105 protein-coding genes, 1 pseudogene and 2 riboswitches (2 of these 108 only partly in view) are annotated in these 115,343 nt (G+C 35.9%); of the genes and pseudogenes, 14 read left to right on the top strand and 92 right to left on the bottom strand.

Features of this window, described 5'->3' with window-relative positions; genetic code table 11:
- The 9 genes from H3U49_RS04685 to pth form a co-directional block, all read right to left on the bottom strand.
- On the bottom strand, window positions 1-1,031 hold the 5' portion of the coding sequence (locus H3U49_RS04685) for an ABC transporter ATP-binding protein (RefSeq protein WP_198215879.1). 484 nt of this gene lie to the left of the window's left edge; the window shows 1,031 of its 1,515 coding nt (coding positions 1-1,031); it begins with the start codon at window positions 1,029-1,031; its stop codon lies beyond the left edge, outside the window.
- A 136-nt stretch (window positions 1,032-1,167) separates the two neighbouring features.
- The gene (gene hslO, locus H3U49_RS04680; RefSeq protein ID WP_198180060.1) at window positions 1,168-2,043 is read right to left on the bottom strand and encodes an Hsp33 family molecular chaperone HslO; all 876 of its coding nucleotides are present in this window, start codon (window positions 2,041-2,043) and stop codon (window positions 1,168-1,170) included.
- Between the two features lie 47 nt (window positions 2,044-2,090).
- The gene (ftsH, locus tag H3U49_RS04675; RefSeq protein WP_198180058.1) at window positions 2,091-4,349 is read right to left on the bottom strand and encodes an ATP-dependent zinc metalloprotease FtsH; all 2,259 of its coding nucleotides are present in this window, start codon (window positions 4,347-4,349) and stop codon (window positions 2,091-2,093) included.
- Window positions 4,350-4,435: 86 nt separating this feature from the next.
- Entirely contained in the window at window positions 4,436-5,692 is a 1,257-nt protein-coding gene (tilS, locus tag H3U49_RS04670; RefSeq protein WP_198180056.1) for a tRNA lysidine(34) synthetase TilS, read from the bottom strand.
- Window positions 5,682-6,047, bottom strand: coding sequence for a S1 RNA-binding domain-containing protein (locus tag H3U49_RS04665; RefSeq protein ID WP_187160516.1), 366 nt, complete (start codon window positions 6,045-6,047; stop codon window positions 5,682-5,684). The genes tilS and H3U49_RS04665 overlap by 11 nt, the downstream gene beginning before the upstream one ends.
- Window positions 6,047-6,424, bottom strand: coding sequence for a septum formation initiator family protein (locus tag H3U49_RS04660; protein WP_198180085.1), 378 nt, complete (start codon window positions 6,422-6,424; stop codon window positions 6,047-6,049). The genes H3U49_RS04665 and H3U49_RS04660 overlap by 1 nt, the downstream gene beginning before the upstream one ends.
- A 75-nt stretch (window positions 6,425-6,499) precedes the next feature.
- Complete coding sequence (locus H3U49_RS04655; protein WP_198180054.1) at window positions 6,500-6,742, bottom strand: RNA-binding S4 domain-containing protein; 243 nt, start codon at window positions 6,740-6,742, stop codon at window positions 6,500-6,502.
- A 10-nt stretch (window positions 6,743-6,752) separates the two neighbouring features.
- Window positions 6,753-10,247: a transcription-repair coupling factor gene (gene mfd, locus H3U49_RS04650; RefSeq protein WP_198180052.1), complete on the bottom strand. Its 3,495-nt coding sequence runs from the start codon at window positions 10,245-10,247 to the stop codon at window positions 6,753-6,755.
- Between the two features lie 2 nt (window positions 10,248-10,249).
- Window positions 10,250-10,816: an aminoacyl-tRNA hydrolase gene (gene pth / locus H3U49_RS04645; protein WP_198180050.1), complete on the bottom strand. Its 567-nt coding sequence runs from the start codon at window positions 10,814-10,816 to the stop codon at window positions 10,250-10,252.
- A gap of 222 nt (window positions 10,817-11,038) precedes the next feature.
- Between pth and cbpA the strand changes: the two genes are divergently transcribed.
- Window positions 11,039-11,746 carry a cyclic di-AMP binding protein CbpA gene (cbpA, locus tag H3U49_RS04640; protein ID WP_109586610.1) on the top strand — a complete coding sequence of 236 codons (708 nt, stop codon included), beginning with the start codon at window positions 11,039-11,041 and terminating at the stop codon, window positions 11,744-11,746.
- A gap of 165 nt (window positions 11,747-11,911) precedes the next feature.
- On the opposite strand, the gene alr is transcribed toward cbpA, so the two are convergent.
- From alr to H3U49_RS09940, 15 genes are all read right to left on the bottom strand, one after another.
- Entirely contained in the window at window positions 11,912-13,039 is a 1,128-nt protein-coding gene (alr, locus tag H3U49_RS04635; RefSeq protein ID WP_198180047.1) for an alanine racemase, read from the bottom strand.
- A gap of 2 nt (window positions 13,040-13,041) precedes the next feature.
- Window positions 13,042-13,395, bottom strand: a complete 354-nt coding sequence (acpS, locus tag H3U49_RS04630) for a holo-ACP synthase (RefSeq protein ID WP_198180045.1) — start codon at window positions 13,393-13,395, stop codon at window positions 13,042-13,044.
- A 78-nt stretch (window positions 13,396-13,473) separates the two neighbouring features.
- Window positions 13,474-14,952: a DEAD/DEAH box helicase gene (locus H3U49_RS04625; RefSeq protein WP_198180043.1), complete on the bottom strand. Its 1,479-nt coding sequence runs from the start codon at window positions 14,950-14,952 to the stop codon at window positions 13,474-13,476.
- Window positions 14,953-14,962: 10 nt separating this feature from the next.
- Complete coding sequence (murF, locus tag H3U49_RS04620) at window positions 14,963-16,330, bottom strand: UDP-N-acetylmuramoyl-tripeptide--D-alanyl-D-alanine ligase (RefSeq protein ID WP_198180042.1); 1,368 nt, start codon at window positions 16,328-16,330, stop codon at window positions 14,963-14,965.
- A 131-nt stretch (window positions 16,331-16,461) separates the two neighbouring features.
- Window positions 16,462-16,710, bottom strand: coding sequence for a type B 50S ribosomal protein L31 (locus tag H3U49_RS04615; RefSeq protein WP_198180041.1), 249 nt, complete (start codon window positions 16,708-16,710; stop codon window positions 16,462-16,464).
- A gap of 115 nt (window positions 16,711-16,825) precedes the next feature.
- Complete coding sequence (locus tag H3U49_RS04610) at window positions 16,826-17,671, bottom strand: transporter substrate-binding domain-containing protein (RefSeq protein ID WP_198180040.1); 846 nt, start codon at window positions 17,669-17,671, stop codon at window positions 16,826-16,828.
- 10 nt (window positions 17,672-17,681) lie between these two features.
- The gene (locus H3U49_RS04605) at window positions 17,682-18,422 is read right to left on the bottom strand and encodes an amino acid ABC transporter ATP-binding protein (protein WP_198180039.1); all 741 of its coding nucleotides are present in this window, start codon (window positions 18,420-18,422) and stop codon (window positions 17,682-17,684) included.
- A 5-nt stretch (window positions 18,423-18,427) separates the two neighbouring features.
- The gene (locus H3U49_RS04600; RefSeq protein WP_198180038.1) at window positions 18,428-19,105 is read right to left on the bottom strand and encodes an amino acid ABC transporter permease; all 678 of its coding nucleotides are present in this window, start codon (window positions 19,103-19,105) and stop codon (window positions 18,428-18,430) included.
- A complete protein-coding gene (locus H3U49_RS04595; protein WP_045928479.1) occupies window positions 19,086-19,745 on the bottom strand; it encodes an amino acid ABC transporter permease in 660 nt (219 codons plus the stop codon). Before H3U49_RS04595 ends, H3U49_RS04600 begins: the two co-directional genes overlap by 20 nt.
- 368 nt (window positions 19,746-20,113) lie before the next feature.
- A complete protein-coding gene (locus H3U49_RS04590) occupies window positions 20,114-21,022 on the bottom strand; it encodes an L-lactate dehydrogenase (RefSeq protein ID WP_198180037.1) in 909 nt (302 codons plus the stop codon).
- Between the two features lie 152 nt (window positions 21,023-21,174).
- On the bottom strand, window positions 21,175-22,089 hold the full coding sequence (gene rbsK / locus H3U49_RS04585; RefSeq protein WP_198180036.1) for a ribokinase: 915 nt from the start codon (window positions 22,087-22,089) through the stop codon (window positions 21,175-21,177).
- A gap of 125 nt (window positions 22,090-22,214) precedes the next feature.
- Entirely contained in the window at window positions 22,215-22,685 is a 471-nt protein-coding gene (locus tag H3U49_RS04580) for a PTS glucose transporter subunit IIA (RefSeq protein ID WP_198180034.1), read from the bottom strand.
- 11 nt (window positions 22,686-22,696) lie between these two features.
- Window positions 22,697-24,409 (bottom strand): glycoside hydrolase family 3 protein, encoded by a 1,713-nt coding sequence (locus tag H3U49_RS04575; protein WP_198180032.1) that lies wholly within the window; start codon window positions 24,407-24,409, stop codon window positions 22,697-22,699.
- A 17-nt stretch (window positions 24,410-24,426) separates the two neighbouring features.
- Entirely contained in the window at window positions 24,427-25,872 is a 1,446-nt protein-coding gene (locus tag H3U49_RS04570) for a PTS transporter subunit EIIC (RefSeq protein WP_198180030.1), read from the bottom strand.
- A 2-nt stretch (window positions 25,873-25,874) separates the two neighbouring features.
- On the bottom strand, window positions 25,875-26,738 hold the full coding sequence (locus tag H3U49_RS09940; protein ID WP_198180029.1) for a PRD domain-containing protein: 864 nt from the start codon (window positions 26,736-26,738) through the stop codon (window positions 25,875-25,877).
- A gap of 289 nt (window positions 26,739-27,027) precedes the next feature.
- Here H3U49_RS09940 and H3U49_RS04560 point away from each other — a divergent pair, with 289 nt between their 5' ends.
- A complete protein-coding gene (locus H3U49_RS04560; RefSeq protein WP_198180028.1) occupies window positions 27,028-28,335 on the top strand; it encodes an APC family permease in 1,308 nt (435 codons plus the stop codon).
- 97 nt (window positions 28,336-28,432) lie between these two features.
- Here H3U49_RS04560 and H3U49_RS04555 read toward each other — a convergent pair whose 3' ends face one another.
- The 10 genes from H3U49_RS04555 to guaA form a co-directional block, all read right to left on the bottom strand.
- Window positions 28,433-28,822, bottom strand: a complete 390-nt coding sequence (locus H3U49_RS04555) for a DUF3021 family protein (RefSeq protein WP_187160498.1) — start codon at window positions 28,820-28,822, stop codon at window positions 28,433-28,435.
- Window position 28,823: 1 nt separating this feature from the next.
- Complete coding sequence (locus H3U49_RS04550) at window positions 28,824-29,276, bottom strand: LytTR family DNA-binding domain-containing protein (protein WP_198180027.1); 453 nt, start codon at window positions 29,274-29,276, stop codon at window positions 28,824-28,826.
- A 1-nt stretch (window position 29,277) separates the two neighbouring features.
- Window positions 29,278-30,123: an ABC transporter permease gene (locus H3U49_RS04545; protein ID WP_198180026.1), complete on the bottom strand. Its 846-nt coding sequence runs from the start codon at window positions 30,121-30,123 to the stop codon at window positions 29,278-29,280.
- The gene (locus H3U49_RS04540) at window positions 30,124-30,978 is read right to left on the bottom strand and encodes an ABC transporter ATP-binding protein (protein WP_198180025.1); all 855 of its coding nucleotides are present in this window, start codon (window positions 30,976-30,978) and stop codon (window positions 30,124-30,126) included.
- 169 nt (window positions 30,979-31,147) lie between these two features.
- Window positions 31,148-32,725 carry an ABC transporter ATP-binding protein gene (locus H3U49_RS04535; protein WP_198180024.1) on the bottom strand — a complete coding sequence of 526 codons (1,578 nt, stop codon included), beginning with the start codon at window positions 32,723-32,725 and terminating at the stop codon, window positions 31,148-31,150.
- Window positions 32,715-34,316: an ABC transporter ATP-binding protein gene (locus H3U49_RS04530; RefSeq protein ID WP_198180022.1), complete on the bottom strand. Its 1,602-nt coding sequence runs from the start codon at window positions 34,314-34,316 to the stop codon at window positions 32,715-32,717. Before H3U49_RS04530 ends, H3U49_RS04535 begins: the two co-directional genes overlap by 11 nt.
- A gap of 345 nt (window positions 34,317-34,661) precedes the next feature.
- The gene (gene budA / locus H3U49_RS04525) at window positions 34,662-35,372 is read right to left on the bottom strand and encodes an acetolactate decarboxylase (protein WP_198180020.1); all 711 of its coding nucleotides are present in this window, start codon (window positions 35,370-35,372) and stop codon (window positions 34,662-34,664) included.
- Window positions 35,373-35,535: 163 nt separating this feature from the next.
- Window positions 35,536-36,042: a DUF4411 family protein gene (locus H3U49_RS04520; protein ID WP_198180018.1), complete on the bottom strand. Its 507-nt coding sequence runs from the start codon at window positions 36,040-36,042 to the stop codon at window positions 35,536-35,538.
- On the bottom strand, window positions 36,042-37,154 hold the full coding sequence (locus H3U49_RS04515) for an ImmA/IrrE family metallo-endopeptidase (protein ID WP_198180016.1): 1,113 nt from the start codon (window positions 37,152-37,154) through the stop codon (window positions 36,042-36,044). Before H3U49_RS04515 ends, H3U49_RS04520 begins: the two co-directional genes overlap by 1 nt.
- A gap of 230 nt (window positions 37,155-37,384) precedes the next feature.
- Window positions 37,385-38,941 carry a glutamine-hydrolyzing GMP synthase gene (gene guaA, locus H3U49_RS04510; RefSeq protein WP_198180014.1) on the bottom strand — a complete coding sequence of 519 codons (1,557 nt, stop codon included), beginning with the start codon at window positions 38,939-38,941 and terminating at the stop codon, window positions 37,385-37,387.
- Between the two features lie 184 nt (window positions 38,942-39,125).
- Window positions 39,126-39,223, top strand: a riboswitch (purine riboswitch).
- Between the two features lie 81 nt (window positions 39,224-39,304).
- Between guaA and H3U49_RS04505 the strand changes: the two genes are divergently transcribed.
- Both H3U49_RS04505 and H3U49_RS04500 read left to right on the top strand, forming a co-directional pair.
- Window positions 39,305-39,883, top strand: a complete 579-nt coding sequence (locus tag H3U49_RS04505; protein ID WP_198180012.1) for a xanthine phosphoribosyltransferase — start codon at window positions 39,305-39,307, stop codon at window positions 39,881-39,883.
- Window positions 39,883-41,196 (top strand): nucleobase:cation symporter-2 family protein, encoded by a 1,314-nt coding sequence (locus H3U49_RS04500; RefSeq protein ID WP_198180010.1) that lies wholly within the window; start codon window positions 39,883-39,885, stop codon window positions 41,194-41,196. Before H3U49_RS04505 ends, H3U49_RS04500 begins: the two co-directional genes overlap by 1 nt.
- Window positions 41,197-41,274: 78 nt before the next feature.
- On the opposite strand, the gene H3U49_RS04495 is transcribed toward H3U49_RS04500, so the two are convergent.
- Both H3U49_RS04495 and H3U49_RS04490 read right to left on the bottom strand, forming a co-directional pair.
- Window positions 41,275-42,459, bottom strand: a complete 1,185-nt coding sequence (locus H3U49_RS04495) for a phosphotransferase (RefSeq protein ID WP_232347610.1) — start codon at window positions 42,457-42,459, stop codon at window positions 41,275-41,277.
- Window positions 42,460-42,596: 137 nt separating this feature from the next.
- Entirely contained in the window at window positions 42,597-42,881 is a 285-nt protein-coding gene (locus tag H3U49_RS04490; RefSeq protein ID WP_370567286.1) for a helix-turn-helix transcriptional regulator, read from the bottom strand.
- A gap of 203 nt (window positions 42,882-43,084) precedes the next feature.
- On the opposite strand from H3U49_RS04490, the gene H3U49_RS04485 reads away from it, so the two are divergent.
- Window positions 43,085-44,500, top strand: a complete 1,416-nt coding sequence (locus H3U49_RS04485) for a C69 family dipeptidase (RefSeq protein WP_198180008.1) — start codon at window positions 43,085-43,087, stop codon at window positions 44,498-44,500.
- Between the two features lie 116 nt (window positions 44,501-44,616).
- On the opposite strand, the gene H3U49_RS04480 is transcribed toward H3U49_RS04485, so the two are convergent.
- The 13 genes from H3U49_RS04480 to H3U49_RS04420 form a co-directional block, all read right to left on the bottom strand.
- Window positions 44,617-45,330, bottom strand: a complete 714-nt coding sequence (locus H3U49_RS04480) for a GntR family transcriptional regulator (protein WP_198180007.1) — start codon at window positions 45,328-45,330, stop codon at window positions 44,617-44,619.
- A 32-nt stretch (window positions 45,331-45,362) separates the two neighbouring features.
- Complete coding sequence (locus H3U49_RS04475) at window positions 45,363-46,454, bottom strand: SIS domain-containing protein (RefSeq protein ID WP_198180006.1); 1,092 nt, start codon at window positions 46,452-46,454, stop codon at window positions 45,363-45,365.
- Between the two features lie 35 nt (window positions 46,455-46,489).
- Window positions 46,490-47,323, bottom strand: a complete 834-nt coding sequence (locus tag H3U49_RS04470; RefSeq protein WP_081945388.1) for a PTS system mannose/fructose/sorbose family transporter subunit IID — start codon at window positions 47,321-47,323, stop codon at window positions 46,490-46,492.
- Window positions 47,313-48,074 carry a PTS sugar transporter subunit IIC gene (locus H3U49_RS04465; protein ID WP_034981518.1) on the bottom strand — a complete coding sequence of 254 codons (762 nt, stop codon included), beginning with the start codon at window positions 48,072-48,074 and terminating at the stop codon, window positions 47,313-47,315. The genes H3U49_RS04470 and H3U49_RS04465 overlap by 11 nt, the downstream gene beginning before the upstream one ends.
- A gap of 28 nt (window positions 48,075-48,102) precedes the next feature.
- Window positions 48,103-48,588 (bottom strand): PTS sugar transporter subunit IIB, encoded by a 486-nt coding sequence (locus H3U49_RS04460; protein ID WP_046332497.1) that lies wholly within the window; start codon window positions 48,586-48,588, stop codon window positions 48,103-48,105.
- A gap of 152 nt (window positions 48,589-48,740) precedes the next feature.
- Window positions 48,741-50,146 (bottom strand): IS3 family transposase gene (locus H3U49_RS04455; protein WP_369792500.1). Its coding sequence is split into 2 segments (ribosomal slippage): window positions 48,741-49,663 and window positions 49,663-50,146, totalling 1,407 coding nucleotides; the frame shifts between segments, so codons are not numbered across the junction.
- A gap of 154 nt (window positions 50,147-50,300) precedes the next feature.
- Window positions 50,301-51,167, bottom strand: coding sequence for a PfkB family carbohydrate kinase (locus H3U49_RS04450; RefSeq protein ID WP_198180005.1), 867 nt, complete (start codon window positions 51,165-51,167; stop codon window positions 50,301-50,303).
- Window positions 51,168-51,184: 17 nt separating this feature from the next.
- Window positions 51,185-52,183 carry an SIS domain-containing protein gene (locus H3U49_RS04445; RefSeq protein ID WP_198180004.1) on the bottom strand — a complete coding sequence of 333 codons (999 nt, stop codon included), beginning with the start codon at window positions 52,181-52,183 and terminating at the stop codon, window positions 51,185-51,187.
- A 17-nt stretch (window positions 52,184-52,200) separates the two neighbouring features.
- On the bottom strand, window positions 52,201-53,028 hold the full coding sequence (locus H3U49_RS04440) for a PTS system mannose/fructose/sorbose family transporter subunit IID (protein WP_255528830.1): 828 nt from the start codon (window positions 53,026-53,028) through the stop codon (window positions 52,201-52,203).
- Window positions 53,018-53,806 (bottom strand): PTS sugar transporter subunit IIC, encoded by a 789-nt coding sequence (locus H3U49_RS04435; RefSeq protein ID WP_046332501.1) that lies wholly within the window; start codon window positions 53,804-53,806, stop codon window positions 53,018-53,020. Before H3U49_RS04435 ends, H3U49_RS04440 begins: the two co-directional genes overlap by 11 nt.
- Before the next feature lie 23 nt (window positions 53,807-53,829).
- On the bottom strand, window positions 53,830-54,300 hold the full coding sequence (locus H3U49_RS04430) for a PTS sugar transporter subunit IIB (protein ID WP_198180003.1): 471 nt from the start codon (window positions 54,298-54,300) through the stop codon (window positions 53,830-53,832).
- An 18-nt stretch (window positions 54,301-54,318) separates the two neighbouring features.
- The gene (locus H3U49_RS04425) at window positions 54,319-54,747 is read right to left on the bottom strand and encodes a PTS sugar transporter subunit IIA (RefSeq protein WP_045928505.1); all 429 of its coding nucleotides are present in this window, start codon (window positions 54,745-54,747) and stop codon (window positions 54,319-54,321) included.
- A gap of 57 nt (window positions 54,748-54,804) precedes the next feature.
- A complete protein-coding gene (locus H3U49_RS04420; protein WP_198180002.1) occupies window positions 54,805-55,818 on the bottom strand; it encodes an SIS domain-containing protein in 1,014 nt (337 codons plus the stop codon).
- A gap of 147 nt (window positions 55,819-55,965) precedes the next feature.
- Here H3U49_RS04420 and H3U49_RS04415 point away from each other — a divergent pair, with 147 nt between their 5' ends.
- From H3U49_RS04415 to H3U49_RS04400, 4 genes are all read left to right on the top strand, one after another.
- Entirely contained in the window at window positions 55,966-56,424 is a 459-nt protein-coding gene (locus tag H3U49_RS04415) for a PTS sugar transporter subunit IIB (RefSeq protein ID WP_198180001.1), read from the top strand.
- A 35-nt stretch (window positions 56,425-56,459) separates the two neighbouring features.
- On the top strand, window positions 56,460-57,200 hold the full coding sequence (locus tag H3U49_RS04410) for a PTS sugar transporter subunit IIC (RefSeq protein ID WP_198179999.1): 741 nt from the start codon (window positions 56,460-56,462) through the stop codon (window positions 57,198-57,200).
- A 16-nt stretch (window positions 57,201-57,216) separates the two neighbouring features.
- Entirely contained in the window at window positions 57,217-58,029 is an 813-nt protein-coding gene (locus tag H3U49_RS04405; protein WP_045928508.1) for a PTS system mannose/fructose/sorbose family transporter subunit IID, read from the top strand.
- A gap of 354 nt (window positions 58,030-58,383) precedes the next feature.
- A complete protein-coding gene (locus H3U49_RS04400) occupies window positions 58,384-59,094 on the top strand; it encodes a GntR family transcriptional regulator (RefSeq protein ID WP_045928509.1) in 711 nt (236 codons plus the stop codon).
- A 62-nt stretch (window positions 59,095-59,156) separates the two neighbouring features.
- On the opposite strand, the gene scrK is transcribed toward H3U49_RS04400, so the two are convergent.
- From scrK to H3U49_RS04275, 25 genes are all read right to left on the bottom strand, one after another.
- Entirely contained in the window at window positions 59,157-60,029 is an 873-nt protein-coding gene (gene scrK / locus H3U49_RS04395) for a fructokinase ScrK (RefSeq protein ID WP_198179997.1), read from the bottom strand.
- Between the two features lie 130 nt (window positions 60,030-60,159).
- On the bottom strand, window positions 60,160-60,537 hold the full coding sequence (locus tag H3U49_RS04390) for a VOC family protein (protein ID WP_046332506.1): 378 nt from the start codon (window positions 60,535-60,537) through the stop codon (window positions 60,160-60,162).
- Between the two features lie 15 nt (window positions 60,538-60,552).
- Window positions 60,553-61,962: a GH32 C-terminal domain-containing protein gene (locus tag H3U49_RS04385; RefSeq protein WP_198179995.1), complete on the bottom strand. Its 1,410-nt coding sequence runs from the start codon at window positions 61,960-61,962 to the stop codon at window positions 60,553-60,555.
- A gap of 16 nt (window positions 61,963-61,978) precedes the next feature.
- Complete coding sequence (locus H3U49_RS04380) at window positions 61,979-62,389, bottom strand: PTS sugar transporter subunit IIA (protein WP_198179993.1); 411 nt, start codon at window positions 62,387-62,389, stop codon at window positions 61,979-61,981.
- A 16-nt stretch (window positions 62,390-62,405) separates the two neighbouring features.
- Window positions 62,406-62,894: a PTS sugar transporter subunit IIB gene (locus H3U49_RS04375; protein ID WP_109586663.1), complete on the bottom strand. Its 489-nt coding sequence runs from the start codon at window positions 62,892-62,894 to the stop codon at window positions 62,406-62,408.
- Between the two features lie 11 nt (window positions 62,895-62,905).
- Window positions 62,906-63,694, bottom strand: a complete 789-nt coding sequence (locus tag H3U49_RS04370) for a PTS system mannose/fructose/sorbose family transporter subunit IID (RefSeq protein WP_232347611.1) — start codon at window positions 63,692-63,694, stop codon at window positions 62,906-62,908.
- On the bottom strand, window positions 63,687-64,460 hold the full coding sequence (locus tag H3U49_RS04365) for a PTS sugar transporter subunit IIC (RefSeq protein WP_198179990.1): 774 nt from the start codon (window positions 64,458-64,460) through the stop codon (window positions 63,687-63,689). Before H3U49_RS04365 ends, H3U49_RS04370 begins: the two co-directional genes overlap by 8 nt.
- 127 nt (window positions 64,461-64,587) lie before the next feature.
- Entirely contained in the window at window positions 64,588-67,326 is a 2,739-nt protein-coding gene (locus H3U49_RS09975) for a sigma 54-interacting transcriptional regulator (RefSeq protein WP_305067087.1), read from the bottom strand.
- Between the two features lie 464 nt (window positions 67,327-67,790).
- Complete coding sequence (locus tag H3U49_RS04355; protein ID WP_046332512.1) at window positions 67,791-69,065, bottom strand: UDP-N-acetylglucosamine 1-carboxyvinyltransferase; 1,275 nt, start codon at window positions 69,063-69,065, stop codon at window positions 67,791-67,793.
- A 129-nt stretch (window positions 69,066-69,194) separates the two neighbouring features.
- Window positions 69,195-70,814, bottom strand: a complete 1,620-nt coding sequence (locus H3U49_RS04350; RefSeq protein ID WP_198179988.1) for a CTP synthase — start codon at window positions 70,812-70,814, stop codon at window positions 69,195-69,197.
- Window positions 70,815-70,938: 124 nt separating this feature from the next.
- Window positions 70,939-71,493, bottom strand: coding sequence for a DNA-directed RNA polymerase subunit delta (gene rpoE / locus H3U49_RS04345; RefSeq protein ID WP_198179987.1), 555 nt, complete (start codon window positions 71,491-71,493; stop codon window positions 70,939-70,941).
- 46 nt (window positions 71,494-71,539) lie between these two features.
- On the bottom strand, window positions 71,540-71,944 hold the full coding sequence (locus tag H3U49_RS04340) for a DUF1934 domain-containing protein (protein ID WP_198179986.1): 405 nt from the start codon (window positions 71,942-71,944) through the stop codon (window positions 71,540-71,542).
- 121 nt (window positions 71,945-72,065) lie between these two features.
- Window positions 72,066-73,256: an MFS transporter gene (locus tag H3U49_RS04335; RefSeq protein ID WP_198179985.1), complete on the bottom strand. Its 1,191-nt coding sequence runs from the start codon at window positions 73,254-73,256 to the stop codon at window positions 72,066-72,068.
- 102 nt (window positions 73,257-73,358) lie between these two features.
- The gene (gene accA, locus H3U49_RS04330; RefSeq protein ID WP_198179983.1) at window positions 73,359-74,129 is read right to left on the bottom strand and encodes a carboxyltransferase subunit alpha; all 771 of its coding nucleotides are present in this window, start codon (window positions 74,127-74,129) and stop codon (window positions 73,359-73,361) included.
- Window positions 74,119-74,973, bottom strand: a complete 855-nt coding sequence (locus H3U49_RS04325) for an acetyl-CoA carboxylase carboxyltransferase subunit beta (protein WP_232347612.1) — start codon at window positions 74,971-74,973, stop codon at window positions 74,119-74,121. Before H3U49_RS04325 ends, accA begins: the two co-directional genes overlap by 11 nt.
- Window positions 74,963-76,360 carry an acetyl/propionyl/methylcrotonyl-CoA carboxylase subunit alpha gene (locus tag H3U49_RS04320; RefSeq protein WP_198179981.1) on the bottom strand — a complete coding sequence of 466 codons (1,398 nt, stop codon included), beginning with the start codon at window positions 76,358-76,360 and terminating at the stop codon, window positions 74,963-74,965. Before H3U49_RS04320 ends, H3U49_RS04325 begins: the two co-directional genes overlap by 11 nt.
- An 11-nt stretch (window positions 76,361-76,371) precedes the next feature.
- Complete coding sequence (fabZ, locus tag H3U49_RS04315) at window positions 76,372-76,818, bottom strand: 3-hydroxyacyl-ACP dehydratase FabZ (RefSeq protein ID WP_198179979.1); 447 nt, start codon at window positions 76,816-76,818, stop codon at window positions 76,372-76,374.
- A gap of 11 nt (window positions 76,819-76,829) precedes the next feature.
- Window positions 76,830-77,288: an acetyl-CoA carboxylase biotin carboxyl carrier protein gene (gene accB, locus H3U49_RS04310; RefSeq protein ID WP_198179977.1), complete on the bottom strand. Its 459-nt coding sequence runs from the start codon at window positions 77,286-77,288 to the stop codon at window positions 76,830-76,832.
- Window positions 77,289-78,521, bottom strand: coding sequence for a beta-ketoacyl-ACP synthase II (gene fabF / locus H3U49_RS04305; RefSeq protein WP_198179975.1), 1,233 nt, complete (start codon window positions 78,519-78,521; stop codon window positions 77,289-77,291). It abuts the gene before it with no gap.
- A gap of 10 nt (window positions 78,522-78,531) precedes the next feature.
- Window positions 78,532-79,266, bottom strand: coding sequence for a 3-oxoacyl-[acyl-carrier-protein] reductase (fabG, locus tag H3U49_RS04300; protein ID WP_198179973.1), 735 nt, complete (start codon window positions 79,264-79,266; stop codon window positions 78,532-78,534).
- On the bottom strand, window positions 79,263-80,195 hold the full coding sequence (locus H3U49_RS04295; protein WP_198179971.1) for an ACP S-malonyltransferase: 933 nt from the start codon (window positions 80,193-80,195) through the stop codon (window positions 79,263-79,265). Before H3U49_RS04295 ends, fabG begins: the two co-directional genes overlap by 4 nt.
- A 4-nt stretch (window positions 80,196-80,199) precedes the next feature.
- Window positions 80,200-81,153 carry an enoyl-[acyl-carrier-protein] reductase FabK gene (fabK, locus tag H3U49_RS04290; RefSeq protein ID WP_198179969.1) on the bottom strand — a complete coding sequence of 318 codons (954 nt, stop codon included), beginning with the start codon at window positions 81,151-81,153 and terminating at the stop codon, window positions 80,200-80,202.
- A gap of 3 nt (window positions 81,154-81,156) precedes the next feature.
- Window positions 81,157-81,405: an acyl carrier protein gene (locus H3U49_RS04285; RefSeq protein ID WP_034977944.1), complete on the bottom strand. Its 249-nt coding sequence runs from the start codon at window positions 81,403-81,405 to the stop codon at window positions 81,157-81,159.
- Between the two features lie 37 nt (window positions 81,406-81,442).
- Window positions 81,443-82,414 carry a beta-ketoacyl-ACP synthase III gene (locus H3U49_RS04280; RefSeq protein ID WP_370466804.1) on the bottom strand — a complete coding sequence of 324 codons (972 nt, stop codon included), beginning with the start codon at window positions 82,412-82,414 and terminating at the stop codon, window positions 81,443-81,445.
- Entirely contained in the window at window positions 82,414-82,887 is a 474-nt protein-coding gene (locus tag H3U49_RS04275) for a MarR family winged helix-turn-helix transcriptional regulator (protein WP_198179965.1), read from the bottom strand. Before H3U49_RS04275 ends, H3U49_RS04280 begins: the two co-directional genes overlap by 1 nt.
- 320 nt (window positions 82,888-83,207) lie before the next feature.
- Here H3U49_RS04275 and H3U49_RS04270 point away from each other — a divergent pair, with 320 nt between their 5' ends.
- On the top strand, window positions 83,208-83,972 hold the full coding sequence (locus H3U49_RS04270) for a biotin--[acetyl-CoA-carboxylase] ligase (protein ID WP_198179963.1): 765 nt from the start codon (window positions 83,208-83,210) through the stop codon (window positions 83,970-83,972).
- 91 nt (window positions 83,973-84,063) lie between these two features.
- Here H3U49_RS04270 and H3U49_RS04265 read toward each other — a convergent pair whose 3' ends face one another.
- Both H3U49_RS04265 and H3U49_RS04260 read right to left on the bottom strand, forming a co-directional pair.
- Window positions 84,064-85,896, bottom strand: a complete 1,833-nt coding sequence (locus tag H3U49_RS04265; protein ID WP_198179961.1) for an FAD-binding protein — start codon at window positions 85,894-85,896, stop codon at window positions 84,064-84,066.
- A gap of 271 nt (window positions 85,897-86,167) precedes the next feature.
- Window positions 86,168-87,013 (bottom strand): helix-turn-helix domain-containing protein, encoded by an 846-nt coding sequence (locus tag H3U49_RS04260; protein ID WP_198179959.1) that lies wholly within the window; start codon window positions 87,011-87,013, stop codon window positions 86,168-86,170.
- Window positions 87,014-87,203: 190 nt separating this feature from the next.
- Here H3U49_RS04260 and H3U49_RS04255 point away from each other — a divergent pair, with 190 nt between their 5' ends.
- Window positions 87,204-88,565 (top strand): HD domain-containing protein, encoded by a 1,362-nt coding sequence (locus H3U49_RS04255; RefSeq protein ID WP_198179958.1) that lies wholly within the window; start codon window positions 87,204-87,206, stop codon window positions 88,563-88,565.
- 69 nt (window positions 88,566-88,634) lie between these two features.
- Here H3U49_RS04255 and H3U49_RS04250 read toward each other — a convergent pair whose 3' ends face one another.
- From H3U49_RS04250 to H3U49_RS04235, 4 genes are all read right to left on the bottom strand, one after another.
- Window positions 88,635-90,227: an ABC transporter ATP-binding protein gene (locus H3U49_RS04250; protein WP_198179956.1), complete on the bottom strand. Its 1,593-nt coding sequence runs from the start codon at window positions 90,225-90,227 to the stop codon at window positions 88,635-88,637.
- 25 nt (window positions 90,228-90,252) lie between these two features.
- Window positions 90,253-91,836, bottom strand: coding sequence for an ABC transporter ATP-binding protein (locus H3U49_RS04245; RefSeq protein ID WP_198179955.1), 1,584 nt, complete (start codon window positions 91,834-91,836; stop codon window positions 90,253-90,255).
- Complete coding sequence (locus H3U49_RS04240; RefSeq protein WP_198179954.1) at window positions 91,826-93,427, bottom strand: ABC transporter ATP-binding protein; 1,602 nt, start codon at window positions 93,425-93,427, stop codon at window positions 91,826-91,828. The genes H3U49_RS04245 and H3U49_RS04240 overlap by 11 nt, the downstream gene beginning before the upstream one ends.
- 164 nt (window positions 93,428-93,591) lie before the next feature.
- On the bottom strand, window positions 93,592-94,563 hold the full coding sequence (locus tag H3U49_RS04235; protein WP_198179953.1) for a ribose-phosphate diphosphokinase: 972 nt from the start codon (window positions 94,561-94,563) through the stop codon (window positions 93,592-93,594).
- Between the two features lie 329 nt (window positions 94,564-94,892).
- A riboswitch (purine riboswitch) is annotated at window positions 94,893-94,991 on the top strand.
- A 78-nt stretch (window positions 94,992-95,069) separates the two neighbouring features.
- Here H3U49_RS04235 and H3U49_RS04230 point away from each other — a divergent pair.
- Window positions 95,070-96,458, top strand: a pseudogene (locus H3U49_RS04230) (glycoside hydrolase family 1 protein).
- A 15-nt stretch (window positions 96,459-96,473) separates the two neighbouring features.
- Window positions 96,474-97,760: a PTS sugar transporter subunit IIC gene (locus H3U49_RS04225; protein WP_034977971.1), complete on the top strand. Its 1,287-nt coding sequence runs from the start codon at window positions 96,474-96,476 to the stop codon at window positions 97,758-97,760.
- A 216-nt stretch (window positions 97,761-97,976) separates the two neighbouring features.
- On the opposite strand, the gene murQ is transcribed toward H3U49_RS04225, so the two are convergent.
- From murQ to H3U49_RS04165, 12 genes are all read right to left on the bottom strand, one after another.
- Entirely contained in the window at window positions 97,977-98,876 is a 900-nt protein-coding gene (gene murQ / locus H3U49_RS04220) for an N-acetylmuramic acid 6-phosphate etherase (protein WP_198179952.1), read from the bottom strand.
- Window positions 98,877-98,890: 14 nt separating this feature from the next.
- Window positions 98,891-100,855, bottom strand: coding sequence for a glucose PTS transporter subunit IIA (locus H3U49_RS04215; protein ID WP_198179951.1), 1,965 nt, complete (start codon window positions 100,853-100,855; stop codon window positions 98,891-98,893).
- A gap of 146 nt (window positions 100,856-101,001) precedes the next feature.
- Complete coding sequence (locus H3U49_RS04210; RefSeq protein ID WP_198179950.1) at window positions 101,002-102,054, bottom strand: DUF871 domain-containing protein; 1,053 nt, start codon at window positions 102,052-102,054, stop codon at window positions 101,002-101,004.
- 131 nt (window positions 102,055-102,185) lie between these two features.
- Window positions 102,186-103,283: a DUF871 domain-containing protein gene (locus tag H3U49_RS04205; RefSeq protein WP_198179948.1), complete on the bottom strand. Its 1,098-nt coding sequence runs from the start codon at window positions 103,281-103,283 to the stop codon at window positions 102,186-102,188.
- Window positions 103,284-103,297: 14 nt separating this feature from the next.
- Window positions 103,298-104,668 (bottom strand): PTS sugar transporter subunit IIC, encoded by a 1,371-nt coding sequence (locus H3U49_RS04200; protein ID WP_198179946.1) that lies wholly within the window; start codon window positions 104,666-104,668, stop codon window positions 103,298-103,300.
- 268 nt (window positions 104,669-104,936) lie between these two features.
- Window positions 104,937-105,335 carry a nuclear transport factor 2 family protein gene (locus tag H3U49_RS04195; protein ID WP_198179944.1) on the bottom strand — a complete coding sequence of 133 codons (399 nt, stop codon included), beginning with the start codon at window positions 105,333-105,335 and terminating at the stop codon, window positions 104,937-104,939.
- 168 nt (window positions 105,336-105,503) lie between these two features.
- Window positions 105,504-106,835 carry a PTS sugar transporter subunit IIC gene (locus H3U49_RS04190; RefSeq protein WP_198179942.1) on the bottom strand — a complete coding sequence of 444 codons (1,332 nt, stop codon included), beginning with the start codon at window positions 106,833-106,835 and terminating at the stop codon, window positions 105,504-105,506.
- Window positions 106,836-106,971: 136 nt separating this feature from the next.
- The gene (locus tag H3U49_RS04185) at window positions 106,972-108,297 is read right to left on the bottom strand and encodes an alpha-L-fucosidase (RefSeq protein ID WP_198179940.1); all 1,326 of its coding nucleotides are present in this window, start codon (window positions 108,295-108,297) and stop codon (window positions 106,972-106,974) included.
- Window positions 108,290-109,273, bottom strand: a complete 984-nt coding sequence (locus H3U49_RS04180) for a LacI family DNA-binding transcriptional regulator (RefSeq protein WP_198179938.1) — start codon at window positions 109,271-109,273, stop codon at window positions 108,290-108,292. Before H3U49_RS04180 ends, H3U49_RS04185 begins: the two co-directional genes overlap by 8 nt.
- The gene (locus tag H3U49_RS04175; protein ID WP_198179936.1) at window positions 109,260-110,141 is read right to left on the bottom strand and encodes an ROK family protein; all 882 of its coding nucleotides are present in this window, start codon (window positions 110,139-110,141) and stop codon (window positions 109,260-109,262) included. The genes H3U49_RS04180 and H3U49_RS04175 overlap by 14 nt, the downstream gene beginning before the upstream one ends.
- Window positions 110,142-110,157: 16 nt before the next feature.
- Window positions 110,158-111,534: a glycoside hydrolase family 1 protein gene (locus H3U49_RS04170; RefSeq protein ID WP_198179934.1), complete on the bottom strand. Its 1,377-nt coding sequence runs from the start codon at window positions 111,532-111,534 to the stop codon at window positions 110,158-110,160.
- Window positions 111,535-111,683: 149 nt separating this feature from the next.
- The gene (locus tag H3U49_RS04165) at window positions 111,684-113,243 is read right to left on the bottom strand and encodes an SLAP domain-containing protein (protein ID WP_198179932.1); all 1,560 of its coding nucleotides are present in this window, start codon (window positions 113,241-113,243) and stop codon (window positions 111,684-111,686) included.
- Window positions 113,244-113,824: 581 nt separating this feature from the next.
- Between H3U49_RS04165 and H3U49_RS04160 the strand changes: the two genes are divergently transcribed.
- Window positions 113,825-115,343, top strand: partial view of an SLAP domain-containing protein gene (locus H3U49_RS04160; protein ID WP_232347789.1) — the start only. 9,275 nt of this gene lie beyond the right edge of the window; only the first 1,519 of its 10,794 coding nucleotides appear in the window; its start codon is at window positions 113,825-113,827; its stop codon lies off the right edge, out of view.

The following is a 115,343-nucleotide window of genomic DNA, read 5'->3' as shown; positions in this document are numbered from 1 at the left end:
GTACTTTTACCAGTTCCATTTGGTCCTGCTAATGCAGTCATTTTACCTTTTTTAAATTCTAAATCCAAATTTTGGAAAACGTCTTGCTTATTTTTATAGGAATAGCTGATTTGCTTAAAAGCAATTGTTTTTGCATTTTGATCAAACTTAAAAGCTGACAAATTTTTAGCCGCATTTTTCCCGTATTCCAGTTCAGTCAGTCCTGAACGAATTCTGTTTAAAAATTCTTCAATTGCTAAATACTGGGTGCCAAAACCAGATAAATTAACAATAGAGTATAAGAGAATTAGGATTAAAGAGAGTGCTTGATTTTCTTTAGTACCAATTAAAAATTGCCCTAAAACCGTAATAATACATGCCAAAATCACAATTAAAAATTGCTGAAACAGAGAAGCCTCGTTAGTAATTTTTTGAACTTTGATAAAAGTGTTTTGTTCATCATTCAAGATTTTATCCATATTCTGTTCTTCAAAGTCTTTAGAATTAGTTGCTAAAATCGTTTCTATGTTACTGTAATAATCAATGATATATTCATTGACTTTTGAAGCACTTTTCAATGATGCCGCAACATTATCCCTATTTTTTCGCGCCATCCACACCGAAATCAACATATAACTAACAAAGAAAAATAAATATAAAAAACCCACAAAGATATTTTGTATACTTAGCATTATTGTGTACATAATAAGCATAACAGACATTTGCACTACAACTCCTAGTCCGGATTGCTCCAACTCTCGACATGCAAATGAAACATCTTTAATGTAGCTTTGAACCTTTCCCACTGGTTTATCAGAAAAGTAGCTAAAAGGCTTATTAACAACTGACTCCCATAAAATTTGTTTAGAAAACTTTCTTACAGCCTGAATAAATGAATTATTACAACTATTTATTAACGGCATCATCATCAAAGAGACAGCCAGGGCGAGTACTAATAATATTTGACAATTTGTGCTTAAATGGGCCTGAAATAATTCAGTAATCAAATACGGTTGTGCAAAATACACGGCATAGGCAAGAAAAAGAAACACGCAAAAAAGTGCTATTTTTGGTATTCCAATTCTATTAATTACCTGTCGTAGATATTTCCCAACCAATTTTCTTTCCCTTCAAAATTCTAACTAAAATAAATCAAAACATACTTATCACTAATATGACGATAACTTATTAATTAATTTTAGTCAAAATATTTTTTAATTCTTCTTCAGAATAATGGTACTTATTGCCACAAAAGCTACAAGTCAGCTCAGCTCCGTAATCTTCATTTATCATGGCTTCGATTTGACTTTTCTTCATTGTTGCTAAAATCTTGCCATATTTTTCTTTAGAACAATCACACTTGAAGGCAACTTCATCTTTTTCTAAAATCTTACAGTCATCGCCTAGAATCATAGCTGCCAATTTTTCAGGAGTCAAACCATCTAAAAATGCCATAGAAAGCGCAGGTAAATTGTTGATGCGATCAATAGTTTTCGTAATTAAGCTATCTGTTGCACCAGGCAATGCTTGTAGCATGAATCCACTTGCTTCACCGATAGTATTATTAGGGTTAACAAATACAGATAAACCAACAGCTGAAGGTATTTGTTCTGATTTTGTTAAATAATAGGCAATATCTTCAGCAATTTCACCAGAAACAATAGGTACTTGACCCGTATAGGGCTCTTTTAAGCCCAAGTCTTTAGTTACTTCAAGCCACCCTTCGCCAACTGCTTTTTTAACATCAATATGGCCATTCTTTTTTGGTGGCAATGCAATGTGAGGATTTTTAACATAACCCTTCACAGTTAAATCTGATTTGGCTGTCACAATCGTGGGACCCACGGGTCCATTGCCTAATAGTCTGATAGTCAGTTCTTCCTTATCGGTAAGTTCTGCTCCTGCTAGTAAAACTCCTGCTATTAAACTACGTCCAAGAACAGCAGAAGAAGCTGACCAAGTGTCATGGCGAGTTTGTGCCTCTTGAACCAAACCTTTGGCAGTTATTGTTAACAGACGCAAGTTTTTTGATTTATCAATTGCTTTAACTAAATAATCATTCATTTTATTCTCCTAAAAAAATAGAGCCTAATTGTAGGCTCTATTAAATATTACTCTTGAGGATGATCATTTTCACTAGGTGACTGATCGGTATCATTAGAATTTTGCTTTCCTGTAGAATCTTCATTTTTAGATTCTGAAGAATTTAACTCATGCTCTTTTTCTTCTTTATCTAGCTCTGATTCTTTTGGAAATTCATTCTTTTCTGGATTCTCAGGATTACTTTCTTCTGCTTCCTCATTCTTTTGGGCAGGTGATTCCAAAGAGCTATCTCTTTCTTCCTGTGCCTTTTCAGAATTTACAGTGTTCTTTTTCTGAGATTGATTTTCTTTCTTTTCAGCAGCTGCTTTAGCTTCTTCATAAGTTGAAGCCTTTGATTCACTAGGATATTCTTGTTCGGTCTTTTCAGGCATCTTGCCTGTGGTGTACAAAGACATAATCTGCTTTTCATCTAAAGTTTCATACTTAAGCAGAGCTTCAGCAATAATACGATGTTTTTCACGATTATTTTTCACAATCTCAACTGCTTTAGCGTGAGCTTCGTCAAGTAGCTTCTTAACTGCTTCATCAATTTTGGCAGAGGTTGCCTCACTATATGGTTTAAAACCATACGGATTGGTTTCGCCTTCTTTTTCCAGTTCTACCATTCCTAATGAGTCGGTCATTCCGTAATTAACTACCATACTATGAGCAATTTGTGTTGCTTGCTCAAAGTCGTTAGAAGCACCTGTTGATTGATCACCAACTACCACTTCTTCACCGGCACGGCCACCCATTAAACCAACGATTTGTTCCATTAACTGTTTCTTGGTTAACAGGAACTGGTCATCTTTAGGCAACATCAAGTTATAACCACCTGTTCTGCCATGGGGAACAATAGTTACTTTACGTACCGTTCTTGAATCACTTAAAACTAACCCGCAAATAGAGTGACCGGCTTCATGGAAAGCAACTCGACGCCTTTCTTTTTGAGAAATCAAGCTATTTCTCTTGGCAGGACCAGCAATAACGCGATCTTCTGCTTCATCCAAATCAGCAGCAGTAATATTTGTGCCATTACGTCTTGCCGCAAGTAGAGCAGCTTCGTTAAGTAGGTTGGCCAAGTCGGCACCGACAAAACCTGGCGTCTGGCGAGCAATTTCCTTTAAGTCAACATCATCAGCCAGAGGCATGTTTTTGGCATGAACACGTAAAATAGCTTCACGACCACGAACATCAGGAGTTCCAACCAAGATTTTTCTGTCAAATCTACCCGGCCTTAGTAAAGCCGGATCTAAGACGTCGGAACGGTTAGTAGCTGCAATAACGATTACGCCTTCGTTACCTTCAAAACCATCCATCTCAACTAACAACTGGTTTAAAGTTTGTTCACGTTCATCATTGCCACCGCCACCGGCATTGCCGCCACGTCTACGCCCAATGGCATCAATTTCGTCAATAAATATAATACTTGGAGCATTTTTCTTAGCATTGGTAAACAGATCACGTACACGACTGGCACCAACACCGACAAACATTTCAACAAAGTCAGAACCTGAGATTGAGAAGAATGGTACATTCGCTTCGCCCGCTACGGCACGAGCAAGCAACGTTTTACCAGTACCCGGAGGGCCCTCAAGTAAAACACCCGAAGGAATTTTAGCACCAAGCTTAGTAAATTTAGCTGGGTTCTTTAAAAATTCAACTACTTCTACTAATTCTTGTTTCTCTTCTTCTTCACCAGCAACATCAGAAAAACGAACTTTATTTTTCTTGGGATCCTCAGGTTTTACATGAGAGCGCCCAAAGTTCATAATGCCGCCATTGCCGCCTCGGCCACCGCCGCTTTGACTGACCATCATCCAAAGCATCACAATGAAGAGAATAGTTGGCACCAGCATCACAATTGTGGAAATCCAGTTACCAGACTGTGACTCCCCTTGAGTCGTCATCTTAGTGCTGCTCTTTTGAGCTAAATCTTGAACTTTAGACACGCTCGAATCATTTTGCAACATTGTAGTTGAAAAACGTGATACTTTTGAGCCTGAATTGCCATTAAAAAAGTCAAAACTGTTTTTTGACTGGCTTTTACTTTCCTGTGTTTCCTTATAACTACCTGAAACAGTATAAACACCATTTGCAGGTTGAATGTTAAAATCCTTAACTTTTCCCTTGCGCAAATCACTGACAAATTCAGAGTAGCTGATATTTTCACTGCTGCCAGAATTATCTGATCCACCAAGTGCCCAGTTGATTCCTCCTAATAACAAGAGAAAAACAACTATATAGAAAAGACCATTTGAAAACAGCCGATTCCGGTTATTTTTCATAAAAAACCTCCACAAAGTTTCTAGAGATATACGAATAAAAGTTTATCACAAATTTAGGTTGTGCTCTAATAATTTAAAATTTCTTATTAAATGTCTTCATACAAAAAGTAATTTGTCTCATTAGAACTGACCATTTGATTAGAGTATGTTCTTTCAATAAAAACGACTTTATCACCAGCATAAATAGTTAAGCAATAGGGGCGCAATATATTTGGAATACTACTTTGAGCAAATTTTTTCTTACTCCTTGCATGATTGCCATTTTGTAATATCAATTTTGTTCCGGGTCTGATTGAACCTACCCTAATTTGTTTTTTATTTTCTGCAACAAATTGACCAATTAACTTTAGTGACTCTTCTGATTCAAGTGAAAGCAAAAATTTACGATTATTAAAAGAAAACTTTTGATCCACATTGACTTTTTGGGTTATCGGTAAAGCAGGTAATTTATTAAAAAGATAAAAAAAGCCTTGATAAGCAATTAAAGTGAAATTGGCTAAATTCTTATTAACGCGTTCATGCCACTTATGCCAAATAAAGTTTTGCCAAAATGCAGTTTTTTCTTCATTGCTCAAATCTTCTAAAGCACTTATTTCTAAACGGTAGGCTATACCTAAAAAAGGTTCCGGTTGCTTTAACTGAGCAAAACTGTTATTTGCTATTGCAGTTAACAAACTAACTTGTTGGCTAAATCTGAGAGCATTACGACCAACTTGCTTGTTTTCCTTTTTGAGCAATGGAATCACATGATGACGCAGCTTGTTGCGCAAGGTATCATCTTCATTGTTGGTCTTATCAATCACATAAGATATTTGTCGCTTATGATCGTATAACAATAAGTCTTCTTTTTTCTTACTTAAAAGTGGTCTTAATAAAGTCATACCTTGAATTTTGCTAATTGGCTTTAAACTGTTCATTTCACTAGGATAACCAGAGCGTATAAACTTAAGCAAAATATTCTCAAGCAAGTCATCCATATGATGGGCTGTTAATAAATAATCACCCTGATTTTGCTGCATCACCTTCACCAAAAAATTGTAGCGATACTTTCTAGCAGCAGCTTCTATCCCGGTAACAGGATGTATATTTTGAGGCCAAATTTCATTAACTAACTGAATATTTTTATTCTTACAGTATGCAGTAATTACTTTTTCCTCTTCCAAAGAATCTGACCTAAGCTGATGGTCTAAATGAGCTGATATCAACTTAAATTGATAGTGTTTCTTTATTTGATAAAGCAGATCGAGCAAAGCCAAAGAATCTGGTCCTCCACTAACCGCAACAACGAGGGTTTTACCGGTTAATGGCAAATGATTTTCTTTAAAAAAGTTATCAATTTGCATAACTAACCAAGTCTTTTTCTAATTTTTTTATTTCTTTTTTAGCATCAGATACTGTTTTAGACAACACCATGGTAAATTTTTCTTTTTTAGTGTCGGAAAAAGAATTAGTATGATCAATTAAATCAGGATCATTAACTCTCATTTTGGAGAGACCAATTTTACCCTTATAGTTATGAATAATTACTACTCTTATCTGCTCACCAACATGATAATTGCTTTTTTCACGTAACCAATTATTGCCAAAATCACTATGATGAACTAATCCCGTCTTATGATGAGAAAGAGTAACAAAAATGCCTAAGTCACTAATGTTATTAATAGTTCCTGTCACTCTCTGTCCAACTTGGTATTTCATTAATTATTATTTTTTCCTTCAGGCAAATTGTAAATTGTTTCGTTTGGTTTAGAATACAAAAACTTGAACCGTACCAGTTTAGCCACGTAATCAGGATCTTTTAAATCGTTTCTTTTTGATATTAAAACTTGCTTTTGATTATTTATCTTTTTAAGAGCCTTTTTAGAAGTTTGTACTTGACTATTAATATGCTCAGTTTGAGCATGAGTAACTCCAATTTGCACGCCTAAAAAGGCAAAAATAGCTATAAAAACTGCAATAATCCGATTTCGCCTAACACGATGTACTTCTTTTGCTCTTTTTTCCTGTTTACGTTTCAGACGAGCAACCTGCTCTTCCGGACTAAGTGAATTATATATCCGTGGACCGTTCATAATTTTGACCTCTATTACCAAAACAAATACTATTTTAATTATAACAAGACCACTTATAAATGTCATTAAAGATAAAAACTAATTTATCAATTCGTATAATTCACTTGCTTCAGCTTTTTTCGTAGTTTCTTTAATAGCACAGACTCTTGCTTTGACTTCTTTTGAGCCATATCCAACTTCAATAATATCTCCAATTTTGACATCATAGCTGGACTTAACCACATGATCATTTACCTTGATTCGACCTTGGTCAGCCATTTCTTTAGCAATTGGACGCCTTTTAACTAATCTTGAAACTTTTAAAAATTTATCAATTCTCATTTCTTTCTCCTTATTTTTGTATGATATCACTGACTGCTGACATAAATGTTACTAAATTAGCAAATAGTTGCCGGTGATTTATGTTTTCGGGTAATTCCAGCAATACAACTAGTCTCTTAACTGGAGAGAGACTGATTTTAACCTTATATGATACATGTTCTAGAGCTTTGAAAATATTTGGTCCCTGCAATTCACTAGATGCTTCTTTAGCAAATTCAACTTTTACTTCATGATCATTAACTTTAGTTATGTTACGTGCTTGAGCCAAATCTGCTTCAGCTTTTAGTTGTGAAACAGCTAGCAGATTTTCTACCGGCTCAGGATAATTGCCAAAACGATCAATTAATTCGTCTTGAATTTGTTCAATATCAGCAGTACCAGCCGTTTTGATCTTTTTATAAAACTCAATTTTTTCCTCCTGATCGCTAATATATTGATCAGGAATATATGCTTCAAGCCCTAAATTGATTTCAGCATTGCTTTTTTTGACTTTCTTTTTACTTTTACGGTTTTTAATTGCATCTGACAGCATTTGAGAATATAAATCATATCCAACACTATCAATAAAGCCATGCTGCTGTGCTCCTAACATATTGCCAGCTCCACGGATTGATAAATCTCGCATGGCAATTTTAAAACCAGAACCCAGTTCAGTAAAATCGCGAATAGCATCCAACCTTTTTTCACCGACCTCAGTTAAAACTTTATTAGGCTGGTATAAAAAATAAGCATATGCTAAACGAGCACTGCGTCCGATTCTGCCACGCAATTGATATAGCTGACTTAAACCATAGTGATCTGCATTTTCAATCAACATAGTATTGACATTAGGCATATCAATACCAGTTTCGATGATTGTTGTGGTAACTAAAATATCAAATTCTCTGTTTAAAAACCGATACAGAATATCTTCCATTTGATTTTTGCTCATACGGCCATGGACACTAACAATTCTAGCACTCGGCATTAGGTTCTCTAATTCTGTTACCACGTCATCGATGTCGCCAATATGATTATGCAAGTAGAAGACTTGGCCACCGCGCGCAATTTCCCTCATACAAGCCTCCTTAACCACGCTTGGTATTTGCTCCATCACGTAAGTTTGAATAGGATAACGATTAGATGGTGGGGTTTCCATGACTGACAAGTCTCTCACGCCAATCATTGACATGTGCAAAGTCCGTGGAATTGGCGTTGCAGTTAAAGTTAAAACATCAATATTGGCTTTCAGTTCTTTTAGCCTTTCTTTGTGCTTAACGCCAAATCTTTGTTCTTCATCAACAATGAGCAAGCCTAAGTCTTTGAACTTTACATCTTTTGAAAGCAAACGGTGCGTTCCCACTACTAAATCAATTTTGCCTTCTTTTAGTCCTTCTGTTATCTTTTTAGCTTCAGCGGGTGTTTGAAAACGGGAAAGGGCAGCATAATTGACGGGAAAATTTTTAAACCTGTCCTGAATCGTTTCATAATGCTGCTGTGCCAAAATTGTTGTAGGTACTAAAAAAGCTACTTGCTTGTTATCTTCTATTGCCTTAAATGCTGCTCTTAAAGCTACTTCAGTTTTACCAAAGCCTACATCCCCCACAAGCAAACGATCCATCGGTTTTTCTTGCTCCATGTCGTGCTTAATTTCTTTAATTGAGCGCAGCTGATCAGGCGTTTCAACATAAGGAAAGGCATCTTCAAACTGTCGCTGCAGGTCATCGTCTTTTGAAAAAGCAAACCCCTTTTCCGATTCTCTTTTAGCATACAAGTCAATTAAGTCATCGGCTATATCTTCAACTTTAGATTGTACTCTACTCTTAGTCTTGGCCCACTCACTCCCGCCAAGTTTATTAACGTGTGGCCTTTTGCCCTCTGAAGCAACATATTTTTGCACCAGTTTCAGCTGATCTGCTGGAACAAATAATTGATCACCATGCTGGTAAGTAATGGTAATATAATCTCTTTTTACACCATTATTTTCTAAAGTTTTTATTCCTTCAAAGCGTCCAATTCCGTGATTAACATGAACAACATAATCTCCTGGTTTTAATTCAGTATAACTCCGCAGTCTTTGAGCATTCTCCATAGTTTTGATTCTTCTACTATGGTGAGTTACCTTATTAAAAAGTTCTCGCTCAGTTAAATAAACCAGGTCATTATTAGGTAAACTAAAGCCACTGGTAAAACCACCAACGGTAATTTGAGTTTGATTTTCTATTAAATCGTTTGACTGTACAACAGGAACATCCATGCCAAACTCAGCCATTGTCTGACTAATTTGTTTACCTCTTTTGTCGTTATCAGCTTGTAAAATTACTGTCTGCCTTTTTTTCTGATATGACTCAATTTCAGACTTGATTAGAGGCATTTGGCTGAAAAATTGCTGAGGTTCCCTAGTCTGCCAATCAAATAACTGTCCTAGTTTTACACGGCCAATACTGCGCTGAAATAACGAGAAATAGATATGATTATGTTGGTCTTGCGACCAATTTTCATGAAAATCACTGCGCAATTCTTGTCCTGGAATCATTGCCCCAGTTTTTAATTCATCATCAATAAAACCGGCGTTTTGTTCATCTACAGACTTAACAGCCTGTTCAATTAAAGGCCAGTCATCCAGCATCACTATTCCTGAATCTGACAAATAATCTAATAAATTCTTAGGTTCAGCTATTAAAAAGTCTGTCAAAAAAGCGTAATTTTGTGGTAAAGACCCATTCTCCAATTCATCTAGGGATTCTGCAAAATGATTATTAACATCTTTTTCAGGTGCAGGAGAATCTGCTATAGCCTTTTTTATCTCTTGTGCTGCTTGTTTGAAATTATTAGCAGAAAAAACTCGATCTTGGGCAGCAGTTACAACAATTTCGTCAATTTGTTTTTGACTGCGTTGACTGGCTAAATCAAATTCCTTAATGGTATCAATTTCATCACCAAAAAATTCAATTCTAACTGGATTTTCTCTATCTAGAGGATACACATCCAAAATATCTCCCCGTAACGCAAACTCCCCTGGCTTAGCTACTAAATTTTCTCGCTGAAATCCTACCTGCACAAGCCAGTTAGTCAGTTCTGACAGGTCATATTCATTCTCTGGAGCGAATTTGCGTCTTGCTGCCTCATATTTTTCCGGAGCAGACAACTTGTATTGCAATGCTTGTGGCGTAGCAACAACAATGCCCGCTTTTTGACTTAGTAAAAAATTAAGTGCTTGAATGCGGCTGCTTAATTCATCAGGCGAAGTAACAGCAGTTTGAGTTGCAATTGATGCGTCAACCGGAAAAATTTGCACACTGTCTTCCGGCATAATAGCATTTAATTCACTGTATATTTTTTGTGCTTTATTTTCGTTTTCCTCCAGCAAAATTAACGGTTTACTCAAAGTTTTTACTATTTGACATAAGAGCAAGTCAAAAGCACCGGCATTTGCTCCAGTGATTAAAGAATTTTTTGTTTTGCTAATATTGGCAATAAAACTTAGCAGATCATGATCTTTTTCAATAATATTTGTTAAACGCATTTTTAATTATATTTGTTCATTAAGTACTGCGAGCTTTTTCCAGCAATAAAGTCAGTTATGACTTCACTAGCCGTCGAAAAAGCTTCATCCATCAACTTTTTTTGCTCAGTATTAAATTGTGATAAAACCCATGAAACGACGCTAGCTTCCGAGACATTATCAGGATGCCTAATACCAATTTTCAGCCTGTTGAAGTCGTTAGTGCCGAGATCACGTATAATACTCTTAATACCATTATGACCCCCAGATTTGCCATTTGCACGGATGCGGATTTTACCTAAAGGCATATCCATGTCGTCATGAATAATCAAAATTTCTTGCGGATTAACCTTGAAAAAGCGGGCAAATTGAGCAACTGATCTTCCCGAATCATTCATAAATGTTTGTGGTTCAAGAAGGATAACGTCAACACCAGCAATCTTCTGCTTGGTATATTTTCCTTCAAACTTTTCTCTTTCAAGTGTTAGGCTATTTTCTTTTAAATAATAATCTAAAGCCATAAAGCCAGTATTATGTTTTGTTCCCTCATATTTTTTGCCTGGATTGCCCAGACCAGCTATAATTTTCATCAAATTTCCCCTTACTTTTTATCGTAATAATGATAGCACAATCAACTGCTTTAATTTTTTCAAAGACTATTACACTTTGATTTCATTAGCTAAATTAGCTTTTTTAATTGTACTGCAAGTGCTAAAATCATTTTGAATAGTTATTTTACTTTCATATTTATTTAATCCTTGATTTGTTTATGGTATAATTGTTGGGATTATTTTTACAACGGAGGCAGTTTCATGCTTATCAAATCTTTAGTTATTAAAAAAGATTACTTAACAACAGTTAACGAACACGCTACGCTTGAAGAAGCATTAAAAATTCTGGAAGATTCTGGGTTTAGATGTGTACCGATTTTAGATGATACCGGCACCATTTTCCGAGGTAATATTTATAAAATGCATATTTACCGCCATAAATCTCAGGGAAAGGACATGAGTCTACCAGTTACGTATTTATTAAAAAATGCTACTAAAACTATCAAGGTTAATTCACCGTTTTTTAAAGTTTTCTTCACAATCAAAGACTTACCTTATATTTCAGTCCTAGATGAAGAAAATAAATTTTATGGTATTTTAACCCACTCAAGACTGCTTGACATGTTATCAGATGCATGGAATGTGAAGACGGGATCGTATGTACTTACAGTGTTAACTGATAATTCTCGTGGAAATTTGGCTAAAATGACCAAAATTATCAGTAAATTTTGTGCAATAGCAGGTGTAATGAGTCTTGATGCATCTACAGCCGGTGAAACGGACAATGCTGTGAGACGTATCTTGTTTACATTACCGGCAGGACTTACTGAAGACACTTTAAAAGAAATTGTTAGACGTCTTGAACGTAAAAGTTATGTTGTTGCTGAAATTGAGGATCTTCAAGCTGGAATGACACTGATGAGCGATGAAAATCCAGGTGTTTATATCAATCAAGAAGATAACAATTAAATATCATCATTATAAAGAGTCTGGGAAAAAAACTCTAACCTAACTAAAAAGGCTGACAAATCACGTCAATAAAACGTTGATTTGTCGGTCTTTTTAAATTGTGAAATTTTTTAATTTAACTTCAAAGAGCACTTTTTTCCCAGAATCTTTTGCTTGCCTATTTTATTAATTATAGTATTTCCGCGGCAAACGATCATCAAGCAAACAGGCAACTTCATAATGAATGCTATCAACATAGTCTGCTGCCTTTTTGATACTGTTTGGTGCATCTGGATCATTGGAAATCAAAATCACTTTGGTTCCTACTGCCATTTCGCAAGGCAATTTAACCATTAACTGATCCATGCAAACGCGTCCAACAATAGGACAATACTCAGATCCCACCTTAATTTTAAAGCCCTGAAACTTACGTATGAAGCCATCTGCATAACCAACTGGTACCGTCCCGATAATCTCATCATGGTCAGCAATATAAGTTGAACCATAACCTACACCCTGACCCTTATGAATGGTATGAACCTGAACTAATTCACTAACAAAAGACATTGCCGGTTTCAATTTAATTGCGGTTTTTAAATCCGGGCCTGCTGGATTTGATGACGGGTTTAAACCATAAATGCCAATGCCAAAACGGACTAAATCACTGTGAACCCTCTTATTAAAAACACTGGCTGCAGTGTTATCAACGTGAATCCATCTTGGCTTTAACTTCAATAATTTTTTAAAATGTGCGAAACGGTCAACTTGACTCAGAAAGTAGGAATCATCACTGCTATCAGCTGAAGCAAAATGGGTAAACATTCCTTCAACATTAAAGTTTTGATTATTAAGCAAAAATTCATTCGCAGCAATAAACTCTTCATCTTCGCTAAAGCCAATGCGACCCATGCCAGAATCTACCGCTAAGTGAATTTTTAATTGCAAGTGGTTCTGACTTAGTTCTGGCTCAGAATCTTGTAACCATTTTAAATTAGGAACTGTCAAAGAAATACCATTGACAGCTGCTAATGGAGCATATTTTACGGGAGTCACTCCCAAAACTAGAATTGGCTGAATAATTCCAGCTCTCCGCAATTCTAACGCTTCGTCTAAAATAGCAACGCAAAAACCACTAACACCGACTTTGACTGCTTCTTGAGCAATTCGTACTGCACCATGACCGTATGCATTTGCTTTAACTACAGCAAACAGCTTTTGATCAGGTCTTAAATGTTTAATTTCTTCTTTGATATTTTGTCTAATTGCAGCTAAATCAACATATACCGCTGCAGGTCTATGAATTCCAGGAACCATTTTTATTTCTCCAAAACAATTAATGTAACTATTTCATGTCTATCATGAGTAATACTAGGAAAAATTTTGCCATCGAATTTAGCGGAAGTAGTAATTGGATGCCCCAATTCATCCCACAATGTTTCTATATCTTGCAAGCCAATACCTTTGCCAAAACCTGTTCCAATAGCTTTGACAAAGGATTCCTTGATAGAAAAGCGACCTCCCAAATATTCGGCCTTACGTCTGCCTGATAGTTTTTGGTACTGCTCAAATTCTTTGGGAGTTAATACCTTACGAGCAAAATTATCCCCTTTGGCAATAATTTTTTCTACACGTTCAACTTCAACAGCATCAATACCGACTCCAACGATCATTTTGTTTTCCTCTTAATATCAAAAATATAATACTAAAAAAGAGTTGTAAATTGCCACAACTCTTTTTTAGTAAAAATGTTAACCTTTTTTATTTTTAATAACGAAGTTTTTGCCATTACCAGAACGGCGAGAATGTCCTCCACGATAATTGCCACGGCTACGGTTACGGTCACCGCGATAGCCACGACTATTCCTTCCGCGGCTATAATGACCACGACCTCCTCGACCATTGCCCTTATATGGCAAAGGCTTTTCCGAACTGATTTTGACTTCAACATTTGCAGAGTCTTTGGACAAATTCTTCAAAAAGGCAGATACCAAATCAACTGCTGAATAGTTTTCTAACAATTCATTTGCATCATCGGTATATTTGGATAAGTCCTCTTTCATAATATCTTCAATCTTGGACTTAGCGACCTTCAATTGGCCACGTAAGGCTTGATCATCAGATGGTGGACGAAGAGGCGTCATTTTTTTCTTAGTTAACTGCTCAATCGTTCTCATATAACCAATTTCATTTGGCGTAACAAAAGTGATGGAACTACCGTTTTGACCAGCACGACCAGTACGACCAATACGGTGAACATAAGAATCAGGGTCTTGGGGGATATCGTAATTGTATACATGAGTTACACCGGAAATATCCAGACCACGTGCAGCAACATCTGTTGCCACTAAAATATCCAGCTTGCCAGCGCGAAATCTCTTTAATACAGTAAGTCTCCGCGCCTGAGAGAGATCGCCATGAATCCCCGCGGCATTATATCCCCGTGCCTGAAGTCCCCTGGTAACCTCGTCAACGCGCCGTTTAGTTCTAACAAATACCACTGCCAAATCGGGACTCTCAACATCAATCAAGCGGCACATAATGTCAAATTTTTCTGAATCCTTTGCCCGTACAAAGTACTGGTCGATTAAGTCGGCAGTTAATTCTTTAGTCTTAATGCGCACAATCTCTGGGTTATTCATGAACTTTTCACTAATGTTCAAAATTGGCTTAGGCATTGTGGCACTAAATAATAAAGTTTGTTTACGATTTTTAACGTAACTTAAAATACTTTCTATGTCTTGGATAAAACCCATGTCCAGCATTTCATCGGCTTCATCTAAAACAATGGTATTAACATTTTCCAAATCAATCGTTTTTCGCTTTAAATGATCAAGCAACCGTCCCGGCGTACCTACTAAAATTGCAGGCACATGGTTCTTAAGGGAACGAATTTGCCGACCAATATCAGCACCGCCATATACAACTTGTACCCGTGCATTCTCGTCACGCCCCAGCCTGAAAAGCTCTTCTTGTGTTTGAATAGCTAGTTCACGAGTAGGTTCAATAATTAAAGCCTGAATAACCTTATTATGTTTATCTAAATTTTGTAAGATAGGAAGCGCAAACGCTGCAGTCTTACCAGTACCGGTTTGAGCTTGTCCAATTACATCCTTGCCCGCTAAAGCTAGAGGAATTGTCTGTTCCTGAATCGGTGTTGCTTCTTCGAAGCCTGAACGCTTAATCGCTTTTAAAAGCTCATCTTTTAATCCTAATTCTGAAAATTTCACTAAATTCTCCTTATCTAAGCCGTTCTACTACTTTTTCCAGGTGCATCCCGTGGGAGCCTTTCAAAACAACAATGTCGTTCGGCTTAATATCATTTTTTAAATCTGCAATCAATCGTTGCATCTGATCTTGAGGGTAATAATGCAAGTTTTTAGGCTGATAACTTTCTTTAAGCGCAGCCGCCAAATGCGCCATTTCTGTCCCATATAAATAAACTTCATTAATCACTTGGGGATCAAGACAATCTGCTAGACCAGCATGAAGATCAGCTGACCTGTGCCCTAATTCTAACATATCACCCAGAACAGCGATTCTGCGACTTCCTACAGGTATCTGAATTTGACCAAAACTGGTTATTACAGCACGTACAGCAGTCGGATTGGAATTATAGACATCACTCATGATGTCTTCTCCTACATCGCCTTTTTCCCATTCCATTCTATCAGCAGTGGGAGTAAATTTTTCCAAAGCACTAGCGATTTCTTCATCACTTTCACCAAAGTGCCTGCCAACACAAAGCGCCGAAAGTGCATTAGAAACATTGTGCTTGCCAATCATCGGAATAGTAAATTTATGAGCAGAATTATTAATTGTAAAAGTAGCATGATGTTTGTAACTGCGATAACCTGTTGCATAAACTGTATCATTTTTTGCAAAACCAAAGGTAACTTTTGCCTGTGTTATTTTATCAGCTCTTTCACGCAGAAGTGGTTCATCACCATTATATATTAGTTCGCCATCTTCACGTAAAAAGTCGGTAATTTCCATTTTAGCATCGGCAATTCCTGCACGTGAACCTAAAAATTCAATATGAGCTTCGCCAATCATAGTAATAACTGTAACGTCAGGATGGGTCAATTCACTTAGTTGATGCAGTTGTCCAGCATGATCCATACCCATTTCTAAAACCAAAATTTCTGTATTCGGTTTCATATCTAGAATAGTCATGGGCACGCCAATTTCATTGTTGAAGTTGGCATCAGTTTTATGAACATTAAATCTCTTCGCTAAAACTGCTGCTGTCATATCTTTAGTAGTCGTTTTACCATTTGACCCGGTAATACCAACAACAGTGGGATTGACCTTATTTAAGTAATACTGCGCCAGTTCCTGCATACTAGTTAACGGATCATCAACTTCTAAAACTGCAATACTATCAGGTTTATTTGGATGATCCTTTTGCCACAATGTAGCACTTGCCCCGTTGCTAATTGCACTATTGATAAAATCATGACCGTCTCTATCGCCCTTTAGCGGTACAAATAAGCCGCCAGCAGCGATTTTTCTAGAATCAAAGGCAACAGAAGTAATAACGGTCTGATCATTGCCTTCGCACTTTGAATTTATTGCTTTGGCTATCTCTGCCAGTTGCATTTTCATCTTTTTATCTCCTAGCCGAAAAGAGTTTTTTGCTAAAGTATTAATTATACTCCTTATTTAAGTAGTATAACAATTATGCTTTACATAAAAAAGCAGCCCCAATGGGACTGCCTTCCACCAGATTGAAGATATTACTTGTTGTTCATGCCATACTTCTTGTTGAACTTTTCGATTCGACCATCGGCCTGAGCAAACTTTTGCTTGCCAGTGTAAAATGGGTGAGAATCTGAAGTAATTTCAACCCGAACTAGTGGGTAAGTTTTACCTTCATAATCCACTGTTTCTTTTGGATTCAATGTTGAACCAGCAACAAACTTAGCACCAGTTGCTGAATCCATAAAGACTACTTGTTGGTAATCTGGATGAATATCTTGTTTCATATTTATTTCTCCTTTGCCATGACTCCTATTGCAAGTCATAGATTAATCGATTAACGTTTAATACCTTATCATCTTTAAAGGCAAAATTCAAGACTTATTTATTATAGCAGCTGCATCAATTTAAAACAATGTCATTCGGCTTAACTTCTTTGCCAAAGTATGGTTTTAATTCCTTATTATAATCAGCATTAAAGAATTTTTTATTTGCCAATTTAGTAATTTCTTTATTCGTCCAATTTAAAAGTGACTTATTGCCCTTTTTAACTGCAGGGGCAATAAATTGATTAGGGCCAATATTTTTAATTCCAACAGTGTAATTAGGATTCTTCTTTACCCAAGCATAAAGATATGAATTATCATCTGCTAAAGCAGTAGCACGCTTATTTTTAAAAGCGTTGAATTGCTGCGTTTTTGAATCAAATTTCAGTAAATCAACCCCACCCTTTTTGGTAAAGTAATTTTCTGCTGTTGTACCCTTGTTGACAATCATGTTTTTACCCTTTAGCTGAGAAGCGCTTGTAATTGGTGCATTCTTAGGAGAAATAACTCCAACTGATACCTTCATGTATGGCTTGGCAAAGTCAACAACTTGTTTCCGCTCAGGTGTTTGTGTAAAGTTAGCTAGAACAATATCGGCTTTATTTGAATTAAGAGTATCAACACGATTATTGGCATTAACCTGGGTAAATTTCACCTTAACACCCAAATCCTTAGCCATTTGCCGTGCAAGACGAACATCATAACCAAGACGGTTACCATGATCATCAACCCAACCATAAGGAGGCAAATCACCAAACACGGCAACTCGCAAAACGCCCCGCTTTTTAATCGCAGTCACGCTGCTTTCATTCGCATTATTGTTATTATTTTTTGATGACTTAATACCAAAAAATGCAGCAACTGCAATAATTAAAACTACTAAAACACCAATAATAATATTTCTGCTTTTATTTTTCTTCATTATTTACTCCTTAAAAGTCCATACTAGTCAAGAAATCACGAGCACGATCTGTTTGGGGATGTTCAAAAAATTCTTTACCAGGTGTATTTTCCAAAATTTTGCCCTCTTCTAGAAATAAAACCTGATCTGCTATTTGGCGTGCAAAGTTCATTTCGTGGGTTACGATAATCATTGTCATATGATCAACACGGGATAAATCGGTCATAATTTGTAAAACGCCCCGAACCATCTCGGGATCAAGAGAAGCTGTAACTTCATCAAACAGCATTACTTCGGGGTGCATGGCCAGTGCTCTGACAATAGCAATTCTTTGTTTTTGTCCACCAGACAATTCTCGAGGATAAGTATCAACGTATTTTTCCAATCCTACTCGTTTTAACAGCTGCAGAGCCTCTTTTTTGACTTCTTCTTCAGATCTTTTTTGTACTTTTACCGGTGCCAGCAAAATGTTTTCAAGAACGGTAAAGTTAGGAAACAAATCATAACTTTGAAAAACCATGCCAATTTTTTGGCGTAAGGCCTGCCAATTTTTAGCATCAGTCTCAATCTTTTGTCCTTTAAAATAGAGCGAGCCACTTTTAAAATCTTCCAAGCCGTTTAAGCACCTAATTAAAGTACTTTTACCAGAACCGGAAGGACCTAATAATGTCAAAACTTCACCTTGATGCAGAGTAAAACTAATATCATGTAAAGCTTGCCAATCACCATAAAACTTGTTTAGATGTTCAACGCGTAAAACTTCTTTTGTCATTTATCTCACCTGTCCTGCTTTGCTGCTAGCCGTTTAGACCATACTGATAACGGATAATCTATTATGAAATATAAAAAGAAAATCAGACCATAAATCCAGAAAACAGCTGTCGGATATTTTTGGTTATTCGCTTCAATAATCTGTTGTCCAATCGCGATGACATCCATAATACTGATCATCATTAGTAAAGAGGTAGTCTTAATCACTCTTGTAGCCAGATTAATAGTTGCTGGCAACTCAAGCTGCACTGCTTGGGGCAATAAAACGTAGCGAAAAAGTTGCACTTTGCTCAAGCCCAAAGCTAAGCCTGATTCTTTTTGAACAATAGGAACTGATTCTATTGCTCCACGAACTATATCACTGAACTCAGCAGCAACCCATAGGGCAAAGGCTAAAACTGCCATCCAACTGGCAGGCCAATTGATATGAAAACTGCGCGGTAAAATATAGTAGAACAAAAATAATAGTACGATCGTGGGAACTATCCTGAAGAATTCCAGATATAGCCGCAAAATAAACCGAATTATTTTATTGGGTAAGGTGCGCAATACGCCTAGGAATGTACCTAAAACAAGACCAATAATCAGACTAACACCTGCAATCCAAACAGAAGTCCACAAGCCTTGTAAAATTCTGCTAAAGTTATTGCCGCTAAAGAAAACATTAATCGCCGAATGTGCCATAGCGTACCTTCCTTTCTAAATAAGTTAACAGTAAAATAATTGGAATTAAAATAATTGCGTAGGCAATCACCAAAATTAGCAGATACTCATTTGTCCGGTAATACATTCCAATTAGGTCTAGAGCTGTATTAGTTAATTCAGGAATAGCAATCACTGAAAAAATGGAAGTCTCTTTAATCAGGAATATAATGTTTGCTGTTAAGGCAGGCATACTTAGCGCAAAGCCTTGCGGAAAGACAACATAACGGGCCAATTGCAGATTATTCATCCCTAAAGCTTTACCATCATCAATCTGAGTGGCACTGACCCCGGCAAAACCTCCTGTAAAACCTTCAGCCATATATGCTCCACCAAGAAATACCAGACCAATAATTCCGCAAGTTTGGGCTGACATTTTTAGTCCAATAACTGGAAAAGCATAGTATAGGAAAAACAATTGAATTAATAAAGGTGTATTTCTTGCTAACTCTACATAAGCTGTTATTAGTTGACTCAAAATTGGTACTTTAAAATATTGGATTAAACTGCAGAAAACTCCCACTACAATAGAAAAAATTATGCCAACAGCAGACAACCAGATAGTCAGTTGAAAAGCTTTTGCAAAAATAGGCAAACTTTGATTAATAATTTGCCAGCTCATTTTTAACCTCCCCTGCAGTACTTAAATGGACTCAGAAGTCTCATTATTTGTCACAGTAGTTCTAACAAAACAAAAGGCCTGCGGATACTTTATTCGCAGGTCCTAAATACTTATTGTTTTAGATTGGAGTGCGAATACTAAAAGAAACAATTATTTTGCAAATGATCTAATGAAATACATTTCTTTTCAGTTCTTTGCATTTGTCTCATTAACTGCACTTCTTTCTAAAACATCTATCAGTGCTTCTAATGCTATGCTTTTACTTACTTTTTGTCAATAACTTTGCTTAATATTACTCTCATTTTCTATCTTTGGGCTAATAAAAAACGCGCTTGATTAAACGCGTTTGGTCTATTTATTTAATTTTCTTAAGACTGTGACTTTTCTTTAATTGCTGCAGCAGATTTTTCCAACAATTTTTCTTCAGCTGGAGTTAGCTGTAAATTAATTTTGTAAACTATGCCTTTTCGGCCAACAATTGCAGGATAAGACATGTAAGTACCATACTTTTCTTGGTAACTTGATACTGGTAATTCTGTCCGTGAATCTGTTAAAACGGCCCGCACAATTCTCACCGCAGCAGCCGAGACCCCATAATTAGTGTATTGCTTGCCCATAAACACTTTTTGACCACCAAATCTGATTTCATCTTCTAAGTCACTTGGCTGCCATGATTCTTTTTTAGCCAATTCAGTTAATGGCTGTTCAAATACTTTTACTGTTGACCAGGCTGTAAACTGAGTGTCACCATGTTCACCTAATGCAAAGCCACTCACAGAACGAGGATCAACATTAAACTTTTTAGCTACAACTTTTTTCATTCTTGCTGTATCAAGTAAAGTACCAGTACCCAAAACATGTTCTTTGGGTAAACCAGTTAATTGCTGGTAAAGACTGGTTATTGCATCTACTGGGTTGGAAATAACAATCAGAATACCGTTAAAGCCACTATTTTTGATAGATTCTGTAATCGGGCTTAATTGCTTTTTATTATATTCAAGTTCTTGGAACCGATCACCCTTTGTTTCTAATGATATTTTCCCTAATGTACTAATGACAATGTCAGCGTCTTTTAGTGCATCATAATCATTAACAATGATGTTGGTATGATATGGCAAATTGGCCATTGCATCTTCAAAGTCAATTGCATCAGCGTTAACCTTGCCCTCATTAACATCAATCATTACTAAGTCGTCTGCTAAATCTGAAATAATTAATTCATGTGCAACCGTACAGCCAACATGACCATCACCGATAATACCTATTTTTGTTGTCATAATTAAGTGCCTTTCTTTTTAAAACTGTTGAAACATCTCAGCAAACTCTCAATTACTCTTTTATTATACTAAAGATAGGGTTTAAAAAGATGTTTTCGCTATACTAAATAAAGCAATCTTAATTTCTGAAACTAAAATTAAAAATCAGGTCGTTATTTACCAACTTTAATATCTTTTGCGTGAGGAATTGCGGGTTGAGCACCGTATTTTTGGACTGTGAGCGATGAAGCTTTATTGGCAAAAAGAACTGCATCTTTTAAATTAGACAAATCTGTGGTTAGTATACTGGTCATTGCGCCAATAAAAGTATCGCCAGCTGCCGTAGTATCAACAGCCTTGACTTTAAAAGCTGGGACCAGTTCTCTTTGATTTTGATAGTCGTAAAATGCTCCTTTAGCACCGATTGTAATAATAACCGTTTTTACGCCCTGATCATGAAGCTTAGAAGCAGCCATTTGCGCAGTTTTTTCATCAGTCACCTTAATTCCAGTGATGGTTTCAGCTTCTGTTTCATTTGGAGTAATGATATCAGTAAGCTTTAACAAGTCAGCAGGGATTTTAGCCATTCCAGGAGCTGGATTCAAAATTGTTTTTACCCCCGCATCATGAGCGATTTCGAAACCTTTAATTGTTGCTGCAAGTGGGGTCTCAAATTGTGCGATAAGAAAGTCAGAATCTTTAATCAAATCCTGATTCTGCTCAACTTCAGCTGGTCCAAAAGCATAATTTGCACCTGCATAAATAGTAATTGAATTCTGACCATTATCATCTACTGTAATAAATGCTTGTCCGGTTGATTCTTTTTTAGCTGTGATAATACCTTGGGTATTAATGCCTTCTCTCTTAAGTGAGCCCAGCATCTCTTTTCCCGGTGCATCATCACCTACACCACCGATAAAGCTAACTTCACATCCTGACCTTGCCGCAGCAACTGCTTGATTTGCGCCTTTACCGCCTGCGGCAGAATAATGTTCTGACGCATGAACGGTTTCACCTGGTCTGGGCATTTGTTTGACGCGCAAATTAGTATCTAAATTAATACTGCCAATAACTGTAACTTTATTCATTTAAACTCTAAAACCTCTTAATTAGCTTAATTCTCAAATAATTTATTTCTATCAAAAATAATAACACATTTGAAATTACCCTCAAATGTGTTATTAATTTTATTTATGTATATCCCCTAAAATATTTATTTAGGTAAAGATCCAATCTCTGTTTGTGAATTAACCTGACTCATACTAGTTTGATCCAAATCAATATTCTCATTATTTAAAATGATCACAATTACATCGGTTTCCTTGCCCGCCTCTTTTGCCTGCTTATAATCGAATTTGGCAAGTAACTGTCCCCTTTTGACCTTATCACCCTTCTTTATTTTAATGTTAAAAGGGGTTCCGTTAAGCTCAACGGTGTCAATACCCATGTGAATCATTATTTCTGTTCCATTTTTACTTTCAATACCAATAGCATGTTTGCTTGGAGCCAGCATGGTTATCACCCCCGTAATTGGAGAATAAATCTCCGTATCTGCCGGTACTACCGCAAAACCATCACCCATTTTTTTAGAAGCAAACAATTCATCATTAACTTCAGCAATTGTTTTAAAAAGACCTGAACATGGGGAATAAATAGTTTCATTTCTCTTGAAAAAATTAAGCATATTTTCCCTCCCTATATATGTGTATCCCAATAAGTGCAGAATGCATTAACTGGACTCTTACCTTTAAATGGAGATTTGCCTAGCAACTTGTCTACTAAAATTGCGGGAACATATTCATTTGCTGTATATGCATTGATATAAGTTTTTACCATGGGAACATCCTGCAAGTGGTATGGATTAGCGATTGAAATAAAAATAGTAGGGATTTCGTGTACAAACCAAGGAACATTGTAGCCCATTGGTTTAAGCCAATTTAACCTGACAGTTGTTTGATTGCTAGCTGTTTTAACGTTAGCAAAATATATTACCGTATCAAACCTGGCTTTTAGCTCTTTGACGGAACCATTAACCATTAAGTCCTTTAAGTCTTCATTTTCAGGATCAAATACAGTTACATTAAATCCTTCTTCTTTTAGCCTTGTAATAAAAATACTTGAAACAGGCGGTTTGCCACTGGCACTGACAACATCACCTATAACGAAAACCAGGATCTTCTTGTTTTTCTGCAATGTTAAAGGTAGAACATCTTGCTTGTCTTTAACTAAAGTAATTGATTCATCTGCTAATTCTTTAGCCCATTTAACATGTTCTGGACATTTTAAAACTTTTAAAGCCTCTTTTTCAGGAACCAAAGTATTATTTCTTTGCTTTAAAAATAAGTGCAATGCTTCTTTTGTAGCTAATACTCTAGTAACAGCGTCATTCAATCTGTCTGTTGATATTACGCCCTCGTTCACTGCATCAAGTACAAAATTAAAATCTTCTTCCAAGTCTCTGGTAAATAAAAGCATGTCGCAACCAGCGTTAATTGCTTGAGGCAACAGCTCTGCTCTTTTTCCTTGTGAGCTAAAACCGGCCATGTTAGTAGCATCACTTGAAATCAAACCATTGAATCCTAGTTTCTCTCTTAATAAATCATGAAGCAATTCGTATGATAAAGAACCAGGATAAATATCTTCATCTTTCACATCTGGATTAAAGTATCTCGTATAAGCAGGTTGATAAATGTGACCGGCCATCAATGTCAGTGCTCCATTATCAATCATAGCCTGGTAAATTTTGCCATATGTTTTATCCCAGTCAGAAACGCTTAGTGAGTTAACTGATGTCAGAAGATGCTGGTCGCGGTCATCCACACCGTCTCCTGGGAAGTGCTTAATTGCGACCGCCATACCTGAACTTTGGCATGCTTTCATATATTCCTGGGCCATTGATATGACAGTATCAGGATTATCACCGTAGGTTCTAACATTTATGATTGGGTTAGCAAAATTTTTGTTGAAATCTACTACAGGAGCAAATGACCAATTACATCCCACAGCGCCACCTTCACGAGCAGAAATTAATCCTAAGCGGTATGCGTTCTTTTTATCATTAGAAGCCGCTACTTCAATTTGTCTGCCGTAAAAGGTCCCATCAGTACCTATGCCGTCTCCACCAGATTCAAGGTTGGCGCCAAGCAATAGTGGTATTGGGGAAACCTCCTGAATATAACGCTGCAAAGCCTGAATGCTGGAACTCTTTTGCGGCCGAAACATCATGCCACCAGGCCGATAGTTCTCAATAACCTCTTTTATTTCTTGTTCGGTTGAATAATTGCCCAATAAGCAAAATAATTGGCCCACTTTTTCTCTGACTGTCATCTTAGACATGAGCAGTTTAATATTATCAATCTGCTCATCTTTCAAGTAGAATGGATTGCCTTTTAAATTTATTTTGGTCATTTGCAATGCTCCTTTTCTTAAATATTATTTGTTTGCTTTTTTGGTTTGCAAAAAATGAGAGTTAGGCAAAATGAAATTGCCATGGAAATTAATACTACTATCACTGCACTAATAATACCGGAAAAATTAGTAGCATTAGGAGAAAGGAAGCAAGGGAAAGCAAATATACCTTGTCCACCCATTTGATAAAATTTAACTCCCATTAACATTGCTAAAATACCACCAATAGCTGAAGAAATACAACTTATGAAAAATGGTTTCTTTAGTGGCAAAGTAACACCATAAATTGCCGGCTCAGTAATACCAAAAATTGCTGGGAAAATTGAAGCAATAGTATTGCGCTTTTGCTTAGTATCTTTAAGGATCAAAGCCAGTGCACAAAGTGCTGCAAGCTGAGTAAAAGGACAGGCTATATTGGCGGCAAAAATAACATCAAATTTTTGTGTGGCTAAATTGTTCAGTACTATTGGGATAATGGCATTGTGCACGCCAAAGATTACTAATATTTGCCACATTCCTCCAATAAAGGCACCTAATAAGATTGGACTAAGTTTATATAACTCTTTTACAATCCAAGCAATAATATCCGACAACCAAATTGATACTGGACCAACTACTAATAAAGTTAGTGGCACAATTACCAATATGGTTATTAATGGTACAAGAAAATTTGCCACGGATGCCGGACTGATTTTTTTAGCAAAACGTTGAACATAAGATGCTGCCCAAACTGCAAGGATAATAGGAATGACAGTCGAAGTATAGTTATTTAACAAAACAGGTATATGTAAGAAAGTTAAATAAGCCTTAGTTTGAAAAATCGTACCCGACAAAACTGTTGCTGCAGCTTTGCCTGACATTGCCTGTATCAAAGTAGGATAAATAATAGCCGTACCAATAACAAGCGAGGTCATTTGATCAACATGAAATTTTTTACCAGCCGTAACTGCTAAAAATACTGGGAAGAAATAAAATAATGCGTCACCAATAGCATACAAGATAATATATGTGCCATCTGGATTCTTTAAGACACCCGCTGTGGTCAAAATTGCCAGCAGTCCCTTAACCATACCGCTTGCACATAAAACTCCCAAAATTGGGACAAAGATACCAGATAAAAGGTCTACTGCTTTATCCCATAATGATTGTTTTTTATCAATTAGCCTCGTATCTTCTTTCAAGGTCTCTTCGTCAGTTACAGCTTCTCCTCCGCTAAAGTGGTAGAGGCTATTAATCTCGTCAAAAACTGATTCTACGTGCATGCCAATCACTATTTGATATTGTCCGTTAGCCTGGATCACGTCAACTATTTCTTCGTTTCCTTTAAGGGCCTCTGTATTTGCCTTGCTTTCATCTTTTAAAACAAAGCGTAAGCGGGTAAAACAGTGTATTAAAGAGACTACATTGTCCTTTCCACCCACATTTTTTACTATAAATTTACTCAATGAGGTATATTTTCCCATTTTTATTTCTCCTTTGAGATTATGTTTTTCAACATATTGTGAATATGAAGTACTAAATAGGCGCGTTCTTCCTGATAAATGGTGATGCCAAATTTTTGAGCAAAGTCAGCACTGAGACTGTTCACACAATCTTTTTCCCTTTGATATTGTTTATCAGACAAAACAACTAGCAGAGAAGAATTAACGTCATTTTCTTTATAATCATTATCTAAAATTCTTTGAGCAAAAAAACGAACATGAGTATCAAAGCGCTGATAATACAGTGGATCTGCTTTCTCAGCAAAATCGATCTTAAAATAATCAAAAACGTAATTCGTAACCCAATGAACTATCTCAACTACACGATAACCGTTAAAATCTCCCTTATTTTCCAACTCACTGTTCACTACATGTAAAGCAATTGTGGCTGCTTCGTCTTCAGCCAAAATGCAACCAGTCATATTACGAATTAATTTGATGCCAAAAAGACCAACTTCAAACTCTTGAGGGTAAATCCTTTTTATATCTAAAATCAATGGATTCGAAATTTTTATGCCCTTTTTAGCCTGCTCAACTGCTCTGTAAATATGATCAGTTAAAGCTACGATTAGACTTTGATTTAACTCCTGTTTTAACTTTGATTTTGCCTTGTCAACTATGTCATTAGCAATTGCATAATATTCAATTGGTATATTAACCAACAATTTTGCCATAGCTGAGGAGATCTCTTGAGGTAATACTGGAAAATAATATTCTATTTTGCTTTCATCAACTTCATCGCCAATATGTTTTCCGAAAGCTATTCCTCTTCCTGTAACAATTAATTCTTTACCTTTGTCGTCGACTACAAAAGAAACATTATTGTTGATCCCACGCTTAATAAACACTCAATTCTCCTCCTTTCAATAAAAAATAAAAACCTGCTTGCACACAAGAACCAAATTGATGATTTAAATTGTGTGACAAACAGGTTTAGCTTACTTAATAATCATTAGTAATAACTATCCGATAGTCATGTTTATTTTACCCGATCAAATGGGTTATGTAAATATAAATTAGCAAATACTGCGTAACGCTTTCAGAAAAAGTTTTTTTAATTTTCAAATCATCATCTTTTAATTTTGTCTATCAAAGCATATAATTACTTTTATCATTCAATTTAAGTAAGGTAAAAATATGAAAAGACAACTAAACTTTTTCGCCGCTCTAGCCACTGTCATGGGCACCATGATTGGTGGCGGTGCTTTTTTCAAAATTGCTAACATTTCAGCTTTAACTCACAATGCTTGGCTAAGTATCATAGTATGGCCATTTGCCGGTTTCATTACTCTAATGGCAGGATTAAGCATAGCTGAGTTAGCGTCAATATATCCCAAAGATGGCGGACCCGTCAGATATCTGGAAGAAATATATGGTCCCAAAGTTGCCTTTTTGTTTGGCTGGTCACTAATAATCGTCTATTATCCGGCAAATATCGCTGCACTTTCAATCGTATTTGCAACCCAACTAAAAGAAATACCGCATTTTAAAGACTTATCTACTACAGTGATTGCTCTAATCGTGATGCTGGCAATTCTTTTGATCAATTGGATTGGATCAAAATTGAGTGGCCAGGTACAAAAAATAACTTTAGTTATTAAGCTATTGCCAATTGCTGCAATAATAATCTTTGCTTTGTTTTATAGTGGACCTAATCAGCTAGCAGGTGCCCCAGCGCCTAAAATAACATCTACTTCGGGAGCTATGGCCTTCGGACAAGCTCTTTTAGCTGTGCTTTTTGCTTATGATGGTTGGTTAAGTATCGGCAACTTAGCAAGTGAAATCAAAAATCCCGCAAAAACTTTAGCACAAGCTATTATTTGGGGACTTTTTGGAGTAACGATCATTTACACTCTTCTTAATTGGAGTTACGTTAGAGTTATTCCCTGGTCAAAAGTTGTAGGTAATCAGACAACAGCTCTACTTACCGCCAAAAAATTATTTGGTAGTGTGGGGGGTACTTTGGTTGCTACAGGAATTTTAGTTTCAGTGTTTGGTGCCATTAATGGCCACCTTCTTTTGGGATCCAGAATGCCTTACGTTTTGGGCAAAGAAAAGAAATTGCCAGCTGCAAGCTTTTTCAGCAAATTAAATTCTAAAACAATTGTGCCTACCAACAGCATGATTTTTGAATGCGTAATTGCAACCATTATGATTTTTTCTGGTACATTTGATTCATTAACCAACATGCTGGTTTATGTTTCCTGGATTTTTTCAATTTTATTATTTTTAGGTGTCCTTATCCTACGCAAAAGGCAACCAGATCTTTTACGACCGTACAAAACTCCTTGGTATCCTCTTCCACCTATTCTTGGGATCTGTGGTGCTTTATTTATTGTTGTTACCACTACGCTAACCCAGCCACTATTATCACTTACAGGCATTTTATTGACCCTTAGCGGCTGGCCGGTTTATGTTTATGTGCAAAAGAGAAATCAAACTTAATTAAAGTATAAAAATCTATATTAAAGACTTTTATAGAACAAAAAATATAGCCTTGGAGTATTTTCTGTTCCAAGGCTTTTATATATTTCAAAATTATTTATTTTTTCGCATTTCTTTTTTTAATACTCGAATTAATTTCTTTTACAGTCTGCCTCTGTGACAAAATAATAATCAGCCAAATAACAATATAAACTAAGACAAAGACACCAACCAAACAAAAATTAATCGGCCACTTATTTATCCAGCACATTAACAACACCAGCAAAAATGTCCCTATGATATGAACGCTAAAGGCAATAGCAGGTGGTACATCCATCGCAAAAATCATTGATAAAATTCCTATTAATCCAGAAATAATTAAAACAGAAATAACACCTAAACGGGTAGGAATACTAGGAGAAGCAAAAGTCAGTATTATCAAATAAGTAGCTGCACCAAAGCCCACACCGGTAAAGAAATAGTTAATGAAATTACTTAATTTTCTCATTTTACAGACCCAACTCTCTTTTTAATGCAGGCAAATATAATCTGGAAACATCAGCTTTTAGATTGTTTTTTAAAAGTGCGATCATATTTCCCGCAAAACCTACTTCTATCGATTCCAAAAAATTTATATTGATAATGCCATGTTTCGAAACTTGGATAAACCCATCACCCAGTTTTTCTAGTACCTGATATAATCGACCAGTTGTTTTTATCATGTTTTTAGTAGTATAAAACGTAATATCTGTTGTCTGGATTTCTACTTTGATAATTTCTGTTCGTTTAATGGTTACTATTCTGTCTTCCACTTTAACTGGTAAAAGATCATACCTTTTTTCACCAAATTTATGCAAATAATTAATTAAATCATTAACTACTTCACTTTTTTGAGCTGCTTTAATTTCAACTTTAATTTCCTGTTCATTTAAATCAGAATCCGTTTTAAATTCAATTTTCACTTTACTTATTGCTCCTCCTATCAGTGATAAAAGAAAGCAAACCAATTACTAAAATTAGTATTGCAATCATTAATAGTAAAACAAGCATATTATTTAATCGCCAATTATTCATCTTAAATTGTATTCCTAAATAATTAGTTAAATGCCGTTTTACATTAGCAGGAAAAGTGGCCAGTGTCTGCTTAAGTAAAAAATATCTTAAAGCAGCTGCTTCATAACTACTTGGTACTAATTTTACCAAACTTTGTGCCCCAGAAACCAATATACCATAGGGCAAATAGGTTGCTACAGCAAACCCAGCAGCAGCTCCTAAAACAGCGGAAAGCCTGCTAAAAGTAGTGCTGGAATGCATGAAAAGCACGATTATTTCATCTAATAAAGTCGCTGCAATCGCACCTACCAAGATATACAAAAGTCCGGGTAAAAGTGCTGATTGAGGAATCGAGATATGATCAACTAATGAAAAGTACATGGCCATTACGATAAAGGTGATGATTTGCATAAAAAAGCTGACTGTTGTTCCGGATAAAATGTAAGCAAAATTTTCTGCAAAACGTGATATGCCAGTTAGTTCAAAATCAGCGTCGGCTCGCGTTTCGCGGTCACTTACTTGTTGACCTAAGGCCTGAAAAGCCGTAGTAATACCAGAAACCGCAACAATACCCGCTATCATCCATAAATCCAACATTTTAGTCACATTAGGTAATTGTTGCCAATTACTTCTTAAATTATTTTGCAAAAAGCCAATATAGATAAAGAAAGAAATCAGTGCACCCAAGCATGACATGAATACAGCAGGAATGTTAGAGAAATAAATTTTCAAATTTCTACGAAATAATGCAAACATTTAATGTATCTCCTTTCCGGTAATCTGAAGGAAGGCATCATTAATTGTTCCTTTGCGGTACGAAAAATCAATAATATTTTCTTGATTGTTTTTTAAAATTTCAATTGCTTCTTGAGGGGATAATATGTCAATCGCAACTTGATCTTGACTGAGTCGAATAACTTTTTGTTTAATCTGTAAAATTTTGGTTTCCTTAACAGTAAGAATCAATTTATTAGGGGCAAATTCCGTCTTAATTTCCGCTGCAGAACCACTGGCAAGAATTTTACCGTTTTCCAAAATATACATTTGGTCAGCATTTTCTGCCTCCTCTAAATAATGAGTTGTCAAAAAAATAGTAAGGTTTTGTTGCTGCTGCAGTTTAGTCAATAATTTCCAAATAGCATTTCTTGTTTGGATATCAAGTCCTGTAGTTGGTTCATCTAAAAAAAGCAAATCCGGATTACAAATCAATGCTCGAGCTATGTCTACCTTTCTTTTTTGACCACCTGATAAAGTGCTAAATTTTTGATTTAAAAATTCTTTGATGCCGATCAAATCAATTAGGTGTTCAAGCCACTCATTAGAAAATTTACGATACATCTGTGCCCTTAAATAAAGGTTATCCTTGACTGTTAAAACATTATCTAAAACGCTATTTTGAAAAACTACTCCAATTTTAAGATTTGAGGCTTTTGAAATGATACCTGAAGTTGGTTTTAATAGTCCTGTTAACATATTTATTGTGGTTGACTTGCCTGCACCATTCGTACCTAAATACGCCACTAATTGTCCCTGCTTTATTTGAATATCAGCTTTATTAACGGCAATTTTATTACCAAATTTTTTAGTTAACCCTTGTGTTTCAATTAACATAGCGACACCTCTTCCTTAATTTGAATTAAGCATACTAGTTCAAATCAAATTTGTAGCGCCTATTACAATAAGAGACAAAATAGTAATCACAAAAAGATAAAATTAAGACACAAAAATAAAAAAGGTGTTGATCAAATTTTGGTCAACGCCTTTAGTGTTCAAAATTAACTTATTTACTTAAATGAATCTCGCGGTCAAATAAACTTTGCAGTTTTTCATCGAAATTATGCGCGATAAAAATGACAGTACTCGGCATTTTAAGGAGTTCTTGCAAGATTGCTCTGGTTCCCTCCTGATCAATTGCACTTGTGCCTTCATCAATTAACAGAATCTTACTGTCATGTATCTGCGCGCGCGCCAAAATAATTTTTTGCCTTTGGCCACCTGAAACATTCAGTTTTTGCAAATTTACTTTGGTTTCTATACCCTGAGCAAATTGAGCCAGATCTGGTTTTAACCCAACGGTAACTGCAGCGGGTTCAGCTAGCTGGTTTAACTGAGGGTCAAACATCGTAATATTGTTTTTAATGGTGCTGGGAAATAAAACAGGATCTTGTGCAATGTAGCCAATTTTAGCCAAATCAGGTTTAATCACTTTTCCCTCTTGATCCTTAAACACTATTTTTCCCGAACTCGGTAGCAAAATCCCTAAAAGCAGCTTAAATAAAGTTGACTTGCCTGCACCGCTGTCACCTGATAGCAAAATTTTTTCGCCATAATTGACAGTGATATCAGGGAACTTTAGAGTTTCACCATTAGGAAAACTAATTGCCAAATCTTTTGTACTAAAAGCAAAAGGTGCCACTAAGTTTTGCCCATCAGTTTTTACTGACAAAGTCGCTGCTGTAACTTTATTTCTTAAAGTTTTACTGCCCTTAATTAAGCCAAAATAGAATGGCAAGTATTCGATTGCCAGCGAAATATAATGACTAAAATTACCGATAACTGCAATCGCACCAAACGTGACCAGACCGCTTTTAATTAAAATACCTGTCCAGACGAACAAAATCAGGATCATAATTTGCGCAACACCGTTGGTAATAATGGACAGAACTTGTTGTTCTTGTGTCTGTTTGAGGTTGGCTTTTTCTAAATCCTGCGCGCCCTTATGCATCACACTAGATAATTTATCACCGGCAAGATAACGCTCTAATTCAGCAATACCGCTCAACCATTTTTCAATTAGATCCAAATACTGTCTATTTTGATGAGAAACCTTTTCCGTTGCTCTTTGCAACGGCTTTTCAATTATTTTAGGTAAAACGATGGAAACTGCTACCGAAATTAAGATGAGCAGCAACAAACTCCAGTGCATCGTTAGCAGGGCAATTACGGAGAAAATAACATAGCCCAGAAAATTGCAAATGACCGGAATTAAGTTAAAAGACTGATCATTAACCGTATTAAGATCATTGGTCAGGCGGTTTTTAACTTGCGAAGTTTGATGATTCTTACGATCATAATAGATGTGACTCACTATTTTGCTTCTTAAGTTGTGATTAAATTCTTGAACTTGTCGTGTCAGTAAATATTCGGAACCCCAGTCAAAAGCATACGATGAGAGATAAGCTAATGTAGTAAAAATGATGATTAACAGCCACACTTGACCGTCATGCTGGCGCAAGGCGGTAAATTCCCACATATTTAAGTAAGATGCCCCGATTAAAACAAAGGGTTGTAAGAAACTAAAAAGCACAATGAATATGAAACGAATTCGATTGGAATGAAAAAAGTTTTTAAAAGTCATCGTTTCTCTCCTTCTGGCTTGCTAACCGAATCGTTTTATCAAACATATTTTTAACCTCAGAATTAAGATTATGAGCAATCATGATCACGGTCTTGTTAGTGTGAGTCAGGTCAGCAATAATTTGCATAGTTGCTTTACTATCAATGGCACTTGTCGCTTCATCCAGCAAAATAATTTCATCAGCGAAAACTTCTGATCTGGCTAGGATAATCTTTTGCCTTTGACCACCAGATAAATTGTTTTTATCCAAATCAACTTGGGTATCAGTTCCTTGGGGAAACCTTGCAATATCGCTCTGCAATTGCACTTTATTAATTAAATTAGGCACTTGATCCAACAATTGTCGATGAAACATCACGATATTTTCCGCAATTGTTCCTGGAAATAATTGCGGATCTTGAGCAATGTAACTGATACGTTTTAAATTTGGTTGAAAAGCTTGCCCTGCTTTATTTCTGAAAATAATTTGCCCTTGATAGGGCTTGATCTTACCCAAAAGAGCTTGAAAGAGTGTTGACTTGCCAGTTCCACTGTCGCCTGCAAGCAAAACTTTTTCACCCTTATTGACCACAAAATCGGGATATTTAATTATTGGACCATTAGGATATTTAAGCGCCAAATTTTTAATTTCAATTTGGGCAATTTGAGCAGATGACCTATTCGGTTTGGTTTTAGTGTTAGAAATCAGACTAGCAGTAGTTTGATTGATATTTTTAGTGGATTTAATCTTGACCGCAGCACTTGTAATAGAGGACACAGCTGAAAAAATACCGAAAGCAAAAGAAGTCGAAGCTAATGCCGCCCCAATTTTTATTTGCCCAGTTAAAAACAGGATGCCCGCTAAAAAGGCGATCGACATTTGCCCTAAGGTATTGCCAATTCCATTAATTGTATTAGAAGCACAGTTTTTATTGGTTTGATTGACTTTAGATTTTTCTAACTTCTCAGCGTAGCTGCTCAATTCTTTATTTAGGATCGTCCATGCATGATACCGCCGCAGTTCATTTAAGCCATTGATCCATTCACCGATACCAGTAAAAAAAGCGCTAGTATTTTGCATCACTTTTCTACTTGCCTCTGAAGTCATGCGCGCCATTATTTTGGGTAAGCTTAAATCTATTAGAACAAAAGTTGCAGTTAGTAAAACAAAAGACCAATTTAAGCTAAAAAGGACGCCAGCAGAAAGCAAGATAATGAATAAATTGCTAAGAACATTAACCCACGGCAGAGCAAAATCGCTGGTCAAAGTATCGAGATTGCTTTGCAGATAGTTCTGCATTTGCGCCACAGTCGCATCGTTTTCAGTATAAAAATGGTCTACCATTTGCCCTCTTAATTGATCAAGATATTCCTGAATCTGAGCGTTAAAAAGGTAAGTCGCTAAAGGCAGAATAAATACACCACAAACTACTGGGATAAATTCAATTAATTGCCAGCGAATGTAAACTGGCAAATTGCCGACACTTAATCCATTAACTGCAAATTGAAAAAAATATTGGTCAAGTGAGCCGGTAACAGCGAAAATAAAATAAAGTAAAATAATAAAAATTGCTCGTTGTTTATTAGAGCCAATCAGTCCCCTTAATGTCATATGCTTGCGTCTTTCATTTAATGCTAAATCAATTTTATTAAATTTATCTAATAATAAAATGAATGAGCAAGGGTGTCAAATTAGCAAACAAAATATAATCGCTGGTTATAAATAAAAACTAATTCCAATGAAAAATTAGTTTGAAAGTGTTTACTTTTTGATTTGTTGGTTTACAGTAATGACGGTAATTAAAAGGTTTTTTACTTTTTTGGTAAATTCTTACTTTCTGAAGTGTATTGTTAAAATTATTAGCCACTCTATTTTTAAAAAATTTGAGTCATTAAAAAATGCTCAATTATAGTTTTAACTATAATTGAACACTCTTTATTTTATTTGCATATAAATTTATTCCGATTTCGAAATAACATTATCTAACTTGCTGGTGTCACTTAAATTCGCATTTAAAAATTCCTGATTATCAACTGGCAAATGCAATTCAAAGTTTTCTATTGGCTGAACGCTGACTGTTACATCTTTCATTGTAGCTGCCAAAACATGACCGCCAAAGCTTAAATCGTCGGCCAAAAAGTGATTGTGAAATCCTGAAACTCCAACACCTTGAAAAACAGTTGGTGTGTAATAAGTAATCATTGTGCCTGAAATATTTTCAGCTTCAAACTCTACTTGATTTTCAGCTATTTTTCCCAGAGACGGATAAGGCTTATGAGATTTTTTAGAAGACCTTGTACGAATTTTTTGGAAAACACCTTTAGTCAATATTGCGAAAAATTGATTTTGGACGTTATTTTTGGTTAAAACATCTTTTAGCATTTCTGTTAATTCGACATTTTGGTATTCTTTGAATTCGTGATAATCCGCAAAACTAACGTCAGCATAAGTCACTTTAAAATCATCTGGCAGTTTCACAGCTGGACCACTAACATCTATTTTGTAACCAACACCGTCTAATATCACTAATTCACCATCAACGCCATCACCAGTTCCGATACCAATATTGCCATGTTTTAACAATTCTCGCAGCGGTAAAGTACCTTCCAATAAACCTTCAACTAGCATTTGCATTGTCCCGTGTTGAAATAATGTGTTTTTTGTCATATTTGCTGCTCCTTTTTTCAAAAACTTATATATAAAAACAACCAGAACAAGATTAGTTTTTACAAATTAGTTTAGCACCAATTTGTTTTCAAATTATTATGTCTGATTGTTTTTCAACTCTTGATATTTTTAGTTTAGTAAATAATTAGCGCGGTCTAAAAATTCAAATGCACAAATTGATTTTTTCAAAGAAATCATTCATGTCAATGCAACCAACTTCTAAATCATCGCACACATCAGGTATTTTTGCAGCCTTATTACCATTTGGATTATGCAAATTAGGATTACGAATTTCGCTTGTTACAATTGTTAAATTTTCTTCTTTTGCAATAGCAATAAGCCAAGGATCTGCAATTTTCTCATGTGCCCATCCTCTGTCAGCTGATAAAGCTTCTTCTTTATAATATTCACAGTCATCAATATATTGTAGTACTTGTGCCCATTGCATTGCATAGTTTTTATGGTTTATTATTTCTTTTAAATAATTTTTGTCCAACCATTTTCTAAAATTAGTGTCTTGGTAGTTTTCATCAACCACAATTTCGGGAATGGCAACATATTTATTTAAAATGGCGGGTAGCTTAGCCCAAAAGCTTGGAAAATACTTTACCCGATAATACCGTTCATAAAAATTTATATAGATATTAGTATCCAGCAAATATTTTTCCATTACATTCTGCCCCCCGTCAGAATCTTAAACGACTTATAACTAACACCAACAATATTAAAAGCATCCGTATAAGTAATCTTATTTTGTTTTATGGCATTTTCAATATAATGCACAAAAGTCTGATCAAAGTGAAACCTGATATTATTATCATAATTTCCGCCCTTAGATTTTTTGCTTGGCGGAATTTTTGCAAATTCTTTTTCTAACTGTGAAACCTTTTCATCATATTCTTTTTTTGTCAAAATGTTCATATCATATAATCTACGTACAATGACAAATTTACTAACAGGAAATTTGTGAGCTAAAAATTCAATATCGTAGTTATTTAGTTTTCTAATTTCTTTATCTGGCAGCAATATTTCGGCTGTAACTTTATTAACAAAAGCTTCTGTGCGATCAAACTTGTATGATTCTGCATCAACTAAACTGAGTATTTCTTCCTGATCAAGAAAAAGATGAACTAATTCATGAACAAGTGTAAATAATCGACCTGCTTCGCTATCCTTAGAATTAACGAAAATAATAGGTGCTTTTTTGTCACTTAAGACAAAACCCCTGAACTCATCTAGCGACAAACTTCGATGCGTGTTGCTTTTTACCGATCCATTAAAGAAGATAAAAATGCCTATTTGACTCATTTTATCTCTAAAATATTTCAACGCATTCTTTCCCACATTTTTCTGATAGTTAATCGGAATATTGAGATAATTGCGAATATCATCTACAACTTGCTGATACTCACTTTTAACTGAATATTTTCCAATAAAATCAAGTTCATAATCTATTTCATTTCGGAGAAATTCCTGCTTTGTTTGCATTTCAATAATCGTATCTCTAAGTTCATTACTAATCTTTTCAATACGATTTGAATTAATCGTTCTAAATTTAAGTGTATTCTTATTGGCCTCAACTGGATCTGAAAGTAGCAGCAAACCAGTCGGCACATCAATAAGTTTAGCAATTTTTGAAAGTTGATTAAAAGTAGGGTTTTTACTGCCATCTAAAAAAGCATCAATGTTCTGAACTTTCATTTGTAAATAATCTTTGGAAACACCAGAATTATCAATATAATAAGACAAAGTATGTGGATTTATGCCTAATCTAGTTACCATTAAAAACACCTCCCTTATTAATACGCATTTATACTTTTATTTTCCTCAAAAATTCACATTAATGCAATCTTTAAAATTATTTTATGATATTAAATTTGTTTTAAACAACTAAATGAACTGTTTTAACATTTTTTATAAATTAAAAATATTAAACACGCTCGCTCATAAAAATTATGAGTGAAAATAAAAAGCTTTGAAAGCCTAGTAGCTAGCAAAGCTAATTTATCTTATTATTCCCACTCAATCGTTGATGGTGGCTTACTGGTGACATCGTAGACTACACGGTTAATGTTTGGCACTTCATCAACAATTCGCGTTGAAATTTTTTGCAAAACATCCCATGGCAAGCGAGCAAAATCAGCGGTCATCCCATCAATTGAGGTAACGGCACGAATACCAATGGTATAGTCGTAAGTGCGCCCGTCACCCATCACGCCCACGGATTTGATACCGGGCAAAACGGTAAAGTATTGCCATACTTTTTCCTGTAAACCGGCCTTTTTAATTTCATCCCGCAAAATTGCATCACTGTCACGCACCAGTTTGAGTTTATCCTCAGTTACTTCGCCAATAACGCGAATACCAAGGCCAGGTCCTGGGAATGGCTGACGCCAAACCAAATCGTGAGGAATGCCTAATTTTTCACCCAGTTCACGTACTTCATCCTTAAATAACTTGCGCAAAGGTTCAATTAATTTAAAATGCAGATCTTTAGGTAACCCACCAACGTTATGGTGCGACTTAATTGTCTGGGCAGTATTCGTGCCACTCTCAATCACATCGGTGTACAGGGTGCCTTGGGCCAAAAAGTCCACATCCTTAATTTTCTTTGCTTCGTCGGCAAATACCTCAATAAATTCTTTGCCAATAATTTTACGCTTTTGCTCTGGCTCGGTGACACCCTTCAGTTTATTTAAAAAGCGCTCTTGGGCATTTACCCGAATAATGTTAACGCCTAAATCCCGGTTCAAGGCAGCCATTACCTCATCACCTTCATTTTTGCGCAACATACCATGATCCACAAAAATAGCTGTCAGCTGGTTGCCAATCGCTTTGTGCAAAAGGGTGGCGGTGACGCTGGAATCTACCCCGCCAGATAGTCCCAGAATTACTTTCTTATCCCCCACAGTTTTTCTAATTTCAGCAATTTGCAGGTCAATAAAATCAGACATTGACCAATCAGCCTTAGCGCCGCAAACTTTAAAGGCAAAATTACGCAAAATATCAAGACCATACTGCGTATTGCGCACTTCCGCATGGAACTGAATACCATACATTTTAGCTTGATCGTTAGCAATAGCGGCAATCGGGCAATTCTTACTTGAAGCGACCGTTTCAAAACCAGCAGGCGCACCAGTGACCAAATCACCGTGACTCATCCAGACGTATTCATCTTTGGGCAAACCGGCAAATAAAACGGAGTTAGTATCTTCAACTTCAATGTCGGCACGACCGTATTCAGAATTAGCAGCTTTTTCGACCTTGCCGTTTAAATAAGAAGCCATTAGTTGCATCCCGTAACAAATGCCCAGAATGGGTATGCACAACTTAAAAATTTCAGGGTCAACTTTCAAAGCATTTTGGTCATAAATACTGTTAGGACCTCCCGAAAAAATAATGCCCTTGGGGTTAATCTGCCTTATTTGGTCCATACTAATATCATGGGGCAAAAGTTCAGAATAAATACCAAAATCCCGCAACCGCCGTGTGATTAATTGATTATATTGACTGCCAAAATCGAGCACAATAATCTCATCAAAATCACTAATATTCTTTTTCACCGACATCCAAACTCCTTTACTAACCTTATTTAATACAATATCAACTTTACTAAGAAATAGTTCAGTGGTCAACAATTTTTTAGCGTAGCATTATTAGTTCACGAATATTTTTAAAAGTAATCATATAAATAATTCGAGATTTACTTTTAAAATTGGTCTTGCACATATTATGCGACTCTGTTACAATGCTTGCAACAGGAAAATAAATATCTATATATTGCCGTAATGAGGTCGGCAGTTTCTACTCAGAACCGTAAATTCTGAACTATGGATAATGTAGCATTTAAATTAGTTAAAATACTGGTTTAAAGGGCTTTTTTTACCATAGTTTTGGTAGGAAAAGCCCTTTTTGTTTTGAAGGAGAAAAAAGTGAAGTTATTAGAAGACCGGATTCGCAGTGACGGAGAAGTTCTACCAGGTAACGTTTTAAAAATCAACTCGTTTTTAAATCACCAAGTAGATCCCGAACTAATGAAGAAAGTCGGAGAAGAATTTAGTCAACTATTTAAGGACGGTGGCATCACAAAGGTGTTAACCTGCGAAGCTTCAGGAATTGCACCAGGAGTAATGACGGCCTACGAATTACATGTGCCAATGGTCTTTGCCCGTAAGAAAAAGCCCGCTACGCTTAATGATGCTGTCTATTGGGCCGATGTTTATTCTTACACCAAGAAAGTCACTAATCAAATTTGTGTTGAGCAAAAATTCCTGCACAAAGATGATCGTTTATTAATTATTGATGACTTTCTGGCAAACGGCGAAGCAGTTAAAGGCATGATTAATATTGCTAACCAAGCTGGTGCTGAAGTAGCTGGTGTCGGTATCGTAGTCGCAAAAACTTTCCAGGGCGGTAGCGACTGGATTAAAGAACACGGTTATCGCCTCGAAGCCTTGGCAGAAATCGACAGTTTAGCTAACAATCAAGTACATTTCGTGGGAGAAAACTAATGGCAGAAAAAGAAGTTAGCCAGCAAAAAGCAGCTGTTTTAGGTTTACAGCACCTGTTAGCAATGTATTCCGGGGCAGTCGCTGTACCCCTTCTAATTGGAAATGCATTAAAATTTTCTCCTGCACAAATGACTTACCTTGTTTCAATTGACATTTTCATGTGCGGCTTAGCTACGCTATTACAATTAATGCGCAATAAGTACTTCGGCATTGGTTTTCCAGTCATTTTGGGCTGCGCCATTCAAGCAGTTGCCCCATTGCAAATGATTGGTCAAAAATTCTCAATCAACGACATGTATGGTGCCATCATTGTTGCCGGCATTTTTGTAGTTTTAATCTCAGGCGTTTTTGCTAAAATTAAAAAATTCTTTCCTCCCGTCGTAACAGGGACTTTAATCACCACTATAGGTTTAACACTTGTTCCAGTGGCAATTCAAAATATGGGTGGTGGCAATTCTGCTGCTAAAAGTTTTGGCAGTGGTCAAAATCTCCTTCTGGCTTTTTGCACCATGTTCATTATCTTGGCACTGGAAATTTGGACTAAAGGATTCATCAGGTCAATCTCAGTTTTAATCGGCTTAGTTGCTGGAACAGTAATTGCAGCCTGTATGGGACTAGTCTCATTCACTCCTGTAGTGGAAGCATCTTGGTTTCACTTACCTCAACTGTTCTATTTTGGAGTACCGAAATTTGAATGGTCTTCCAGCCTGACAATGATCATTATTGCTTTAGTATCAATGGTTGAGTCTACTGGAGTATTCTTTGCAATTGGTGATCTTTTGCACCATGATGTGACCGAAGAAGACTTGAAAAAAGGCTATCGTGCTGAAGGCATCGCCCAAATTTTTGGCGGTTTATTCAATGCTTTTCCTTACACTACTTTCTCTCAAAATGTTGGTCTTCTGCAATTATCTGGTATTAAAACCAAGCGTCCGATTTATTGGGCAGGCGGCTTACTCATGGCTATGGGATTGTTGCCTAAAATCGGTGCCATGGTAACAATCATTCCTACCCCAGTTTTAGGTGGTGCCATGCTGGTCATGTTTACCATGATTGCTGTTCAGGGCATTAAGACTTTAGCTAAAGTTGACCTCAGCGATAACAATAATGTATTAATTATTGCCATCTCAATTGGACTTGGACTCGGCGTTACTATTTATCCCCAATTTTTCAAAAACCTGCCGGCTACTGTCCAATTATTTCTAAGTAATGGGATCGTAATTACCAGCTTGTCAGCTACTATCCTGAACTTCTTACTTAAAGGAGGTGACAGAAAGGCAAAGCAAAAAACTCAAACTGCAAATATCATGTAAATAAAATTGTCTTTACCCTTGAGACAATTCTATTTACTACAAAAAAGCATCTTCAAGCAAGAAGATGCTTTTTTATTTTTATCGGATAATAGCATTCATGTTAGTCAGGCTCTCATTCAAACTCCCTGTATTTAGAAATGAACTGCAAGTTGCAAGCATTTGTTCTCCAATTTTCTCAAATGGCTTATCCACAATTTTTTCTGTATACTTCATTATTCCAATAGCAGTGATAAAAATGAGAAAGGTCTGTGTCACTGAAGCAACTGCAATTTTCTGACCACACTTTTCATATCCTTTGACAAAAGAAACGATCAATTCTTTATTTAAACCAAAGTCCTGGTAAAAAAGCTTAATGAAGTCTTGATAATTTACTCCCATGCGTGCTCGTTCAAAATCAATTAAACTAATATGACCGGCAACGATTTTATAATTGCGCAAGCCGACATCCCCATGTAAAACAGTATTTGCATGAGCCTTTAGGTCTTCTTCAATATCCGCTTTTTGCTCTGTAAATAAAATTAACGCCTGCAACAGTCTGCTTTTTATTTCTTCATTCTGCAAACTACTAATGTCAAATTTCGCTTTCTCAAAAAGTTGGTTATTTAGGTATATGCCAGAAAAAGGTTTCACTTTTTGATGAAACTGTGACAATTCTATTCCCATGTCAAATGCCATATCAGGAGTGATTTCTTCTTTAATATCAATTGGCGCCAAATCTTTCATGACTAAAACAAATTGTTTCGTCTGTTTGATAACAAAAGAGCTTAATACACGAGTATTTAGTTGCTCATTAACAGTTTTTTCGGTTAAGAATTTACCTTCTTGAGAAAAAACCTTAACAAAAATTACTTGTTTATAAATTTCACTATAACCAAAAAAGGTGCTGTTTAATGACTGATGCGTTATTTGGGTTAAGTTCGCCTTTAATTTTTTCTGTAAAATTTCCTTAGTTTCCTTATGTATATCTCTTTTAGTCTTTAGGCTTTCTATAATTCTTAATTCAAATTGGTTCACTCGATTTTCTTGCCAATCGTAGTAGCAGTAAGCAAAGGCAAAAGCCCATTGACTTATAATGATTAGCCTGCTAATCACAATAATGCCCATAGCAGAAACTGAAATAGGTATCACGATTGATTGTGATGGCAACTTTTCAATAACTATTAAAATAAGAAGTAAACCAACGAGCCAAAATAAAGTTACTATACCACTAATATAGTTTGCTCGCAGCATTAATTTCCATTCACGTTCATCATTATGTGACATATTGGCGGAATAACTATCGCTCTTCCAATCTCATATGCGTCTGTAGTTAAGATCTAGCTTTTTTCGCTCACACTTTCTAAAACTTTGCAGAACAATAGTAATAGTATGATAGTCAGTCTTAAAAAGAAAGGGAGATTTTAGGAAATCACAAATAAAACTATCGAAGTAATCACAAATGTTTTTAAAAATGCACCATAAACAATGTTTTTCTTTGTTTTAATCATTTTTTTCACCCTCATATAAGAATAACTTGTCAGCCGTACCCCTAATATTTGAGCCAAGCGAAAAGAGAGTCCTAAAGATGGGTCATACTTATCATTTTCAATGGCGTTGATCGTTTGCCGAGTAACATGGGCAGCTTCGGCTAATTGAGCCTGTGAGTATCTCTGCTTTTTACGCAATTGAGCAATTCTATTTTTCACTAGTTCACTCTCCTGTCAAACATATTGGACATTTTTAGTAAAACATCTTTTACATTTTAAGCCAATACCAAAAATATATTTTAGTTAAAATCTTTAAATCGAAAAAGTAATAATAATTTAGGCTTAAGTTTACTCATTTTTTTGCAAACAACCCGTTTTTTTTAATACAATATAGATTAAGTAATTTTGAAAGGACAGATAAGATGAAAAAAGCAGAATGTACGACTATTCTTGTCGGTAAAAATGCCACCATTGACGGCTCAGCTATGATTGCCAGAAGTGAAGACGGTGGCCGTGAAATAATTCCTGAAGGGTTTGAACTTATTACACCTGAAAAGCAACCTAAGCATTATGAAAGTGTCATTAGTCACCAAAAGATTGATGATGAAGACTTAGCAGAAAATCCTTTACGTTATACTAGTGCACCTGATGTCTCCGGTGAAAGCGGCATCTGGGGTGCAGCCGGAATTAACTCAGAAAACGTAGCAATGACTGCTACTGAAACTATTACCACAAATGCACGTATACAAGGCATTGATCCCCTTCTTGCAAAAGGCGGTCTTGGTGAAGAAGACTTTGTTACTTTGACATTGCCTTATATTCACAGCGCCCTTGATGGCGTTAAGCGCATTGGTTATTTGCTGGAAAAATATGGCACTTATGAAATGAACGGTATGGCTTTTGCCGACCACGATGAAGTTTGGTACCTGGAAACTATTGGTGGTCACCACTGGATTGCACGCCGTATTCCTGATGACGCCTACGTTGTTGCTCCTAACCGTTTAAACATTGATGAATTCCATTTTGGTAAAGATGGTTTCTTGGCAGACGATGCCTTAGAAGATTTGATCAAGGAATACCACTTAAATCCTGACCGTGAAGGATACAACATGCGACACATCTTTGGTAGCTCAACCATAAAAGACGCCCACTACAACAATCCACGTGCCTGGTTTGTTCACAATTACTTTGATCCAGAATTCGGTGGCAAGCCAAGTGATCAAGATCAACCATTTATTTGCCATGCTAACCGCAAGATTAGCATCGAGGACATTTGTTTTGTTGAAAGTTCCCACTATCAAGATACGCCATTTGATCCTTATGGCGACCAAGGTACTCCTGAACAAAAGAAGACCTTCCGTCCAATTGCCCTTAATCGCAACTTCGAAACTCATATCTTGCAAGTTAGAAATGACGTTCCTGAAGAAATTGCTGGCGTGCAATGGCTTTGCTTTGGTCCAAATACTTTTAACAGCTTTGTCCCATTCTACACGAATGTCAACGACACACCAGCCAGTTTCCAGACTGGTCCAAAGTTCGATTTGAATAAAATTTTCTGGTTAAACAAATTAACAGCACAATTGGGTGACACTAACTTTAAGGTCTACGGTGAACTAGAAAATGACTTTGAGCAAAAATCATTGGCCCAATGTCACTTCATTCAACATGAAACTGATAAAAAAGCAGCTGGTCTTTCAGGTAAAGAAGCTGAAGATTTATTAACTGAGGCTAACCAAAAGATGGCTGATCAAGTTTACAACAACACTATTGAACTACTGGGTAACATGGTTAATGAAGGTCATAACCTGGCAACACTTAAGTTTGACCTATTAGACTAATTTAATAATCAAGCTCTTAAGAAAAGTTAAAAAAGGCTCAATTACGTTAATTAACGTTATTGAGCCTTTTATATTGCCTATTTAGCAAAAAGTACAAATTTTAATGGAATCTGTCGTTACCTAATTCTTATTTGATAAACATCAGGATCCACAAATTCTTCACTACACTGAACTATTTTGCCATCCTGATTTTTAAGTACATTGTCAATATTCAATAATGAACAACCAAACGGCTTAGCCAGCAAATCAGATAATTCTTTATCAGCTTCAGTTGCACTGACTAATGTTTCTTGGGGACTTAATTTTTTAATAAGTGGATTCCTTTTTAATGCTTCATATAAAGATATTTCAATGTCACTTTTTTGCAGAAATTCATAGAATGGAGCCAAAATATAACTATCATCAACAATTACTGGTTGTTCATCAAGAAACAGAACCCTTTTAATGTTTAAACAAGTTGACGAATTTAAGCGAAAAATATTTTGAATTCTGCGTGACGGAATAATTTGGGCAAAATTGATTATCTTGGATGAAGGTAAAAAGCCGTTCTTTTTAGCCGTGTATGAAAAACCTTCTACAGAATTAAGCCGCAGAAGCTTTTTTACTTTTCCAGGTTTCCTAACATAGCTGCCATTACCTTGAATCTTTTCGATTAGTCCTTCTGTTGACAATTGATTAATTGCTTTTCTTAAAGTTACGCGACTAACTCCAAATTCATCTTGTAATTCACCTTCGGTAGGAAGCTTGGAATCGACTGGATACTCACCATCCTGTATTTTTTGCTTTAGTTTTAGCATTACTTGATAATACAAAGTATTTTTTGCTTTCATTCTTTTGAAAACCAACTTCACTTCATTTAAAATTACTTAACGCTATTTGCTTTAGTTATTAAAACATCTTTTGTATTCGGATAATTCCTAACATTAAGGTCCTTACCCTGACCAGTATAAAGTAAATAAGCAAATAATTGCAACGGTATACAATATTCTAACGGGCAGAAATCTGCATCGTTCAAAAATGATCCTTTTAATACATGATTAGAGGATATTCCTTCTTGTGAACCAATAGAATATGCATGATCAGTTTGTTCATTCAAGGCTTTGAAAAGCTTATTAGCTCTTTCATAGCCATAAATTACTGGTGCAACAATAATAGTATATGTTTCTTTATGCATTGAAGCAATAGGACCGTGTAAAAATTCTTCTACTTCAAAAGGTTGGAAATAATCTCTAACGGTTTCCAGAGATTTTAATGCACCTTCCATTATTGTGCCTTTATTATTACCATAACCCAATATGTACGCGTGATGACACTTTTTCAAATCAGCTGAGTTTTCTTCAAACCAATTCTTACTTTCTTTGATAATTACATTCAAGTTATTAACTGTTTTTTCTAGACGGTCAATATATTCATCAAATTCTTTAGCGGTCAATTGGCCCGCCCTTTTAGCCGCTTCTAGTGCAATTAAATAAAAGGTAAGAATAGATGCACTATAGCCTTTTGTTTTAGGGCCAACATGCTCAAAGCCGCAGGCCAAAACAATTTTGTTTTGCGCTACTTGTGAACAAGAATTATCCCGATCTTCAGTAATCACAAAATTATCACAATTTAGGCTGTTTGCTCTGTTTAAAGCTGCAATTGTGTTAGTGCTTTCTCCCTCTTGGGTAATAGCTATGACTAGATCAGCACTCGTTGCCAACTGTTCATAATGAGCAAAATTATATGAATTAACTGGAATTATGTGCTTTTTCAAGATTTTTTCCATAAAAGGCTGAGCTGTAATGCAAGAATTGAAAGATGTACCTGAGCCAACCAAATAAATATTGTGGTATTTATTCGTATTATCTGCAAAAGTTTGTGCAAAATTGTTATACAATTGCTCTCTATTGGCAATCATTTTTTTAAGAGTATCTTCTGTTTCATCAATATAATCAATCATTGACCAAGTTTTCATTATTAATTATCCCTTTCTCTGTTTAATAGCGAGTTTTACTTAAAAATCCCGAAATATTTAAAAATTATTCCAAAGGCGAAGCAGCCGATCATAATCCAAGAAGTTTTAACGTGCTTCTTTTGTAGTAACCAGTATATGAAGAATGTAACTGCTAACGGCAACAAATCTGGACATATTTGATCAACAATACTTTGTAGATTCAAAACCGTTTTACCTGATTTAAAGACATAAGCAAACTTGATATTAACCATTGAAGCTATCATGCCGCCAATTACAGTCAATCCCATGACAGAAGCAGCATTAGTTGCTTTTTGGAAACCACTACCACTAGATAGAGAATCAATTGCTTTAGTTCCCAGATCATAACCAAGAAACAATCCATAATACCTGGTCAAAAAATGAGGAATATTGTATAAAATCAAAAATAATATTGGTCCCAGGATATTTCCTTTTAAAGCTAAAGTAGTACCGACACCGGCAGCAATAACTCTAAATGTTCCCCAGAAAAATGTGTCTCCAATTCCTGCCATTGGCCCCATCAAGGCAACTTTAATATTGTTAATAGTTGAGATGAAAAAGTTGGAATTAGTAGCTGCCTCTTCCTCCATTGAAGCAGTAATTCCCAGTATAAAAGGTGACATAGCATAAGTGGTATTGTACACTTCGGATTCTCGGGTCAAAGCTTTACTCAAATCCTTTTTATCAGGATAGAGCTTTTTTAGCACAGGAATAATTGAATATGCGAATCCAGGTGCCTGCATTCGGTCCATACTATAACAAGCTGGTAACAAGAACGCGCGCCAAAAAACTGACATTAAGTCTTTTCTAGTTAACTTTTTCCCTTTAAACATTTCTTCTTTAGATTTCATTGTCTTCTGTCTTCCCTTCGACTCCACTGCTGTTAGATAATAATATTAATGCTGCAATTACCGCACCAACCATTGCGACTCCAATGTTAGTAAGCTTAAAGAATGCTACCAAGATGAAACCCAAAAATAGGTATGGAGCAAATTTTTTGGTAAATGTCAGTTGCATAAGCAATGCAAAACCTAATGCTGGTAAAATACCTGCTGCTAAGGCAAAACCACCAGTAAGCCAATCTGGAATAAATTTCACCAGAGATTTAAATACTGGTGCACCTAAAAGCATAGCTACCAAAGCGATCAAGAATGGGAAAATAAAATAGTTAAATAATCCCAGCCATTGATTTCTTTCCATCGTTTTAGTATCGCCTCTGCCAGCAGCTTCTAATGACTTTTGACTTAAAATTTGATTTAAAGGCACATAGGTGATGTATTTTGTTGCCATTGCAAATGCAGCAATTGGCATTACCAAAGCAAGTGCAAGTTTAGGGTCAGTATGCGATTGCAATACTAGTGCAGTACTAAGTGCACCACCCAAAATAACATCAGGTGGTGCGGCATTGGCTCCAATTCCTACAACACCCATTGAAAGAAGTTCAATTTGAGCTCCCAAAATTAACCCTGTTTTAACATCTCCATAAACTAGCCCCACCAGCGTACAAATTACAAGTGGTCTTTCCATCATGGTCATACCGAAAAGTCTTTCATCAATATGTCCAATTCCTGCAATTAACGCAACCAAGAATGACTGAATCATAGTCTTCCCTCTTTCTTTTCAAACATAACTATTGTTTATCAGTAATACTTTTAAAAGTATCTGACAAATCTTCAAATTTATGGTTAGGCGTAGGTTGCATACCGACCTTTATTCCTTTAGCCATAATCCTTTCAAATGAACCAATATCCTCCAATGTTAAATTTAAATTATCACGAATCATTGGTGCATTTTTTCTTATTCCACCAATAGTAATCTTTTCAACCCCATTCACATGCTCACAAATTTTTTCAGCATCAAACGGATTATTAGTTAAAACCATCACACGATAAGAACTATTTTGCGGATTATTTAAAAATTCAATAGCGCCATCAATTGTTCTAAAACCGATTTTGGTACTCGTTGGCACAGCCAATTTCATAGTACTCCGACGAATTTTATCGTTAAAAACCGCATCATTCGCTACTAAAACTACATTTGCTTGTACTCTTGGAATCCAAGTCATGACAACTTGGCCATGTACGAGTCGATCATCCATATGCATTGCTACAATCAAAATAATATCCTCCTGTCTATAAATAATACCTTTTAAAACATATTATACATATTTTAAATGTTTTTACAATATTTTATTAATAACTATTTAATTTTAAGCCATAAAAACCCTCTAGATTGTGAAGTGCAACTAAAAAGTTAGACATTTTAATATTACGCAAGACTCAATGCACGATTTCGATATTTGATCGGGGTCGTGTATTTTAGTTTGTTTGATCTTCTAATATGATTGAACCAGTAAACGTAATCATGCAGTACTTCCCGCATTTCTGCTAGTGAACTGATCTTAATGCGGTTGAGCTTCTCCCGTTTCATTAGGTTGAAGATGGTTTCTCCCGGTGCATTATCGTGGCAATTACCCTTGCGCGACATGCTTTGCTTAATCTTCATCTGTCTTAGTTTGGTCTGATAGCCGCTGTGGCGGTATTGAAAACCCTGATCTGAATGCAAAATAGGCTGGGCTGTTTTAGGCAGCTTGTGCTTAAGCTCTGCCAGCATATCATAAACCAGCTTCATGTTAGGCGAATAGCTGACTTGACAAGCCAGTATTTCCAGTGAGGCCTCATCAATGACCGGTGAAATATAAACCTTTTTGCCTGTGGTCAGCTTGTATTCGGTAATATCCGTGTGTAAGACGTGGTAGGGTCTGGTTTCATTAAACCGCTGCTTTAAAATGTTTTCCTTGATTACGCCTGCAGGGCCCGCATAAGAACTGTAGCGTGCAGTGCGCCTACTGTAGACTCTGGTCTTTAGTCCCAGCTGCCGCATCAGCTTGCGCACGGTATTGGGCGCATAGCTAAAGCCTTGATCTAAGAGTGCACCATGCATACGTCGATAACCGTAAGTCTCATCACTTTCTTGGTAGAAGATAGACTTGATTACGCCTTTAACAGCAGCGTATTTATCTAATCGGTTCAATCGGTGACTGCGGTTGTCGTAATAAGTTTTGCGGTTAAGGTGCAGCTTGGCAAGCAAAAGCTTTAACGGCACCTCAGGTCGCTCAGCCCGAATCTCCACGACTATTCTGGTTTTTTGCCGGTTGGTGAGCGTGGATATCGGGCAGCCACTTTTTTTAGGATTAAGTTATCCAATTCTAAGTCGGCTTTTTGTGCCTCTAGCTCAGCAACCTGACGACGCAATTGTTCTACTTCGGTTAGCTTCTTAGTGGGTTTAAGCTTCTTCTGACGCTTCTTTTTAGTCATGGTTGGTGGTCTCCCCTTGGATTTTGGGAGCAGCCCAGAGTAGCCTGCAGCCTGATAAGCCGCCAGCCATTGTCTTACTACTGACCGCGAAAGATTAAAAACTGCAGCTACCTGGAGTACTCCCATGTGATGTTCATGATAGAAGCGTACCACATTTAGCTTGAATTCAGGCAAATAAGTTTGTCGGGTGTGAGTAACCTTTAAAGCGGCTAAGCCATGTTTACGGGCACGTTCTGCCCAGGCCCTAATCTCGGTATGATCAATGCCGTATTCGCGTTCTAGTTTAGCTAAAGAGGTTTGGTGGGATAAGTATTTACTGCAAATTTCCATTTTCAAAGTAGTTGAATATTTAGTCATGAAAAAAGTGCTCCTAATAGTCAGATTAATGTCTAACTATTATGGAGCACTTCAATTGTACAGATTTCATCTAGAGGGCTGTCTAATAACAATATTTATTTTAATTAGTTGATGTTTACTTCATTAAAGATATAACAGAACAAAATTTACAGATCTATTTAGTTATTTTGATTCCATGCCCAAATGATCCCTTTTGTCTAATCGTTTTAGCAGCAGCTAGAGCAGCTTTAGTTAGGCTCTCATTTATATCTTCTTCTGAGATGTTTTTTAAGTCTTTAGCTTTAGTGAGCAAATAGACCACGAGGTTAGCAAAAAATGTATCCCCAGCACCCATAGTATCAATGGGTTCAGGATCATACTGAACTTGGCCAACATACTTTTTCCTTTGATTACAGTCAAACAACAAAGGTGGCTCACCGCCATTTGTAAATAAGACAAAAACAGTATTAAGTCTCATGCACTGCGTTAATATTCTTTCCATATCATCAGCTTTTGCTTCCGATAAAGAAAATTGCGCAATATCGACATTTTTGGCTACCTGATTTAAATACTCAGTAGTATGATATTTAGCCATTTCAGAAAAATCATAAGCAATTAGGATACCTCTTTGGTGAAGTTTAGCAATAGCATTTTCAGAATTTGCATGGCATGCACTATATACTACCAGCGCTGAATCCAGAATTTTCATTAAATCAGGTTCATCTAGTGATGGCAACTGCCTGGCTCCTCTTATACTGTCAATAAATTGACGATCTCCATCCACAATGTTTACAAAAGTCTTTTCGGTTTTAGCATTAATTCGGTTGCAAAATGATGTGTTTACGTTTTCATTTTTTAAACTATTTAAGATTAATTCCCCATCATCATCTTTTGCCAGACTACCAACATAATATGAATCAACAAGTTGCTTTGGTGCAAAAACAGAAAAGTTAACTGCATTGCCCCCAGGATATTTTACATTTTGGTTTTGATAGTAATCTACTACATTATCTCCTAAACCAACAACATGTTTCTTTGACATCTTAAACAGCTCACTATCTAATAATCTACTACACGATAATAGCGACGTTTAGTTAAAGGATGATCTCTAATATTTTCCAAATGTAAACTAACTCTGCGTAAAGCGGCCCACATTACTGATGGTTCAACTATTGGTCTAAATTTCGTTGAAATATGGGATAAAGTAAATTCTTTCATATCAAACTTGGTGAATTGGTTTGTATATTTAGTAGCAAAGTTAGCCACTCGCTCATCTAACGGTCTCGTCGCTCCTTCTGATTCAAGCAGTACCACTGGAACATCCTTCTCAACCAATTCAAATGTACCATGGAAAAATTCAGGTGAACTAACTGATTTTGTTCTAAGCCATTGTGATTCTTCTAACACACACATTGAATAACTATAAGTCGTTCCCCACAGATCACCAGAACCAACCCAAATTTGATAGTCGGCATTTTGATATTTTTCTGCAAATTCTTTTGCCTTACTGTCAACCTCTTGGGCAACAATGTTCATGTCTCCTGGCAATGATTTAAGTTCATCAGCAAATTGTTCATAGTCATTAAATTCATTATTCACTTGCATAATTTTGCCAATCAAGAAATAAAAAGCTAATTCCTGAGGATGGTAGCCAAAAGTATTAACGGCATAAGTTGAGTGATGTGCTAGTGGCGTATTATCTTTGTTAACAATTGAAATAGTTCGTATACCCAATTGTTCCATCTTTTTAGCCAAAGCAACAGTTTCCTTAGTATCACCAGATTTAGAAAGTAGAATAACTATACTATTTTTATTTAGCTTATTACTTCCTACAGCTAAAAAGTCCGCAGCTGTCAGCAAATAGCTGGGAATTGATGACTTACTTTCCATCCAATAATTAAATGGCTGCATCACAGCGTTTGAACCACCAGAGGCAGTGAAAAATATATTACTAATTCCTTCTTTTTGCACTTTCAGAGCAATTTGTTCAATATCGGCCCGTATGCTATATGCCTTTTCCCCTTCAGTTACAAACTTTTCAGCGTCAAACTTTAACATTACAGTTTTCCTTTCTTCTATGCCTTTAAAATTCCTAAATAAGCCATTAAAATGCCGAATACAAAAATTCCGACCAGTATAGTAATTGTTGATACCTTTTTCTTTAATAACCAATAAATAAACAGCACACACGCAAGAGGCAACATATTCGGTAAAATACCGTTAATCATAGCATTCCATGTTTGGGCATCATTTCCTTGACCCAACTTACCTGCAACGGTGATTGTTACCATACTTGCCGACATTCCACCAATAACCATCAAACCAAGAATTGATGCACCATATGCAAATTTTTCAAGCAAGCCAGAAGACTCGGCACTCTTTAGCATTGATGCTCCTAAATCATATCCTTTGACTAAACCTATCCAGCGTACTAGTAGCGCGGGGACATTGTAGACTAACAAAAATAGTATTGGACCTAGTATACTGCCTTTTAATGCAAAAGAAGTTCCTAAACCCGTGGCTAAAATTCTTAAAGTGCCCCAAAAGAATGAATCTCCGATTCCTGAAAGAGGTCCCATCAAAGCCGCTTTAACATTATTTATTGATTCTGGATCAAAATTATCTGGATTTTTAGCATTTTCTTCTTCCATTGCTGTAGTAATTCCCATTACTAACGTAGAAAGTGGTGGTGAGCAATTGAAAAAAGCCATGTGCCTTTGAAGAGCCTCACTTCTTTGCTTTTTTTCTGGATATAACTTGTCTAGAACCTTATTCATAGCGTAGCTATAACCCATATTTTGTTGTCTTTCAAAATTCCAAGAAGCTTCTAATGTGAGAGAACGCCAAAATATCCCTTTTAAATCTTTTCTAGTAATAGCTTTTGTAGCAGAATTAGAACTCATTATCATCATCCCCTCCTTGATTATTATTTAACTTATTAGCATCAATTTTATTTTCGAGATGCAATACGATGTACATTAGGCAGAACGCAAAGATAGAAATTCCCAAAATTGGTATTTTTAAATAACTGTACAATGCAAAGCCAAGTACAAAGTAAATTGCCACATTTTTCTTTAAAATCATTTCCAATAATAAAGCAAAACCTAGTGCTGGCATTATTCCAGCTGCAACGTTTATACCATTTTGAACAAAATCAGGGATCATATTGAGCAACTTTGTCATTACTGGGCCACCTAAGTAAAAAGCAAGTCCAACAAAAATCGCTCTTGGTATACATTTGACTGTGATAAACCCATACATGTTCATTCTGCTCAGATGTCTACTATCACCTTGTTCAGCATATTTATCACCCTTCTTCAAGAATATAGGTAAAATTACAATCGTTAATAAATTGTCAATAATCAAATACAGTGCAGCAACCGGAAAGGCTAAAGTAATAGCAAAACCAGCTCCCTTGCCTGTTGATATTGCAAAGGCTGTGCCCAAAACTCCTCCAGCAGGAACATCTGGTGGTCTGGAAGCACCAATAGTAATTGCACCCATAAATGCCAGTTCAATAGTTGCACCCATTATGATTCCAGTCTTTAAATCGCCCAGAACTAATCCGGTTAGTGCTCCGGTAACAAGTGGTCTAGACAAGTTACTAGTTCCAGTTAACCAGTCGGCTGGAGCAAGAGCTGTAATTAAGGCTAGCAAAATTGATTGAGTCAATGTGTTCATTTTTCAAACCTCCTTCTTAGTATTTATAATCGTTTAATCAAATCTATTTTTTTATCTGTTGGTACCATTTGGGCAAATATTTCTATGTTTTTTTGTGCTAATTGTTTGAGATCAGATATATCTTTATCATTTAAAAACACTGAAGAAGTTATTTGGACAGAACCAGAAGTTTTACTAGTCCCACCTACATTAAGTTCCTTTATTTGTGTGCAACCGTTTAACAATTGGTAAGCATCATTGACCGTTTTTAAAACGATGAAAAGACGATATTTATCAGTAACACCTGAATTTATTTGCTTAACAGAATCAGCAATAGTTTTAACTACGACTTTTACACCTTGTGGTGCTGCTAATTTTAATGCAGTCATTTGCATATCATTATTTGCAGCTGCATCGTTTGCAACCAAAATACAATTAGCGCCAATAGCAGAAATCCAAGAAAATGCAACTTGCCCGTGAACAAGTCTATGGTCTACCCTTGTCCCAATAATCATTGTTTTCTACTTCCTTTTTTAAAATTCATCCCGTTTAATATCCAAATTAAGTTCATTACAAAATTTAACGCTGTCTTTTGCGCTTTTGATTGATCTTTTTATAATTTTATTGATATTATCTTGAGACTTTTGTTCTATTTTTAAAACTAATTCAATAATTAAAGGCAAAGATAAACCAGCAATTAAATACAGATTGCCCTCTTTATTCAAATACTTCATCCAATTATTATTAACGCTGCCACCAAAGATATCGGTACATACGATAATAGTTTGCCCACGATTTTGATTTAAGTAATCTACAATCTTCTTTTCAATATCATCATTGCCATCTACATACGCATTGATGTAATCGAGAAATTTTACATCACCAACTATCATCTTGGCCGACTGAACAACGCCTTGTGCCATTGTCCCATGACTCATGCATAAAATTTTCATTTTTACCATCGGCTCCTCACTAGATCTTTATTAATTGACTAACTAAAAACTGAGGTTTTAATCAAATTAATAAGGGATTCTCTTGTAATACCTACGAACAGTCAGAGGATGCTTTCTTTGATCTGAAAGATATGCACTAACTCTTTCCAAAATTGTAGCTAATACGATTGGAGAGATAATCTTTCTCGTTTCATTTGAAATATCCATCTGATAGTCTTTCGTATCAATCACAGTAATGGTATCTGTAACTTCAGGTAAGAAATGACGAACACGATCTACAATTGGTCTTGAAAAATCTTCTCCTTCAAAGACAATGACACTAACTCCCTTTTCAACTAATTCTAATGTTCCATGGAAAAAGTCTGCAGCTTGTACGGGTCTGGTTTTTATCCACTGCATTTCTTCTAAAATACACATACCGTAATAATATGCTTCAGTAAATGAGTCACCTGCACCTGTAATAATATGGTACGGAGTATCTTGAAATTTCTGAGCAAATTCTTTCGCCATAGGTTCTGCCTGTTGTTTTACTTTTAGTAATTCTCCAGGCAATTTGGCAAAATCTTGGAAATAAGAATCATATTTTTCAGTTGTTATTTCACCCTTTTTTAACATTACGCGCAGAACTATCATCAAGCCCTGTAAATAATAACTTTCAGAACTTGTATCATCTAAAACATCATTATAGACAGTGTAGGTTGCCTCTTTTTCAAGTGGTGTGTTTGGACTGCCAACAAGTGCCAAAGTTTTAACATGTTTCTTATTGCAAAAATCAACTAGTTCCAATGTTTCTTTAGTTGTTCCCGATAATGAGGGTATAACAACTAATGATTTGCTTGAAAAAGTTTTATTGGGAGATGCAATGAATTCAGCTGCTAAGACCCGCTGAAATGGGAAAGCACTTCTAGTCCTTGCAAATTCGATGGTAGAGTCAAACAAAATTCCTACACCACCTGAACCGATGAAGAAGATATTATCAATTTTAGGTAGCAATTCATCAATAACAGTATTGATATTATCCTTCTGGTTCACTGCCCCTGTTTGAGTCTTCAAAAATCTGTTTTTATCAAAGTTAAACATTTTATTCCTCCTAAAAATTACCTTTGGTTAACTTTTACGAGTAAAGATTAGCATTTATATTACAATGTGTCAATATTTTGTTGACATTATTATTTACCAAAGGTAATATATAATGCGTAAGCGATTACAAATTGAAGGGAGTAAAACATGATTTCACTATTCAGAATTGATGACCGTCTTATCCACGGACAAGTTGCAATGGCTTGGTCTAAGGCAGCTAACGCTGACATAATCATAGCAGTAGACAAGACAGCAGCTAATGATCAATTACAAAAAATGGCTTTGCTTTTGGCCAAACCATCGGGGGTCGAAGCTAAAATAATTGATCCTAAAGATTTTGCTAAAACATACCAAGAGGTAAAAGAAAGTAAAGTTATGGTAGTAGTTGGCAATCCGATCGATGCCAGCAAAATAGTCAAAGAACTAAAAGGAAAAGAAAATTTTGATATCAACTTAGGTAATCTAAAAAGTGGTGATAATAAAGAAAAAATTTCTGGATCTATTTATGTAACTCAAGAAGAAAAATTAGCATTAGAAGAAATAAAAAAAGATGGCTTTAAGATTTACATTCAAGGCACACCAACTTCCAAGAAAGATTTTTATTAATTTAATTCCAATTATTTTGAAAGGGATGAATTTAAATGATATTAAAGAACTTACTTATAGCTCTTGTTGCTTATATTTCACAACTTGATGAAAGATATCTCGGGGCATCAATGATGAATCGTCCTATTATTATTGGGCCTGTTGTCGGTCTTATATTAGGCGATTTACAAAAAGGCATTGTCATTGGTGCAGCTTTAGAAGCAATGTTTATTGGTATAGTTACTATTGGTGCAGCCTTACCTCCCGATGTTGGAGTAGCCAGTGCTATCGCAACGGCACTAGCAATCCAAAGTGGTGCAAGTACTAATGTTGCAGTAACGTTAGCAATGCCATTTGCCATAGTTGCTCAAGGACTTAACATGCTGGCCTTCACACTTAACTCTTACACTATCAAAAAAGGCAGAGACGCAATTAAAAGACATAATTTTAAGAGTATGCAAAGATGGCATTTTTTCCCATTAATTCTCAGACTGCCTTCTGGAATCTTAACTTTCTTAGTACTTCAACTGGGAACAAAAGCTGCTCAGTCTTTAATAGCTTTATTACCAACAAAGATAATGACTTCTTTTTCAGTCGCGGCTGGTCTGCTTCCAGCAGTTGGATTTGCAATGTTAATACAAATGATGATGGATAAAAAAGTTGCTCCTTACTTCTTTATTGGCTTCATTCTTAGTTCATATTTAAAGATGCCGGTAATTGGAGTTTCAGTACTGGCTTTACTCATTGCACTTTTAATAACTCAAAAAAATAAAGCAGCAAAGAATAATCAACAGTAAATAGAGGTGATTTTTTATGGCTAAAAAGAAATTAACAGTAAAGGATTTAAATCGAGTATTCTGGCGCTCTTTTGCATTACAAGGATCAGAATCTTATACAGACATGCAAGGAATGGGCTATACTTTTTCGATTTTGCCAGCTCTTAAAAAGATTTATGCCGGCAATGATGATAAGCTCTACGAGTCTGCATTACGAAATACAGCTCTTTTTAATACGACTCCCCACATAGCTACATTTATTATGGGAATGTCATTAGCCCTGGAAGAAGAAAACTCCGTTGACCCGGATTTTAACGTTGAGGCTATTTCCTCCTTAAAAGCTGCATTGATGGGGCCTGTAGCTGGAATCGGAGATACTTTATATTGGGGAACATTTAGAGTAATTGCTGCAGGAATTGGTCTTTCTCTTGCTACTCAAGGTAATATTTTAGGACCAATTCTCTACTTTTTAATCTATACTACTTTACATTTTATTGGTCGCTATGGTGGAATAAGGTTAGGTTATAGCATGGGTGCCAAGGCAATGGAAAAAGCTTATGAAGGAAATTATCTTGAAAAATTTACGTTGGCCGCTTCCATTGTTGGTTTAATGTCCATTGGTTCTATGACATCTTCATTAGTTAACTTTAAGATTTCTGCAATCTTTAAAACTGCTGGTGGCACAATTAACGTTCAAAGCATTCTTAATGATATCTTTCCCGGACTACTGCCTCTTGGCTTAACCTTTTTAATGTATTACCTGTTAAAGAAAAAGGTTAAGGTAATCTGGTTAATTTTAGGAATTTTCGTCCTTGCTATTGCAGGAGTTTATCTGAATATCCTAAAGTAAAGAATTGTTATTAATTAAAAAATGTGCAAAACGCATTATTTGCTGTTTTACACATTTTTTCTTTGTTCAACTGAAAATCACTAAATGAGTCTTATATATGATAGAATTAATATTTACTATATTAGTTTAACTTTGAAAAAGAGTATTAAAATAGGATAGAGCTAGTTATCTTGCTAGGAACTACTATTGAAGTATACACTTAAATATATAAGAAATTTCGCTAAAATTAAATGAAATTTGTTAGTTTTTTTAAACTAGCAATTTTGTCAATAGCTATGCTTGTTATATAATTCTACAAGTTACAAAACTTGGACCAGGTTCCAAAATTTATACTCATATTGGGTGTGGTTATTAATGATATATAAACAAATAAAAGAAAAGATTTTCAATCAATACATTAAAGTGGCAGACAAAACCGGTTTAATTCCTTCTGAAAGAAGTTTATCAGAAAAATACGAAGTAAGCCGGCCAACAATCAGAAAAGCCTTAACTTCTTTAGAACAAGATGGTCTGATAACTAAAGACTATGGTCGAGGCTATATAATTAATCAGGCTGTATCAAACCAAGATAAATATGTAGATCATGAGCTAAGCACATTTATTGGTTTTTTTGAAGATGCCGAACACCAACAAAAACCAACTTCTTCAAAAGTTTTACAACAATCAGTAGAATATGCGGATGAAAATATCGCTAAAAAGCTAAATCTTGAAAAAGGCGATCCTATTTTTGTTCTGTCAAGAATACGTTATATAAAAGAAACACCAATGTGTGTTGCTAGGTCCTATATCCCACTAAAATTTGATGGCAACCTAATAAATCAGGATTTTAGTAAGAAATCTTTATTTACAGCTTTGAAAGACAATGGACTTAAATTAAACAAGGCTAAGCGCACAATTGAAGTCGTTAGAGAGGAATCGCCCGACTACCTTTATTTAAAGATAGATAAAAGTGAACCAATTTTAAAGTTTACCAGCATAGGGTACACCAAAAAAGGTATACCATTTGAATACGAAGAGTCAAGATATCCTGCCTACAAAGTAAAATTTGAAAGTACTGTTTGTTAAAGTTGATAATCACAGAAAACAAAAAATGTTCTTGAACGTAATATGTTTAAGAACATTTTTTATTATTCTCTTAATAATCTTTTTGCCAAAGCAAAGTCACCAACAGTCGCAGAACCATTATTACTGATTTCTGGCATGGTAATGTATTGCTCTAATGGTGGCACGTGCACATAATTATTTAGTAATGTCGCAAAATCACGACGGACTTTATTCAGGAACTTCTCGCTTGTTACACCACCACCGAAAACAATTTTGTCCGGGCGTAAGATCAAGGTAACTTGTAAGGTAGCCTGTGCCACATAATAGCTCATAATGTCCCAAACAGGATCAGAAAGCGGCACATCCTTACCAGATTTATTGAGGCGTGCTTCAAACGTAGGACCTGAAACTAAACCTTCCAAGCAATCTTTATGAAAAGGACAAACTCCAGCAAAATTCAAGTCGTCTGGATGGCGTTTAACTTTAACATGCCCCATTTCGGGATGACCTAAAGAACCCACTAATTTACCATTAATAATAGCTCCGCCACCGACACCAGTGCCAATCGTGTAGTAAACAAGTGAATCAACATCTTCATTTGATAACTGTGACATCACGTATTCGCCAAAAGCAGAACCATTAACATCAGTAGTAAAGAAAACTGGTACTTTAATTGTTTTTGTCAAAAATCCAACAAAGTCAGTATTGCTCCAACCTTTTTTGGGTGTATCAGTAATGAAACCATAATTAGGTGCCGTTTTCCGTATTTCAATTGGTCCAAAAGACGCAATTCCGATTGCATCAACATCAAACTGCTTAAAATAATCAACTGTTTTTTGTAAAGTTTCCTCCGGTGTAGTAGTGGAAAAAGTTGTTTGATCCTTTATTTGATAATTCTCATTACCGACCGCACATACAAATTTTGTACCGCCAGCCTCAATTGATCCTAGTAACATTTATATCTCCTTAATTATTTTATTTAGATATTATTTATTATAACCCTCAATCTAGATCCGAAAAAATTTTCTTAAATAAAAGCCTGCCAAATAATATTTTAACTATTTAGCAGGCGAAACCCGAATATTATTACAGCTTCTGGCAGACTTCAAATATTTCTTTATTCGGTCCGTAGAAGTTAAAATACTTAATACCATTTTCCCAATAAGGCAAACTTTGAATTCCATTTTCAACAAACTGTACATTTAATTTTTGAACTTCGGCAAATGCACGATTTATATCGTTGGTATCAAGCGCAATATGATTAATTGCCCCTACTTTTCCTGGAGCTTCTTGAGGGGATTCCCAACTCTCAAGCATTAATGTTCCTAACTGATAAAATGCCACTCGGCTACCTTGATTATCTTCAGTGTTCACCAACTTAAAGCCTAAGCTTTGATAAAAATCTCCACTTTCATCAAATTTTTTTGTCGGAATGCCTACATGTTGCAAGCCATTAAAAATCATTTTGTTACCTCAAACTTATCTAACAGTATCTTGCCATTCGGTGTAATACTTAACATTAGAAACAGCAATTTTACCTTCATTTACAAAAAAGCTGAATTCTTTTCCTGTTTTATGATACATTCTAGCACTTAGAGCAATATTGTTAATATAGATTATGATGATACTACCATCCACAATTAACTTAATATCATATGTTTTGCCTTTTTCAAGTGCAATTGGACGCTCTAGACCAACATCAAAATATTGTGGCCACGGATAATTAGGAGTTCTGGAAAATTTAAGTGCATGTTCAGGTTTAGAAACTTTATACTGATAGCCCTCTCTTGTGTCATCGTTAACAAAAGCTTTTATGCCAAATTCTTTAGTATCTTCTGATACTTCTACTTGTGCTTCAATTAAGAACTGTTCCGGAACTTCATTAATTACAGTATGCTCTTTTTTACCACTTGCTTTTCCTATTTCAAAAGATGGAATAATTTCAACTTTTGCAAAATTATCAATTATTGTTTGCGGCAAGGTTACACCAAGTGTCTTATCTTTTCTTTGAACAATTTGATGAGGCACAAAAGCGCCACCCCAATCCCAATTACCGAGATCATTATTGTTCTCTTTTGTTGCTACCCAGCCACTCAAATATCGACCTGCTTTTTCATTGCCAACTGATCTGGCAGCATAATAGGCTTTACCATCAAAGAACTCATCGTTTAATGAATGCCAGTTGCCAAATAAATCCTTACTGATTCTATATTTCGTTCGCTTGTCTTCAGAATATTCTGAAAATAAAAGATACCAATTATCTTCTATTTCAAATAAATCCGGCATTTCAATCATGTTGAATTCATTAGGCGTCCAAAAGTCTCCTTTAAACGCCCAGTTTTTCATATCTGGAGATTCAAAATATACTAATCTTCCCGTTGGCTTCTTTTTATCACTCGGAAGTCTTGCGCCCAAAACCAAAATATAGGACTTGTGCTCTGCAGAATAAACAACGACTGGGTCACGCCAGTCATTATGGTCATACCCAGGTTGTGGTATTAAACTGCTGGCTTTACCCATTTTATTCCAGTGAATTAAATCTTTACTGGTAGCAGACATCAAAATTTCTGAAGTTTTTTTAGCTAGCTTTGCCTGACGGTTATGCCCTGTATAAAAAGCTACTTTGTCATCTTTTCCTTGTGTGACACTACCAGCATATATAAATTGATCTGCAGAATCATGAGGACCTTTAGGTAAAACTTCGCCATAATCCTTAAAATTTACAAAATCTTTAGTAGTTACGAGCGACCAGCCAAATGGATCAGTTAAAGGTTCAGGTCTGCGCGTGTCTCTTTGGTGGAACAAGTAAAAAGTTTGATCTTCTTCATTAAAGAATGGCATACAGTCGCCAAACCAACGATCTTCTGGTTTATAAAATATTTTTTGCATATCTAATAATTTTCCTCTATTCGTCTTCAGCCTTTTTAGCATTTTTCATATTAAACCTGATTAAAGCAGACATAGCAGTAATTTTTCCAATAACTTCGTTTACGTTTTTTTCCTGCATCCGCATATTTAATGTTTCCACAAGTACTGGCAAGTTTACCCCACCAAATAATGCAACTTGTTTGTGCCAATTTATACTTCTTTTGGCTAATTCATTAAAAGGGGTTCCCCCTGCAATATCACAAAATATGATTGTTGGCTCATTTAAGCAGGGTGCAATAACTTGGTCTATTTTTTGGGAAAAAGTGTTTATCCCCTGATCACTTAGATTGATGACTTTTAAATGATCTATTTTACCAAAAAAGGATTTTAATACTCTTTCAAACTCGGTAGCAAGATTACCATGTGTAGCAATGATAACGTTAAACATTAAATTCAAATCCTTTTTAAATATAATCTTTTAAATAAACGGTAGGACTCTGCGGTGTAGGTATTACAGTTACCTCAACTCCGCGGCCTATTAACTTTTTAAATGCCTCTTTTTCTTCTGGAGTTACATTAACCGAAGGACGTATACGTTCTGTTCCATCTCTTTGTGCCAGATTACCAACGTTTACTGACTTAATTGGTAATCCATTATCAATCAAGTAATTAACGTCCACTGGAGACACACAAATTAGTAAAACACGTTGTCCCTTATATTTCCCATTTTTGATATTAGTTAAAGCTTTCTGTCTGCTTAAAATTGATGTACTAACATTAGCTGGTGCAGCGAGTCTCACAACCGTTTTTCGCATATCATCATTTACAATACTGTCGTTAATAACCATGATTCTTGTGGCGTTCAAGCGACCACTCCACTGCGTAGCCACTTGGCCATGAATCATGCGATCATCAATTCTTACGTGAATAATTCCTTCCATGCTTTCTGTCATCTTGCTTACCTCTAAGCTAAAACATGCATAGCATTCAACGCTACAGAAACAACCAGTACAATTAGAATTACGTAAAGAGGTTTTACCTTTTTACCAAGCAGGTAATATATCAGAGCAACAACAGCTGCAGGCAACAACCCAGGCATAATCTGATCTAATATGCTGTTTCCAGTCATTGTCAGCTTCCCCTGTTTAAAAGTAAATGCCAAATTAACCTTAACCATAGTTGCAGCCAAAGCGCCAACAACCATTAGTCCCAACACAGACGCTGCGTTTGTCAGAGCCTTTAAAGTTGTATTTAATGAGGAAAGCATTTTAGTTCCGGATCTATACCCTACATTAAATAATGGATAAGCTGTTAGACGTAATAATATTGAAGCAACAACCCACATAATACAGCCAAAAGCATTTCCGTGTAATGCCATATTAGCAGCAATTGCGCCAAAAATAGTCCAAGGAATAGTGACAAACAAACTGTCTCCTATACCAGCTAAAGGTCCCATTAATCCAGTCTTTAAAGCACTAACTGCTTCAAGTGACTCAGTTTTACCTTTTTCTTCCATACCTACGTCAACACCCATAATAAATGGTGCCGTGTATGGGGTAGTGTTAAAGAATTGCAGCTGGGTTTTAATAGCAGTCTTCTTACCCTCTGGATCATTTTGATAATTTTCTTCAATGAAAGGAAGCATAGCATATGTGTACCCTAAACCTTCATATTTTTCATAGTTTAATGATGTTGCGCCGAATACTATCCAACGATTCATTACTTTTCTATAAATATTTTTCATTTTACTCATCTTCGTTAGCTCCTCCATTTACAGTTTCCTCAGTTGTATTTTGCTTTTTTGATTGATTTTTATATAGGATTAACGCAATAGCAAAACCAATTAAGGAAATACCGATAATCGGCATCTTTAAATAAATTGCTAAAACAAAGCCAATAATCAAATATGAGAAATAATCTCTGGTTGGCAAATATTGCAATAGCATTCCAATACCAACTGCTGGCAGTATTCCCGCAGCGGTCTTAAGACCACCTGAAAGCCAAGCAGGAATATAGTTAATGAAGCTACCAACAATCTTAGGCCCTAAAATTACTGTTAAAAGAACGGGAATACCGGAAACAAAACTGGTAAACAATGTAGCAAGATACTGCATCCAATTAATCATGCGGTAATTTCCCTCATCGGCATACTTTTCAGCCTTCTGCTGACAAAAAATATTTGCTGACCATTTTAGAACATCAACCTGAACGATGAGCAAGGCAATTGGAATCGCAAGTGTAATACCAATTGCAGCAGACTGCTTTGTGGCAATGGCTAAGTAGGTACCAATTAAAGCTGCTGTCTGATAGTCAGGAACAGAAGCGCCACCAAAACTTGTAATTCCAAGTGTCATTAACTGCAGGGTACCACCAATATATAGTCCTGTTTCTACATTACCCATAATTAAACCTGCAATTAAGCCAGCAACAACTGGTTGAGAAATTCCAAGCTTAGGCCCCTCTTTATCAAAGTTAATTATAAAACCATAAATTACGATTAAAATATTACGTAATAGCATTTTTCTCTCCTTCTCGAAAAATAGTAAAAAATTAAATTTACTTCACTCCAAAAGTTATTTAGCAATAACTGTGCCAAGATTTAAAGAGAAAAAGAGTTTTACTTAATAATGCAGTTGTAGCCAGGTTTTATTGTCTGTTAAAAATGATTTGATCAACATAGATTAACTCTGACCGTGGAATTTTCACACTATAATTATCCTTTATCACACTAAATGCGGAATTAATTTTTTCAAGATCCTGACCATGCTCTTTTGCAAATTGTTCTTCAAACTCCGGCTTTAAATTATTTTCTTCCTTCCTGATTAAGCGTTCAATCAAATAGCTAACATGAACATATAAAGTAAACTTCTTTTGGTTTGATAGCGAAAAGGAAAATTTCCTTTCCAGTTCTTGAATAAAAATAGTAATATTTTCTATTACCTTCGATGGATCTAAAATAGTAACCATATTAATTGTTTGTTCTAAGGAAAAGTTTTTGACTAAATTATTTGAAATAGCGCTAATCTCATCATTTGAAAATGAGCCTGCAAGCCATTTCTTAAATTCTTCTGTTCCTTTATCTGATAGTATTTTTTCCAAAAGAATGAAATCAATCCCTTCAATTTGGGGATTTTCAGTGCCTATGATTCCTACAATATCATACATTCTTTTGATTACCTGAACTTTATGAGTGTCTTGTAGAGCTTGAAAATCATAAGGGATGATTTTTATTTGCTTGGTCGGAGGCAAACAACGCTCCAGCAATCGAGCTACGTGAGTTGCAGTACCTATTCCTGAATAACAGGTCGTTAGTATAGCCTTAGCTTTATTCCTTTCTGGGTATGTTAATTTAATATCCAGGTGACTTATTTTTCTAGCATTTTCACTTATTTCTCTAAAACTGCATTTCTTTAAAATACTCTCTCCTACTTCTAGAGCCAGTGGAGTAGAAACATTGTTCATTAGCAAAATTGGCGCATTTATTTGACGGGGAAAAAGTTTTTCTATTTCTTTTAAAGATCCCATATCTACTAAAATAACTAGCCCATGTGAAATATCATTATTTTCACTATAATCAATAATTTGGTTAGCTATTTGTTGCGTACTGACATTAATGGGCATGTCAAATGCATCCAGTGTGTGTGCATTAAGCAATCTATTAACAACATTGGCAATACTACCCGCTGTGGCATAGCCATGGGCAATGACAATTGCTTTAATTAAACCCGTTTTAGTAATTATTTCTAATTTGTTCAAATAGATGGTTAATAAAATGTAGTCAATTTTATTTAGATCAATATCAAGATTATCCTTAATCAAAGTTATCAGGCGAGTAACATACTGATAGACATCAGAATATCTCTGTTGCACATCCTTATTAAGTTGAATCAAATCCTGCATGTTTTTTAATTCTGTATTATCTAAACGAATTTTTTGTCTTTCAAATAGATAATAGCTAACCGCATAAATGGCATTGCCGCTAATTTTTAACTGATATGCATTTTTTAACTGGTCAAATAGTCTTTTGACGCTTTCAATAACATAAGATAAAAAAGGAATTTGTTTACTATTATCTTTTTCAAAAAGCAATGTATCAAATAACTGATAAACAATCTGTTTTAGTTTTGATTCACACTTATGTAAATCATGACTATTTTGCGCATAAGTCGACAGTATTCTTTTTAAGCTATTCAGAAAAACTTGTTTTTCAGGTGTATTACGTGCTATTAGATCTTCCAATTCAGTATCATTATTAATTACAATTGAACTGCTTTGTGAATGATAGGTATCAATCTTACTATTACTCAAAACTTCATCAGGTAAAAATGAAGCAGTAATTGATATTTCTTTTTCTTTTTTATTTTCTGCATTGGCTCTTGCAATCGTTAATTTAATAGCATTCTTTAAATCGCCAATATTTCCTGTTGGTTCATAATTGGCAAACATTTTCAAAACCTGACTACTTACATTTAGCGTTTTACCAATTCTTTTCTGTTCATTTTTAAGCAAAGTAAAAACTAGATTTTGTCGTTCCTCCCTGCTTCTTTGACTTAATGGCGGTAACGTAATTTTAACTGGAATCCGACGCATAAAAGTAGTCAAAAAATTAGTATCTAAATCTGCCGTCGTTGCAAAACATAAGCGCACATTAACCTTCTTACCTCTTTTAGTTTCTCCAACCGGATACACAACCCCCTGATCAAGGTAAGTAAACAATTTTTCTTGTCCCTTTGATCCCAGTCTATGGACTTCATCTAAAAAGAGAATCCCACCGTCAGCTTCTACAAAAGCTCCATCATGATCAAAATCTGCACCTGTAAAAGCACCTTTTTTATAACCAAATAAATTACTGGTTAATAATTCTGGATTATCAGCGTACTGGGCACAATTAACAGTAATAAATGGAGCATTTACCTTAATAAGCTTTTGTGTTCGACAAAATTGATTGATTAAACTAACTAAATAACTTTTACCAGTTCCGCTTTCGCCAGTTATAAGCAAAGGCAATCCGCCATTTGGATATAAAATAGCTGCTCGCACTCTTTCAATACTTTCTTTCAAACTGGGATTTATTTGAGTTAGTTTTTTTAAAACATCTTTATTATCATTTTCATGTTCGAGTTTCGCTACTGATTCATAAATATTGTTTTTAAGACGAAAATTATTCTTTTCAAACTCTGCCTTATGAATAAAATGCACAGGTCGAGTTTCAATTTTGACTAATTTTTGTTCTTTTGTTAGTTGGTTTAAATACAAACTAACCGTATTACGCTTTGCATTCAAAGCTTTGGCAACTCCACCAGCTGTTAAATCTGCATTTAATTCTTGTAAATCAATTGTTTTGGTTTTAACATCCAAATAACGTAAAATTTCATCCTTTAGCATCTTGACCTCTATATTTAAACAAATTGTTAAACCGCAAACATCTTCAAACGTCATTGTAAACTATATTTTTCAACTATTCAGAGCTTTTTTAACTCCTAAAAACTGTGAATCGTCGCCAATAAGAGATCTTTTGTTTGCTTTAACTGATTTTGAATGATCATAAGCTTGAAAATAATTTTTTCTGATTTTTTTAGTGTGAAGAAACTAGAATTAGTGTGAAAGCAAAAAAAGATCCAAGTCTCCAAAGTCTCAGATCTTTTATTCTTATTCTTAAGATATTCTACCCTTAAAAATAAAAGAGTCTGGGAAAAAAGCGCTCTTTGAAGTTAAATTAAAAAATTTCACAATTTAAAAAGACCGACAAATCAACGTTTTATTGACGTGATTCGTCAGCCTTTTTAGTTAGGTTAGAGTTTTTTCCCAGACTCCTTTATAATATTCTTTTTTTATAGCTCACAAACACATTACTTTTCAGGTACATCCTGAATTTTTACATTTGCCCCCAGCAAACGTAGTTTTTCTTGAACGCGATCATAGCCTCGTAAAATATTGCCAGCATTGTTGATTACGGTTGTACCATCCGCCATCAAACCTGCTATCATTAAACAAGCTCCTGCACGAATTTCTCCAGCAGAAACCGTAGTACCATGAAGTTTAGCAGTAGGATGAACCAAAATAATATTGTCCTCAACCTTAATATCCGCACCCATCTTGCGTAATTGCTCAATGTGTCCAATTCTTTTGGGATAGATTTGGTCAATGATGACACCTTCACCAGACTTGGCGGAAAGCAAAAGTGGTGTTACCGGCTGCTGCAAATCTGTCGCAAATCCGGGATAAGATGCGGTGCGAATTTGCGTCATTTTCAAATCACCGGCTGGATAAACAAAAAGCGAATCCTCTGTGGCATCAATTACCACACCCATTTCTTCTACTTTAGCTAAGTAAGAATCAAGGTGTTCTTCAATAATATTGTGAATACAGATGCCGTTACCAATACAACCAGCAAGAGAAATATAAGTGCCAGCTTCGATTCGATCCGGAATAATTGTATGAGGAGTCTTGGCTTCAAGACGTTCAACGCCTTCAATCCTAATAGAATCGGTCCCGGCACCTCTGATGACTGCCCCCATATTATTTAAAAAAGTAGCTAAATCAATTATTTCAGGTTCTTTAGCCGCATTATCAATAATAGTTTGTCCTTGAGCAGTTACTGATGCCATTATTATATTCATTGTTGCACCTACAGAAGGCATTGCTAAATGAATAGTAGCACCATGAAGTCCCTCTGCAGGGGAAGTAATTTTTATTTGATCATTCTCATTTTTTACACATGCGCCTAAGGCTTCAAATCCCTTAATATGTTGATCTATGGGGCGGGGACCAATATCATCTCCACCAGGGAAGCCCACAACAGCCTTACCAAAACGGCCAAGAAGTGCACCCATAAAATAATAGGATGCACGCAAACTCTTGATTTTACCACTTGGCAATGGGCTCATCTTAATGTGTTCTGGATTGATACGCAATGTTGTATTGTGAAAGTCACTCACAACATCCATTTCACTGAGCAGATCCATTAAGTTGTCAACATCTGCAATCCTTGGAACACCTTCCAAAGTTACTGGTGTACGCGACAATATTGATGCAGGAATTAATGCAACAGTCGAGTTTTTGGCACCACCGATCCAGACATCACCTTGCAGGGGCTTTCCACCATGAATTATCATTTGCTTCATTGGCGAAAAAATCCTTTTCTATTTCGTTTAGTCATAATAATGTTATAGGAATTTAACAGAAAAAACAAGAGAAGACCTTTGCCTTCCCTCACCCAAAAATCTGGTTTTTGTATTATTCAACTTTGTCAATTAAAGCTTTTCTTCAGGAAGACCACAGGCAGCACCAATAAATGCTTTATATAATCCTTCCGGCCTTTGCGGTCGGCTCAAAAATTCAGGGTGATATTGTGCAGCAATGAAGAATTTGTTTTTAGTCAATTCAATAATTTCAACTAAGTGGTTATCTGGTGATACTCCGGCAAAAGTCATTCCTGCTTTTTCAAATGCTTCACGATATTCATTATTAAACTCGTAACGGTGACGGTGACGCTCCTGAATGACATCTTGATTATCATACGCAGCAGCAGTCTTTGTCCCCTTCTTCAAGGTTGCTGGATAAAGACCTAAACGCAAGGTTCCGCCAATATTTTCTTCATCACGTTTGTCAGCCATAATGTCAATTACATTATGCTTAGTCTTAGGATCTGCTTCGGTGGTATTAGCGTCCTTATATCCTAAAACGTCACGCGCAAACTCGACAGTCGCCATCTGCATCCCCAGGCAAACTCCTAAAAACGGAATATCGTTTTCCCGAGCATATTTAATAGCAGTAATCATACCTTCAAAACCACGAGAACCAAATCCACCGGGAACGATTAAACCATCTGACCCTTTCATATAGTCAGCAATATTATCTTCAGTCACGTCTTCTGCCTGCACCTTATTAATTTTAACATCAGTATTGTAGGCGTAACCAGCATGCTTTAACGCGTCTGTAACTGAAATGTAGGCATCCTCAAGTTCAACATACTTGCCAACAAGAGTAATAGTGGTAGTGTGTTGTAAATTTTTAACCCGTTCATCAAGTCTTTGCCATTCGGACATATCTGCTTTATCCTTAGGACTCTTGAGATGCAAGAAATCACAAACTTTTTGATCCATTTCTTGTTTTTGGAAAGCCAAAGGCAAATCAAAAAGTGAAGGAGCATTAATTGACTCAATAATGCGGTCAACCGGCACATCAGTAAAGTTAGAAATTTTATCTTTGTGCTCTTGATCAATTGGCATTTCTGCACGCAAAACCAACATATTAGGTTGAATTCCAATACTACGCAGTTCAGCGACTGAATGTTGTGTCGGCTTAGTCTTCATTTCTTGGGCCGCGTGTAAATAAGGCACTAACGTACAATGAATGTACATTACATTTTCTTCGCCAACTTCACGTCGCATCTGTCTAATAGCTTCCATAAAAGGAGTTGATTCGATATCACCAACAGTACCACCAATTTCTGAAATGACAACATCAGAATCAGTTGTCAGACCTGCGCGCATGATCTTTTGCTTAATCATGTCTGTAATATGAGGAATGACTTGCACAGTGGCACCGTGGTAGTCCCCACGCCGCTCTTTTTCTAGCACTTCTTTATAAATTTTACCGGTAGTAACATTCGAATATTTGCTCGTGCGTACGTCCACAATTCTTTCGTAGTGTCCTAAATCAAGGTCCGCCTCAGTACCATCATCAGTGACAAACACTTCCCCGTGTTGGTAGGGATTCATTGTTCCGGGGTCAATGTTAATGTAAGGATCAAACTTTTGCATTGTCACCTTTAAACCGCGGTTTTTTAATAATCGACCTAAGCTAGAGGCAGTAATTCCTTTACCTAGTGAAGAAACGACACCGCCAGTAACGAAGATATATTTTGTCATTAGCCCAAACTCCTTTGCAAAAATAAGAATAATCAAAAATAAAAAAGCTCCCTCACGGGAGCTTAAACGCACATAACGTGCCCAAATAAAATACTATCTATTTTAGGACGCAAAGTCAAGAAAATTATTCGTCATCATCGTCGTCTTCATCATCATTCAATTCAGACAGCTGACCCTCAATGCCATCAGGCAGGTCTTCATCATCGTCATCATCGGTATTGACATATTCATCGTCATCGTCAAAATCATCCGGCTCATCATCAGCAGTAGCATCCAAGTCTTCGTCTTCCGGATCATCATTATCATAGTCAATGATATCATCACTACCTGTAGCACTTGCTAAAAAGGCATTAACTTTCTTATGGTGTGTCCGAGTATCTTCTTCATCCTCGTCTTCAGGGTGATTAACCTCTTCATCTACAGATTCATAAGGAAACCATGAACGAAGAGCCCACACATTTTCACCCATCGAAATGAATTCACCATCGGTGTTCATGTCAGTGTAGAATTGGGGCAAACGTTCCCTTATTTCTTCATCGCTGACGCCTAAGTACTTTTGCACTGCATTAACAATATCGGCAAAAGCCATTCTCTTATTGTTATCTTCTAAAATTGCGCGAGCAACTTCAATCATTGATAATTCATTGCGATTTTTATTTTTAAAGTCGTTTAATCCCACAATGTATTCCTCTCTCTTAAACAGTCTTTCTTATTTTACTAGGCGTTCAAGTAAAAATCAATGTGACGGCATAATTACCTATTAAGTATAGACCACTATATAGGTTATATTCAATCTGAAGTTCTCTTGAACCATCATTTTTAGGGAAAAATTTAATAAATTCAGTCGTGCTTTGGAGATCCATTTGATAACCTTGAGCGACATAGCGACAGTCTTTGCGCTCACCAACAACAAAATGGAGTTGCGAGTAGTTATTTCTGTCACTTCCCCGCCTAATAATCACATTATCTTCTTTAATTAATATCTTAACGGGAATTTTGTCATCTTCCAAATAAGAAACTCTGGTATTACCTGCAGATTCAATTAACTCGCCATCAGCTTTTTTCTTGAAAGTTTCTCTTTCTTTGCCTTGGATTATTTTGCTAGTAAAATCGATTTTTACTTTAGTCATATACTTGATTCTTTGAAATAAAAAAGCCAACCATGTTGATTGACAAATATGTCTTGATTTTCTACTTAATTTTAGCAAAAAATATTATAAAACAAATTATTTTTTAACGCCAGCAATTACTTTAATTAGTTTTTTTAGGTCTTGCCAGCAAAATATTTATGCCACCTATTATAATTAAGATCGCACAAAGAGCAATAATAAATTTTTCACCAACATGATCAAGAATTATGCCCGAAACAACAGACGAAATGGGGCCACCAATATTGGCAAAAGTTCTGACTGTGGTTAAGACGCGCCCTAAATAATTATCTGCTGTGGAAGTCTGAATGACAGATTCTGCGAGAACATTATGAATACTGGTAGCAGGACCAAAAAGAAAAAGTAATATACAAAGAAGTACCATGTTTTTTAAAGAAAACAACATTAAAATAAGCGGTATGGCACTAATTGTCCAAGCCCAGCCAACTGTTATAATTCTTGCTTTCATTTTGCCGGCTATTATGGCTCCCAGTATTATTCCCGCCAGTATGCATATGTAGAAAGTACTATAAAGTGCCGGTTGCCCCGCTTTTGCGGCTATACGGGGTAAAATTAAAATCATTGCAGGTTGTGCAAACGAATAAAGCAAGCCTGACCAAAGATAGTGCAATAAAAAGGCATTTTTCTTAATGTAACTGTAGCCACTGAAAATCTTTTGCCAATATTTAGTTAGACCTTCTGCCTGGCTTTCTTTTTCTTTAACTGCATTATGAACAGGTATTTTTCTCAGAGCTGTAATTAACAATAAAAGCCCCAGTAAACTCAAGCAAGCACAAGCTAAAATAATGTCTCCGCTTGCCATAAAAGCCAGTAATGCACCAGAAAGTGCAATGCCACCAACATTTACCAGTTGATCCACGATATTAATCTTGGAAATAATACTGGTCATTTCTCTTTCATCCAGAAGAGATTCTTTTAAAATAGCGCGATCAGCGGGGTTAAAAAATTCATCACAAATTGATAGTAATCCAGCAATAATAATAGCTAAAATATAACTTTGGCTAAAATAAATAATCACAGCAGTTAGCATAAACAGTAAGACTACTTGTATCACCATGGAATAAATGCTGGTTTTCTTAAAAGAGTGACTGTCAATAAAAGGACCGTAAAAAATAGAAAGAGCAGCAGTTACTGTGAAAATAGCATTAGTAATACCAACCACGGTTGAACTTTTGGTTTGAATTTGGATCCACCAAATAAAAACCATGCCATAAAGCGAGTTGCCCAAGCCACTAACTAAGCGTGACAATAAGTATGGTTTTTTCTCTAACATAATTTTTCTCGTTTCGCGCTAGTTCTGTTAAAATTCTATTTTAATTAAAAACTAATTAAATATTTAAAGCAATATATTTTTTATTAATTAGGTTAAATTCTGTTAGAACTTGCGGTATCTTGCATGTCTTTTATCTAGTAAATCTGTTAAATTTTCAATTTGAAATGTTTTTAATTTTTGCTCAATTAAGTCTTTTAATCCTTGTGCTTGGTTTTCTAATACTTGTTCAGGCAAAACCCGTTCAACTATGCCCTGCTTCTTTAACCACTCCGGTTCAATGTGCATTATTTCCGCAGCCTTTGTGGCCAGTTTGGCGTCCTTCCACATAATTGAGGCAAATCCTTCAGGTGACAAAACTGTATACATGCTGTGTTCCAGCATCCAGACTTCATCACTGCAGGCCAAGGCCAACGCTCCACCTGAGCCGGCTTCACCAATAATAATAGTTAGAATTGGTACCTTTAACTGCAGCATTTCACTAATATTAGCAGCAATAATCTGTCCCTGACCATTCTTTTCTGCTTCTGCTCCCGGATAGGCGCCTGGAGTATTAATAAGAGTGACAATGGGAATACTCATTTTGGCAGCTGTTTTCATTACCCGCAGTGCTTTACGATAACCTTGGGGCAAGGGACTCCCAAAATTAGTTGCCATGCGTTCTTTTAATTCTTGTCCCTTATTAGTTGCAATGACGCAGACACTCATATTATTTATAGTTGCAAAACCCGCGATTACTGCTGCATCATCACTACTTGTGCGGTCTCCATGCATTTCAAAAAAATCTGGAAATAATTGAATTACCAGACGATGCATATTACTTTTATAGTCACTTCTTGCCCCATCCATAATGGCTAAAATTTTATCATTTGCCATGAACTTGAGCCTCCCATTTTTTTGCAGCAAAAATTTTAAGTATCTGACCTAGTTTGGCTACTTGCTCATCTCGGGGGACAATACTATCAATAAAGCCGTTTTGGTAGGCATGCTCAACTGTCTGAAAATCTGGTGGCAGTTTCTTATTAATAGTCTGTTCAATGACTCTGCGTCCGGCAAAGCCTAATAAAGCTTTAGGCTCAGCTAAAATAATGTCTGCCTGCGAAGCAAAACTGGCAGTGACACCACCAGTTGTTGGATCCATAATTACGCTGACATAAAGCAAATGTGCTGCGCGATGGTCATTAACTGCCTGTGAGATTTTAGCCATTTGCATTAATGAATGAATTCCCTCTTGCATTCTGGCACCACCTGAGGCAGTAAACAAAATAACGGGTAATTTCTTTGTGGTTGCTTTTTCAAACAAACGTGTTATTCGCTCGCCAGTGGCTGTTCCAAGACTGCCCATTATAAACACCGGATCCATAATACCCAAAGCAGTTTCGTAACCAGCAATATTTGCTTGTCCAGTTAAAACCGCATCCTTAAGTTTAGTTTTGGACTGCATTTTTTTAATTGTAGCCTGATAATCAGGAAAATCGAGTGGATCAGTAGTCGCTAAATCCGCATCCCATTCCGTAAAGTCCTTTGTCAACATCTTTAAGCGTGCTCTGGCAGTCACTCGAAAACCGTAGCCACAATTAGGGCACAGCTGATATTTACCAGCACGATGAAAATAAAATTTATTGCCACATTTAGGGCAAATTCTAAAAATGCCTTTAGGAACATTTTCCTGATACTTTTTTAATGCACTGTGGGGATGACTTGCAAATCTAATTGCCATTAACCTGCGCTTCCTTTTCATTATGCCCTAGTCGCTTAAGATAATTGGGTAAAAATTCTTGATCTATATATGTTGTTAAATATGTACCGGTCTGAAATTTATCATCGTTAAGCAAAGCGATCAAAAAATCGCGGTTAGTAACTAAACCTTTAATCTCAAATTCCGTAAGTGCATCAAGCAAACGCTTAATTGCCATTTGTCTGTTAGTTGCATGTGCAATAATTTTAACAATCATCGAATCGTAAAATGGTGAAACGGTATCTCCACTGTTAACTCCACTTTCAATTCTAATACCTAGACCACTAGGCAATACCATTTTTGCGATCTTACCAGCTTGGGGGCAAAAATTTTTACTAGGATCCTCTGCATTAATGCGAACTTCAATTGCAGCACCATGGATATGCACATCTTCTTGAGATATGCTCAAATCTTTGCCCGCAGCAATATTAACCTGTTCTTTAACAAGATCAACGTGAGCAACTTCTTCAGTGATTGAATGTTCAACCTGAATTCTGGTATTCATTTCCATAAAATAGAAATGATGGTCAGGATCCATTAAAAACTCGATAGTACCAACATTTTCATAATTTATTGCCTTTATTGCTTTAACAGTTATCTGTTGCAAATAGTCTCTTTCTTTTGCACTGATTTGTGAACAAGGCGTTTCTTCAATTACTTTTTGCTGGTGACGTTGCATTGAACAGTCTCTTTCGGGAAGTGCCACCACATGTCCTGTTTTATCTGCCATGATCTGTACTTCGACGTGTTTGGCAGGGGAAATAATTTTTTCCAGATACATTCTGTCGTCTCCAAAAGAAATTCTGGCTTCTTCTTGTGCCTGGTTAAATGCTTCTGTTAAGTCAGCAGCTTGAGTCACACGTCTTATTCCTTTTCCGCCACCACCGGCAACGGCTTTGAGCATTACGGGGTAGCCCACTTTATTGGCAATTTTTATTGCAGCTGCAGCATTTTTAACAATCCCATCACTTCCAGGAATAACAGGTATATTATTCTTGCGCATCATTTCACGAGCGTTAGCTTTATTGCCCATTAAAGAAATGGTTTTTGACTTGGGACCAATAAAAACTAAATGGCATTCTTCACACATTTGAGCAAATTCAGGACTCTCTGACAAAAAACCGTATCCTGGATGAATTGCATCTGCTCCAGTTAGCACAGCCGCACTGATAATATTTTGCATATTTAAATACGAATCGGCTGGTTGGGGAGAACCAATACATATTGCCTCATCAGCTTCTTTAACATGTTGGGCATGTTTATCGGCCGTTGAATAAACAGCAACTGACTTAATTCCCATTTCACGTAAAGCCCGAATTATCCTTATAGCTATTTCTCCACGATTAGCTATCAAAATTTTTTTAAACATAATGTCACACTTTACTGAATTGCAAAAATTAACTGGGCAGTACAGGCAACTTTATCTTTAACAGTTGCTTTGGCCTCACCAATCCCGGCATTTCCCCGCAGCTTATCCAGTTTAACTTCTAAATTCAATGTATCTCCCGGCTTAACCATTGCTCTAAAGCGAGCATTCTTGATACCACCAAAATAGACAGTCTTTCCTTTAAATTCTGGCATTGTCAACAATGCAACTGCACCTGTTTGTGCCAAAGCTTCAGTGATCAAAACGCCCGGCATTACTGGATTGCCCGGAAAATGTCCCTGAAAATAGCTTTCATTAATTGTGGTATTTTTTTGAGCAACAGCATATTTACCGGGCTCATAATCTAAGACCTGATCAATTAACAGCATTGGAAAGCGGTGAGGCAAAATAGCCTGAATCTGCACACTATCTAAAGTGTGTAACTTTTTTGGTTCACTCATATTTGCTACCTTCATTCTGGAATAACCGTTATCAGTGGTTGATCGTATTCAACCACTTGTTCATTTGTAACTAAAATTTTATCGATAGTCCCTGTAAAGTCGCTTTTAATTTCAGTCATCATTTTCATTGCTTCAATAACGCAAACCACATCACCTTTATTGACATGATCACCCGGTTTTTTATATTGAGGTTTTTCTGGACTTGCTTGTAAATAAACTATGCCAACAAGTGGTGCCTTAATTTTTAAAGTTTTCTCCTTGGGTGCAGCTATCTTGCCAAGTGGTTGATGAGCAGTTGCCTGCGTCTCTTTAGCAGCTGGTTGACCATTTGACCTTTCTTCCCCAATTTCTACCGGTGTAGCTTGACTTTTGTCAATCTTAATATGGCCACCTTTAAAGTCTAAATCCAGTTTGGTGATATCACTTTGATTAATTTCTGCGATTAATTTTTCAATTTCTTCAAAAGTCATTTAATCATTCCACCTTTTTAACGCAATCACCGCATTATGTCCACCAAAACCAAATGAATTGCTGATGGCATAATCTATTTTTTGTTGACAATTTTGTTTGTTGACCAAATTAACTTTGCACTCGGGGTCTTGCTGGGTTACTCCTACATTTATCGGCAATAATCCTGAATTAAGTGCCAAAATTGTGGCAATAGCTTCAACGGCTCCTGCTGCTCCTAGTAAATGACCCGTCATACTTTTAGTACTCGAAACTAAGACTTTGCTCTTTTGACCAAAAACCTGATTAATTGCTTTAGACTCAGCCCAATCATTTGCTTTGGTACTTGTCCCATGAGCATTGATATAGCCCACTTGCTCAGGACTAATTTCAGCTTCACTAAGAGCCAGTTCCATAGCTCTTGCAGCCTGGCTACCACTTGGATCAGGAGATGTAATATGGTATGCATCGGAACTAGTCCCATAACCGACAATTTCACCTAAAATATGTGCGCCACGACTTTGAGCATGTTCTAGCGATTCTAAAACAAGAGAGCCTGCACCTTCTCCCATCACAAAACCGTTACGATTTTGATCAAAGGGAATACTTGCTTTTTCAGGATCCGTTGTCGTGGACAATGTTGAAATTGCAGCAAAACCAGCTATTCCACTTTCATTGATTGCAGCTTCTGAGCCACCGGCAATCATGACATCAGCATAGCCATCTTTTATCTGTCTAAAAGCTTCACCAATTGCATTTGTACTGGAAGCACAGGCAGTCACAATTGTGGTACTGATTCCTTGGGCATGATAGCGAATAGAAATATTGCCTGCTGCCATGTTAGCGATTGAAGTAGGAATAAACATAGGCGAAACCCGATCCAGGCCTTTTTCGTGCCATTTAATGACTTGTTCCTGGATGGTAGTTAGTCCGCCAATTCCTGTGCCCCAAATTACGCCAAAACGTTCACTATTGGTATTTTTATCATCAATTCCTGCTTGTTCCATGGCTTGTGCAGTTGCATACATCGCGTAGAGTGTGAATGCATCCATGCGTTTAGTATCTTTTTTAGTTAAAAAAAGCAATGGGTCAAAATTGTCCAGTTGCCCAGCCAGGGTGACCCCACTTGAATCAGCATCAAAATAAGTAATTGGCTCAAAACCAATTTTTTGACTATTGAGTCCATCTTCAAAACTGACAACGTCATTACCAATAGGTGTTAAGGCACCCAAACCTGTAATTACTACTCTTGTCATTACTTACTCCTTACTGCATTGTCAATCCGCCGTCTACGGTTATTGTTTGACCAGTAATATAGTCATTTTGAGCTAAAAAAACGGCAGTTTGTGCTATTTCTTCAATTTGTCCCAAACGTTTCAGCGGAATTTCCTTAAGTAATTGCTGCTTTATTTTTTCACTAAGATTTCTAGTCATTTGTGTGTCAATCATCCCTGGGGCAATGGCGTTACAGCGCAAATTGCGCAGCGCTGCTTCTTTAGCAACAGATTTAGTTAAACCAATAATTCCTGCTTTACTAGCTGCATAATTAGCCTGACCAATGTTACCTGTTAAACCAACTACACTTGATAAGTTAATAAAACAGCCGTTTCTCTGCTTATACAGCGGTCTCAGTGACTGTTTAATGACATTAAAGGTGCCAATCAAATTGGTGTTAACTACACTTTGAAAGTCTGCTTTAGACATGCGATTGAGCAGTCCGTCTTTGACAATACCGGCATTATTGACCACAACATCTAGATGCTCAAAATGATTGATAATTTTGGCAATCATTTCTTTCACATCTTCTTCTTTTGTAACATCTGCGCTAATATCCATTACTTCAACATGATCTTTTTCAAACTGGTCGATGACTTCAGAACTAATTGGTTTGCGGGCATTTAAAACTATTTTTGCTCCCTGTTTGGCAAAAGCTTGAGCAATTGCCAGGCCAATACCACGTGAACTACCAGTGACCAAGACCACACTATCTTTTAATTTCATGAATTAAACTCCTTTAAAGCAGAAATCGTTTCTTGCATATTGGCCACGCTATCTGTTTGATAGGTGGGAACTTCTTTAAGAATTTTTCGTGCAAAAGAAAGCAAAGTTTTACCTGGTCCTAATTCAACAACAGCAGTTATATCTTGACTATGCTGAGCCAAAGTTTTTGCAAAATAGGTAGTCGAAACTAGCTGCTCCGTCAAAGTCGAAACAAGGTTGTCAGGTGCAAACTCTTTTTGGGTCGTAGTGCTATAAATTGGAAAAGTGCCATTATGCCAATCAACTTTTTGCAATTCAGTTTTCAAATCTCCTTGAATTGATTTCATTAATGGTGTGTGAAAAGCTCCGCTTACTTTTAGTGAAACTACACGCGCACCGTCTTTTTCAAGTTGCTCACGCAAATTTTGAACTGCACCTTTTTCACCACCAACAACAATTTGATTAGGAGTATTAACATTTGCTATCCCAATCAGACCTATTTTTTGGGCATCTTTTATAGCTAATTCAACATCTGCTAAAGAACTCTTCATGACAGCCACCATAATTCCTGGATTTTGACTGCTTGCTTGTTGCATAAGTTCACCGCGTCTTTTTATCAAACGAAGTGCTGACTCAAATTCTAAGTAATTGGCACAAGCAAGACCGCTATATTCACCCAGGCTAAGTCCGATACCTAATTTTTTAAAATCAGCATTTTCACTAATAATTTGGTACAAGCCGTAACTCATTGCCAAAATAGCGGGTTGAGCATAACGGGTTTGCGTCAGTTCATTTGCTTTATCTGGGTCAAATAGTAATTCGGCTAAGTCTAACTGCAATATCTTGCTTGCTTTAGCGATGATTTTCCGGTAGTGCGGTTCAGTTTGGTATAAATCATATGTCAGACCAGTTTTTTGAGCCCCTTGACCACTAAATAGTAAACAAATCATTTGCTTATCTTTCCCCACTTAGCAATTTGTCTGCTTGACTATAAACCTCAGCCAGAATTTCAGCAGCAGGTTGTTCCTTTTTTACCATACCGGCAATCTCGCCCGCCATAAATGAACCTGTTTCGCTATCACCGTCAATTACTGCTCTACGCAAACTACCAGTTCCTAATTCTTCCAACTTGTCATAATCAGGATGCGGCTTTAACGCCTCTTCCTTTTCAATTCCGATATACGTTTTAGCCATCTTATTTTTTAAAACCCGTGAAGGATGGCCTGCATATTCACCAGTAACTAAGGTACTGGCATCTTTGGCACGTAAAACAGCCTTTTTATAATTAGGGTGTATCTTTGATTCACTTGCTACTAAAAAACGAGTGCCCATTTGCACGCCCTCAGCACCCAACATGAATGCAGCAGCCATACCGCGACCATCGCCTATTCCTCCAGCTGCAATTACGGGAATTTTAACTGCATCTACAACTTGTGGTACAAGGGCCATCGTCGTTAATTTTCCGATATGACCCCCTGATTCCATCCCTTCGGCCACAACAGCGTCAACACCTACACGTTCCATCATTCTGGCCAAGGCAACGGAACCAACAACTGGGATTACTTTAATGCCAGCATCTTTTAACTTTTCTATGTATTTTGCCGGATTACCCGCTCCAGTAGTCACAACTGCAACACTGTCTTTATTTGCCAAAATAACCTTGACCACTTCATCTGCATAAGGCGAAAGCAACATCACATTGACACCAAAAGGTCTTTTGGTTAGAGATTTAGCTGATTCAATCTCGTCAGCCACTACATTTCCAGGTGCATTGCCCGAACCAATAATTCCTAAGCCACCAGCATTTGAAACAGCAGCTGCCAGCTTACCATCCGCAACCCAGGCCATGCCTCCTTGAAAAATTGGGTATTTAAGACCCAGTTCTTTCATAAATGGACTTAATTCCATTTGTTAACCTTCTTTCGCTGCCAGTTGTTTTTTAACAAAATCAACTAAATCCTGAACTGTTTCAATACCTTCTTCACTTTCAATCTTGATATCAAATTCATCTTCTAATTCATTAATCACTTCAAACACGTCCAGACTGTCAGCATTTAAATCGTTTTTTATATTGGATTGAGCTGTGACAGCACTTTCATCTTCTCCAGTTTGTGCAACAATAATTTCTTTTACTTTGTTAAAAATTTCTTCTTCAGTCATTTGATTTCTCTTTCTTAATAAATTATCTTTATCGTTTTTAAAAGCTTAAGGCAATACTGGCAACCGTCAGGCCACCACCAAAGCCACTTAATATTAGTTTTTGATTGCGTTTAATGATGCCAGAATTAACTGCTTCATCCAACAGTATTGGCACACTGGCAGCAGAAGTATTGCCATATTTTGCAATATTTTCCAAAAATTTTTCTTCCGGAATATTTAGATGCTTTGCTATTGCAGAGATAATGCGTCCATTTGCTTGATGGAGCAAAAACCACTGCACATCTTCCTTTTCCCAGTTTGCTTTTGTTAAAACTCGCCTAATGGAATTAGGTACTTCATGAGTAGCAAAGTCATAAACAGCTCTACCGTCCATCTCAAAGTATTTCTTGTGTTTTGCAATGCTATCTGAACTATACGGTGAACATAAAGGTTGGTATCCGGCAGTTAATTTTGTTCCCAGCTCTCCAAAAGTTGCCAAATCTTCAGCAACTATTCCTTCTGCTTGAGAATTTTTTTCAACTAACACGCCACCACTACCATCCCCAAAGAGAACAGCAGTTGAGCGCTCTTGCCAATCTATCAACTTGGACAAAACTTCTGCTCCGATAACTAATCCTCGTTGATAGGGGCCAGCTAGCAATTTATCCGCGATCGCCAAAGCATAGATAAAACCAGAACAAGCTGCATTAATATCAAATGCTAATGCATGACCAGCTTGCAGTTTGCCCTGCACAATTGCTGCAGTTGAAGGTGTCAGATAATCAGGCGACATAGTTGCCACAATAATAAAATCTAGTTGTTCAGGTTTGAGATTAGCTTTTTGTAAAAGCTGTTGACCTACTGCTAATGCCAAATCTGAAGTCTGTTCACCTTGAACTACATGTCTTTCTTTTATTCCTGTCCTTGAAGAGATCCATTCATCTGAGGTAGTCATTATCTCTGCTAAATCATCATTAGTAATTACCTTAAAAGGAACATAATGAGCAGTCTGACTAATTCTTAAGCCCATCAATTAACGCTCCTTTTATTATCAATTCGTGGCGGAAATTCAAGAAAAGCACGCAGGTTCAATAGCGCACGTTCGATAATTGCCACCTGTTCATTATCAAAGCCTTCAATAAACTTTTTTACCATATGGCGGTGAAATGAATCATGCGCCCGATAAATTAATCGTCCTCGACTAGTTAAACCCAATCGGATTATTCTGCGATCATCTTCACCATTTATTCGCATGACATAGCCCTTACGAACCAGGTTATTAACCATAGTTGACAACGAACCTGCTGTTACCATCAATTCACTTGCTACTTGGGAGCTGGTCTTATGTTCATACATGGTAATGGCATCGATCGCGTGCAATTCTCTTAGTGAAATATCTTTAAATTCACTTTTTCGCAATTCACGTTCTTCGACTTTCATAATATCCGAATAAACTGTGGACAAAAGATTATTGATGCGTTTTAAACTTGTCTCCAATAGCATCACCTCTTACTCAACTATATAATCTGTACTAATAAAATCTTGATACTCTTTTTTATAAACATATATAAAGCCATAATTCAAATTTTAATTCGAATAAAATCGCTTTATATCAACGACTAGCATCTCCTTTAAATACTTTTATATTCAAAATAAATTATTAGAGTATGATATGGTATTATTTACTAAATGTCAAACTCCTTTCTGCAATATTAATTTATTTGCGTTATCAAGGCAAGTGTTTCTTAAAAAACTCTAAAAATAAATAGTTTGAATCTCAAAGCATTTTTGCAAATTCAATTAGGTATAAGGATAGATTATTAATGAATAGTTCAAAAAAAGAAGCATATCTCAAAATATTGTTAAACAAATTTCAACTAGAAATTAATTGGTGGAGAAGTATTAATTCCACAAATTTGTATGCAAAACAAAAACTAGCTTCTAAGGGATATTTAGGTCCAGTGCTATACGGAAGTGATGAGCAAACCTCTGGCTACGGTAAACAAAGTCGTCACTTTATTTCACAAAAAGGTGGCATTTATTTATCACTTGTTATCAAAGTGCCGCAATTGAACTGGCAGAATCAAGGATTATTAACTACAGGTATTGCCTGGCAACTGCATTTAGCTATTAATGAGGTATTTCATGTAGAGACTCAATTCAAGTGGGTGAATGATCTGCTTTTTAAAGGTAAAAAAATAGCTGGTATCTTAGTTGAATTACCACAGCCCCAAGTTGCTGTTATTGGCATTGGCTGTAATCTTTACCAGGATCATTTGCATAATGAATTAAACACAGCTGGCAACTTACTAACAAAAATTCCCAGTGAAAAGCATATTTGCCAATTTATCGCTCAAATCATAAAAAATTTATTAGAATTTATTCCTCAATTTGATCAAAGCAATTTTCTGCCTGATTACAAAGAGAAGCTGGCACTAATGAATCATGACGTAGTACTGGCACTCGGCAAACAAAAAATAAAGGGAAAAGTGACAGACTTAACGCAACAGGCAAATTTAGTTTTAGAAACCGAAACAGGTTTAAAAAGTTTTAATGCTGGCGAGGTCACAAAAGTAAGAAATTTTTAGCAAACAAAAAAGACGAAATTCTTCGTCTTCTGATAAATCCTTATTAAAATTTCATAATCGATTTTAGCTTTTAGAATAGTAAAAAGATCTTTTACTTCTTCTTTGCTTTACTCAAGGAGTCTTTGACAGCTTCTTTTATTGCTCTGCTGGTTTCTGATGCTCCAGAAACAGCATCGACATCGTAGGTGTTTTGCTCAACCATTTTTTGAGGTAACTCTTTAACCGCTTTTGAGCCGTAGTCATCACTTTCAGTTTGCTTTAAAATTTCGACATCCACAATCTTGCCTGCTTCATCCAAGGTAGTTCTGACAACCACGCCATCTCCCATACCTTGATTACTGTATCCTAAATATTGATTAGGACCGACTTTAAATTTTTGAGCGCCTTCATCACTTGAGGCAACAAAATTATCATTAATTGGCGCACTAGTTAAATCCGTTGTACCGATTCTAGATAAATCCTGTTTAGTAGCAGCAGCATTTTCTCCAGCAATTTTACCAGAAATTAAGCAATCGGCAATATTACCACCGGTAGTATATTTATTAACAAATGGTGAACCTAATTCTCCTGCTTCAAACAAATGCGGAATTGGAGTCCCATTAGGATTTAGTACTTGAGCATGACCGTCACGCCGGCCGCCACCCTGAGTATTAAGCATATTTTGTCTCAGAGCAATTGCATAAAATGGCCCATTTTGACTAAATGCACGCAAAGTTGCAGGGTCGCGGTGATAAGCATAGTCTTTTCCTTGTTGCGCCATAAAATTGAACTCTGAAATTGTTTGAGACAAAATTTCGGGATCTTTACCAATTGCAGAAGCTAAATCAGCAATTGTATCAGCCTTAATAATATTATCCAAGAAATGAGGCACTTTAAGACCATCATTTGGTTCATTTTGAAGTTCTTCGTATTTTTTCTGATCAAAAATCATATAAGGATGGTTTTGATTCAACGGTACTACCCAATCACCATGATTATAAATATGACCATGTCGATTTAGTTCTGCTTCATTGAAGTAACGACTACCATCTTCACCAACAACGATTGCACTACCTTTTGCTATTTCTGACCAAAAGACATTTAAAGCATATGTCGAACGAATGCCTTCTTTTTGCCTTGGTGAAAGGCCATGAAATTGACCAAGTGATTCAAAAGACCGCATATTCCACAATTGAGCATTTACTTCTTCCAGCATTTTAATGCCATCACCCTTATTGTACAGAGAACCAATTGGTGACAAATAAGAAGACTGCAAAAATGTCTGGATCATTTCCTTATTATTTTCAAAACCACCGACCGCTAAAACTACACCGTTATTTGCTTTAATGTTGCGTAAGACATGATCTCGTTCAATTTGAGCACCTAAAACAATTTTTGAAGCTCCATCTTGAACTAAATGTTTAGCTGGACTGCTGTACCAAACAGTAATTTTTTCTGAACGATCTAATACTTTTTGGCGTAAAAGTTTCCACAAGGCGGCATCGCTTGTGCCATTATGAACTAAGTAATCATCATAAGAATCAGCACAAGGCAGTTCAGGATATTCAGTCACATATTTGGTTGAAGGAGTACCAGCCAACAATTTTTTCATACTTACTGGTTTAACACCCAAATATTTTTCAAAATATTCACTCATATTTGCCATCCCTTCAATTAAATTGTTGAAGGGTTCTTTGTCTGGCTTCAAAGGTGCCGCCAAGTTTTCATGGTACTTTTTTAAAGCCTCATAATCCGTACCAGCTCCTACCATTTGACCAGCGTAGCGTGTATTACCACCCTCATGACCTTCTGGCGCACTATCTACCAATAAAACTTTAGCACCACTGTCTGCCGCAAACCTGGCAGCTGTAGCACCAGCACCACCAAATCCTAAAACTATTACATCATAAACAGCATCCCATTTAAAACCGTGTTCATTATCCATTATTAAGCCTCCATATAAAAACCTCTGATATAGACAACTTAATTATAATTCTAAATTCAGATATTGTGAATAAGGTAACTAATACTTTTTTACATAGAAAAATAGGTAAATATGAGCATTTACCTATTTCGTTAATTTTTTATTTTGAATTAAATCTATGGTTCAGGTAAAATAATAATTACATTTCTCAACAAGTCCATATTTACACTCCCTTTCTAGTAAATTTCTTTATTAAATGATAGCTCTCAAATTAAAAAAAGTATCTATATTTTCATATTTGAAAATTTATTTTAACTATTCTTTTTACATTTACCTCATAACCAGATTCTTTCAATATATTCAAAATTTGTTTAGCTTCTTTTCTTTTTCCTGCAATTAAATCTTCATAAAATTTACCTAATATTTTTATAAAAGCTAATTCCATATTGCTTGGTAGCTGTTCAATATATAATAAAGCATCATGACAAAGTTCTTTTCTACCTTTTTTCATGCACCAGTCAATATAATTAATCATTAGGGCACTTATTGCTGATAGCATTTTTCTGTCCATTTTATTAAAATTCTGATATTTTCTAATCATATTCCTTACCAAAAATGATGCATCATCTACGTTATAAATTTGTATTAAATTTGCCATTAATATTATTCTATAATATTCATTTTCATCCGTGTCCTTTCGGAAAATCAATTTTTTAATCTTGCTTTTCTCAGCATTACTCAATCTTTTTAAAGCCTTATCATCATGAGTATTCGCTATCAATTTAGTAGCTAATACAGTATATTTTATGAAAGGAGTTTGTGGCTGAATTTTTTCAAATAATTTAATTATTGAATTAATTTCATAATCATCGTTGGCATAAGCAGCTTTCAAAAAACTATTCATTAGTGAAATTACTTTCCTTTTATTATCTTTTTCAAGCTTATAATCCCCTAAAAAACTTTGTGGACTCACATTATGCTTTTGCAAAATATCTAAAAAGTCATTTACTCCAATATCATTTAGTCCTCTTTCTACCTTTGAATAAAATGAAACAGAAATAACACCAGCTGCCATTTCTGTTTGAGTCAATCCTAATTCTTGACGTAAACTTTTTAATTTTTTACCTATATAGTTCATTTAATCTCCTATCTTTTTATGCTATATATGACTTCATAATTATGAGCACATTTGAGAAAGCTGGCAAAACTTATTATTTAATTTTAATAAAATAAGCTAAAAGAACAATGATGTTAAACTAATGAGTCTAAGTTTGTTATAATTTAAGGTATTAACAACATTTTAATATAACAGCTTTAGGAGATTTGACATGCCAAATTTTCATAACAGTAAACTTAAAAAAGAAGTAGTTTTAAGAGATCCAGTTCACGAATACATCCACATTGAAGACGAAGTTATACTTGATATTCTGAAAACTCAGGAATTTCAAAGAATGCGCAGAATTAAGCAACTTGGTCCTATTGCCTATGTTTTTCCTGGTGCAACGCATACTCGATTCGAGCATAATCTAGGAGTTTATGAGTTAACTCGCAGAATTTGTAATATTTTTGCAAAAAAATACCCATCGCAACGTTCAGGCGATGGACTTTGGGATGATAGTAACAGATTATTAGTCGAATGTGCTGGTCTCTTGCATGATATTGGACATGGCCCGTATTCACATACCTTTGAACACCTTTTTGGCACTAATCATGAAAAAATTGGGCAAAAGATTATCACTGACCCCAGTACAGAAGTTAACCAAGTCTTGCAAACAGTTTCACCGAATTTTCCTGCTCTTGTAGCAAGTGTGATAGCTAAAACTTATCCTAATCCCCAAGTAGTTAAAATGATTTCTAGTCAAGCAGACGCTGACAGAATGGACTACTTGCAACGCGATGCCTATTTCACTGGGGTTACTTACGGAAAATTTGATTTATCCAGAATTTTGCAAGAAATCCGTCCATACAGCGAAGGAATTTGCTTTACCATGGCGGGAATGCATGCTGTTGAAGATTATATTGTTTCTCGTTATCAAATGTATCAACAGGTTTATTTCCACAGAGTCGGGCGGTCAATGGAAGTTATTTTACAGCATTTGCTTGAAAGAGCAAAAATAATTTACAAGCAAGGTAATTTGCCGGTAACTCCTAGTTTAGCAAAATTTCTAGCAAATGACTGGACACTTGATGATTACTTGAAGCTAGATGATGGCGTAATGGAAACCAATTTTTCAATGTGGACGAAAGCTAATGACCCAATTCTCTCCGATTTAGCTATGCGTTATCTCTTCAGAAAGCCCTTAGCCAGCGTATGTATCAACCAAGAAACCAAAAATCTGTTGCCAAAATTAAAAGATTTAATCAAACAGGCTGGTTTTGATCCAAATTATTACACCGATACCAATTCAGCTTTTGATGAACCTTATGATGCTTATAAACCAACTGGTAAAAATGCTAACAGTCAAATTGAAATCATGCAAGACGATGGGCAATTAATCGAATTATCACATTTGAGTCCTCTCGTACGTTCATTGAATGGCACATTGCAGGGTGACGAACGTTTCTTCTTTCCTAAAATCATGATGTCAAATAGCGATGAACCCCAAATTTTTGACCCTTTATACCAAAAATTTCAGCGTTATGTTAAAAATGGTACTTTGCGATACTTGAGAAAGCCAAAAAATAAATAAACAGCTGAATCGCTGATTCAGCTGCTTTTACTACTTTTGTTATGATTTAAGTTAAAAGTATAATTCTTTTCAATCTTTAACATTTTTTACTAAATGAATTTCTCTGTCGAATAGCTGTTTCATTTGTTCATTAAAGCTGTGAGCGATAAAAATAACGGTAGCAGGAGTAGACGTCACTTCATGCAAGATTTGCATAGTAGCTTGCTGATCGATTGCACTAGTTCCTTCATCAATCAAAATTATTTCACTTTGATGAACTAAAGCCCGCACCAGAACAATTTTTTGTCTTTGCCCTCCTGAGATATTTAACTTGTTCAAATCGATTTTTTGATTTAATCCTTCATCAAATTTGGCAATATCACTTGCTAATTGTACTTTTTCAACCAATGACGGTAAAGCGCTCTTTAATTTGTCTACAAACATCGTCATGTTGTCAGCAATGCTCACCGGAAAAAGCACAGGATCTTGGGGAATATAGCCAATTTTACTCATATCTGGGTTAACCACAGCACCATACTTGTCTTTAAAAACAATCTGCCCTGAAGTTGGTTTGATTTGTCCGAGAATGAGTTTAAACAAAGTTGATTTTCCAGCTCCAGAATCACCAGTCAGAAGCACCTTTTCACCTGACTTAATATTAATGTCTGGAAAAATTAGGCTTTCACCATTAGGAAATTGCAAACTAAGATCATGGGTACTAAGTGATGCTGGAGTTGCTACTTCTTCAGCTTGCTCTTTTTTAACTGGCGCAGCCGTTTGGGCAATCTCCTGATTTAAAGTTTTGGAGCCCTTTATTTGCCCATATCGACTAACTATGATTTGAATACTTTGCCTTAAGTAGAGATTACAATTGCCTACTCCAGTGATTGCACCAAATGCTACTATTTTAGCTTGGAACAAATAACCCGTTAGTAAGAATAAAATTAATGAAAAAGAAACTGATACCAATCCATTAATTATACTTAGTAATTGCGTAATCCCATTTTGCTTGACATAAGCATCTTCTAGCTCTTTAGCTGCATCATTAGTTACTTTAAATAGTTTTCCTCCGGCAAAATAACGTTGTAGTTCTTCAAGGCCATTAAGCCACTTTTCTAAGCAATCGAGATATTGATTATTACTCTTTGAAATCTTGGTCATTGAATTTTGTAGTGGCTTTTCTAATAATTTTGGTAACAATAATGAAATAGCCACCATCAAAATAATTGTGAGAAGTAAACTCCAGTGTAATGAAATAAGCAGAACAATTACAGATACTAAATTAATAACACCACCAATTAGACCAAAAAATGGTGCAAAATAATTTTCTTGGCTCTGATTCAGGTCATTTGTTAATCGATTTTGAATCTGGGCAACAGAATGCTCTTTTTGATCCGCGTAAAAGTGAGATACAGATCTTTTTCTGATATGAAAATTAAATTCCTCTTGTTGTTTTGATAGAAAGAACGCATGCAGTCCTTGTATTAAATATTGAAATAAGAAAGGCATAAATGAAATGACATTTATAATTAAAAACTGTTGGAATTTCTGTTGCTGAATTGCTGTGGTTAAAAGCATAAGTATTTGTGTAGTTACAATTGGTAAAGTCCACTCTAAAACGGTAATCAAAATTAGTATCATGAAGCGTAAAGGGTTTTGCTTATAAAAGTCCTTAATTGTCATAATATCTTACCTCCTTTTTATTGCCTTATGTTTTCGTTAAGTGAATTTCTCTGTCAAACATTTCTTTCATCTGATCATTAAAGCTGTGTGCAATAAAAATTACTGTAGCAGAACTCGATGTGATTTCCCGCAAAATTTGCATTGTCGCTTGCTGGTCAATAGCACTGGTGCCTTCATCAATCAAAAAAATTTCACTTTGATGGACTAAAGCTCGTACTAAAACAATCTTTTGTCTTTGACCACCAGAAATATTCAATTTGTTTAAATCGATTTTTTGTTCTAAGCCATCATCAAATTTGGCAATATCGCCAGCAAGCTGAACTTTTTTAACTAATTGTGGCAGTGCCTGTTTTAATTTATCGGAAAACATAGTCATGTTATCAGCAATAGTTACCGGAAAAAGCACAGGGTCTTGCGGAATATAACCAATTTTACTCATATCTGGATTAATCCTTGCACCCTCTTTATCTTTAAATATGATTTGTCCAGAACTTGGTTTGATTTCTCCCAAGATGAGTTTAAACAACGTTGACTTGCCAGCTCCTGAATCTCCAGTCAACAGTATTTTTTCACCTTGTTCAATATTAATATCAGGAAACTGCAACCTTTCACCATTGGGAAATTGTAAATTCAGATTTTGAGTGCTAATCGCGACTGGTCTTACCTTTTTTGTAGTTTGCACCTTTTCTACTGGTGTCCCGGTTTTAGCAATTTCTTTATTTAGAGTTTCGGACCCCTTCATTTTCCCATAAGAGGTTACTATATACTGAATTCCCTGTCTCAAATACGATTGGCAGTTGCCCACTCCGGTAATGGCACCAAACACAACTAGTTTTTGTTGAAACAAATAACCAACTAATAAAAATAAAATCAAAGAGAAAATAGCCGATACTAGACCATTTATTACGGTTAGTAGTTGCATAACACCATTCTGTTTAACATTAGCATCTTCTAAATTTTTAGCAGCTTTACTCGTTACCTTAAATAATTTTGCACCACTAAAATAGCGTTGTATTTCTGCAAGTCCATTAAGCCATTTCTCCAAGCAATCTAGATATTTTTGGTTGGTCTTAGAAACTTGAATCATTGAATTTTGTAAGGGCTTCTCCAACAGCTTTGGCAAAAATAAGGAGATTAGTACCATTATTGATATGGTAACAAGCAAACTCCAATGTAATGAAACCAATAATATAATGGTAGAAATTATAATGACTACTCCTCCAATTAAGCTAAAAAAAGGAGTAATATAATTTTGCTGACTTTGAACTATATCATTCGTTAACCGGTTTTGAACTTGTGCTACTGCATGGTCTTTTTGATCTGCATAAAAATGTTTAGTGGTTTTATCTCTGATTGCAACATTATATTGCTCTTCCTGCTGAGATAAAATGTATTGTAACAGCCCTTGCAGTAGATAATCTCCCATTACACATACAAAAGCACATACATTAACAATTAAAAATATTTTAAAATTGCCTTGTTGAATTGCCGTAGTTTCTATAATACTGAATACAGTACCGATAATTAATAGTGCATATAAACAAATATTGATTAAAAGTAAAACAATAAAGCGTAAAGGATTTATCCTATAAAATTCTTTAATTGTCATTTTGATTACCTGATTTTTTATTTGATTTTAAATTGATTTGATAATCAAACTTGTCTTTTAGTTCCGGACTGAAGTTATGTGCAATCATTAAAAGTGTTTTATCGGTATCGAGCAAATTGCCAATAATTTCACTGGTAGATTTACTATCAACTGCACTAGTTGCTTCATCAAGTAACAAAAATGGTTCATCATGAATTTCGGCCCTGGCCAAAACTACTTTTTGTCTTTGTCCACCTGATAAATTGCCTTGATCTAAATCGACCGTTGTATTAATTTGATTTGGAAACTTGGCTAAATCTGGCACCAATTGAACTTTTCTAACAGCTTCTTTTAGTTTGCTAACCAGTTTGCTGTTAAACATCGTAATATTATTTGCAATAGTATCAGGAAAGAGCGTTGCATCTTGTGCTATGTAACATAGTCGAGCTTTTTGAGGCGATATTTTAGTCCCGTCTTGAGCAGTAAAGAAGACCTCACCAGTTTTGGGCTTAAGTTGTCCCAGAAGGACTTTGAATAGAGTTGACTTACCTGTGCCTGAATCTCCTGAAAGTAAGACCTTATCGCCTTTATTAATAGTAAAATCAGGATAAGATATACTTTCTCCATTTTGATATTGCACTTTCAAATTGTGACATTCAACACCATAAACAACCGTTCCAGGCTTCTTTTCAGGTATTGGTTTTGTTAAATCAGCAATTTCCTGACGTAACTTTTTGGTTGATCTCATTTGCGTCATTGCGTTGATAACTTCCCAGAGACCATTAAAAATGGTCGAAGCAAAGCTACCTGTTATAAACCAATCACCCAAAGTGATTATATGCTTAAAAAATAGTAGTCCACTGAATAAACTTGACCCAATTTGACCAATAGCATTACCTAAGCCGTTAATACTAATCGAGATCCCTTGTACTTTTTTTCTATAAACATTGGCTTCTGCCAGTTTCCGACTATCTTGACCAAGTGCTCTATCTAGTCGGCCACTTGCACTGTATCTGCGCAATTCACTTAAACCAGAAAACCAATTTTCAATTGTATTTAAAAGCTGCGCGTTTTTCTTGGCTGCTGCGGCTGTGGAATTAGATAACTTTTTTGTCATAATTTTAGGTAGAGTCAACACAATAATTGCCGCTACAGCAACAAATAAAATTAATGACCAGTGAAGAGTTATTAATGTACCAATTGCGAAGATAAGACTTAACAAGTTGGTCCAAATTTGAATCCAAGGCGTAGCATAATCGTCTGTTAAAATCTTGAGATTATTGCCTAACTCATTTTGTATTTCTGATACCTTATAACCGCCAGAATTGTAATACCGCCGCATTATTTGGGAACGAATATTATGTAAGCATTCTTGAACTTGCTTGTTAAACAAAAATGTTCCCAATGGTAAGGACAAAACAGTAAAGATTGAGACAATAAAATCAATGACTAACCAAAATACAAATCTGTCCCAGTTGCCTCTTGTTAAATCATTGATTGCATATTTAAAAAGGTATGTTGCCAATGTTCCACAAATGGCATAACATAAGAAAATAATTAGAATGAAAATTCCTCGAAAAATATTGGTTTTAAAAAGATCTTTAAGTGACATTGCTCTTTTATCCTTTCATCTTTGGTATGTTTTTATTAAACTTTAATTTTATTTTAAATGCAATAGGATTTCACTAAGGGGTCAATAAAGCAGACTAAGTGGTAATTTTGTCAAACTAAAAGATCTGCTTAAGTTAAGCAGATCTTGGTAAATTTTATAATTTATTAATGTTTATCTTTTTCGTATCTAGTGTTAAATAAAGGACTGAGTGGTTCATGTTTTTGAATGCATTTGATTGCATCCCCAATAAGCGGACCTACTGAAACTAGAAGAGTTTTTTCCAACTTCTTTTCTACTGGCTGATTAATAGAATCAGTTAGAACCAAATTTTTAATCGGAGAATCATTCAATCTTTGAATAGCTGGACCTGACAAAACTGCGTGCGTAGCACTGGCATAAACTTCAGTAGCCCCAGCATCTATTAACGCTTGTGCAGCTAGGGTTATTGTTCCTGCTGTATCAATCATGTCATCAATAATAATAGCGCGCTTACCTTTAACGTTACCAATGATATTCATTACTTCTGAAACATTTGCGCGAGGACGACGCTTATCTACAATCGCAATAGGTGTCTTCAAAAACTCAGCCAGTTTGCGAGCACGGGTTACTCCACCATGATCAGGTGAAACGACAACAGCATCTTCTTGCAAATTGTTTCTCAAAAAGTAATCAGCAAGTAATGGTGCACCCATTAAGTTATCGACCGGAATGTCAAAAAATCCTTGGATTTGTGGTGCATGCAAGTCCAGTGACAAGACTCTAGTTGCTCCAGCTTCTTGCAACATGTCAGCTACTAACTTGGCAGTAATTGGTTCACGTGGTCTAGTCTTACGGTCTTGTCGAGCATAACCATAGTAAGGAATCACGATATTAATTGTTTGTGCACTAGCGCGGCGCACAGCATCAATCATGATCAACAATTCCATTAGGTTATCATTAACCGGTACACTGGTTGACTGAATCAAATATACATCCTTACCCCGAACAGATTCATCAATGTTAATTTGAATTTCACCATCGCTAAAGCGTTGCACGCTGGACTTACTCAAGGGTACCCCCACCCGCTGTGCAATTTTTTCCGCCAGCGGAACATTGGAATTGAGGGCAAACAACATCATATTGTCTTTATAAGACATAATTTCCTCCGTATTAAAATTGTTAACAACTTATTATTTTACCAAAAGTTGTCTGAAAAAGTTACTTCTAATATTATTATTCAACTTTAACGAACGACATTCAAGCCCTGAATCTTAGTTTATGTAGTAAATTAAGGTAATTGCTATTCTGAAAAAATTATCCACATCAAATTTAGCCTTTAAGCACTTTTTGTGCTTGCAAATAAAAAATATTTTCATCAGACGTTTTAGCTATATGAATATTGTTTTATTGCCCATTTAGCCATTTTAGGATACTTTTACTTGATCAAAAAGTCATTGAAGAAATATTTTTACTTTGCTAAAATTCAAAATGTAAACAAATATCTATCTATATAATGTCGAGATATGGTCGGCAGTTTCTACACGTGAGCCGTAAATTACGTACTATAGATTAAAGATGAAGAGAGCTTTTACGTTCTTCGGGATCTTTTTCTATGCACTAGAAAAAGATTTTTTTGTATTTTACTTTTGAAAGGGAGGCAAATATGAATAGTAATTTCCTTTGGGGCGGCGCTACAGCATCCTATCAGTGTGAGGGTGCCTGGAATGTTGATGATAAGGCTGAATCCATGTGGGACCATTATTTACATGAAAATAATTTAGAAAACGGTGATGTAGCTAGCGATCATTATCATCATTTTGAAGAGGATATCAAAATGATGAAAGATGGTGGTCAAAATGCATACCGTTTTTCTTTGTCTTGGCCGCGCATTATCAAAAATCGTGCCGGTGACATTAATCCGAAAGGAATTGAGTTTTACAATAAACTAATTAATTGTTGCCTTAAAAATGGCATAACGCCTTTTGTGACACTTTATCACTGGGATCTGCCACAGTACTGGTAAGAAGTTGGTGGCTGGCTCAATCTTGACACCAGCCGTGCTTTTGCCCACTACGCTGAAGTTTGTTTTAAAGCTTTTGGCGATAAAGTTAAACTCTGGACAACTTTTAACGAACCCAAATGGTTTACTGTCAATGGCTATTTGATTGGCAACTATCCGCCGGCTGAACATGATTTACAACACACGATCACTTGCGGTTTTAACGTGATGTATGCCAGTGCATTAGCTATTCAAAAATTTCGTCAGGGAAAATTTCAGGGACAAATAGGTATTGTTCATAGTTATTCACCAGTTGATGGCATAGATGATACGATTGAAACCAAAATCGCTATGCGGAATGCTGATAATTATGCTAACAACTGGGTTTTAGATACCGCTGCACTAGGTAGTTTCCCTATTGATTTGATAGCTAAACTTAGTGAGACTAATGATATTTCTTTCATGAAGCCTGACCTTCTAAAAACAATAGCAGAAAATACAGTTGATTTTTTAGGCTTAAATTATTACGCCCGTACGTTAGTGAAACCATATACCTCCGGCGAAACGAAAATGGTATTTAATAATTCCGGTAAAAAAGGTTCAACTCAAATGAGAATCAAAAACTGGTTTGAACAGGTAATGGATCCAAATAGTGAATACACTGAATGGGACACTGAAATATATCCGAAAGGGTTAGAGGATGGCTTAATTCGTGCATACCAAAAATATCATTTGCCTATCTTTGTTACAGAAAATGGTGTTGGTTTTCATGAAAATATTAATGTAAGTGAAGTCAAGGATGACTACCGCATTTCTTTTATGAATGATCATATAAATGCTTTGATGAATGCACAAGACAAAGGAGCTGATGTCAGAGGTTACTTTACCTGGTCCCCATTTGATCTGTATTCATGGATGAACGGGGTCGAAAAACGTTATGGCTTAGTGGCTGTCGATTTTTCAACATTAAAGCGTAAGCCAAAAGCTTCCTACTTTTGGTACAAAAAAATTATTAATTCAAATGGTAAATTGATTGAACGTAGGGAATACTAAAGTAGGAGATTGAACATGGAAACTACAAAAATTACTTCTTGGATGGATAAACACATTACACCATTTGCTAATAAAATGGCCAATCAACGTCATCTTGCAGCAATTAGAGATACTTTTATGACACTTCTGCCAATCACATTGTTTGGTTCAATTTTTGTCATAATCGGTGCTGCGCCACCTGTTACCAAACATAGTAATGGCTTACTAATAGCTTGGGCTCACTTTGCTCAAAAGAATGCTTTAACACTTTCTTGGCTAAGTTCCGTTTCGATGAGCGCAATGTCTGTTTTTATTTGCGTTGGTATTACCTACTTTTTATGCCAGCATTACAAAGAAAATCCTCTATCGCCTATTATGTTTTCTTTAGCAGGATTTTTTATGTTAGTTTTTGATCCTAAAAAACTCGGCTTCACTGGAAATTTTGCAGACATTAGTTATTGGGATGGCCGTGGAATTATAATTGCCATTTTGATTGCTATTCTAACAACGGAAGCGTACCACGCAATGCGTAAACACGATTTTGGTCGTATTAAGATGCCTAAAGGAGTGCCATCAGCTTTATCAGAAAGTTTTGCTTCATTTGTTCCAGCACTAGTTATTTTAGCAGTAGATGCAATTATTTTTATAATTTGTCAAGCAAACCATACTACAGCAGTTAAAGCCATTTACAGCTTCTTATCACCAAGTTTTAAGGTTGCAGACAGCTTGCCAGCAACAATCTTTTTAACTATTTTAGTACAGCTCTTTTGGTTTTTTGGTATTCACGATGCTGCACTCGCTGGTATTCTGGGACCAATTCGTGATGGTAATCTCTCTATCAATGCTAGCGCTAAGTTAGCAGGCAAAGCACTACCGAGAATTTTCACTACTCCTTTTTGGGTTTACTTTGTTATTATCGGTGGCTGCGGTTCTGTCTTAGCTTTAGCGATTATAATGTCATTTTCGAAATCTAAGCAACTAAAAACAGTGGGCAGAGTAGGTTTAATTCCAGCACTATTTGGAATTTCTGAGCCTATGATATTTGGTACCCCGTTAATGCTAAACCCCATCTTTTTCATTCCCTTTATTTTTACTTCCACGGTTAACGCTATCTTAAGTTACCTTTCAATGTCATTTGGACTTGTGAAAAAGACATTTGCACTATTTTCATGGCAAATGCCAGCGCCAATTGGAGCATTTTTATCAACTATGGATTGGCGGGCTCCGATATTAGTAATATTATTGATTGTAATTGATGGCTTAATGTATTACCCATTTATGAAAATTTACGAAAGAAGCTTATTAAAAGAAGAAAACAGTTAGTAACAGAGCTTTAATTAAATTTCTTATTCAATTAAAAAAATTAAATTCTATTGAGAACTAATTTCCAATATGCAAGCGAAATTAGTTCTTTTTATTTGAAAACTTTCTCTCCTTATAGTTAACATTAGAAATTTTCTTTTATATATTATTTGGAATTAAAAAAAGTGTTCCTTATAATTATAGCTTTAGCTATTAAGGAACACTTAACTGAAATTTTTAATTCAAACTATTTAAAACGTCACTTACAATACCATGATGTTCAGTTAACAATTGTGCAGCTTCGTGCTTACTTTTACCCGTTTTAGCCATCACTATTGCAAGAGCAACATCATTGTCTGCTTTTTTTAAAAAGCTTAGAGCTTTAGCAGTCGGAATTGCTGCCGTTTCACTAATAATACGGCAAGCACGATCAACTAGCTTATCATTGGTTGGTTGCACATCAACCATCACATTTTGATAAACTTTGCCTTGTCTGATCATTACACCAGTTGAGATCATATTTAAAATCATTTTTTGAGCAGTACCGGCTTTCATACGGGTTGAGCCGGTTATCACTTCAGGACCAACCACAGCATTAATCGCAATTTCGGCGATTTGACCTATCACTGAATTTGGCACACAAGCTACAGCTATAGTTAGAGCTTGGACTTTAGCGGCATGTTTTAACCCGCCAATAACATAAGGAGTTCGGCCACTGGCAGCTAAGCCAATAACAATGTCATTTGCCGTTAATTTAAGATTTTTTAGGTCGGCTTCTCCCAGTGATGCTGAATCTTCTGCACCCTCTACAGCAGCAAACATAGCTTTTTTGCCACCTGCAATTAAGCCAATTGCTCTTTCCGGCTTAATACCGTAAGTCGGAACTAGTTCAGCTGCATCAAGCACGCCTAATCGTCCACTAGTTCCAGCACCAATATAGATTAAGCGTCCTCCAGCAGAGTATCTTGTGGAAGCTTGATCAATTGCTTTAGCAATTTGATCGCTCTCTCCTGCTACAGCAAGAGCTACTTTTTGATCTTCAGCATTAATTGTTTTGACCATTTCCAATGTAGACATCGTATCAATGTGCGCTGTTGCGGGATTTCGTGCTTCGGTTTCTAAGTTTTTAATTTCCATATTTTATCCGTAAATTAATTTGTTTTTACAGTTGCAACAATCTGATTTGCAGTTACCTTGCCTGTAGCAACAGGAGAAATACTTGCTACATCCTCCATATTGTTAATCATTACCATCACGTCTGTTGGCTTGCCCGCAGCTTTAATAGCTGGAACATCCATTTGAGCAATAACGTCACCACGTTTAACATACTGTCCACTTTTTACTTTTATTTCAAATGGAGCACCCTTTAATTCCACAGTGTCAATTCCAAAATGCAAGACTAATTCCAATGGACCTTGATCTGATTCCATTGTAACTGCGTGTTTCGTATCCATAATTGTTAAAATACGTCCATCAACTGGAGCAACAATTTTACCATCATTATCAGGAATTACAGCAAAGCCGTCTCCCAGCATTTTTTGAGCAAAAACATCATCTTTTACAGCAGATAATTCTTCCAATTCACCATTCACAGGACTGGCTAAATTAACTGCCACACTTTCGTGACTTGTTTTATTATCCTCGGGATTAACGAAAGAGCCATCTTCATTTTTAGCAACTACAGCGCTTTTAGGTACACCAAAGAAATAAGTTAGAATAAAACCGCCAATATAAGCTGCTAATAGACCAATACAATAATTTAATGCTTTATTGTGGGCAATTAACGGAATTAAGGCAATACCAGATGTACCAATAGCAATTGAGCCGACATTGCCGAAGGCTCCTAAAACGGCACCACCAATACCACCACCTAAACATGCAGTAATGAAGGGACGGCCTAAAGGAAGAGAAACACCATAAATTAGTGGCTCGCCTACTCCTAAAATTCCGACGGGTAAAGCTCCCTTAATTAGTTTAGTTAATTCTTTGTTCTTACGACATTTAACCCATAAAGCAATTGCAGTACCTACTTGTCCAGCACCAGCCATTGCTAAAATAGGCAATAACGGCGTATAACCCATCTTTTGAATCATTTGCAAATGAATTGGCGTTAAAATTTGATGCAGGCCAAACATAACCATTGGTAGGAACACTGCACCTAAAATAAAACCGGCAATAGGTCCACCAACCTTTAAGACCCAGTTAATTCCGCCAATGAGTGAGTTTGAAACCCAACCAGCAAAAGGCATAATGATAAAAATGGTAATTAGGCCCATTACTAATAAAGTTAAAAATGGTGTGAAAATAATATCAACTGAATCAGCCATGTATTTGTGGAAGAATTTTTCAACATATGACAATAGCCATACTGCAAGCAAAACTCCGATGATACCACCCTGTCCGGCAGCTAACGGCTGACCATTAAAAATATTTGGTATTACCATAGGAGCTACCACACCAGGCAGCATTACCACACCGCCGATGATACCACCAAGTCCAGGTGTGGCATTAAATTCTTTAGCAGCATTAATACCAACATAAATATTTAAGTAGGCAAATAGCCCATTAGCAATGACACCTAAAACGGTGATGCCTAAGTTCCAGCTTGCCGGCAGCATTTTGGCTGTCAACATATTTCTTAAAATACCTGATACACCAGAAATTAAACCGGCACCAACAAATGCTGGAATTAAAGGTATAAAGATAGCCGAAATATGTTGCAAGACAATACGCCACCAAGTTTGCTTTAAGCTGGCTTTATGGGCTGCGTGGACTTCTTCAGCTTTCTCCATAACTTCGCTCTTGTCTTTTTGATAAGAACTTTCCTTAGCTGTTACATCTGGAAAAGGATCATTTTCATTTACACCAGCTGCATTAACCATACTTTGAGCAACTTTGGCATTTACACCAGGACCTAAAACCACTTCCAGCGTTTCACCATCAACTACTCCCAAAATGTCTTTAACTTGTTTTAAACCAGCTAAATCCACTTTAGATTTATCCCTGACCGTAATTCTCACTCTGGTCATACAATGGTATAAAGATTTAACGTTTGCGATACCACCAATATGATCATAGATTTCTTGGCCTATTTTGGAATATTTATCTGTACTCATTTTTTCCTCCTTTTTTAAAGACAAAATAAGTATATTATTTATTAGACCAATTTGCAAATTATGATAATTAATTATTAAAAATCATGTTTTAATGGATTATACCAATTCAATAAAGATAGTAGCTTATTTCAAACACTAAGTAAATTTTATTCACCTGCAGCAATGAAAATGATGCTTTGCCCTGCACCTATTTGGTTCAAAAGTGGTAAATCTTCAGCTACCACGTGTCCTAAAACATTAATTTTTTCATCAGCAGGTAAATCACGCTTAGTTATTTGTAATTCACCTTGATAACGCAAATATAATTTATTATCACATGTAATTGTTCCTTTTGATCGAGCTTCAGGATTTCCCTGGGGTGCAACATCAAAAAGCTGACGGCTACGCCCCTCCGTTAACCTCACTACATCACGCGCTACATCTGGACGATTATGCCATTCAGAATTAAATAATTCAGGCAAGTTTTTATCAATGCGAAGTGTAATAATCTGCTGTTTAATATAATTTTTAAAACTATCAATCATTTGCGGTGATAAAGAGGCATCCCCAATAAAAACATGGTCACAGGCTAAGCGTCTTAATTCCAACATTGCAGCTAAAGGATTCTCTCCTCTTTGCTTTTCAAGAGTTGGCAATCCTGCATGAATTGGACCACGTAAAACAGCATCACCTGCCACAAATGCCATTGTTTCTAAATTCATGTGATGTAACCAATCATTTTTCGCTTTTAACCAATTTGAATCTAAACCGGTTTCTGGTCGCGGATAAAAATTATGCCAAGCTTGCAAATTTTCGAAGTTGGCACCATGCTCTCGTAAAGCTGTGACGTCATCTTCATTGATAGTACTGGCGTTCAGAGCAATTGGCATTTTCTGTGAAAGCTTTGCTATAGTAGCTGGTGAAACACCATCGTCTATTCTCAGGCCAGTCAAGCCCAAGCTGGCAATCTGCTCTTCATTTTCAAGTGCAAGTCCTAGCCTTGCCATACCACTTTCAGAAACGTCAGCAATGACAGAAGTTTCTAAGTTCTTACACCATTTAGTCAGCTCTGCTAATCTGTTTAATATTACTTTGGGATCATCTTCAGGAATATGTAATGAAGTAAAAATAGTTGTTAATCCCGCATTGCGCATCGCAAGTATATAATTATAATCATCAGCCGTTAGATCACGGTTTAGATAAATCGAAAAACCCAGCATTTATTCTATTTCTCCCTTAGTGTGAAATCACTTACATGGACCATTATACTATTTTATTTTGTTAAAACATGTACACAAACAAAAAGCCGTGAGTTAATTTGCTCACGGCTTAAATATTTAAGCTAAATGAATTAGCTTTGCTTCATTATAAACGTACTCCAAGGTTCAATAGATTTTAACAAGTCTAAGTCATCGGGATGTAAGTGTCCTACAAGATTACGTCTGCCATCATTAGCAAACGGCGTTAAAACAACTTGCAGTTCTCCTTTATACCGAGGATATTGATCATTAACAACAACTATATCTCCTCTCGCAAAAGAGGCTTTGTCATTATTATGAGCTGGAATTTTTTCTTTGGCATAAACAACACGAGGTTGGGTGTCGCGTAACAGAAATGCAGATGCATCACCGCGGTACAAATGAGGCTCTTTTAAGCAAATCGTTTGCTCAATTGGTAAGACATCATCTTCAAACACAATTTTCAAAGTAGGATATGCACTGTTAAAAGCATTTGCTGCAGCAGCCAACTCATTTTCACTGGCAAAAGCATTGCCAATAATAATGTCATCAATCATTTTGCTCAAGCGTAAGTGAGTAACCTGACTAAAAATATTTCGGTGACGATCGCTTTCAAGTGTCGGTAAACCCTCATGAACAGGCCAAGGACCGAATTTAGCGTTTTTAGATGAAATAAACGCAGCAGTATGCAATCCATAATCACGATACTTTTGTGAATATTCATTAAAAATCCTTTCACTTAAGCCCGTATATTCTTGTGGATAAAAGTTATGACAACCAATTAGGTTATCATTCTCCGGATCATAAGCCATAATACTGTCAAGATAATTTGTACCCCGACTCATATTTAGTTCAATCTTGAGTCCATATTGATTACGAGTCATGGCAGCTTCTTCCATGCCGCTAAAGCCCTCATCTAACCGCAAGCCCCAGACGCCTAAGTTATGGAAAAAAGCAAGATCATTATAATCAATTTTTAGTTCTTTAAACAAAACGGGATTAATATCGACTACAGTTTTAAAACCCAAATTGTTTGCATAAGCAACATCTTTTTTTAACTTGGCAAGTATATCTTCACCACTTGCACTTTTTAACTGCAAAAGTGAGGTAAAAATTCTCCTGTAGCCATATTTATGAGCTAAATACATATATTCTTTATCGCGCTCAAATGTACTTTGCTCGGGATAAAGTGAAATACCCAACTGTTTCATAAAATTATTGCTCCTTAAACTTTATTAACTTTTTCAGGATCGACGTTATTAGAAGCAATTACAAATGGTACATAAATCAAGAAACCAACGACCATATTAACAATTTGTAAAATAACTGAACGCCAGTCAATTGTAGCAATGATAGCATTAAGGAACGGTGGCATCGCCCAGGTTGTCTGTACGGCAACTCGATTAACCAAGCCAAGACTTAAAGCACCATAGGCAATTGATACCATAACTAATGGAGCAAGAACAAATGGAATAATATAAATTGGGTTTAAAACAATTGGCATACCAAACATCATAGGTTCATTAATGTTGAAGATCCCAGGTACAAGTGAAATCTTAGCAACGGCACGTTCATCTTCACGCTTTGAAAAGGCAAGAACGGCTAAGATAAGTAACAGTGTTGAGCCAGCACCACCGATCCAAACATAAAGATCAAAGTCACTTCGAGTCCACATGTAAGGTAATGCCTTTTGCATTTTATGGGCATTAGTATTGGCAATCAGTGCTGTAGTCCAAATACTTTCTGTAACCGGAGCCAAAACATTGGTGCCATGAATACCAAAGAACCAAAATAGTTGAACTAGAAATACTATCAGTAGCAACGAGCCATAACCTTGACCCATCTTCATTAACGGCTCTTGAATTGTCTTGGCAATTAAGTCAATCACTGTCGTGTTTTTAAGACTGAATAGATAGTTAATAATACCAACAACGAACAAACCAGCGGTTGCGGGAATAATACCTGTAAAAGCATTGGAAACTGCGGGTGGAACACTGTCAGGCATTTTAATAGTAATATGTTTCTTTACTAAAGCAATATAAACTGCTACAGAAATAGCACCCATAATCATTATGGTGAAGAAGCCGTAAGCTCCAAAGTACTTGTTAAAGTTAAACCAGCCCCAAGAACTGATATTTTTGCCAGTAACAGCTACATTGGCAGCAGTTAATGTTTTTAGATCGCCCTTGGTAAGAGTAAGAGCATTTTTCAAATCAACTGAAAAGCTTTGAGGCAAGCTCATAATAAAGGTACCTAATGTCAGCAGGCCCCCTGCGATCGGTTCAACTTTATATTGGACACACATGTGATAGCCAAATGTAAAGGCAAACAGCAATCCTAAAATTGCAGTTGAGCCTGTCCACACCAACGCATTGATATTGATAAGCCATTGCATTGAATTAACAACGCCTGTCCATCCTAGGTTAGTGGGAACATCCCTAAAAATAGCATTTAATACACTAGCTACTGAACCAGCCAGCATAATAGGCATAATAGAGATAAAGGCATCACGCAGTGCAACAAGCCAGCGAACAGAGCCGATCTTAGCCGCAACAGGAACGAGATGCTTGTTTAGCCAGTTAATTATAGCATTCATAATAATTCCTCCTACTAATATTTCACTACACTTGCATTATACCATAGCAAATGGAAACGTTTACCGTTTTACAGTTGAAAATTGTTGTGGCTGTATGTTTGTTGGCTTTGGTCTACACCAAAATAGTTCAATATTCTCTAACTGATTTTAATTAGACAGTCAAAATGGTATATACCATATTTTTTTACTAATAAACTACACTTTTTTAAGTATTATTTAATAAAGTAGACCTTCATTGTTTGCCATCCTCAATGATAAAGACTTAGATTTATATTTTATCTTTAAACGGACGGAAGGTTTCATGCTTAGTTGAATATTCCACCACTTTTTTCATTTTATTGCCGGAGAACTCTATTAAAGAAACGCCATCGAAGCAATATTCTTCTTTTTCTGCAGCATCAAAATACCAAGTAACCACAAATTTACCAGTATCAGTTTGATCAATTTTATAAATATCCCATTTTAAAACTGTCTGCTCCTTAGACTTCGAATTAATATAGGCTTTTAACTCATCTAATCCTTCATAAGTAGCACCATAACATTCACGGTAATAGACATCTTGGCTAAACCAACTATCAAGATTAGAAAAATCTTTTTTAAGCCAAGAGTTAAAATAATCTCTGATAATTTGTTTGTTTTCTATAGTTTGACTGGAATTTGATAACATAATATTTATCTCCTAATTTATAAGCAAAAGATGCTAATATTAAGTCTAAAATAACCACTTTTTATAATTAATTATCAATTAAGATACATATCAAAGCAATAAAAAATAACTAACTTAACAAATAAGCTAGTTACTTTTGACTAAATTTAATTTTGCTATACTAATGTTTTACTTTTCAGGCTTTACTTTAATTCCTTTATTACTTGCAATAACAAATGGCATGTAAAGGAATATATCTAAAATGAAAAGCAGTAAAGACAAAATTGTTGCAGGAATATCTCCAGCAGTAGTAACCCAGGTAGTTAAAATAGGAGGGATAGTCCAAGCTGGTATTACAACACTTTTAGCCACTAAGCCCATCATAGTCAAAGGATAAGCTATTGCCAAATTAATTAATGGTACAAAAATGAATGGAATTACAAAATATGGATTCATAACTACAGGAAGACCAAACATGATTGGTTCTGAAACATTAAAGAAGCTTGGCAGCAAACCTAATTTAGCAACATCTCGGTAATCTTTTCGTTTAGAAACAACAAAAATCGCTATTAAGAAAGGTAGTATTGCTCCAGTACCACCGAACAAAGTATACATTCCAAGCCATGGATTAGTAACAATGTTAGGCACTGCTTTGTGAGCTGCAAATGCAGCCATATTTTGCTGGATTGCAGCTAGCATAGGAGGAGAAGTAACTGAAGCTACAATATTTTGTCCGTGTAAACCAAAGAACCATAAGAATTGAGTAACAAACTGAATGACAAAGCAACCAATCCAAGATTCCATAGCAGCTTGAAGAGGTTTAGAAATAATGGTTTGAACCAAGTCAGTAACTCCTTGATGGAATATTTGAACATAGGCAAAACTAAAAACTGCAAAAACAATTACTACAAGAGATTCAGGAATCAAAGAATTAAATGATTGAGCCACTGCTGGTGGTACTCCATCTGGCATTTTTATTCTTAATTTTTTAGATTTATAAAAAAATAATAATAGTTCAGTACTCAAAACCGCAGCAATCAAGCCCACAAACATACCCCCAGATGAAGTTAGTGCTTGTGTATAGACCCCAGTTACCGTCACATTTTTCATTGAGCCAGACACAACAGCTCGATTATTTAAAGGAAACATTATCAAAGCTGTAGCTACACTTAATATTCCAGCATGAATAGGACTAATGTCATTATTACTAATTCTACCATCTGCAATATAAGAATTTAGTAACCTGTAACCTATAATAAAAGTCACAAAAATAGTCATAAAACCCATGGTACCGTTATTTACCATAGTTCCCATTTGGGTCAAATTTGCAGCATACGGAAACACTTTTAAAACAGCAGGCTGATTTAAAACCAAGGAATTTAATAATATAAACAATGAGTTTACCATTATAATAGGTGTAATGTCGACAAAGGCATCACGTATAGCTACCAAATGACGTTGGTTACCAATCTTAGTAGCTAATGGTAAAATCATTTTGCTAATTTTGTCAGAAATACTCATTTTCTCCCCTTCAACATTTTACCTTAAAGTATTAACTTTTGAAACGTTTCAACAATATTATTATAACTCTATATTGGAAACGTTTCAACTAAAAATGTAAGTGATTTCATAAAAATTGAATATTTTGAGAGGCTATTTATAACTTCTTAATTTTTATTACACCATATGGAAAAGCAGTTTTTGGCAAGCTAATAGTATTATTGGAAACAGAAACTGGCTTCCCCGTTTCTAAACTTAAAGCCGCATTAGATTTTACTGGTAAATCATTCAGTGAAATTTTATAATCAGCTTCATTACTGTTGTAAAATAAATAATAATCTGAGTTCTTCTTCGTCATAAAAATATTTTTATTGACATATTCTGGACAGCCACGTGTATCATAGACGGCTTCACCAAAAACTTTTAACCAATCCCCTAGCTTTTTCATTAATTTAAGGGCTGGTTGTGGTAATGTACCGTCTGGTTTAGGACCAACTCCTAAAATGACGTTGCCGCCTAGTGAGATAATTTTGATAATATTATTTAGTATTTCACTAAAACTTTTATACTGATCATTAGGTACATATCCCCAGTTTTTAGCCAAAGTTAAGTTAGACTCCCAAACCTTTTGTGGGGGTATGATAGGTATTTGTTGCTCTGGCGTAACATAATTTTCGTACTTTCCGCCGATTGTGCGGTCAACAATCAGGGTATCAGCTTTAATTTGCCAGATTTTTCTGGCAATTTGCTCCATAGGCAAGAATTCATGGTGACCTCCATTAACCCAGCCAGCATCAAGCCATAATATGTCAATCGGTCCATAATTTTGGCAAATTTCAACTAACTGATTTTCAACAAACTTTTGGAATTTTTGCCATAACTCAGGCTTTTGGGCAGGATCATAGCTTGCATATCTTCCTCGAGGATCAGAGCCTGGTTCCCAATAAAAAGGACAATGCCAGTCAGCCTTTGAATAATAAGCGCCGGTAGCAATTCCCTCTTTGCGAAAAGCCTCATTAACATATTTTAAGATGTCAGCTAATGGATTATTATGAAAAGCAGAATCTTTACTGGTAATCTTATAGTCACTATATTTGGTATCGTACATGTTGAACCCATCATGGTGCTTTGTGGTAAAAATCATATACTTAAAGCCAGCGTATTTTGCTGCTTTTGCCCAACTTTCTGGATCAAAATTTACTGGATTAAACTCTTGATTTAATGCCCAATAATCATGTCTTAATTCTTTTAAGTCCTTGCGAAAGGCACCATGCTTACGAGCCCAATCATCCTCTTTTGATAATTGCCATGATTCAACAATACCTGCTTGCGCATATAGGCCCCAATGAAAAATAATACCCAGTTTTTGGTTTTGAAACCATTCTAATTTATTTTGAATTGCTTGCGGTAAATCTTGATAGCTTTCCTGCTGCGTTTTCTTATTCTGAACTATATCTTGTCTCTTCTTATTCTTTTCATTCATCTTGCAACTCCTTTTGCCAAAATATCTTGTCTTGAATAAAAACTTGCTTTTCTACTTTTTGATGATCAAGCAGCTTTAATACTGTTTCTGCCACTTTTTCCGCTACTTTCTCAACTGGTTGCTTTATTAAAGTAACTGGTAATTTCATATTTTGTAATAAATGGGAATAGCCAAATCCAGCCACAGCAATATCTGTTCCTACCTTTTTACCACAATCACGAACTCCTTGAACGACTTGAATAGCATTAGTATAATTAGTGACAAAAATTGAGTCAAAACCTTTTTTATTCAATCCTGCAACTGCTTCGTAAGCTTCAGTCGTACCGTAGTCAACATAAATTACTTGATCAGGAGTGAGTGTTACTCCCATTGATTTGCATGCGACGTTGATACCAGCTAGCCGTTGTTGCAGCACATAGTCACTTTCAGTTGGAATCAAAAAAGCAGGTTTATTTCTTTTTTGCAGTATTTTAGTGACAACCTTTTGCGAAGCCATCATATCAGCACTCATAATTTCTGGCACTTTTTTATCTGGCAATGAAGCTTCAACTGAAACAACGGGTAATGGCAATTGCCCCACTTTTTGAAATGATTGCCACTTACTTTCTGCTTTCAAAACGATTAAAGCATCAACAGACCGCTCAATTAATTTTGCTAGTTTAAATTCAAAAGTTTTTTCATTATTACGATGACTGGTTAAAAGTAAAAAGTACCCGGCATGATCGAACAATTGCTCTAAAGCTGCTATTAATTGAGAACTGTAAAAGTTATCCATGTTATCTACCAATATCCCAATTGAAAAAGACTTGTTCATCTTAAGAGATTTAGCGGTTTGATTTGGTATATAGTGTAATTCCTTGATAGCCTGCTTTATTTTTTCTTCATTTTCTTTTTTTAAATGAACACCATTTAAATAGCGAGAGATAGACCCTACGGATACACCTGACTTATTAGCAATATCTTTAATTGTTGCCATTTTTCACCTCTATAGCATAATCTGAGATAAAGTTATATGCGGCACCATATAAATTCGCATTATTGTGGTACTGGCATTCTTTGACTTCAGGCATTATTTGGCTTACTTTATTTTTTACCAATTGTGCATATAAACGTTTAGATAATTCAGAACTAAAACCTTTATGAGCTGAAATACCACCTCCAATTATTAAAGCATCGAAATCAAAAGCGACTTCAATATTGTATAAGCCAACAGCCAAAAAACTGTAAACTTTATCAATCAGGTCTTGCGCTAATTTATCTCCTTGATCTGCTAACAGAAATAATTTTTCACCATCGATATTATCAACATGGGTTTGTTTTTCATATTCAGATGCGGCTTTAACAATTGTTGCCCGTGTGCTGAGAGTTCCTCCATCACTGGTTTGCATAAGGCCAAATTCTCCCCCAAATAAATGATTGCCTTTATACAATTTTCTATTAATGAAAATTGCTCCGCCGATACCTGTGCCAATTACAATGAAAGCTACATTCGTAAAATCTTTTCCGGCACCTATATTAATTTCACAAATACCAGCACAATTAGCATCATTTTCAATTGCGACAGGTAACGAGAATTCCTGCTGTAATTCTTTAAATATGGGTCTATCATGAATATAGGGCACTGCACTGATACCTTTAATAATTCCGTTCGGTTTATCCACAGCACCTGGTGCACTAATAGCTATCCCATCAAAAGCATGCTGATCAAGGAAGCGGTGCATTTGCAATTTCAAACCTGCAAAAGTCTTGGGTGTAGCAAACTTCTTCGTATCAGCTATTTTATTGTCATAAAAACTACCACACTTTATATTAGTTCCACCAATATCAAAAACTGCTAATTTCATATTTGTGCCCTCTTTTTTAATTCAGGCTTGCGCCATTACCTGCTATTACCTTTTTAAACCACCAATAGCTCTTCTTAGGAATACGCTTGAGGTCCAATGGTTCGGAATTAGTGCGATTAACATAAACCATACCATAACGCTTATCCATATCACCAGCAGAACTGGGAATATCAATTAACCCCCAGACTAAATAGCCTAGAACCTTGACACCATCATTATTTATTGCTTTTTTTAAAGCACGTAAATGTTCTTTGTGGTATTCAATTCTCTGATCATCCTGAATTTCTTTGCCATCATATTTTTCCCTTATTCCAATACCGTTTTCGATTGGAAACATAGGCACATGATACTGGTTATAGGTTTTAGTCAGAACATCCCTAAAACCATCAGGATCAATCGACCAGCCCCACTCATTTACAGGCAAAAATGGATTCTCTTTCCCACCAAATTTAAAGTAATAATTAGGCGCGATTTTTTCGGGAACAAGAGTGCTGCTAATTGTCGAGCTTTGATAATAACTGAATGCTATAAAATCACTCTTCATTTTACTGATTTCTGAAAGATCACCGGGTGTGACGCCAGTATGGATATTATTTTTTTGGACAAAATTAACTACTTCATTTGAATAATGTCCTAAAACAAAAGCATCAAGCAAGTTTTTGTTAAGAAATTCGTCTATTTGACGAGCATATAAAATATCTTTAGGCATTGATGAGACGGGATAAACTTCACTATATGCCAACATACCACCAATTTTATCATTCGTTTTTTCATGTAAGTAATTAGCAACTTGCGCGTGAGCCAGCATCAAATTGTGACTAATAATATACAAATCATCGATTGTTTCATCACCTTTTATTTTGCCGGCAATTTTTGCTGCTCCAGGCATAAAATAAAGATTTTGTTCATTAAATGTTAGCCAGTATTTTACCCTTTCACCAAAAATATCAATCATTTTTTTACCATAACGAACAAATGCATCAACTACATGTCTGCTACTAAAGCCATTATATTTTTGTGCCAAATTCAATGGCATATCAAAGTGGTAAAGACAAATCATAGGTTCGATATTTCTTGCAAGCAAGCTGTCAATTAAGTCTGAATAAAATTTAATTCCTTCAGGATTAAAATCACCGTCTCCTAGCGGATTAACTCTACTCCAAGAGATTTGAAAACGGTAGCAATTGATCCCTAGATTAGCATATAAATCCAGATCTTCTGGATAGCGGTGATATTCATCGATTGCTGTATCCCAAATTGAACTGCCATCTTGTGCTCTATAAGTATCATAAACTGACCTACCCTTGCCTCCTTCTTTGACAGCTCCTTCAGTTTGCATACTAGATGTAGAGTTGCCCCACAGAAAGTTTTTCGGGAAAACCTTTTTTACCATTTCCTAACCTCATTTCATCTCTTTGAAACGTTTCAATAATATTATATAAAAATGACTTTATTAAGTAAAGTACTTAACTAATTCACTGCAAAACCATATAAAAAACGACATCTGCAAAAGATGTCGTCTTATTTTGATATGTAAGTGCACTACTTATTTGCTGTAGCATAGTCTGAAATATTTAGAGTTTGCTGGAAACCATTAGCACTCGTAACAGTCAATACTGTATTATTGTTACTAAACTGAACGGCACTTTTATCAACGCCGTTGACAATGGCAACCAAATCAACTATTTGATTAGATTCATTGATAGTCAAATTTTTCAAATCATTAACTACTACCTTTTTGCCATTCAAGGCTGCTTTCGCATTATTTATTTGGTTTACTATATCACTAACTTGGGCTACTGTTGCAATAGCTGTATTAACTTGACTGCCACTTGAAATGGCTGAATCATAGGCATTACGCAGAGCTTTTGCAGAAAGTTTATATGAATCACTTGCTTTAACTGCTGCGTCTTGAGTTAACAAGTCTTGTAAAGCTTTTTTATCAGTTGAAGTAGCAGTAACAGTCTCACCTTTAGCTGTATCCGGTGTATTGACTGGCTTTAATTTAACACCACTAACTTTACTAATATCGTCTTGCTTAATATAACCGTTCTTGTCACTTTGTAATTTGTAGAACAATTCGGCCTTATTATCATCCTTTACCCAAATGTATCTTAATTCGGTAACCCGTGCTCTGTGGCCTTTCGCAAAAGTTTTGGTTGGTTGTACCACACCCTTGCCGTTATACACATTAGTAGTACGAGCTAAAGTAATTGTTGTGATATCCGTATCATCTTCTGGCTTAGAATTTGCCGGCTGCAATTGTTTACCAGAAACTATACCAACGTTATTTTTCTTAACCCATTGATCTTCACCAGGGAAGTTATCGTCTTTAATACGATAAAACAGTTTTTTGCCAATATACTTGAGTTGATCAACTGTGATTTTTTTATCTTTTCTAATTAAAGTTTTAGTCGAGTGACCATTACCATCATAGATATAGGCATTATGACTTAATGTGATTACTGTAGGATCATTCTGGTTGTCACTTGGTGAATTATCATCCTTATTTGGCTTTTTATTAACTGGTTTTAACTTAGCGCCTGTAGTTTTTCCCACGTTAGCTGCCTTAATAAACTGGTTGCTTTGACCACCGATTCTGTAAAACAACTTTTTACCGATATAAATAAGTTGGTCAACCGTAACTGTTTGGCCCTTTTTTATCTTCTTTTTCTCGGTTTTACCTTTTGCATCATAAATGTAGGCATTATGCTTTATATTAGCTTTCGTTGTAGCGGCAGGTTTTACAACCTTCTTACCATTAACATAGCCAACGTTGGCTGCCTTAACGTAGGCATTGCCACCCAAATTATAATATTCCTTATTTTTGATTGTAACTTTGCCATTATACGTTAAAGTGATGCCTTTACCAATTTTAGTATTCTTAGCACTACCCATATAGGTCTTCAATCTCTTGCCATTTTTGTCATAAACATAAGCATTATGACTCAACTTAATCGTATTTTGCTTTGAATTGTTGTTTTTCTTCGTAGCAACCCTGTCAGCAGCTTGAACAACAGTAAATTGACCTGCTCCTATTACAGGGCTAACACCAATTAACGCAGCAGCCGATATCATCATAAATTTATGACTAAATTTCATTTTACTTCTCTACCTCGTTATTTATAAAAATTGTATCAATATACAACATTGTATACTAAAAAATGATTGACATAAACAATGTAAAACATTGCTTACTTTTTCTTAATACTCTTGCATAAATGTAAAATAACCGCAAAATTTATTTCACTTATTTTACAAGTTGCAATTTTTAATTAACTCACAATTTTTGTTTACTACCTAATTTAAATATAAATTTAAGCCATTAAGCGCAACTACTTATTATATATTCATAAATACTATACTAAAATACTTTTATAATAGTTATCCCATTTTTGAAAAATGTTTTTTGTTATTTTTACTAAAAATATTAATATTAAGGTACTCTTTGTTATATTAATTTTTTTCTTGCCATTATTGCTTCAATTTGTTTTATTCTATATTTTATTAATTTTTTATAGTTTATTTTGTAAATTTTGTTATTTATAAAATAATACAAAATAAAATTCAAATATTGACATTTGATAAATTGTCAAGTAAATTTATAGTTGTATAGTATTTAAAATAAGAAAGGACATACAAATATGCTAGGAAAGAATAATAACAATGAACGGGTGAAAAAAATGGCAATGCAAGATAAGCAAGACCATTTCTCAATTCGCAAGTTGAGTATTGGTGCCGCTTCTGTATTGCTTGGCTTTACCTTTTTTGGTTTAAATAGCAAGACAGTTAAGGCTGATACTGTTATTCCAACTCAACAAACTGAAGAAAATACCAAAACTCAAGAGAATATTTCACCTCAAGATACTACCACTCCTCCTGGTAGTATTAGTGATGCTCAAAATTCAACTACTGCTGTTAAAGCAGAAAAAACCAACAAGCCAGAAGACGGACCAAATTTGGCCACATTTTCTGGCTTGAGTTCGTTTTTAAGAGCTACTAATAGTGATAACAAGCAAGGTGACTCTGCTAAATCAGACAAAACGGAAAATTCCACTGACAAAGCTGACAAAAATGATCAGCCAGATCCTGCCACTAATACTGAGCAAAATAGCAACCACAGTCAACAAGATCAACCTACTGACCAAAAACCTGGTGACACAACAGACAGTCCAAATACAGCTGATATAACAAATGAAGATCAGACTGATGCAGATCAAGACATTGATACTACTCCAATTAATACTATGGCGCAGGAAGACTCCAGTCCAACCAGAAGTGTAAGTACTTGGGAAGATTTTGTTACAGCCTATCAGAATATCAATGTAAGCGAGATTGATATTACAGCTGACATTCGCTCCAATAAGGGTAATGGACGTGACCCTTTAAACTTTCCAGGAAGGAAATTATTAATTAAGTCTGCTGGAGATGCTAAATATACTATAGATTTTAGAAGTATCCATCCCAAAATTAAGAATAATACCATTGGTGATATTACCTATGAAAATTTAACACTCATGAGTGCTGATTACTTTGGTGTAGTTAATACTCATGGGGGAAAGTCAGCAAGAGTAACTTTTAGGAATATTGATTTTAAAGGCTCACAATTATTATATACTGATAGTAACACCGACATTATTTTCGAAGGCACCATCAATGCAGAAACCGTTGAAATGCCCATGGAAACAGGCGGAGTAAATGATGGCAGTAAGCAGCAGTTGCTAGAATTTACTAAGGATAATAACAGCATTACTTTTAAAGCTGGCTGTAAGTTCACCGGTGCAACATTTGGCGGTACCCTAATTGAAATGAAAGGGAAAAACAATGTGCTTAATGTTGAAGATGGAGCCGATGTTACCCTTATTCCACTTAAGACATATAACGGGAAAAATGGTGCCAATAATGGTCAATACACAAGACCAATCAATGCAATCTATATTGAAGGCGACAGCCAGGTAAATGTTAACGGCACAGTAAACATTCGCATTGGTGAAAGTAGCGGACTTAAGTATGATGGTGTACAAAATGCTGGTCAGGCAAGAGCAATTTACCTAGAATCTAAAACATCAAAAGTTAACATTGGTAGAGGCGGCACTATTAACGTCAACACAAACGGCAATATTTCTACTAAAAATGGCCAGCACTTAATTTATGTAGGTGGTGATTTTACCATTCATTCAGGCGGCGCCTTAAAAATTACCG

The sequence above is a fragment of the Lactobacillus sp. W8174 genome (genome assembly GCF_016100975.1).
GTDB classification, from domain to species: domain Bacteria; phylum Bacillota; class Bacilli; order Lactobacillales; family Lactobacillaceae; genus Lactobacillus; species Lactobacillus juensis.
Note: the sequence above shows the minus strand (reverse complement) of the source record. Positions and strands in the feature narration are given on the sequence as shown.

Bases quoted from the DNA above. Each gene is read 5' to 3' on its own strand.
- H3U49_RS04335 (WP_198179985.1), bottom strand. From the start codon at position 73,256: ATGTTAGAGAAAAAACCATACTTATTGTCACGCTTAGTTAGTGGCTTG.
- H3U49_RS04605 (WP_198180039.1), bottom strand. From the start codon at position 18,422: ATGACAAAAGAAGTTTTACGCGTTGAACATCTAAACAAGTTTTATGGT.
- H3U49_RS04265 (WP_198179961.1), bottom strand. From the start codon at position 85,896: ATGGATAATGAACACGGTTTTAAATGGGATGCTGTTTATGATGTAATA.
- fabF (WP_198179975.1), bottom strand. From the start codon at position 78,521: ATGACAAGAGTAGTAATTACAGGTTTGGGTGCCTTAACACCTATTGGT.
- H3U49_RS04655 (WP_198180054.1), bottom strand. From the start codon at position 6,742: ATGAGAATTGATAAATTTTTAAAAGTTTCAAGATTAGTTAAAAGGCGT.
- guaA (WP_198180014.1), bottom strand. From the start codon at position 38,941: ATGTCGGTGAAAAAGAATATTAGTGATTTTGATGAGATTATTGTGCTC.
- H3U49_RS04240 (WP_198179954.1), bottom strand. From the start codon at position 93,427: ATGTCACTTAAAGATCTTTTTAAAACCAATATTTTTCGAGGAATTTTC.
- H3U49_RS04430 (WP_198180003.1), bottom strand. From the start codon at position 54,300: ATGATTATTGGGACAAGGGTAGACCATAGACTTGTTCACGGGCAAGTT.
- H3U49_RS04600 (WP_198180038.1), bottom strand. From the start codon at position 19,105: ATGGCACATTCGGCGATTAATGTTTTCTTTAGCGGCAATAACTTTAGC.
- fabG (WP_198179973.1), bottom strand. From the start codon at position 79,266: ATGAAATTAAAAGATAGTGTGGTCTTGGTCACTGGTAGTTCACGTGGT.
- H3U49_RS04475 (WP_198180006.1), bottom strand. From the start codon at position 46,454: ATGAAAACTTGGTCAATGATTGATTATATTGATGAAACAGAAGATACT.
- ftsH (WP_198180058.1), bottom strand. From the start codon at position 4,349: ATGAAAAATAACCGGAATCGGCTGTTTTCAAATGGTCTTTTCTATATA.
- H3U49_RS04530 (WP_198180022.1), bottom strand. From the start codon at position 34,316: ATGACATTAAGGGGACTGATTGGCTCTAATAAACAACGAGCAATTTTT.
- H3U49_RS04560 (WP_198180028.1), top strand. From the start codon at position 27,028: ATGAAAAGACAACTAAACTTTTTCGCCGCTCTAGCCACTGTCATGGGC.
- H3U49_RS04170 (WP_198179934.1), bottom strand. From the start codon at position 111,534: ATGGTAAAAAAGGTTTTCCCGAAAAACTTTCTGTGGGGCAACTCTACA.
- H3U49_RS04295 (WP_198179971.1), bottom strand. From the start codon at position 80,195: ATGATTTGTTTACTATTTAGTGGTCAAGGGGCTCAAAAAACTGGTCTG.
- pth (WP_198180050.1), bottom strand. From the start codon at position 10,816: ATGAAAATTATAGCTGGTCTGGGCAATCCAGGCAAAAAATATGAGGGA.
- H3U49_RS04325 (WP_232347612.1), bottom strand. From the start codon at position 74,973: ATGGCAATTAGATTTGCAAGTCATCCCCACAGTGCATTAAAAAAGTAT.
- H3U49_RS04515 (WP_198180016.1), bottom strand. From the start codon at position 37,154: ATGGTAACTAGATTAGGCATAAATCCACATACTTTGTCTTATTATATT.
- budA (WP_198180020.1), bottom strand. From the start codon at position 35,372: ATGACAAAAAACACATTATTTCAACACGGGACAATGCAAATGCTAGTT.
- scrK (WP_198179997.1), bottom strand. From the start codon at position 60,029: ATGTTACTAGGATCAATTGAGGCTGGCGGTACAAAATTTGTATGTGCG.
- H3U49_RS04540 (WP_198180025.1), bottom strand. From the start codon at position 30,978: ATGTTAATTGAAACACAAGGGTTAACTAAAAAATTTGGTAATAAAATT.
- hslO (WP_198180060.1), bottom strand. From the start codon at position 2,043: ATGAATGATTATTTAGTTAAAGCAATTGATAAATCAAAAAACTTGCGT.
- H3U49_RS04175 (WP_198179936.1), bottom strand. From the start codon at position 110,141: ATGAAATTAGCAGTTTTTGATATTGGTGGAACTAATATAAAGTGTGGT.
- H3U49_RS09975 (WP_305067087.1), bottom strand. From the start codon at position 67,326: ATGCTAAAGGATGAAATTTTACGTTATTTGGATGTTAAAACCAAAACA.
- H3U49_RS04165 (WP_198179932.1), bottom strand. From the start codon at position 113,243: ATGAAATTTAGTCATAAATTTATGATGATATCGGCTGCTGCGTTAATT.
- H3U49_RS04365 (WP_198179990.1), bottom strand. From the start codon at position 64,460: ATGCTATTACGTAATATTTTAATCGTAATTTATGGTTTTATAATTAAC.
- H3U49_RS04450 (WP_198180005.1), bottom strand. From the start codon at position 51,167: ATGTCAAAGAAACATGTTGTTGGTTTAGGAGATAATGTAGTAGATTAC.
- H3U49_RS04195 (WP_198179944.1), bottom strand. From the start codon at position 105,335: ATGTTATCAAATTCCAGTCAAACTATAGAAAACAAACAAATTATCAGA.
- fabK (WP_198179969.1), bottom strand. From the start codon at position 81,153: ATGGAATTAAGTCCATTTATGAAAGAACTGGGTCTTAAATACCCAATT.
- acpS (WP_198180045.1), bottom strand. From the start codon at position 13,395: ATGATCGTTGGAGTCGGTATTGATGCTGTTGAAGTTGAACGTGTAGAA.
- H3U49_RS04590 (WP_198180037.1), bottom strand. From the start codon at position 21,022: ATGACAACAAAAATAGGTATTATCGGTGATGGTCATGTTGGCTGTACG.
- H3U49_RS04275 (WP_198179965.1), bottom strand. From the start codon at position 82,887: ATGCTATTGGAGACAAGTTTAAAACGCATCAATAATCTTTTGTCCACA.
- murF (WP_198180042.1), bottom strand. From the start codon at position 16,330: ATGAAAATGCAACTGGCAGAGATAGCCAAAGCAATAAATTCAAAGTGC.
- H3U49_RS04480 (WP_198180007.1), bottom strand. From the start codon at position 45,330: ATGAAAGCAAAAAATACTTTGTATTATCAAGTAATGCTAAAACTAAAG.
- H3U49_RS04250 (WP_198179956.1), bottom strand. From the start codon at position 90,227: ATGACAATTAAGGACTTTTATAAGCAAAACCCTTTACGCTTCATGATA.
- accA (WP_198179983.1), bottom strand. From the start codon at position 74,129: ATGGCAAATGATAAAATTTTAGCCATTATGGATGGGGCAAGAAGTGAC.
- H3U49_RS04665 (WP_187160516.1), bottom strand. From the start codon at position 6,047: ATGAAATACCAAGTTGGACAGAGAGTGACAGGAACTATTAATAACATT.
- fabZ (WP_198179979.1), bottom strand. From the start codon at position 76,818: ATGAGTGAACCAAAAAAGTTACACACTTTAGATAGTGTGCAGATTCAG.
- H3U49_RS04185 (WP_198179940.1), bottom strand. From the start codon at position 108,297: ATGAATGAAAAGAATAAGAAGAGACAAGATATAGTTCAGAATAAGAAA.
- H3U49_RS04350 (WP_198179988.1), bottom strand. From the start codon at position 70,814: ATGACAAAATATATCTTCGTTACTGGCGGTGTCGTTTCTTCACTAGGT.
- H3U49_RS04355 (WP_046332512.1), bottom strand. From the start codon at position 69,065: ATGAAGCAAATGATAATTCATGGTGGAAAGCCCCTGCAAGGTGATGTC.
- H3U49_RS04270 (WP_198179963.1), top strand. From the start codon at position 83,208: ATGAATAGTTCAAAAAAAGAAGCATATCTCAAAATATTGTTAAACAAA.
- H3U49_RS04285 (WP_034977944.1), bottom strand. From the start codon at position 81,405: ATGACTGAAGAAGAAATTTTTAACAAAGTAAAAGAAATTATTGTTGCA.
- H3U49_RS04470 (WP_081945388.1), bottom strand. From the start codon at position 47,323: ATGAAATCTAAAGAAGAAATGTTTAAAGGGAAAAAGTTAACTAGAAAA.
- H3U49_RS04570 (WP_198180030.1), bottom strand. From the start codon at position 25,872: ATGGGAAAATATACCTCATTGAGTAAATTTATAGTAAAAAATGTGGGT.
- H3U49_RS04610 (WP_198180040.1), bottom strand. From the start codon at position 17,671: ATGAAGAAAAATAAAAGCAGAAATATTATTATTGGTGTTTTAGTAGTT.
- H3U49_RS04580 (WP_198180034.1), bottom strand. From the start codon at position 22,685: ATGCTTAATTTTTTCAAGAGAAATGAAACTATTTATTCCCCATGTTCA.
- H3U49_RS04370 (WP_232347611.1), bottom strand. From the start codon at position 63,694: ATGAGTAAAATGAAAAATATTTATAGAAAAGTAATGAATCGTTGGATA.
- H3U49_RS04340 (WP_198179986.1), bottom strand. From the start codon at position 71,944: ATGACTAAAGTAAAAATCGATTTTACTAGCAAAATAATCCAAGGCAAA.
- tilS (WP_198180056.1), bottom strand. From the start codon at position 5,692: ATGCAAATTGATAACTTTTTTAAAGAAAATCATTTGCCATTAACCGGT.
- H3U49_RS04615 (WP_198180041.1), bottom strand. From the start codon at position 16,710: ATGAAACAAGATATTCATCCAGATTACCAACAAGTAGTCTTTATGGAT.
- accB (WP_198179977.1), bottom strand. From the start codon at position 77,288: ATGACTTTTGAAGAAATTGAAAAATTAATCGCAGAAATTAATCAAAGT.
- H3U49_RS04200 (WP_198179946.1), bottom strand. From the start codon at position 104,668: ATGAATGCTATAATTAACTGGCTAAACAAGCATCTCGTTCCTGTTGCG.
- H3U49_RS04205 (WP_198179948.1), bottom strand. From the start codon at position 103,283: ATGAAACAGTTGGGTATTTCACTTTATCCCGAGCAAAGTACATTTGAG.
- H3U49_RS04595 (WP_045928479.1), bottom strand. From the start codon at position 19,745: ATGAGCTGGCAAATTATTAATCAAAGTTTGCCTATTTTTGCAAAAGCT.
- H3U49_RS04260 (WP_198179959.1), bottom strand. From the start codon at position 87,013: ATGAACTATATAGGTAAAAAATTAAAAAGTTTACGTCAAGAATTAGGA.
- H3U49_RS04190 (WP_198179942.1), bottom strand. From the start codon at position 106,835: ATGAGTATTTCTGACAAAATTAGCAAAATGATTTTACCATTAGCTACT.
- rbsK (WP_198180036.1), bottom strand. From the start codon at position 22,089: ATGAATAAAGTTACAGTTATTGGCAGTATTAATTTAGATACTAATTTG.
- H3U49_RS04375 (WP_109586663.1), bottom strand. From the start codon at position 62,894: ATGACAGAAAGCATGGAAGGAATTATTCACGTAAGAATTGATGATCGC.
- H3U49_RS04420 (WP_198180002.1), bottom strand. From the start codon at position 55,818: ATGTTTAACTTTGATAAAAACAGATTTTTGAAGACTCAAACAGGGGCA.
- H3U49_RS04210 (WP_198179950.1), bottom strand. From the start codon at position 102,054: ATGCTGGGTTTTTCGATTTATCTAAACCGTGATCTAACGGCTGATGAT.
- mfd (WP_198180052.1), bottom strand. From the start codon at position 10,247: ATGCGTTTAACAAATATTATTGAAAAAGATCATGATCTGCTAAGTTTT.
- H3U49_RS04390 (WP_046332506.1), bottom strand. From the start codon at position 60,537: ATGATTTTTAATGGCTTGCAACATGTAGGCATTCCGACAAAAAAATTT.
- H3U49_RS04280 (WP_370466804.1), bottom strand. From the start codon at position 82,414: ATGGGCTTAAGAATTAGTCAGACTGCTCATTATGTTCCTTTTAAGGTA.
- murQ (WP_198179952.1), bottom strand. From the start codon at position 98,876: ATGGAAATTAAAAACTTAGAAACCGAAGCACGAAATCCCGCAACAGCG.
- H3U49_RS04425 (WP_045928505.1), bottom strand. From the start codon at position 54,747: ATGGTAAAAATGAAAATTTTATGCATGAGTCATGGGACAATGGCACAA.
- H3U49_RS04225 (WP_034977971.1), top strand. From the start codon at position 96,474: ATGGAAACTACAAAAATTACTTCTTGGATGGATAAACACATTACACCA.
- H3U49_RS04555 (WP_187160498.1), bottom strand. From the start codon at position 28,822: ATGAGAAAATTAAGTAATTTCATTAACTATTTCTTTACCGGTGTGGGC.
- H3U49_RS04485 (WP_198180008.1), top strand. From the start codon at position 43,085: ATGAAAAAAGCAGAATGTACGACTATTCTTGTCGGTAAAAATGCCACC.
- H3U49_RS04410 (WP_198179999.1), top strand. From the start codon at position 56,460: ATGATATTAAAGAACTTACTTATAGCTCTTGTTGCTTATATTTCACAA.
- H3U49_RS04435 (WP_046332501.1), bottom strand. From the start codon at position 53,806: ATGAACACATTGACTCAATCAATTTTGCTAGCCTTAATTACAGCTCTT.
- H3U49_RS04535 (WP_198180024.1), bottom strand. From the start codon at position 32,725: ATGACTTTTAAAAACTTTTTTCATTCCAATCGAATTCGTTTCATATTC.
- H3U49_RS04385 (WP_198179995.1), bottom strand. From the start codon at position 61,962: ATGCAAAAAATATTTTATAAACCAGAAGATCGTTGGTTTGGCGACTGT.
- H3U49_RS04495 (WP_232347610.1), bottom strand. From the start codon at position 42,459: ATGTCACATAATGATGAACGTGAATGGAAATTAATGCTGCGAGCAAAC.
- cbpA (WP_109586610.1), top strand. From the start codon at position 11,039: ATGCTTATCAAATCTTTAGTTATTAAAAAAGATTACTTAACAACAGTT.
- H3U49_RS04245 (WP_198179955.1), bottom strand. From the start codon at position 91,836: ATGACAATTAAAGAATTTTATAGGATAAATCCTTTACGCTTTATTGTT.
- H3U49_RS04445 (WP_198180004.1), bottom strand. From the start codon at position 52,183: ATGTTAAAGTTTGACGCTGAAAAGTTTGTAACTGAAGGGGAAAAGGCA.
- H3U49_RS04255 (WP_198179958.1), top strand. From the start codon at position 87,204: ATGCCAAATTTTCATAACAGTAAACTTAAAAAAGAAGTAGTTTTAAGA.
- H3U49_RS04180 (WP_198179938.1), bottom strand. From the start codon at position 109,273: ATGGCAACAATTAAAGATATTGCTAATAAGTCAGGTGTATCCGTAGGG.
- H3U49_RS04465 (WP_034981518.1), bottom strand. From the start codon at position 48,074: ATGATTCAGTCATTCTTGGTTGCGTTAATTGCAGGAATTGGACATATT.
- H3U49_RS04405 (WP_045928508.1), top strand. From the start codon at position 57,217: ATGGCTAAAAAGAAATTAACAGTAAAGGATTTAAATCGAGTATTCTGG.
- H3U49_RS04575 (WP_198180032.1), bottom strand. From the start codon at position 24,409: ATGACCAAAATAAATTTAAAAGGCAATCCATTCTACTTGAAAGATGAG.
- H3U49_RS04380 (WP_198179993.1), bottom strand. From the start codon at position 62,389: ATGTTTAACGTTATCATTGCTACACATGGTAATCTTGCTACCGAGTTT.
- H3U49_RS04440 (WP_255528830.1), bottom strand. From the start codon at position 53,028: ATGAGTTCTAATTCTGCTACAAAAGCTATTACTAGAAAAGATTTAAAA.
- alr (WP_198180047.1), bottom strand. From the start codon at position 13,039: ATGGTTCCTGGAATTCATAGACCTGCAGCGGTATATGTTGATTTAGCT.
- H3U49_RS04520 (WP_198180018.1), bottom strand. From the start codon at position 36,042: ATGGAAAAATATTTGCTGGATACTAATATCTATATAAATTTTTATGAA.
- H3U49_RS04400 (WP_045928509.1), top strand. From the start codon at position 58,384: ATGATATATAAACAAATAAAAGAAAAGATTTTCAATCAATACATTAAA.
- H3U49_RS04500 (WP_198180010.1), top strand. From the start codon at position 39,883: ATGGCAGAAAAAGAAGTTAGCCAGCAAAAAGCAGCTGTTTTAGGTTTA.
- H3U49_RS04215 (WP_198179951.1), bottom strand. From the start codon at position 100,855: ATGAGTACAGATAAATATTCCAAAATAGGCCAAGAAATCTATGATCAT.
- H3U49_RS04415 (WP_198180001.1), top strand. From the start codon at position 55,966: ATGATTTCACTATTCAGAATTGATGACCGTCTTATCCACGGACAAGTT.
- H3U49_RS04235 (WP_198179953.1), bottom strand. From the start codon at position 94,563: ATGTCTTATAAAGACAATATGATGTTGTTTGCCCTCAATTCCAATGTT.
- H3U49_RS04545 (WP_198180026.1), bottom strand. From the start codon at position 30,123: ATGTTTGCATTATTTCGTAGAAATTTGAAAATTTATTTCTCTAACATT.
- H3U49_RS04320 (WP_198179981.1), bottom strand. From the start codon at position 76,360: ATGTTTAAAAAAATTTTGATAGCTAATCGTGGAGAAATAGCTATAAGG.